Raw genomic sequence first — 108,737 nt, forward strand, 5'->3', positions numbered from 1 at the left:
GCACTCGCAACGCCCGCCGCCATCAGGACGCCCCAGCCATCCGCACCCGCCGTGACGCGGGCCGCGCCCCCCGCACGCCCGGCGTCCGCGCCTGTACAACCGGCGGCACGCCAGGCCCGCCCCGTCTCCGCCTCGCCAAAGGCTGCGCCGGCACCTTCCGCCGACGACGGCGCCTGGGAAAGTTTCTAAACCGCCTGCAGCCGCCAGCGGCGGGGAATACCACCATGCAAATGTTCTACCGATTGCCCGTTTCCCGCCGCCTCGGCGGCTTGGTGGCCCTGGCCATCCTGGCCATGCTGGCGCTGGTTGCCAGCATCATGTGGACCGAACGCTCCCTGATCATGGGTGAGCGCCAGGCCAGCGTGCGCCAGACCGTGGAGGCGGCACATGGAATCGTCGTGCACTTCCACGCGCAGGCCAGCAAGGGCACGATCACCGAGGAAGAGGCCAAGCAGCGCGCAATGGATGCGCTGCGGCCGCTGCGCTACAGCGGATCGGAGTATTTCTGGATCAACGACATGCACCCGCGCATGGTCATGCATCCCATCCGCCCCGAGCTGCAGGGGCAGGACCTCAGCAGCAACAAGGACCCCACGGGCAAGCATCTGTTCGTGGAGTTCGTCAACACCGTGAAAAGGAGCGGCGCAGGCTTCGTGAGCTACATGTGGCCCAAGCCGGGCAGCGACCAGCCCGTGGAGAAAGCCTCGTACGTGATGGGTTTCGAGCCCTGGGGCTGGGTGATCGGCTCCGGCGTGTACGTCGACAACGTGCAGGCCACGTTCGTGAGCCGGCTGACCCGCTCGGGCGCGGTGACTGCCGTGCTCGCGCTGCTGCTGCTGGCCATTGGCTGGCTGGTGGCGCGCAGCATCCTGCGCCAGCTGGGCGCCGAGCCCAGCCAGCTCAACGCCATCACCCATGAGATGGCGCAAGGCAACCTGGCCGTCGAAATACCGCCCGCCCGCGACAGCAACAGCGTCATCCACGGCATCCAGACCATGCGCGACAACGTGGCCGAGATCGTGCAGGGCGTGCGCCGAAGCTCCGAGCACGTGGCCACGGCCAGCGCGGAGATCTCGCAGGGCAACCACGATCTTTCCGGCCGCACCGAGAGCCAGGCCAGCGCCCTGGAAGAAACGGCCGCCTCCATGGAGCAACTGGGCGCCACCGTGCGCCAGAACGCCGACAACGCCCGCCAGGCCAACCAACTCGCCATGAATGCCAGCACCGTCGCCGTGCAGGGCGGCGAGGTGGTCTCCGAGGTGGTGGACACCATGCGCGGCATCAATGAGTCCAGCCGCAAGATCGCCGACATCATCGGGGTGATCGATGGCATTGCCTTCCAGACCAACATCCTGGCGCTGAATGCCGCCGTGGAGGCCGCGCGTGCCGGTGAGCAAGGCCGCGGGTTTGCCGTGGTGGCCGGCGAGGTGCGCGCGCTGGCGCAGCGCTCGGCCGAGGCCGCCAAGGAGATCAAGCAGCTCATCACCGCCAGCGTGGAGCGCGTGGAGCAGGGCTCGCAGCTGGTGGACAAGGCCGGTGCCACCATGACCGAGGTGGTCACCGCCATTCGCCGCGTGACCGACATCATGGGGGAGATCAGCGCCGCCAGCAGCGAACAAAGCTCGGGCGTGGCCCAGGTGGGCGAGGCCATCACCCAGATGGACCAGGCCACGCAGCAGAACGCCGCGCTGGTCGAGGAGATGGCCGCCGCCGCCAGCAGCCTCAGCGGCCAGGCCCGCGAGCTCGTCGAGGCCGTCGCCGTGTTCAAGCTGGCGCAGAAGGCCTCCGCCCTGCCACGCATGGCGCCCGTGCATGCCCCGGCCGTGCCGGCTCCCGTACCCGCCACCTCCGCGACACCCGCCGCCCCTGCCCGGCCCGCCACGCCGCCGGCGTCCACCCGGGCGCCGGCCGCTGCCTTGGCACGTCCGGCAGCAGCGCGCCCTCAACCCGCGCAGGCGGCCCGCACGGCTGCCGATAACGACGAGTGGGAGAGCTTCTGAGGACCCGGGTGCCCCGCGCGGCGCCCATGGCGCGCATGCGGCCGGAGGAATTCAGCTAGCGATCAGCTCGGTGAGCGCATCCACGTAGCCGTCCGCGTCCACGCCGCGCACGGGCTGGCCGTGGTTGTAGCCGTACGTCACCAGCACCACGGGGCAGCCCGCCGCACGCGCGGCCTGGGCATCGTTGCTGGAGTCGCCGATCATCAGCGTGCGCGCCGGCGAGGTTCCCACCGCCTCGCAGGCCTTGAGCAGTGGCAGCGGGTCGGGCTTCTTGCGCGCGAACGCATCGCCGCCGAACACGTGGGTGAAGAAGCCGTCCAGCCCTTTGGCGCGCAGCAGAGGCCGGGCGAAGTCGGTGGGCTTGTTGGTCAGGCACACCAGCGGCCGACCGGTGCGGTGCAGCGCCGCAAGCCCTTCGGCCACGCCGGCGTACAGCGCCGCATACTGGCCGTTGATGGCCAGGTAATGGTGCTGGTAGCGCTCCCACGCCTGGGGATACAAGGCCTCGGCCTTTGCTTCCAATTGCATAGCTGTCAGCGCTTGCTGGTCGGGCGCTAGAACGTGCTTTAGCACTGAACGCAGGAGGTGCTCCGACCCCTTGCCGACCATGCGCTCGATCGCCCCCGGCGCGATGGCGGGCAGCTGCAGGTCGCGCAGCATGCGATTGAGCGCCTCGGCAAAATCGCCCAACGTATCCACCATGGTGCCGTCGAGGTCCACGATCGCGGCGTCGGTGCGCGCGAGCAGCGCGGCGAGGTCTTGTTGCACCCGTTCCATCCCTTGTCCTTGTCAGTCATGCATTGAGCGCGGGCAGTGTATGCGCTGTCCGACCCGTCCGACACACCGCGGCGCCGCATGCGGACAGACGCCTTCCCGGTGGCGCCTTACGCTGGACAGCCATTGTTGGAACCGTCAAAACCATCGCCCTTCAGGAGGTCATCCCATGGCATTGCATCGATTCACCGCCCTGCTTCCCGCCGCATTGCTGCTGTGCGCCGGCGCGGCGCAGGCTGCCAACGAAGTGCGCAGCCAGTACAGCAGCGACCGTGCCGCCTGCGCGTCCGTGCCCGCGGAAAGCCGCGCCGCCTGCGTACGCGAGGCAGGGGCGGCCGCCCAGGCCGCGCGCACGGGCCAGCTGTCCAGCAGCGACACCAGCATCTATGAGCGCAACGCGCTGGCCCGCTGCGAGGCCTTCAAGACTCCACAGGACCGGTCCGATTGCGAGGCGCGCGTGCGCAGCAGCGCCACGGTGTCGGGCTCGGTGGAAGGCGGTGGCGTGCTGCGCGAAGCCACCACGCCGGTGCAATAGGCTTTTTCAGCGGATTGCGATCAAGCCGCGCGGCGGCGCCTCACGCCAGTTCGGCGCGCATGGCGTCGATCACCGCCTTGTAGTCGCTCTTGCCGAAGATGGCGCTGCCTGCAACGAACGTGTCCGCGCCCGCATCCGCCACCCGGCGGATGTTGTCGGCCTTGATGCCACCGTCCACCTCCAGGCGGATGTCCTTGCCCGAGGCCTCGATGCGCCTGCGGGCCGCCTCGATCTTGCGCAGCGTGCTGTCGATGAAGCTCTGTCCGCCAAAGCCGGGGTTCACGCTCATCAACAGGATCAGGTCGATGTCCTCGATCACCCAGTCCAGCACGTCAAGCGGCATGGCGGGGTTGAAGGTCAGGCCTGCCTTGCAGCCCTGCGCGCGGATGTTCTGAATGCTGCGGTGTACGTGCGCCGAGGCATCGGGGTGGAAGCTGATGAGGTCCGCCCCCGCCTTGGCAAACGCCGTGGCCAGTTCGTCCACGGGCTGCACCATCAGGTGCACGTCGATCGGTACGGCGTGCCCTGCGGGCGTCACGGCATGGGGCTTGAGGGCCTGGCACACCATGGGGCCGAAGGTGAGGTTGGGCACATAGTGGTTGTCCATCACGTCAAAGTGGATCCAGTCGGCGCCGGCGGCGATGACGTTGCGCACTTCCTCACCCAGGCGGGCAAAGTCGGCGGACAGGATAGAAGGGGCGATGCGGTAGGTGCGGCTCATGGCCGCGATTGTCGCAGTTGACGCCGCCGCGGCGCGACGTTCGCATGCCGGGCACAGCCGGAGCGGGGCCTTAGCAGGCCTTGTGCGACGCGGGCCGCACCATCGCCGCTACCATTGCACGATGCCGAAATACCAGTTCCAGGTGGAGGTGCAGCCGCAGTACCTTCCCGACCAGTCCGCGCCCGACGAAGGCGTATACAGCTTTGCCTACACCATCACGATCACCAACACGGGCGACGTGACCGCGCAGCTGATTTCACGCCACTGGATCATCTCCGATGCCAATGGCCACACCGAGCAGGTCAAGGGCCTGGGCGTGGTGGGCCAACAACCGCTGCTCAAGCCCGGCGAGGCATTTCAGTACACCAGCGGCTGCCGCCTGCGCACCGCCAGCGGCAGCATGCACGGCAGCTATTTCTGCGTGGCCGAGGACGGTGAGCCGTTCACCTGTCCGATCGAGCTGTTCGTGCTGGAGGCCTTCTCGCCCGGCCAACCGGGCCAGCCCATGGCGGCAAGGGTGCTGCATTGAGCCGCAGCGGCCCTGACCTGGCGCAGCTGCTCGCCGGGATCGACCCTACCGCACCGCTGGCACAGCGGCACCTGCAACTCATCGCCGTGCTGGATTGGGTGCGCGGCGACGGCCAGTCCACGGACGGCGCCGCAGGCCGCGTGGCCCTGCTGGTCGACGCGGCGGAACGCTCGCCCGACATCCAGGTGCGGCTGCAGGCCTGGTGGGCAGCGCTCACGCAGCAGGTGGACATCACCACGCTGCTGGCGGACTTCGGCTTTGCCCAGCGCACCTCCATGGCCAGCGAGCTGGCCGAGCGCGTGCGCTACAAACTGCTGCCCTCCAGCCCCGAAACGCTGGATGCGTCGGAGTTGTTCATGCTGGCGCTGCCTGGCGATTTCGACGCGCGCTGGCTGGCGTCGCTGGACGAAACCCTGCTGGGCCGCCTGCTGGCCGTGCTGGTGCCGGCCTGCGAGCAGGGCGGCGCCAGCCATTGGCAGCGCGCGCTGCTGGACGCCATCACCTACTGCGCCGGGCAGATCCTGTCCACCGGCTTTGCGCCCGAGCTGCGTCTGCGCATGAGCGAGGAGGCGCGCGAGGCCCAGCCCTTTCATGCGCTGATCCGCGACGTGGAGAGCCTGCGCGTGGAGGTGGAGCACCCGCTGCGCACCGGCGATCGCCTGCAGGAAGCCGTGCAGCGCCTGCGCGAGCGCCTGGACGCCTGCCGCGCCGCCACCAACACGGTGTATGCGCACTTCGAGGACAACGGCATCTCCGTGGGCCTGGTGTTTCGCCTGCGCCAGCTGCGCGAGCGGATCCTGCGCGTGCGCGAGCTGCTGGAATGCCTGCTGTCGCCCCGCCCCGCCGTGGCGGCGGCCAAGTTCCTTGCGCGCCTGGTGACCGTAGGGCGCGAGCGGCGCAGCCTGCGTGCGCTGGTGGCGTCCAACTCGTCCATGCTGGCGGCCAAGGTCGCCGAGCGCAGTGCCGAGACAGGCGCGCACTACATCACCCGCACGGCGGGCGAATACCTGGCCATGGTGCGCAAGGCGGCGGGTGGCGGGCTGGTGATGGCCTTCACCACGCTGGCCAAGTTCGGGCTGTACGCGCTGGCGCTGTCCGCGTTCTGGGGCGGCTTCATGGCGGGCGTGAACTACGCCGTCAGCTTCGTGCTGATCCAGCTGCTGCACTTCACCGTGGCCACCAAGCAGCCCGCCATGACGGCACCCGCCATGGCCGCCAAGCTCAAGGACCTGGACGAGGCGCAGGGGCTGGAGTCCTTCGTGGACGAGGTCGCGCATCTCGTGCGCTCGCAGGTGGCCGCCGTGCTGGGCAACGTGCTGCTGGTGTTCCCCGCGGCGCTCGCCCTGGCGCTGCTCATCGCGCAGATGCTCGGGCAGCCGGCCATCGGCACGGCCCAGGCGGAACACGTGCTGCAGTCGCTGCACCTGCTGGGCCCTTCGCTGCTGTTCGCGGCCTTCACCGGCGTGCTGCTGTTCGCGTCCAGCATTTTCGCGGGCTGGGTGGAGAACTGGTTCGTATTGCGCCGGCTGGACTCGGCCATCCAGTACAACCCGCGCATCACGGACATGCTGGGTGCTGCACGCGCCGCCCGCTGGGCGCGCTTCCTGCGGGGCAACATCTCGGGCTTTGCGGCCAACATTTCCCTCGGCTTCATGCTGGGGCTGACGCCGGCCTTTGCCGCGTTCTTCGGGCTGGGCCTGGATGTGCGCCACGTTACGCTGTCCACCGGGCAGATCGGCGTGGCCAGCGCCACATTAGGCATGGACGTGCTGCACCAGCCGGCTTTCTGGTGGGCCGTGGCCATGGTGCCCTTCAACGGTGCGCTCAACGTCCTCGTCAGCTTCTACCTGGCGTTCCGCCTGGCATTGCGTGCGCACAACGTGGGCAGCGTGGACCGCGCGCGCATCTACCGCGCGCTGCTGGCGCGCTGGCGCAGCGCGCCGCTGGGCTTTTTCCTGCCCCCGCGCCGCACCGTCTGATAAGGTGCGCCCACCGCAGGCTGCGCGCCGTCCTACAGAAGCAACGCGACCGCTGCAGATACATTCAGTTAACAGCCTGGGAACGTAGTCACGTTCCACGCAGCCGCAGCGCGCGCCCTTGGGGCAGGCTGCGCCCGGGCATCCAGCGGGCCTGCCCGCACGAGACAGAGGATCTACAACAATGAATGAGCTGATGAGCTTTTGGGCGCAGTGGCTGCGCCCATCGGCGGGGTTGCCCACGGTGCAGTGGTCGCTGCTGCTGGCCGTGGCCTCCATCACGGGCTATCTGGTGCAACGCTACAGCGGCCTGCCCAAGGTCGTGGGTTACACGCTCGTGGGCACCATCGTGGGCCTGCTGGGCTTTGGCGGCGCCGTGTGGCCGCTGCAGGGCATTGGCCTGTTCCTGGTGGAGCTGGGCGTGGCCGTGGTGCTGTTCGAGGCGGGCGGTCGCATTCCGCTGCGCTGGTTCCGCCATAACCCCATGGTGCTGGTGCAGAGCATCGCGGAGTCCGCCTTCACCTATTTCGCGGTGTACTGGACGATGCTGTGGTTCGACGTACCCGAGCGCGCCGCCGGCCCGCTGGCCCTGGTCGCAATGGCGGCATCACCGGCGGTTCTGACGCGCGTGGTGTCCGACACGCGCGCCGCCGGCCCCGTGACCGACCGTGCCGTGGTGCTCGCAACGCTGTCGTCCCTGTATGCGCTGGCGCTGGGCAGCGCGCAGGCCGAGCTCATCAACCGCCCCGGCGTGGGCCTGGTGGGCACGCTGTATCCCGCGCTGGTGGTGCTGGGCGTTTCTGTGGCCGTGGGTGCACTGCTGTCGCTCATCCTGCGCCTGGCGTTGCGCGTGATGAGCCCGACGAGCGAGAACACCTCCATGCTGCTGATGGCCCTGATCGCCGCCAGCACCGCCGTCACCGCGCACATGGGCGGCTCGGCCCCGCTGGCCGCGCTGCTGGGCGGCATGCTGCTCAAGCAGCTGCACCCGCGCCCCTGGGCCTGGCCGCGGCAGATGGGCACCGCCTCTTCGCTGCTGACGATGCTGATGTTCGTGCTCGTCTCCACCGTCGCCGCGCAGGCCGACTGGAGCGGCCCGGTGGTCGGCGCCGTGCTGGCGCTGATCTTCGTGCGCCTGCTGGCCAAGGCGCTGGGCGTGGGCGTGGGCAACGTGGGCAGTGGCGCCAGCTGGCGCCAGGCCCTGTGGCTGAGCTGCGCCATGGCGCCGATGTCGGCCATCGCATTGCTGGTGGCCTCGCAGTTCGTGGTGGCCTCGGCCTCCACGGGCCACCTGATCGCGCGCATCGCCCTGCCGGCCATCCTGGTGATGGAAGTGCTGGGCGCAGTGATCGCCACCGTGGCCATCTACCGCGCGGGCGAAAGCTCCAAACCCTGGGCGCCCCTGAGCAGCCGCGGCAGCAACACCGGAGACACCCAACGTGAGTCTTGAAGCCTTCCACCATTCCGAGCCCCTGACGCTGGGCGTCGAGCTGGAACTGCAGCTCGTGAGCACCAACGACTACGACCTCGCGCCCTACGCCGAGGACATGCTGCGCCTCATGAAGAAGGTACCGCTGCCCGGCAGCGTGGTGCCCGAGATGACCAACAGCATGATCGAGATCTCTACCGGCGTGTGCCACAGCAGCTCCGAGGTGCTGGGCCAACTCACGCAGATCCGCGACGCGCTGGTCAAGAGCGCGGACAAGCTCAACATCGCCGTCGTCGGCGGCGGCACGCACCCCTTCCAGCAATGGCACGAGCGGCGCATCTACGACAAGCCGCGCTTTCAGGAGCTGTCGCAACTGTACGGCTACCTGTCCAAGCAGTTCACCATCTTCGGACAGCACGTGCACATCGGCTGCCCCGACGCCGACTCCGCCCTGCTCATGCTGCACCGCATGAGCCGCTACATCCCGCACTTCATCGCGCTGTCGGCCTCCAGCCCGTACGTGCAGGCGCAGGACACGCAGTTCGACTCCGCGCGCCTCAACTCGGTGTTCGCGTTCCCGCTGTCGGGCCGCGCGCCCTGCGTACTCACCTGGAGCGAGTTCGAGCAGTACTTCAACAAAATGACGCGCACCGGCGTGGTCAAGAGCATGAAGGACTTTTACTGGGACATCCGCCCCAAGCCCGAGTACGGCACCATCGAGATCCGCGTGTTCGACACGCCGCTCACCATCGAGCGCGCCGCGGCCCTGGCCGGCTACGTGCAGTCGCTGGCCGCGTGGTTCCTGGCGGAGCAGCCCTTCACCCCCACCGAGGACGACTACCTCGTCTACACCTACAACCGCTTCCAGGCCTGCCGCTTCGGACTGGACGCGGTGTACGTGGACCCCGCCAGCGGCGACCACATGCCGCTGCGCGACCACATCCTGCAGACGCTGGACCACGTGGCGCGCTACGCCGGCACGCATGGCGCATCGGGCGCGCTGCACATGCTGCGCGGTGAGACCGCGCTGGGCCAGAACGACGCCCGCTGGCTGCGCGAGCGCCAGCGCGAAGAGCAGTTGCTGGCCGAGGTCAGCCGCCAGGCCGCGCTGCGCTTTCGCGGGCACGACATCTGAACGCGGCAGCCGCCCATGGGTGAGTTCGACCTGATTGCGCGCTATTTCACGCGCCCGGTGCGCCGTGCGGCGCTGGGCGTGGGCGACGACTGCGCGCTGCTGTCGGTCACGCCCGGCATGCAGCTGGCCGTGTCCAGCGACATGCTGGTCGAGGGCCGCCATTTCTTTGCCGACGTGGACCCCGCGCACCTGGGCCACAAGGCGCTGGCGGTGAACCTGTCGGACCTGGCCGCCTGCGGCGCCAGGCCGCTGGCCTTCACGCTGGCGCTGGCGTTGCCGCGCGTGGATGCGCCCTGGCTGCAGGCGTTTGCGGACGGCCTGCTGCGGCTGGCCGACGCGCACCAGTGCGAACTGGTCGGTGGCGACACCACGCAGGGGCCGCTGAACCTCTGCGTCACCGTGTTCGGCGAAGTGCCCACGGGCCAGGCCCTGCTGCGCAGCGGTGCGCGGGTGGGCGACGACATCTACGTGAGCGGCACGCCCGGCGAGGCGCGCCTGGCGTTGGATGCGCTGCGCGGCCGCCTGGCGCTGCCGCCCGCCGCCCTGCAGCAGTTGCGCCCACGGCTGGAGCAGCCCACACCGCGCGTGGCGCTGGGTCTGGCGCTGCGCGGCGTGGCCAGCAGCGCCATCGACGTGAGCGATGGCCTGCTGGGCGACCTGGGTCACATCCTGAAGGCCTCGGGCGTGGGCGCCTGCGTGGACGCCACCGTCGCTACCAATTTACTAGCTGCTAGCGCCCAGCAGGCGGGCGCTACAGCCGATCTTGACGCACAAACGCTGATGCAATGCACGCTGGCCGGCGGCGACGACTACGAACTGGCCTTCACCGCCCCTCCCGCACAACAGGCCGCCGTGCAGGCCGCCGCGCAGGCCAGCGGTACGCGCGCCACGCGCATCGGCCGCGTCGAGCCCGCGCCCGGCCTGCGTGTGGTGGACGGCCAGGGGCAGCCCGTGGCGCAACACTTCGCCTCGTTCGACCACTTCGCCTGACCGCTCCCGCTACCGGGCCGGCGCCGCTGGTAGCATCGGCCGGCCCTTGCATCCTTGCCGCCCATGCCCGATACGCCGCCCCCCACCCCGCTGCCGCCCCACGCCCTGCGCCGCTTTCTGTTCGTGCACCCCGCGCACTGCATCGCGCTGGGCTTTGGCAGCGGACTGTCGCGTGTGGCACCGGGCACGGTGGGCACGCTGTGGGGGTGGCTGGCGTTCCTGGTGCTGCAACTGTGGCTCACGCCGCGCGGCATGGGGCTGCTGATCGCGCTGTCGCTGCTGTTGGGCTGGTGGGCCTGCACCGTCACCGCACGCCACATGCGCGTGGCAGACCCCGGCCACATCGTGTGGGATGAGATCGTCGCGATCTGGATCGTGCTGTGGCTGGCCATGCCCATGGGCTTCTGGGGCCAGCTCGCCGCCTTTGCGCTGTTCCGTTATTTCGATGCCGCCAAACCCGGCCCCGTGGCCTGGGCCGACCGGTTGTTCAAGGGCTTCGGCTGGCGCGGCGGCCTGGGGATCATGCTGGACGACCTGGTGGCCGGGTTCTGCACGCTGCTGGTGATCGCGCTGTGGCGCCACTGGTTCGGGTGAATGCCATGGAACTATCAAAAATAGAGCTGCCAGCGCTTGATGGACAAGCGCTGGAGGCCAATTTGATTCATATCTCCACGGCCCTGCTCGCACGCGGCTGGATGCTGGCCACGGCCGAGAGCTGCACCGGCGGCCTGATCGCCGCGGCCTGCACCGACCTGTCGGGGTCGAGCCAATGGTTCGAGCGCGGCTTCGTCAGCTATTCCAACGCCGCCAAGACCGCGCTGCTGGGCGTGCCCGCCGATCTCATCACGGCCCACGGCGCCGTGAGCGAGCCCGTGGCCCGCGCCATGGCCGAGGGCGCCGTGCGCCACAGCGCCGCGCAGGTCAGCGTGGCCGTGACGGGCGTGGCCGGCCCCACGGGCGGCAGCCCGGACAAGCCGGTGGGCACGGTATGGTTCGGCTGGTGCGTGGCGGGCGCCACCCATTCGGAGCTGCGGCGCTTTGGCGGAGACCGCGCCGCCGTGCGCGCCGCCACGGTGCGCCACGCGCTGGGGCGGCTGGCGCAGTTGCTGGCCCAGTTGCCCGCCCCTTCGCGCTCCTGACGGTCCCACTGGGCCTGGCGGCGCCGTAGCACCTGGGCAGGCCCAGAGCGCAATACCGGGCCACCGGCTGCGTGCCGCCCACTCAATGCCGGCGAGTCGAACCGGGCCGCGTCAGGCCGGGCCGCGTCAGGCCGGGCCGCGTCAGGCCGGGCCGCGCCAGGCCGGGCCGCGCCAGGCCAGCTACACCAGGCAAGGCCGCGCCAGGCGAGCCACACCTGGCCACAGCCGCGTCAAGCCGCGCCGCAGCACTTCTTGTACTTCTTGCCGCTGCCGCAGGGGCAGGGGTCGTTGCGGCCGGGCTGCTCGCCCTTGACGATGGTTTCCTGGCGCGGACCCAGGCTGCGCCAGAGCTGGCGCAGGTCGTACACGCCCCAGATGGCCTCGCCAAAGACCTCCAGCCGCTCCTGGCTGGTGCTGGGCGGGCCGTCCTCGGCGTACATGCAGATCTCGGGCTTGCCGGTGTCGTCCTCGGTGAGGGCGACGATGGATTCGAGCGCACCGTCCAGCCACTGGGCGGCTTCCTTGTCGCGCGGGGTGGCCCAGTCCTCGGGCCAGTTCTCCACGGCGAACATGAAGCCCAGCGCCCACACCTGGCCGAAGGAAGGAATCTCCTGCCCCGCCATCTCGGCGCGCTCCTCCTCGGGCAGGCTGGCGATGGCGCCGCGCATGTCGATCACCTCGGGCTGGAAGGCGTTGTCGGCGTCCAGCGATTCGGCCTGCTCGTCCAGTTGCGCCTGCACTTCGGCGCGGCGCAGCTCCCACAAGGCAAGGAAGCGCTCCTGCTGCGCCAGGTCCTTGAACGTGGGCACCAGCGGCAGGGGCTCTCCTTCGGCCACGTCCAGCTCCAGGCCGTCGCCCAGCAGCATGGGCAGCCATTCCGCCGCGGGCACGGGGCGGCGCGTGCAGACCAGCGCCGTCAGGAAGCCGTCGCAGAACTCCCACTGCGGCACATCTTCCTCACGCGTGCGCAGGTCGTCCAGCAGGCTGTCGAGTTCGTCCAGTTCGTCCGGTCCGAGGGCGGGGGCGGCGGATGCGGGGGTGTCGGAGGTGGCGTTCATGCGGAATCGGGCGGGGCTTGGGCCCGCGGGCTAAGGAGGGGGAGAAACAGGGCCCCAGGAGGCCTGAGGCGCGCAGTGTAACGCCGCTGGCTGCGCATAAGCTATTGTATTAATAGCTACTCGCGCTTATCACACAAGCGCTAGAGCTTGATTTGGCCTTAAAAACAGAAACGCCCCATGCCAGGGCAATGGGGCGCAACGGTCGGTAACAAAGGGCCGTCTGGGCGGCCCACCCAGCCTTATTGGCTGGCGATCTCCAGATGGGCCTCGCGGGCTTCTTGGATGAACTCGAGGATCAGACGGACGGCTTCGCGCATGGTGTGGTTTCCTGACTGAGATGCTCATCCGGTGCGGAACGGCGCGCATCTCATACGCCGACCAACACCGGGTTAACCACTAAGTGTTAACCCTTAGGCGTAAGTATAAACCACAATCCACTTTTGTGCTGCAGCGCAGCGAAGGCTGGGGCGATCAGGGCGCGGCTACTCCTCTGCCGTCCACTCCACCCGGGCCCCCAGGCTGCGCAGGTTCTCCACAAAGTGCGGGTGCGCGCGGCGGATGGGCGTGGCGTTGCGGATCTCCGAGCGCCCCGGGATACTGGCCGCGACCATGAACAGCGCGATCGCCACGCGGATGATGTAGGGGCTCTCCACCACCGCAGGCGCCAGCGGCCCGCCACCGAAGGTGACGATGCGGTGCGGGTCGGACTGGTACACATGCGCGCCAAACTTGGACAGCTCGCCCGTCCAGCCTAAAGCGCCGTCGTACACCTTGTTCCAGAACATGGCGTTGCCCTGCGCGCGCACGCCCAGCGCGATGAAGATCGGCAGCAGATCCACCGGGAAATAGGGCCAGGGCGCGGCCTCCACCTTGGTCAGCACGTTGGGGGTGAAGGGCGTCTGCACCGTGAGCGGCCCGTCCACGAAGGCGCGCGACCAGCCGTCCCGGTGCTCCACGCGCACGCCAAACTTGGCAAACGTGCGGTCGATCAGCGGGAAGTTCTCCGGTGCGCTGTTCTTCACCACCACGTCGCCGCCGGTGATGGCCCCCAGCGCCAGGAAGGTGGTGATCTCGTGAAAGTCCTCGGCAAAGCGGAATTCACCGCCCCCCAGCTCGCCGCCGCCATGCACCGTAAGCCGCGAGGTGCCCACGCCCTCGATCTGCGCGCCCAGCATTTGCATGAAGCGGCAGAACTCCTGCACGTGCGGCTCGGACGCCGCGTTGGTCAGCGTGGAGGTGCCCTGCGCGGCGACGGCGCACAGCACGAAGTTCTCGGTGGTGGTCACCGAGGCATAGTCCAGCCAGTGGTGCACCGGCGTGAGCATGCCCACGCGGCGCACCAGCAGCGAGCCCTCGGCCCGCTCCACCTGGCCGCCGAAGCTGCGAAAGACCTCCACATGCGGGTCGATCTCGCGCACGCCCAGGGTGCAGCCCTTCACGTTGTCCTCCAGCCGCGCCACGCCGAAGCGCGCCAGCAGCGGCGGCACCAGCATGATGGACGAGCGCATCTCCTCGGGCAGGCGGTGTGTGGCGGCGTCGAAGTGCGTGGCCTGGTGGTGCAGTTCCAGCGTGGCGCTGGCATGGTCCCAGCGCACCTCGCTGCCCAGGGTGCGGAAGATCTCCAGGATCTTGCGCACGTCGGTGATGTCGGGCACGCCCACCAGGCGCAGCGGCGCGCGCGTGAGCAGCGTGGCGCACAGCACGGGCAGCACCGCGTTCTTGTTGGCCGAGGGGGTGACGCGGCCACGCAGCGGCGTGCCGCCATGCACGATCAGGTTGGACATGGTTCGCAAACCTCTTCAAAAACAATAGCTGCCACCGCATGCGTGTCCTGCGTCAACAGCCGTTTTCGCATGCAAAGCACAGCCTTGTCCTTGGACACAATGATGGCGCGGTGCGCGACCGCCAGGTCGATGAACTTCTGGTCGTCCGCGTCCTTACAGGCCCAGGGCGCGCGCGGCGCCACCTCGACCAGGCGCACGCCCGCGTCGAACGCCGTCAGTACGTCATCCGCGCCCACGCCGTAATACGCCATGCGCGGCTGCAGGTGGGTGTACTGCAGCACGCGCTCCAGCTCGTCCCGCATGTGCTGCGTGGCGATCCAGTCCAGGCGCTGGGCCTGCAGCAGCGCACGCACGGTGGCCACGGCCGCGTCGGCGAAGATGAACAGGTCGAGCACGATGTTGGTGTCCAACACCACGGCACGCGCGCTCTCGCCCGCCTGCGCCACGGCGGACAGGCGCAGCTCAGGACGCATCCGAGGCTCCGCCGGCCGGCGCACCCGGCGCACCGTTGGCCGCGCCGCCCTCCCCGCGTGGCCGGCGCGCGGCCGATCCCGCACGGCGCCCGCCACGAGGTCGAAGCGGAACAGGCGGCATTCGATGGGGCCGTTCCACAGCGGCACGCGGCGCGACTCCTTCAGGCGCATCTTGCCGGGCAGCTTGAGGTCGGGCGTGAGCATCCAGGCCTGCCAGCCGGCGTAGTGCTTCTTCCAGTGCGCGGCCAACTGCGCGAAGAAGTCCACGCCGTCTTCGGTCTGCGCCGTCTCGCGGCCCATGCGCTCGACCGTGGACATGCGCTCACGCGCATTGCGCCCCGCCGTGCCGGCCGCGGCGATGCGCTCGCCATACGGCGGATTCAGCAGCATCACCCCGGGTTGTTCACTGGGCGGCATGCGCTGCAGCGCATCGCCGCCGCGCAGCTGCACCGCGTCGGCCACGCCGGCGCGCACGGCATTGCGCTGGGCAAAGTCCACCATGCGGTGCGACACGTCGCTGCCAAAAATCGGCACCGAGGCCGTGGTAACGGCGCTGGCAGCTTCATCCTTGATCGCAGACCAGACATGGGCCTGGTGCGGCAAAAGCTTCTCGAAGGCAAAGCGCCGCTGCAGGCCCGGCGCGATGCGGCAGGCGATCTGCGCGGCCTCGATGACCACGGTGCCGCTGCCGCAGCAGGGGTCGTACAGCGGCAGCGGCTGCTCGCCATGCGGGTCCCAGCCGGTGGCGGCGATCATGGCTGCGGCCAGCGTTTCCTTGAGCGGCGCGTCGCCCTTGTCCTCGCGCCAGCCGCGTTTGAACAGCGGCTCGCCCGAGGTGTCGATGTAGATCTGGGCGCGGTCGCTGGTCAGGTGCAGGTGCACGCGCACGTCGGGCCACTGCGTCTGCACGTCGGGACGCACGCCGGCCTTGGCGCGGAAGCGGTCGGCCACGGCATCCTTCACGCGCAGCGCAGCGAAGTTCAGGCTCTTGAGCGGGCTGTGCTGGGCCGTCACCTCCACCTTGAAGCTCTGGCGCGGGGTGAACCAGATCTCCCAGGCCACGTCGGCCGCGGCGGCATAGATGTCGTCCTCGTTGCGGTAGGGCCGCTCGGCCAGCTGCACCAGCACGCGTTGCGCCAGGCGGCTGTGCAGGTTCAGGCGCAGCGCGTCGCGCCAGGAGGCGCGCAGCAGCACGCCCGCGCGGCCCACGAGCAGGTCCTGCCCGGCCAGCCCCGTGAGGCTGTGCACCTCGTCGGCCAGATAGCCCTCCACGCCAGCGGCGCAGGGCAAAAAGAGTTGAAGCTGGTTCATTGCGGCTGTGCTGCGCGCTGCAGCAATGGCTGGAGCACGGATTCAGGAATGGGTGCGGGCTTGCGGGCCGCCCGGTCGATGAAGACGATGCCGGTCTTGCCGCGCGCGATCTCGCGCCCCTGGCTCTTCTCGGTCAACCGGAAGACGAGGTCGAAGCCGTAGCGGTTGAAGTCCTGCGGCGTCATCTCCACGCGCAGCGTCTCGCCGTGGAACGCCTCGGACTTGTACTGCGCCACGATGTCGCCCACCACGGTGGACAGGCCCGCCACGTCGGCCTCGGGGTAACCCAGCGACTTGAAGAAACGCACGCGCGCCTCGGACACGAGGCTGAGCAACTGCGCGTTGTCCAGGTGTCCGCCCTGGTTGACATGGCTGATGTAGATCTGCAGCTCGGTACTGAAGCCGAAATGCGGGGGAAGGTCGAAGACGACGCGTGCCATGGTTCAAAGTGCCTTGCGGAGGTTGGCCGGGGCGATCTTGAGCGCCTCACGGTATTTGGCCACGGTGCGGCGCGCACATTCAATGCCCTGCTCCTTGAGCATCTCGGCGATCTGGCTGTCCGACAGCGGCTTGTGCGGGTTCTCGGCCGCGATGAACTGCTTGATGAGCGCGCGCACGGCCGTGCTGGAGGCGTTGCCGCCGGTTTCGGTGCCCAGCCCCGAGCCGAAGAAATACTTGAGTTCGTAGGTGCCTTGCGGCGTAGCCATGTACTTGGCGGTGGTCACGCGGCTGATGGTGGACTCGTGCAGGCCCAGTTCATCGGCAATGTCGCGCAGCACCAGCGGGCGCATGGCCAGTTCGCCATGCACGAAGAAGTTCTTCTGCCGCTCCACGATGGCGCGCGACACGCGCAGGATGGTGTCAAAACGCTGCTGGATGTTCTTGATGAACCAGCGCGCCTCCTGCAGCCGTGCCTGCAGCGCCTGGTGGCCTTCGCCACGGCCGCCGCGCAACGCACCGGCGTAGATGTCGTGCACGCGCAGACGCGGCATCACGTCCGGGTTGAGCTGCACGCTGAAGTTCTGCTGTCCGCCGCGGCCGGTTTTCTTGACGATCACGTCGGGCACGATGATGTTGCGGTCCACGTCGGCAAAGCGCCTGCCCGGGCGTGGCTCCAGCCGCGCGATCAAGACCATCGCGGCACGCGTGCGCTCTTCGCTGGTGCCGCAGGCCTGCGCCAGGCGGCGCACGTCGCGCTTGGCCAGCAGGTCCAGCGGCTGGCCGCAGATGGCCAGCGCGGCCTGGATCACGTCGGGGTCGCCCTCTTCGTCCTGGTCCATCGCACGCAGCTGCAGCGTGAGGCATTCGGCCAGGCCGCGCGCGCCCACGCCCGCGGGCTCCAGGCTTTGCAGCAGGCGCAGCGCCACGGTGAAACGGTGCACCAGTTCATCGAGTTGCTCGGGTTCTTCGGTGCCCGCCAGGCTGGCGGCCAGGTCCTGCAGCGACTCGTCCAGGTAGCCGTCGTCGTTCAGCGATTCGATGAGAAAGCGCAGCGCGGCCATGTCCAGCTCGGACAGGCGCAGCGCCAGCGCCTGGCGGTGCAGGAAGGCCGTGAGCGACTCCTGGCTGCGGGCCAGCTCGGTGGCGTCCACCTCGTCGTCGCTCCCCGCGCCGGCACCGTTGCGCGCCGGGGCGTCGCCGCCCCACTCGCTGTCGTCGGGCGCCAGGTCTACCGAGCCGTCGCCTTCCCAGTCCGCGGGTTCGGCCGTGGATTCGGCGGTGGAGGTTTCTGCATCATTTTGGCTTGTAGCGCTTTCCTGTCCTGCGCTGACAGCTCCTGAATAAATAGCATCCTCGGCTTCGCGGTCTTGCTCGCTCACCGGTGCATCGGCCTGGGCCAGGCCGAACTCCTCGCGCGGGGCCTCTTCCAGCGTGCGCTCCAGGAAGGGGTTCTCGTCGAGCATTTGCTCGACCTCCTGGGCCAGCTCCAGCGTGGACAGCTGCAGCAGGCGGATCGACTGCTGCAGCTGCGGTGTGAGCGCCAGGTGCTGCGAGACGCGCAGCGACAGGCCGGGCTTCATGGCCTGCAACCCACTGTCTGGTCCTGCATCGCGCCGTGGTCGCCCATCACTCTCACATGCGGAAGTGCTCGCCCAGGTACACCCGGCGCACTTCCGCGTTGTCGACGATGTCCGACGGCGTACCCTGAGCCAGCACTTGGCCGTCGCTGATGATGAAGGCGTGGTCGCAGATGCCCAGCGTCTCACGCACGTTGTGGTCGGTGATCAGCACGCCAATGCCGCGCGCCTTGAGAAAGCCAATGATGCGCTGGATCTCGATCACGGCGATCGGGTCGATGCCGGCAAAGGGCTCATCCAGCAGGATGAAGCGCGGCTGCGTGGCCAGCGCGCGCGCGATCTCCACGCGCCGGCGCTCGCCGCCCGACAGCGCCAGTGCAGGCGACTTGCGCAGGTGGTCCACGCGCAGCTCCTGCAGCAGCGCGGTCAGGCGCCGCTCCACCTCGGCGCGCGGCAGGGTGCGGCCGGCCTCGTCGGTCTGCAGCTCCAGCACCGCGCGCACGTTGTCTTCGACATTGAGCTTGCGAAAGATCGAGGCTTCCTGCGGCAGGTACGACAGGCCCAGCCGCGAGCGCCGGTGGATGGGCATGTCCGTCACGTCCTGCCCGTCGATGCTGATGCGGCCGCCGTCGCTGCGCACCAGGCCGACGATCATGTAGAACGATGTGGTCTTGCCGGCGCCGTTGGGGCCCAATAGGCCCACCACCTCTCCCTTTTGCACGACCACGGACACGTCCTTGACCACCTTGCGGCTGCCGTAGGACTTCTCCAGGTGCAGCGCCTCCAGGCGGCTGACGCCTTCGCTCATGCGCGCATCGTCCAAGGCCGCGCTCACTTCGCGCCGTCCAGGCTGGGGCTGGTACGCAGCGCGGGCGGCTCGGTGCGCACGGGCGGCGTGGCGCTGGTGCCCGAGGCAGGCTCCTTGGGCGCGAGCACCGCCCGCACCCGGCCGCCCGGCGTGCCAGCAGTGGCGCCGGCGGGCGCAGTCTTTTGCCCGTCCACGGTGAACACGTCCGTGAGGTTGTTGTAGACGATGAGGGCGCCGGCCAGCTCGTCGGTCAGTGTGGCCTCGCGGTAGCGGCGCAGCTCGGCGCGGCGGATGAGCTTCACCACGTCGGCGCGGCCGTCGTATTCGATGACCTCGCCCTCGCCCTCGACGAACTCGTCGGGCGCGCCCGGCGCGGTGTCGCGCTTTTGCCGGAAAAAAGCGCGCTTGCCCGGCTCGGCCGTCACCACACCGTACTGGAAGCCGTCGGGGTCCTGGCGCACCTCCAGCTGCGCGCCGCGCAGCACGATGGTGCCCTTGGTCATGACGACACGGCCGGTGAAAACGCTGGTCTGCTTGAGCTCATCGTGGCGCAGGGCATCGGCCTCGATGTTCATGGGCTTGTTGCGGTCGGCTTTTTCGGCGTGCACCAGCGGCGATGCGGCCAGCGCCAGGGCCAGCGCTGCGGCGCGGGACAGGAGGAGGAAGGGCAATCGGGTTCTCATAGAGGGCACGAATCTTGCGGTCATTGTACTGACGCAAGCGCGCCGCCGCCGCAGTGGATCGCATCAACCCGTACAGGCCTGCCACCGGCTGTCATGCCGCCGCGCCAACCGGTGCGCAGGCATGAAAAAAGCGCGCCCGTAGGCGCGCTTGTCGCTGGTGGCGGCGGGGCGCTTCAGCCCTTGCGCGCTACGCCAACCAGGTGCTCCACCACCTGCAGCACGCTTTGCATGTTGCCCGCCATGGTGCCGTCGGTGTAGTAGCGGCCGGCCACTCCCATGGAGGGAACGCCTTCGACCTGGTAGCCATCCTGCAGCTGCGACGCCTTGCGCACTTGGTTGGATACGGTGAAGGAGTTGTAGACCTCCTTGAACTTCGCCACGTCCACGCCCTGCTTGCCGATCCAGTCGAAGATCAGCTCGTCCTTGTTCAGCGGCAGGCGTTCCACGTGCACCGCGCGGAACACCTTCGCATGCAGCTCGGGCAGCTTGCCCATGCCTTCCAGCGCGTAGTAGAGCTTTTGCTGCGGCACGAAGCTCGCATTGAACGCCACGGGCACGCGGCGGATATGCAGGTCCTTGGGCGCCGACTTGATCCAGGCCTCCAGCGAAGGCTCGAACGTGTTGCAGTGCGGGCAGCTGTACCAGAAGAACTCGATGACCTCGATCTTCCCGGCAGGTGCCTCGGTTGCGACGGGCTTGCCCAGCTTGACGTAGTCATTGCCTTCCTTGAACTGGCGGCCTTGCGCCAGTGCGGGCGCCGCCAGCGGCAGGCTCAGGGCGGTGGCCGCGGAGGCGACGGTCAGAGAAAACTCACGGCGTTTCATAGGTTGGGATCACTCCTGGACAGTATGGAGGGTTGTGAGCGCCAGCGCGGGCAAAAGTTCAGCGCTGCACCCGGACCAGCGCGGACTCCACCCCCGCGCCATCGAGTTTTTCCTTCAGCGACTCGGCGTCGTCACGCTTGCCGAACGGGCCCACGCGCACGCGGAACACCGTGCGGCCGTTCTGCTCACGCTCGCTGACGCGCGCCTCCCAGCCCAGCATGGCCAGCTTGGCGCGCTGCGCATCGGCATCCTGCTGGGTGCGGAACGCACCCGCCTGCACGAAGTATTCGAAAGGATCGGCACTGGTCGCGGGAGCGGGCGCCGCGTTGGCCTTGGCGCGGGCCAAGTCGCCCAGCGGGTCAGCCGACGTCGGTGCAGCGCCGGGCCGGCTGGCCGCCGCCCGCGGACCCGACGCAGGCTGGGCTGCGGCGGTCGCGGTGTCGGACGCGGGAGCGGCAGCCGGCGCAGCGGGGCGCACAGGGTTCTTGCCGTACAACGGCGCGTTGGGGTCCCAGTTCTTGTTCTTCGTGGCCTCGTCCTGCTCGGACGCACGCGGCGTGCTCTTGTTCAGGAAGGGCACGGGCACCTTGGTCACATACACGGCCACGGCCAGCGCGGCTCCCAGGCCCACGATCACCCCGAGGATGAAGCCCACGATGGTGCCGCCGCGTTGCTGTTTCTTCATATCAGTGGTCACTTACATTCTGGCTGGCGCAGACACGCCCAGCACCGCCAATCCATTGTGCAATACCTGCGCTGTGGCCGCGACGAGCGCCAGCCGCGCCTGCTTGACAGCCTCGTCGTCCACCAGAATGCGTTCGGCGTCGTAATAGCTGTGGTAAGCGGCGGCCAGGTCGCGCAGGTAGAAGGTCACGTCGTGCGGCGCATTGCCGGCCGCGGCCGCGGTGAGCATCTCGGGATACTTGGCGAGCAGCAGCATCAGCGCCTGGGCCTGCGGGCCTTCCAGCGGCGACAGGTCCACATCGCGCAGCGCGGCCACATCGTAGTCCTCGCGCCAGCCGCGCAGCACCGAGCAGATGCGCGCATGGGCGTACTGCACGTAATACACGGGGTTGTCGTTGTTCTGCGCCACGGCCAGGTCGACGTCGAAGGTGTATTCGGTGTCGGGCTTGCGCGACAGCAGGAAGAAACGCACCGCGTCCTTGCTGGTCCACTCGATCAGGTCGCGCAGCGTCACGTAGCTGCCGGCGCGCTTGCTGATCTTGACCTCCTCGCCATTGCGCACCACGCGCACCATGGTGTGCAGCACGTAGTCGGGGTAGCCCTGGGGGATGCCCACGTCCGCCGCCTGCAGGCCGGCACGCACGCGCGCGATGGTGCCGTGGTGGTCCGTGCCCTGAATGTTCACCACCTTGGTGAAGCCGCGCTGGAACTTCTGGATGTGGTAGGCCACGTCAGGCACGAAGTAGGTGTACGTGCCGTCCTGCTTGCGCATGACGCGGTCCTTGTCGTCCCCGTAGTCGGTGGACTTGAGCCACAGAGCGCCGTCCTGCTCGTAGGTCTTGCCGTTGGCGACGAGGCGCTGCACGGTAGCGTCCACATGGCCGTTGGCGTAGAGGCTGGACTCCAGGTAGTACTGGTCGAATTGGAGGTTGAAGGCCTGCAGATCCTTGTCCTGCTCATTGCGCAGGTAGGCCACGGCGAACTGGCGGATGTTCTCGTAATCCTCGACATCGCCATTGGCCGTGAACGCGCGGTCATCGGCCTGGACGGTGGACTTGGCGAGGAAGGCGTCGGCGATGTCCTGGATGTAGTCGCCGTTGTAGAAATTCTTGGCGAGCGGGTTGTCCGCGTCGGTGGGCCAGCAGTCATCCCCCGGTTTGAAGCCCTTGGCGCGCAGTTGCGTGCTCTTGGTGAGGGTGTCGATCTGCACGCCCGCGTCGTTGTAATAGAACTCGCGGTGCACGCTCCAGCCCTGGGTGGCGTACAGATGGCTGATGGCGTCGCCGATGGCGGCCTGGCGGCCGTGACCGACGTGCAGCGGGCCGGTGGGGTTGGCGGAGACGAACTCCACCAGGACTTTCTCGCCGCGCGCCGGCTGGTAACCATATTGCGCGCCTTGCGCCAGCACCTCGTGCACCACCTGCTGCTTGGCGGCGGGCTTGAGGCGGATGTTCAGAAAACCGGGGCCGGCGATCTCGATGGCCTGCACCCATCTTTGGAACGCGGGCGTGGCCTCCAGCGCGGCCTGTAGCTGTTCGCCCAGTGCGCGGGGATTTTGCTTGAGGGGCTTGGCCAGCTGCATGGCGGCCGTGCACGCGAGGTCGCCATGGGCAGCGACCTTGGGAGATTCGAAGGCCGCGCGGCTGCCTGCGCCGGGCGACACCTTTTCCAGCTCGTCGGCCAGCGCCGCGAGCAATTCCTGTTTGACGGAGAGCATGGGGGCGGATTCTACGGGCCGACCCGTCATCCATTCGTGACCGCCCGGCGTTATGCTGGGTGGCCCGTGGGGCACTGCGTTGCCGGCGGGCGCATTCACCTTTTCCTTTTTTGCAGGAGCATTACATGAAGAAACTGCTTCCCCTGTTGGCCGCTGCCGGCTTTGCCCTTTCGTTCGCCGCACACGCTGCGGACGCCCCCGCGGCCGGCGCCTCCGCCCCCGCCAAGGCGCCCACGGCGCAGCAGACGCGCATGAAGACCTGCAATGCCGACGCCGGCGCCAAGAACCTCAAGGGCGACGAACGCAAAGCTTTCATGAAGGAGTGCCTGAGCGGCAACAAGGCGTCCACCCAGCAGGACAAGATGAAGAGCTGTAACGCGGACGCCGGTGCGAAGAACCTCAAGGGCGACGCCCGCAAGGCCTTCATGAAAGAGTGCCTGAGCGGCGCGGCCAGCTAAAAGACAGAAACACCGCGCGGGCCCGCCCATCGGGCCTGCGAGCAAACCCCGCGCGCCGGCCGCCCGCGGGGTTTCTCTTTTTGCCCTTCCCTCGGCGCTCAGCGCGTGCCCACGCCGCGTGCCAGGAAGACGGCCAACAGCGGAATCAGCGCCAGCAGATGGGCCTCGATCATCACCAGACGGCGCGTGCTGCGCACCTGGTCATCCGAGGGCAGCGCGCCGCCGGCGCGCACCGCGCGGCGCCAGCGCAGGAAGCGCATGGTCGGGACGATGGACATCAGCCCGATCACCACGAACAACGTGACCTTGGCATGCAGCAGCGGCTGCGACCAGTACCACGCCCCGCCCTTCATGCCCCACCAGGTGCGCGCCAGCCCGGTGGCCAGCACCAGCAGCGCCGAGATACCGTACAGCATGTCCACCCGCGCCAGCCGCTCGACTGCGGCCGCGTTCATCCACTCCTTGCGGCACAGCGCGGTCTCGCTGGCAAGGAAGGTGGCGGCCATGAGGAAGGCCAAGATGTGGGCATAGGCGAGCAGGGCTTCGGTGGTCACGGGTTTCCTTTCGGCAGAGGTACGCGCGGCGCGCACAGGTCAGGGGCGGCGCGCGGAGAACTCCCGCGCCACCCAATCATCGATCAGCGTCTTTTCGTGGCGCAGCTTGTCGCCAGGATAGCGGTCCCCGCGCATCTGGAATGCCAAGCCCGGCAGCGTGCGACTGCCTTCGGCCAAGGTACGGCCGTCTGGCGAGAGGCGCTTGAACTCCAGCGCGATGCGCGGCGGATGCACGTCGCGCACCACGCGCACCGCCTGGGCGGTGGCCCCCGCCGCGGGCTCGAATGCACCGGCGCGGCGCACGTCGGTGATGTGCACCTCCGCGCGCTCGCCCTCCGGCAAGGCTGCGGCCACGCGCTCGGCCAGGTGCTCGCACAGCGCATCCATCCAGGCACGCCGGGCCGCGGCGGGCTCGTGCGGGGTTTGCTCGCGCGCCTCGGCAAAGCCGGCCGGATCCGCGTAGGTGACACTGACCATGCCGGCCGGCACCCCGTGCGCGCGCGGCGTGGTTTCCGCGTGCCAGGCGGGCAAGGCGCAGCCGGCGACCAGGGCCAGCGCCATGACGGCCAGCATCCAGCGAGCGGCGGGCAACGCGGGGAGAACAGAAAGAATGGGAATGCGCATGAAAGCTCCTGTACGGTGGGCCGTGCATACGGCCCCGGCATGATGGCGGCCCGGCGGGAGGAATGCCGCGGCATTGTGCCCCGCGTTCATGTCAGACAGAGGCGGGCCGTGCCCAGAATTCGGGCTGCGCGTAATGGTGCTTCAGGTACTCGATCCACAGCCGCACGCGCAGCGGCAGGTGCTTGCGCTGGGGAAAGACGACATAGATGCCGTTGGGCGGCGCGGCGAACTCCTCCAGCACCGCCACCAGGCGGCCGGCCGCGATCTCGGACTCCACCTCCCAGGTGCTGCGCCAGGCGATGCCCCAGCCGCCCAGGCACCAGTCGTGCAGTACCTGGCCGTCGGAGCAATCGAGGGGCCCGCCGGGCTTGAAGTGCACGACCTCGGTGGCGCCGCCACCGCCGGCCACCGGCACGCGAAACGCCCAGCCGCGCGTCTGCGAGGCATCGCTGGAGAGGGTCAGGCAGTCGTGCTGGGCCAACTCGCCCGGGTGAGTGGGTGTGCCACGCCGCTGCAGGTACTGGGGCGTGGCCACGCACAGGCGACGGTTGTCCGCCATGCGCACGCTGACCAGGGACGAGTCGGGCAGGTCGCCCACGCGCACGGCGCAGTCGTAGCCCTCGCCCGCCAGGTCCACCACGCGGTCGCTCAGGTTCAGCGAGAGGGTCACCTCGGGGTGCAGGTCATGAAAGCGCGGCACCAGGGGCGCCACATGGCGCCGGCCAAAGCCGGCGGGCGCAGTGACGCGCAGATGCCCCGTGGCCTTCACGCCGCCGGCGGATACGCTGGCCTCGGCGTTGGCCACATCGGACAGCAGGCGCTGGCAGTCCTCCAGAAAGGCGCTGCCCTCGTGCGTGAGCGAGATGCGCCGCGTGGTGCGCACCAGCAGCTTCACGCCCAGGTGCTCCTCCAGCGCGTCCAGACGCCGCCCCATGATGGCCGGGGCCACGCCCTCGGCCTTGGCGGCGGCGGTGAGACTGCCCCGCGTGGCCACCGACACGAATGACTCGAACGCTTTGAGTTTGTCCATGAATACAAGCCAAATCAGGCTTCAAGCCTTATACAGCAAGCGCAAGCAGCTATCAATTTCATGAAAGCATGCACCGCACTCCCCATGCGGAGTGTGCCAACCTTTGCAAAAAAGTCATTGGTTAAGAGATATGTGCGCGATTTATTAATGGAAATATTTCCAATACAGTGGCATGCAAGGCTCCGCCATGGGCCACGGCTTTTCAATTACCGCTAGGGGGTTTCTCATGACCGCACGTACCCACGTCCACGGCCTGCAGGTGGCCAACGAACTGCACGCCTTCATCAACGAGCAGGTGCTGCCGGGCACCGGCGTCGAGCCGGCCGCCTTCTGGAAGGGCTTCGATGCCCTCGTGGCCGACCTGGCGCCCAAGAACGCGGCCCTGCTGGCCGAACGCGACCGCCTGCAAAAGGAACTGGACACCTGGCACAAGGCCAACCCGGGCCCCATCCAGGACATGGCAGGCTACCGCGCCTTCCTGAGCCAGATCGGCTACCTGGTCGAGCCCCCCAAGGGCGCGCAGGCCACCACCACCAACGTGGATGCCGAGCTGGCCATCCAGGCCGGCCCGCAGCTGGTGGTGCCCATCCTGAACGCACGCTACGCCCTGAACGCCGCCAACGCGCGCTGGGGCTCGCTGTATGACGCGCTGTACGGCACCGACGTGATCGGCGAAGAAGGCGGCGCCGAGAAGGGCAAGGGCTACAACCCCGTGCGCGGCGCCAAGGTCATCGCATTCGCACGCGACTTCCTGGACCAGGCGGCCCCGCTGGCCAGCGGCTCGCACAAGGACGCCACGGCCTACAAGGTAGAGGGCGGCACGCTGGCCGTCACGCTCCAGGGCGGTGCCACCACCGGCCTGAAGAACGCGGCCCAGTTCGTGGGCTACCAGGGCAATGCGGCCGAGCCATCGTCCGTGCTGCTGGTGAACAACGGCCTGCACATCGACATCCGCGTGGACCGCAACACCCCCATCGGCAAGGGCGACGCCGCCGGCGTGGCCGACGTGGTGGTGGAAGCTGCGCTGTCCACCATCCTGGACCTGGAAGACTCGGTGGCCGCCGTGGACGCCGAGGACAAGGTGCTGGGCTACAGCAACTGGCTGGGCATCCTCAAGGGCACGCTGACCGACACCTTCGACAAGGGCGGCAAGCAGGTCACGCGCGGCCTGAACCCCGACCGCGAATACACCGGCGCCGACGGCAAGCCCGTGAAGCTGCACGGCCGCTCGCTGATGTTCGTGCGCAACGTGGGGCATCTGATGACCAACCCCGCCATCCTGTGGGGTGGCGAGGGCAAGGAAATTCCCGAGGGCATCCTGGACGCCATGGTCACCACGGCCATCGCCATCCACGACCTCAAGGGCGGCGCGGGCGGCATCCGCAACAGCCGCACGGGCAGCGTCTACATCGTCAAGCCCAAGATGCACGGCCCTGCCGAAGTGGCGTTTGCCAACGAGCTGTTTGGCCGCGTGGAGCAGGTGCTGGGCCTGCCCGCCAACACCGTGAAGCTGGGCATCATGGACGAAGAGCGCCGCACCAGCGTGAACCTGAAGGCCTGCATTGCCGCCGCTCCGGCGCGCGTGGCCTTCATCAACACCGGCTTCCTGGACCGCACGGGCGACGAGATGCACACCGCCATGCAGGCCGGCCCCATGATCCGCAAGGGCGACATGAAGAGCAGCGCCTGGATCCAGGCCTACGAGCGCAACAACGTGCTGGTGGGCCTGTCCATGGGCCTGTCCGGCCGCGCGCAGATCGGCAAGGGCATGTGGGCCGCACCCGACCTGATGAAGGCCATGCTGGAGCAGAAGATCGCCCATCCCAAGGCCGGCGCCAATACGGCCTGGGTGCCCAACCCCACGGGCGCCACGCTGCACGCGCTGCACTACCACCAGGTCAACGTGGCCGCCGTGCAGGCCGAGCTGCTGAAGGTGGACGCCGACGCCGAGCGCGACAACCTGCTGACCGGCCTGCTCACCGTGCCCGTGAGCAGCAACCCGCACTGGAGCGAGACCGAAAAGCAGCAGGAGCTGGACAACAACATCCAGGGCATCCTGGGCTACGTGGTGCGCTGGATCGACCAGGGCGTGGGCTGCTCCAAGGTGCCGGACATCAACGACATCGGCTTGATGGAAGACCGCGCCACGCTGCGCATCTCCAGCCAGCACGTGGCCAACTGGCTGCTGCACGGCGTGGTGACAGAAGGCCAGGTGCGCGCCACGTTCGAGCGCATGGCCGCCAAGGTGGACCAGCAAAACAGCGGCGACCCGCTGTACCAGCGCATGCACGGCCGCTTTGCCGAGTCCATGGCCTACCAGGCCGCCTGCGATCTGGTGTTCAAGGGCGTAGAGCAGCCCAGCGGCTACACCGAGCCGCTGCTGCACGCCTGGCGCCAGAAGGTGAAGGCCGCGCAGAAGAAGGCTTGATTGCTATTCAAACAATAGCTGCTAGCGCTTGATGGACGGGCGCCAGGGGCCATTTTGACCACAACGGCACCCACGGGTGCCGTTGTGCTTTCGTACACTCTCCCCCATGCCCACCGCCGCTCCCTCCACCACGCGCTGCCCGCTGTGCGGCCAATCCAACGGTTGCGCCGTGGCCGCCGGGTTGCCGGCGCAGCAATGCTGGTGCATGCACGAGAGCGTTTCGCGCGAGGCACTGGCGCGCCTGCCCGCCGAGGCGCGCGGCCGCGCGTGCATCTGCCCGCTGTGTGCCCGCGAACAGCCCGCCGCGCCGCAGGCCCCGGCGCCTATCCTTCCCCGTCCCTAAACCCCAACCGGAATCCCACCACCATGCCCACGTACCACATCGAGATGATGGAAGGCCGCACCGTCGAGCAAAAGCGCAAGCTGGTCGAGGAGATCACGCGCGTGTCCGTCGAAATCCTGGGGGGCTCCCCCGAGTCGGTGGACATCCTGATCACGGACGTGAAGCGCGAGAACTGGGCCACGGGCGGCAAGCTCTGGCTGGACCGGCAGTAAGCCGCCCTCCAACGCACCACAGGCCGATCGCCCATGTGCCAGCTCCTTGGCATGAATGCCAACACGCCCACCGACGTGACCTTCAGCTTCACGGGGTTTGCGCAACGCGCCGGCAACACGGCCGACCACACGGACGGCTGGGGCATCGCCTTCTTCGAGGGGCGCGGGCTGCGCCACTTCGTGGACCATGAGCGTGCCACCGATTCACCCGTGGCGGAGCTGATCCGCCGCTACCCCATCAAGAGCCGCAACGTCATCGCCCACATCCGCAAGGCGACCCAGGGCGTGGTGAGCCTGGAAAACTGCCACCCCTTCGTGCGCGAGCTGTGGGGGCGCTACTGGGTGTTTGCGCACAACGGCGACCTCAAGGACTTCCGTCCGCGCCTGCACGCGCACTTCCACCCGGTCGGCACCACCGACAGCGAGCATGTATTCTGCTGGCTGATGCAAGAGCTGAGCAAGTCCCACGCGGGCATGCCGAGCATCGAGGAGCTGACGCTGACGCTGCGCGAGCTGGCGGCGCGCATTGCGCCCCACGGCACCTTCAACTTCCTGCTGTCCAACGGGCAGGCGCTGTGGGCCCACGCGTCCACCCACCTGTACTACATCGAACGCCGCCACCCGTTCTCCCAAGCCCAGCTGTGCGATGAAGACCTGCGCGTGGACTTCTCCGCGCACACCACGCCCAACGACAAGGTGGCCGTGGTCGTCACGGCGCCGCTGACCTCCAACGAGCAATGGACCGCCTTCCAGTCGGGAGAGATGCGGGTGTTCGTGGACGGCCAGTGCCAGGCCGCCTGAGCGCCCCGGCCGGCGGAGCCGCCCCGCAGTGGCGGTAGGAGACGGCTGACCCACCCCTCCTGCACGGGCCGACAGCCCCTTCGCAGGGCCGTTCCGATACTCGCCCTTTTTTCTAGGAGGACAGCTATGCCAAAAATCTGCACCGCCAGGCTGGTGACCGCAGCCTGCGGACTGGTGCTCGCCGCAGCGGCCCATGCCGATGCCAGCACGAAAGACCGCGAATTCCTGACGCAGGCCGCTACCGGCGGGCTCTACGAGGTCCAAGCCGGCAAGCTTGCACAGAACCGCGCTACGGCCAACGAAGTGAAATCGTTTGGCGCGATGCTGGTGAAGGACCACACCGCCGCCAACGACGAACTCCGGGCCTTGGCGGCGCGCAAGGGCGTCGCGCTGCCCACCACCCTCCCTGGCGACAAGCAAAAGCAACTGGACCAGCTCGCCAAAGCCCAGAACTTCGACCAGGAATTCCTCTCGCAGGTGGGCCTTAACGACCACCGCCACGACATCGCGCTGTTCGAGGCGGCCGGCAAAGACGCAGACGATCCGGAGATCCAGACCTTCGCCCTCAAGGCGCTGCCGAAACTCAAGGCACACAAGGACCACGCCGAAGACCTGGCGGTTTCCATCAAGCGATGAAGGCCCGGCCGATGGGTGGCCGCATCGCCACCCATGGGAGGGAGGCGATGACTGACTCCGGCGGCCGGTGGCCTGCCCAACCTGGCCCGGCCTCACCGTATGCGGGCAGCAGCACGCGCGGGTAGCAGCGCGCTAGGGCGTCAACACCACCTTGCGGCACTCCTCTTCCTTCTTCTCGAAGATTTCATAGCCGCGCGCGGCATCGGCAAGCTTCATGCGGTGGGAAATGATGACCTCCGGCCGCATGCGGCCGTTGGCGACGTGTTCCAGCAACTGGGGCATGTACTTTTGCGCATGCGTCTGCCCCATGCGGAAGGTGAGCCCCTTCTCGAAGGCGTCACCGAAGAGGAAGCCGTGGATGAAGCCGGCATAGACCCCCGGTACGCTGAGGACTCCGCCGCGGCGCGTTGCGGCGATGCACTGGCGCAGCGCCTTGCCGCTGGAACCCTCCAGCCGCACGGCGGTGAGCGCCGTCTCCAGCGCGCTGCCCTTGGCCTCGAAACCCACGGCGTCGATCGTGGCATCCACGCCGTGCCCACCCGTGGCCGAGAGAATGGTTTCGGCCGGGTCCTCGTCCTTGTCGAAGTTGATGGGCACCACACCGTACGTGGCCTGAGCAAACTGCAACCGGTACTCGTTGTGGTCCACCATGAAGATCTGCTCCGCGCCCAGGAAGCGCGCCGCCAGGGCGCTCATCAGCCCCACCGGTCCCGCGCCGAAGATCGCCACAGAAGAGCCCGGACCGATCTGTGCATTGACCGCCGCCTGGTAGCCGGTGGGAAGGATGTCGGACAGGAAAAGCACCTGCTCGTCGCTCAGCACCTGGGGCACCTTCAGCGGCCCGACGTTGCCGTGCGGCACCCGCACGTACTCGGCCTGCCCGCCGGGGTAACCGCCGTAGAGGTGGCTGTAGCCAAACAGCCCTGCACCCGCGGTGGCGTTCTTTTTGTTGAGGATGGCGCCGCGTCCCGGATTGGTGTTCTCGCAGGCCGCGAACAGGGTTTTGTCGCAATAGAAGCAGGATCCACAGGCGATGACGAACGGCACCACCACGCGATCACCAGGGCGCAGTCCCGTCACTGCAGGGCCCACCTCTTCCACGATACCCATGAATTCATGGCCGAGGATGTCGCCGTCCTTCATGCCAGGGATCTTTCCGCGGTAGATATGCAGATCCGAGCCGCAGATGGCCGTGGCGGTGACGCGCAGCAGCACATCGTCCTGTGCGAGCAGCACGGGGTCGGGCACGTTTTCCACGCGCACGTCCTTGGCGCCTTGGTAGGTGAGAGCTTTCATGCGATCACTCCGTCAATGGCCGGGGACACCGGGCGCACGGCGCGCAGGGCTGTGCGCCGGGGTTCAGATTTCCATGCCTTCGGGTTCGCCGGCCTCGATCAATGCGCTGTTCAACAGCGTGACGTCCGTTGCCAACGCGTTGCGGCGACCATCGCCGCCGATGCGGAAATGGGCCATGGGACTGTTGACGAACTGGAGCGCGGAGCCAAAGCAGGGGGAAGGCAGGATCAGCGTTCCCACCGCCGCGTTGTCGACCAGTTGGAACGTCGGCAGCATGACGCGGTTGGACTCGGAAAACCCGATCTTCAGAAACGTGCGGAAGGACCCGGCGCGCATCCCCGTCAGCTCGATGAAGCCGGTGGCCATGGGCACGGTGAAGCCTTCCGCACTGAAGGTGTCGATGCCGGAAAGCAAGGCCGCCCGCACATGCTTGACCTTCGTGACGACGTAACTGTCCCAATCCGGTTGAAAGGTCTGGGCTTTTTGCAGATTCGTTCCCCAGGGATGGGGAGTTGATGTGGTCATGGGTAGTCCTATGGGTGCGGACCAGATGCGGTATCCACCAGAGTTCGATCACGTTTGAAACGTCTCATCCTGCGGACATGCCCTCGTACGGGATGTAGGAGCACGCTTATATGGCTGACAGCTTGGGGCTCAAGCGCGCGTGCCGATCCGCGCGGGGCACCGGCTGGATCGAAGGCCCTGCCTACTGCGGGCCTCCGATCCCGTGCCAGACTCAACGGTCGTTCTTGTGGCTCTGGCTGCCGGCGCGCGCCTGCTGCTCGCTGCTGCCGCCCCGGGTATTGCCCGAGCCGGAAGAGGCGTTGTTGCCCCCACCGCCATGGCTCTTGGCTCCCGCGGCGCGGGCTTCCTGCGATGTGAACTCGTGGGCGTTGCCCGAAGCGTGCGCTGCACGCCCCCCCTCTGCGGCGATCTCGCGCTGGCGGTCGGGGTCCATTGAGGCAAATCCGCGCCCCGAGCCCGACTGCCCTTGGTTGTTGTCCCGGCTCCCCTGGCTCTGATTGCGGTTGCCTTGGTTCTGGTTGCCCTGATTGGTGTTTGCCATTTCCATCTCCGGTAAGTTGAACAAGTCACACGGAAACTGCCGTGTGAAGTTCACTGTCGGGGGACTGCAAAGGGCCAACCGTAGGCTAGGGACTACCCGTCCGTAGGCGCGGCTTGACGAATGGACGGAGGGAACAAAAAAGCCCTTGGGAACAAGGGCTGGGGAATGTGGCGCGGCTGGCGGGGATCGAACCCACGACCCTTGGCTTCGGAGGCCAATACTCTATCCACTGAGCTACAGCCGCTGGGAAAGTCCGCCCGAGGGCGAACAAGCGGCGGATTATCGCACGTGGCTGTCGCTACAGACGAAAACCCAACCCCCGCAGATAGGCGTCGATGGCGCCTCGGCTGACGGTCACCAGATCGAAGCGTCCATGGGTCAGCAACCAGGACTGCAGCAGGCCATCGAACAGCGCCTGTACACCCATCGCGGCGGTGTGTGGCTCCATCGGCAATTGCAGGTTCTGGTCTTCTGCCGCCGAACGCAATTCACCCTCGATCAGCGCGCAAAAATCTGCACAGCCTTCGATATGGTTGTCGCGCACCGCCGCGAGGTCGTTGACGTATTCGACCCGGTACAACGCGATCTCGAACACCCGGCGCGTGCGCTCGTCCTGGACGATGGTGCGCTGGACGAAGTCCACCATGGACCGCAGCCGTTCCAACGGGGGCAGAGTGGCCATGCTGGCGCTCTTGCTGCCCACCTGCTCCAGCGGGTGGGTCACCCGGTCCATCATGGCATTGAACAAGTCCACTTTGTCCTTGAAATGCCAGTAGATCGCGCCGCGCGTGGCGCCCGCAGCCTGGGCAATGTCGCTCAGCGAGGCGCGCGACACGCCTTTTTCGTAGAACACACGCTCGGCAGCATCCAAAAGGCTGTTGCGCGTAGCATCTGCATCTTCCTTGGTACGTCGTGCCATGGATGGGAACCTCCAAAACGTGGATACGGCAACGGCCGCGCTTTCCACGTAATTATACATTCATGGATGTATGTATAATCATTCCCCTTTGCGCGTCTGTCATTTACCCGTGTCAGCATCACCCGCCGGTCTCAAACAACATCTAACGCATACCGCCGTCAAAGGATTTCCATGCCTCGTCTGAACAACGCAACAGCCCGTGCTATCCGCCCCTTCCAGCGCACCTCTGTCCCCGCAGCCCTCGCGGTTGCGCTGGCAGCGGCCCTTGCGCTCGGCGCCTGCGGCCAGAAAAGCGACGCCCCCACCGCGGGCGCATCACCCCGCGCACCGGAGGTGGGCGTGGTCACCGTGCAGCCAGGTGACATCGGGCTGGTCACCGAATTGCCCGGCCGGCTGGAAGCGTCGCGCGTTGCCGAAGTGCGCGCTCGGGCCGCGGGCATTCTGCAAAAGCGCCTCTTCAGGGAAGGCAGCGATGTGAAGGCCGGCCAGCAACTGTTCCTGATCGACAGCGCGCCCTACCAGGCCAGTGTGGCCCAGGCCGAAGCCAGCGTCGCCCAGGCCGAGGCGAGCCTGGCGCAAAGCCGTGCGCTGGCCGAGCGCTATCGCCCGCTGGTGGCCGTCAACGCCATCAGCAAGCAGGAATACGACAATGCGGTCGCCGCGCAGAAGACCGCCGAAGCCAATGTTGCCGCCGCCAAGGCCGCGCTGACCACGTCGCGCATCAACCTGGGCTATGCGACGGTCACCGCTCCGATTTCGGGCCGCATTGGCCGCGCCCTCGTCACGGAAGGCGCGCTGGTGGGCCAGGGCACACCCACCGAACTGGCGGTGATCCAGCAGATCGACCCGCTGTATATCAACTTCACGCAGTCCGCCTCGGAGGCCCTCAAGCTGAAGGCCGCCATGGCCAGCGGCAAGTACAAGCAGTCCGGTGCCAATGCGGCCAACGTGCGCGTAGTGCTGGAAGACGGCAGCGTGTATCCGCAGACCGGCCGCCTGCTGTTCACCGACCTCACCGTGGACGCCACCAGCGGCCAGGTGACCCTGCGTGCCGAAGTCCCCAACCCCGAGCGCGCCCTGCTGCCCGGCCTGTACGTGCGCGTGCGTCTGGAGCAGGCCCAGGTGGACAACGGCATTCTGCTGCCCCAGCAGGCCGTCACCCGCTCCGGCAAGGCCGACACGGTGATGGTGGTGGGCCCCGACAACCACGTCACACCGCGCGTGGTCAAGCTCGGCCCGGCCCAGGGTTCCAACTGGGTGGTGCTCGACGGCCTGAAGTCGGGCGAACAGGTCATGGTGGACGGCTTCCAGAAGCTGCCCCGCGGCAAGCCGGGCGACCCGATCGTCGTCCAACCCGTGCCGTGGCAACCGCAAGGTGCCGCCAAGGCCCCAGCGGCGCCAGCGTCCGCCGCCAGCCAGCCCGCCGCAACGCCGGCCCAACAATAAGAACCAGGAGCGCGGCACATGGCCAAGTTCTTCATCGAGCGCCCCATTTTCGCGTGGGTGATCGCTATCTTCATCATGGTGGTCGGCGCGGTCTCGATCACCCAGCTACCCATTGCGCAGTACCCGGCGGTGGCGCCTCCGACCATCCAGGTATCGGTGGCCTATCCCGGCGCCACCGCCCAGACCCTGGAGGACAGCGTGCTCGCCGTCATCGAACGCGAGATGAACGGCGCCACCGGTCTGGCCTACATGGAAACCACCAGCCAGGCGAACGGCACGGGCTCGATCGTGCTGAGCTTCGAGCCAGGCACGAACGACGACCTGGCCCAGGTGGACGTGCAAAACCGCCTGTCGCGCGCCACCCCGCGCCTGCCAGCCGCGGTGACGCAGCAGGGCGTGCGCGTGGAAAAGTCGCGCTCCAACTTCCTGCTGTTTTCCATCCTCACGTCCGACAACCCCAACGTGAGCATCGAGGCACTCAACGACTATGCCGCGCGCAACGTGGTGCCTGAACTGCAGCGCCTGCCGGGCGTGGGCGGTGTGACGCAGTTCGGCTCCGAGCGTGCCATGCGCATCTGGATCGACCCGGTCAAGCTCAAGGGATTCAATCTCTCGCTCGACCAGGTCAATGCCGCGATCCGCGCCCAGAACGTGCAAGTGTCGGCCGGCAACCTGGGCGACCTGCCCGCCGCGGAAGGCCAGACCACCTCGGCCACCATCGTCGTCAAGGGGCAGCTGTCCACCGTGGAGCAGTTCGGCGACATCGTGCTGCGCGCCAACACCGACGGCTCCACCGTCCGCATGAAGGATGTGGCGCGCATCGAACTGGGCGCGCAAAGCTACAGCACCAGCGCGCGGCTGAACGGGTCGCCCTCGGTGGGCATGGGCGTGCAGCTCACCTCCACCGCCAACGCACTGGCCACGGCCGAAGCCGTGAAGACCAAGCTGGCCGACCTGCAGAAGTACTTTCCCGAAGGCGTGAAGTACGCGATTCCCTACGACACCTCCACCTTCATCTCGGTGTCCATCGAGAAAGTGGTCCACACGCTGCTGGAAGCCGTGGCGCTGGTGTTCCTGGTGATGTTCCTGTTCCTGCAGAACTTCCGCTACACCATCATCCCCACCATCGTGGTGCCGGTGGCGCTGCTGGGCACCTTCGGCGCCCTGCTGGCCATGGGCTTCTCGATCAACGTGTTGACCATGTTCGGCATGGTGCTGGTGATCGGCATCGTGGTGGACGACGCCATCGTGGTGGTGGAGAACGTGGAGCGCATCATGGCCGAGGAGGGGCTGCCGCCGCTGCAGGCCACGCGCAAGGCCATGGGCCAGATTTCCGGCGCCATCGTGGGCGTGACCGTGGTGCTGATCTCGGTGTTCGTGCCGCTGGCGTTCTTCGCGGGCTCCACCGGCAACATCTACCGCCAGTTCGCGGCCACCATGGGCACGTCGATTGCGTTCTCGGCCTTCCTGGCACTGTCGCTGACGCCCGCGCTGTGCGGCACGCTGCTCAAGCCCGTCGCGGAAGACCACCACGAGAAGAAAGGCTTCTTCGGCTGGTTCAACCGTGTCTTCAAGAGCACCACGCACCGCTATGAGTCGGGCCTGTCCCGCCTCGTGCGCCGCGGCGGTCGCATGCTGATCATCTACGCCGCGCTGATCGGTGCCGTGGGCATCGTGTACATGCGCCTGCCCACCTCCTTCCTGCCCAATGAAGACCAGGGCTACCTGATCGCCAACGTGCAACTGCCCGCCGGGGCATCGCTGGAGCGCACGCAGAGCGCACTGAGCGCGGTGGAGGACTTCGCCCTGAAGCAGACCGAGGTGAATGACATCGTCACCGTGGCGGGCTTCTCGTTCTCCGGCCAGGGGCAGAACGCGGGCCTGGCGTTCATCACCCTCAAGGATTGGAGCGAGCGCCCCGGCGCCGCGCACTCCGCCGACGCCGTGGCCGGCCGCGCTATGGGCGCGCTGTCGGGCTTCCGCGATGCCTTCATCTTCGCGCTCAGCCCGCCGCCGATTCCCGAGCTGGGCACGGCCTCGGGCTTCACGTTCCGGCTGCAGGACCGCGGGTCCAAGGGCCACGACGCCCTGGTGGCGGCACGCAACCAGCTGCTGGGCATGGCGTCGCAGAGCAAGGTGCTCGCTGGCGTGCGCCCCGACGGCATGGAAGACGCACCCCAGATGCAGATCAACATCGACCGCGACAAGGCCAATGCCCTGGGCGTGTCGTTCGATAGCATCAGCAGCGCCCTGGGCACCGCGCTCGGCTCGTCTTATGTGAACGACTTCCCTAACCAGGGCCGGTTGCAGCGCGTGGTGGTGCAGGCCGATGCCTCGGCACGCATGCAGCCCGAGTCGGTGCTGGATCTGCCCGTGCTCAACAACAAGGGGCAGGTGGTGCCGCTGTCTACTTTCGCGTCCACGCAATGGATCAGCGGTGCCATGCAGACTGTGCGCTACAACGGCTATCCGGCGATGAAGATCGCCGGCAATGCGGCACCGGGCTTCAGTACCGGCGACGCCATGCAGGAGATGGAGCGCCTGTCCGCGCAGCTGCCCGAGGGCTTCGGCTTCGAATGGACGGGCCAGTCGCGCGAGGAAAAGCTCGCGGGCTCGCAGGCCATGGTGCTCTACGCGTTCTCGCTGCTGGCGGTGTTCCTCTGCCTGGCAGCGCTGTATGAGAGCTGGTCCATCCCGTTCTCGGTCCTGCTGGTGGTGCCGCTCGGCGTGCTGGGCGTGGTGCTGGCAACGCTGCTGCGCGGCATGTCCAACGACGTGTACTTCCAGATCGGCCTGGTGACCATCATCGGCCTGTCGGCGAAGAACGCCATCCTGATCATCGAATTTGCCAAGGACCTGCAGGCCTCGGGCAAGAGCGTGATCGAGGCAGCCCTGGAGGCGGCCCACCTGCGCTTTCGCCCCATCATCATGACGTCGCTGGCCTTCACGCTGGGCGTAGTGCCGCTGTTCCTCGCATCGGGCGCCAGCTCGGCGAGCCAGCGCGCCATCGGCACCGGGGTGATCGGCGGGATGATCACCGGCACGCTGCTGGCCGTGGTCTTCGTGCCCGTGTTCTTCGTGGTGGTGCGCAGCTTCTTCAAGGGCAGCCGCCGCCAGCAGGAGCATGACGCCCAGCAGGCACTCCAACACCGCGGCGAGGCCTGAGCCCCGCCGGCAGGAGAACAACCTATGCAATCGCACACCCTGAACCGCGCGCGCCCTGCGCGCGCCCTCTCCCCCCTGCTAGCCGCGGCGCTGGTGGCGGGCTGCAGCTTCATCCCGACCTACGAACGTCCTGCGGCCCCCGTGCCGCAGGCCTATCCGCTGGCGGGGGCCGAATCCACCACCTCCGCGCGTGCCGCGGCGGACATCGACTGGAAGGAATACTTCACCGACCCCCGCCTGCAGCGGCTGATCGGCATGGCCCTGGGCAACAACCGCGACCTGCGCGTGGCCATGCTCAATGTCGAGCAGGCGCGCGCGCAATTCCAGATCCAGCGCGCCAACCAGTTCCCCACGGTCAACGCCATCGCCAGCGGCACGCGCCAGCCCAGCGCGACCACGGGCAGCTACGCCAATCAGTTCCAGGTGGGTTTGGGCATCTCGGCCTGGGAGATCGACTTCTTCGGGCGCGTGGCGGCCCTCAAGGAGCAGGCCCTGGCCCAGTACCTGGCCACGGACGAGGCGCGCAAGTCGGCGCAGATCAGCCTGGTGGCAGCCGTGGCCTCGGGCTGGCTCACTCTGATGGCCGACGAGGAGCTTCTCGACATCTCGCGTCGCACGCTGGAAACGCGCGATGAGTCGGTCAAGCTCACACGCCTGCGCCTGGAGAACGGCGTGAGCTCCGAGCTCGACAACCGCCAGGCCGAGAGCCTGGCCCAGGCCGCGCGCGCCACCTATGCGCAGCAGCAGCGCCAGCGCATGCTCGATGAAAACGCGCTGGTGCTGCTGCTGGGCCAGCCGCTGCCCGACGACATCCGTGCCAGCCTGCCCTCCTCGCGCCTGGCCGACGCCACGCCCATGCAGGCGCTGCCCGCGGGCCTGCCTTCCGACCTGCTGGTGCGCCGCCCGGACGTGCGCATGGCCGAGCAGCAGTTGATCGGCGCCAACGCCAACATCGGCGCGGCGCGCGCGGCGTTTTTCCCGCGCATCTCGCTCACCGCCCAGTTCGGCACCGTGAGCGATGAGCTGTCGGGGCTGTTCAAGAGCGGCTCGTGGGCGTTCTCTCTGGCGCCGCAACTGGCCCTGCCGATCTTCGATGCCGGCCGCAACCAGGCGGGGTTGGAGTCCGCGCGCGCGGGCCGCGAAATCGCCGTGGCCCAGTACGAGAAGTCCATCCAGACCGCGTTCCGCGAGGTGTCCGACGCCCTGGCCGGCCAGGCCACGCTGCAGGAGCAGGTCGACGCCCAGCGTGCCCAGGCGCAGGCGGATGCCAAACGCTTCGAGCTGTCGGACCTGCGCTATCGCAACGGCGTGGCCAGCTACCTGGACCTGCTGGATGCGCAGCGCTCGCTGTTCGCCACCCAGCAGTCGCTGGTGGTGACACGCCTGCAGCAACTGCAGAACCAGGTGACGCTCTACAAGGTGCTGGGCGGCGGCTGGACCGCTCCCGCCGAAGAGACCCCACGCTCCTGACATAGGTCACGACGCGCGCCTGCCCGTTTTTTCCCCAACGGGCGGGCGTGGAGCGCGCTCCTATAATCGAAAAGTCTTTTCCCTTCAGCCCCCAGTACAACAGAATCACCAGAGGATCCCATGAGCGACACCCACGACGAAGCGCATACCGGACCGATCAAGAACCCCAAGCAACTCCTGGTCACCGTCATTTTTGCGTTTGTGCTCCCGGTGTTCGCCATCATCGGCCTGGTGCTGTTCGTCACTGCCGACAAGAAGCCGGCGGCCGGCTCCGCCAACCCCGAACTGGCCGTGGCCCAGCGCATCCAGAAGATTGGCAACGTCGAGGTGCGCGACGCCAACCGCCCGCTGCGCACAGGCGAAGCCGTCTTCCAGGGGCAGTGTGCCGCCTGCCACGCCACCGGTGCCGCGGGCGCACCCAAGCTGGGCGACGCCGCCGCCTGGGCGCCGCGCATTGCCACGGGCTTCGAAGCCCTGGTGCAATCGGCCCTCAAGGGCAAGGGCGCCATGGCACCGCAAGGTGGCGGCGACTTCGACGACACCGAGATCGCGCGCGGCGTGGCCTACATGGCCAATGCCGCCGGCGCCAAGTTCGAGGAGCCCAACCGTCCCGGCGCCGAAGGCGGCGCGGCCGGTGCGAGCGCACCTGCCTCCAACTAAGGCACTTTTCGCCTCGTCACAAGCCGGCCGCGTGCCGGCTTGTTGGTTTTTGGACGGGGGTTTTCTGCAGTGCGGCGCGTTACGCAGGCAGTGGGCCCGCAGCCGCCTGCGGGCTCGGCACAAAGCCGTAGGCACCGGGCAGGTCGGCCGCCAGCACCTCGCGTGGCGTCCAGCGGCCCTGATCGATCTGGCGCGCCAACGCCTCCACATCCAGGCTGTGCACCAGGCCCAGGCCGGCGGTGCAGGCCAGGTACACGCGGCCGGCCTCGTCCACCAGGCACTCATTCACCCGACCGGCCGGCCGGCCGGTGTGCGCCACGGGCTCGCCGTCGGCGCCCAGACGCCAGATCAGCGGTGTGGCCTCCAGTTCCACATAGACGCGCTGCGGTCCGTTCTGGAAGAACCAGCGGCCTTCACCATCCGCCTCATAGTTGCGGTGGATGAATTCGATCAGCTTGGCATGCTCCAGCCGCGTTCCGCGCGCCACGGCGAAGCCGCCCTGTAACTGCACGGCGTCATCGCGCAGGTACCAGTGGCCGCGCGCATCCAGCCCCAGCCAGCCGTAGCAGGCCGGCACGTTGGGCCATTTGGCGATGGCCTGCTTGACGATGTCATCCATGACAGCGATTGTGCGCCCTCGTCCGCGCCCCCGCAGGCATTCACCCCAGCGCCGCGTGGTCGGCCAGCCAGGCGGCCACGGCTTCGGGCAGGGCACGCACATGGCCGGGCCAGCCGCCCTGCGCAAAGCCGACGTGGCCGCCATGCGCCGGCTGCCAGAGCGTGACCGCGGGCGCCACCTCACCGTCGCACGGCAGGCTGGCGCCGGGCACGAAGGGATCGTTGCGCGCATTGACCAGCAGCGCCGGCACGCGCACCGCAGGCAGCAGCGGCTTGGCCGACGCGCGGCGCCAGTAGTCGTCTGCATCGCGAAAGCCGTGCAGCGGCGCGGTGAAGAGGTCGTCAAAAGCATGCAGGTCGCGCGCGGCCAGCAGGGCCGCGCGGTCGAACAGGCCGGGGTACTGCGCCAGCTTGGCCAGCGCCTTGGGCACCATGGTGCGCAGGAACATGCGCGTGTACACCTGCCGGTTGAAGCCCCGCCCGATGGCGTGGCCGCCGGCCGCCAGGTCCAGCGGAGCGCACACGCTGGCGATGGCGTCCGCGCTGGCGAGCGCGCGGCCGCCCTGCTCGCCGGCCCAGCGCATCAGCGCATTGCCGCCCAGCGACACCCCCACGGCCAGCAGCGGCGCCCGCGCCCCACCGCCGGTCCGCTGCAACCCGGCCAGGCGCCGGAGGATCCAGTCGATCTCTTCATGGTCGCCCGAATGGTAGGCGCGCGGCGCGCGGTTGATCTCGCCGCTGCAGCCGCGAAAGTGCGGCACGGCAAAACCCCAGCCGCGCTCGCGGGCCACGCCGGCGAAGGCCTGCGCATAGTGGCTGCGCGACGAGCCTTCCAGTCCATGGAACAGCACCAGCAGCGGCGCGGGGGCCGCGCCCGCCGCGGCACACGGCCACAGGAAGTCCACATCCACGAAGTCGCCGTCGGGCGCCAGCCAGCGCTCGCGCACATAGGCCGGCGGCGGCCCCAGCGTGCGCCGCGCCCACAGCGCGGGCCAGATGGTCTGTGCATGGCCGCCGGGCAACCACCAAGGCGCTTCATATTTCATAGCTGGAAGCGCTTGCTGGTATTGTGCTGAAGGCCAATTTGACCCATAAACCAGCCCATCAAAGGCTTGGCATCAATGCAGCAGGTGCCCGGCGGGCGCAGCGCCCTCGGCCTCGTGCATGCCGGCGGCGCTGGCATGGTGCGCCACCAGGCGCCAGCCTTGCGGGGTCTTGTGGTAGACGTTGGTGGCCTGTACCACGGCCTCGCGCGGACCGTCGGGCAGCATCACACGCACATGTTCCAGCACGCTGTGCACGGCACTCGCCAGGGCCTGCACGCGCATCACCTGCGCGGGATGCACGTTGAGGCCGCCCTGCTGCAGCAAGGTGGCGAACGCCGCGCGGATGGCGGCGGGCCCCACGTGGCGCGCGGCGCCGGGGTGCACACAGACGATGTCGTCCTCGTCGGCCCAGCAGGCCATCACGCGCTCCACGTCGCCGGCTTGCAGGGCGTCGTAGAACGCGGCTTCCAGATCGTCGGGGGAACCGGCCAGGGCGGCCGCGCGCAGCGGGGTTCGGGGCATGGCGAAGTGTCGGTGGTTGCAACCCAGCCGCGTATTGTGCCGTTCGATGGCCCTGTCATTCGCCTGGCCGATGCATGCACAATGATCGGCACGCGCGGCGCCGTGCCGCCCGTCTTTCTTCTGCATTGCAAAGGCCTGTTCACCATGAAACGACTCATCGCCATGCTTGCCGCCGTGCTGGCCCTCTCGGGCTGCGGTTACAACGACTTCCAGCGCCTGGACGAGCAGTCCAAGGCCGCGTGGAGCGAAGTGCTCAACCAGTACCAGCGCCGCGCCGACCTGGTGCCCAACATCGTGGCCACCGTCAAGGGCGAGGCGGCATTCGAGCAGGAGACGCTGACCAAGGTAATCGAGGCGCGCGCCAAGGCCACCTCGATCCAGGTGACGCCCGAGACCCTCAACAACCCCGAGGCGTTCAACAAGTTCCAGCAGGCGCAGGGCGAGCTGTCCAGCGCGCTGTCGCGCCTGATGGTGGTGGCCGAGCGTTACCCGCAGCTGCAGGCCAACCAGGCCTTCCGCGACCTGCGCGTGACGCTGGAGGGCACCGAAAACCGCATCACCGTGGCACGCAACCGCTACATCCAGACCGTGCAGGAGTACAACGTGCTCGCACGCAGCTTCCCCACCAACCTCACGGCCATGGTGTTCAGCTATGAACCCAAGCCCAGCTTCACGGTGGCGAACGAGGCCGAGATCTCTGCGCCGCCCAAGGTGGATTTCTCCAGCCCCGCACCCGCCTCCCAGCCCTGACATCGGGGTTGTAAGCCAAATATGCCGCTAGCGCTTGCCCTTCAAGCGCTGATAGCTATATTTCTTGTAGCTATCGGAGCCCTCCCCGCCACCGCGCAGCCGCTGCGCGCGGTGCCTGCGCTGCAGGCACGCGTGATCGACCAGACCGGCACGCTGAACGACGCGCAGCGCCAGGGGCTGGAGGCGCGCCTGGCCGCCATCGAGCAGCAGCACGGCTCGCAGGTGGTGGTGCTGATGGTGCCCACCACCGCGCCCGAGGACATCGCCGCCTTCGCCAACCGCGTGGGCAACGCCTGGAAGATCGGCCGCAAGGACGTGGGCGATGGCGTGCTGGTGGTCGTGGCCAAGGACGACCGGCGCATGCGCATCGAGGTGGCCAAGGCGCTGGAAGGCGCCATACCCGACATCGCCGCCGCGCGCATCATCGACGGCGCGATGAAGCCGCGCTTTCGCGAGGGCGACTTTGCCGGCGGGCTGGACGCCGCGGTGCAGCAAATCGGCGCGCGCATCGCGGGCGAAAACCTGCCCGCGCCGCAAAGCAGCCAGCAGGGCGATTGGCAGGGCCGCGGCGCGTCTGCGGGCTTTGACTGGACAGACCTGGCCGTCTTCCTCTTCTTCGGCGTGATGGTGGCGGGCCCCGTGGTGCGCCGCCTGTTCGGCCAGCGCCTGGGCGGCCTGGTGATGGGCGGCGGCGCTGGGTTCCTGGCCTTCATCGTCACCTCCAGCCTGCTGCTGGCGGGTGGCGCGGGGCTGCTGGCGCTGCTCTACACCTGGATCTTTGCGGGCCGCGGCGGCCCCGTGGTGTGGCACGGCGGCGGTGGCGGCTGGGGAGGCGGTCACGGCGGTGGCTGGGGCGGTGGAGGCGGTGGTGGATTCGGCTCGGGCGGCGGCGGAGACTTCGGCGGCGGCGGTGCATCGGGCGACTGGTAGGGCGGCAAGCACAGAGCGAAACACCATGGTCACACCCTCTTCATCCCCACCTTCCGGCGTGCTGGCGCGCCTGGCGCGGCTGCTGCGGCACCGTTGGTCCGACGGCGGCCTGCACCAGGCCCTGCCACCCGAGGTGCTGGAGCGCCTGGGCCAGCGCGTGGCCGCCAGCGAGCGCCGCCACACCGGCCAGATCCGCATCTGCGTGGAAGGCGGCCTGCCGCTGTCGTACCTGTGGCGCGGCGCCACGGCGCGTGAGCGCGCGGTCACGCAGTTCGGCAAGCTGCGTGTGTGGGACACCGAACACAACAACGGCGTGCTCATCTACCTGATGCTGGCCGAGCATGCCATCGAGATCGTGGCCGACCGCGCTCTGGCGCGCCGCGTGCCCCCGGCGACATGGCGCAGCATGGTGTCGCACATGGCCGAGGCCTTCCGCCAAGGCCGGCACGAGGACGGTCTGACCCAGGCGCTGAGCGAGGTCTCTGCGCTGCTCGTGGAGCACTTCCCGGCCACCGAGGGCGTGGACCGGCCGAACGAGCTGCCCGACGCCCCCGTCATCCCGGGCACGGTGGACTGAGTACCAGAGCACGCCTTGCGAGGCGGAACTCCCTTTTCGATCACTCCTTCAGGGCAGCGCCCAGACGCGCCCCGCCCCCACCGCGAAGCGCTGGCGCCCCGGCGCGGCGGGCACGGCATGGCCGCCGGTGAACTCGCCAAAAGCCGGCAGCACCAGCAGGCCCGGCTCCGCCACGAAACAGGGCATGCGCAGCGCATCGCGCCCGCCGCCGTACAGCACGGCCGTGGGGTGCAGGTGCCCGGCCAGCACCCACTGCCCCGCGCGGTGCTGTGGATGGTGGCAGCAGGCAAAGGGCCCTTGCGACCAGGGCTCGTCCACGATGCGTGCGCCCAGCCACGCCGGCGGGTCGCCCGCGTGGCGGTCGTGGTTGCCGCGCACCAGCACCAGTTCCAGTGCCACATGGTCCTCGCGCCAAGCGGCCAACGCGCGCAGCAGCGCGGGCGCGTGGGCCTCGGCCGCATGCAGGAAGTCGCCCAGCACCACCAGGCGCTGCACGCCGGGGTGGCGCGCCAGCAACTGCACCAGCCGATCCAGGTTGCCCTGCGTGGTACCCGCGGGCACGGGCAGGCCGCGCGCGCGGAAGGTGGCGGCCTTGCCCAGGTGCAGGTCGGCCAGGCACAGCATGGCACCCTCCGGCCACCACAGCGCGCGCTCGGGCAGCAGCCACACGGTGGTGCCGGCCAGGTCCACGGCCAGGTCGGCGGGCAGATCAGGCGCGTGCATGGGTCACAGGCGCGGCAACGGGCGCGAAGGCTTGCGCGCGCGGCGCGGGGAACGGCCCCGCGCCGCGGCCGGCGCGGCGCCCGTGCCCTCGGAGGCATCGGCAAAGTCCAGCGTGTCGCGCAGTGCGTCGGTGACTGCGGGCGATGCTTCCTGCCGCGGTGGCGCGGCCGGGGAAGCGGCGCGCCGCCGGCGCGGCGGGTCAGGGGGCACAACGTCCTGCACCGGCGGGGCGGGTACGGGTTTGCGCGCGCTGGCGGCGGCTTCCATGTCGCCCAGCATGCGCGCGATGCGGTCGGCCAGCGCCTCGTTGCTGAGCTGCTCGCGAAAGCGCTCCACCATCAGCGGAAAGGCCAGCGGCCCGGGTCGCACGAGAGGCTGCACCATGAGCTGCTGCGCCTGCATGCGTGTGAGCGCCGCCAGCAGCTGTGCCACGTCCAGCTCCTGGCTCAGCACTTCCTGATCGGCTTGGCGCAGCAGCAGGTTGCCCGCGTCATAACGCCGAAAGACCTCGAAGAACAACTGGGAAGACGCCTGCAGCTGGCGCGCGCTGCGCTGCTCGCCCGGGTGGCTTTGAAAGATGAGCCCCGCCACGCGCGCAATCTCGCGAAAGCGCCGGCGCGCCATCTCGGTGGCGTTGAGGCTGGCCAGCACCTCGTGCAGCAACGCCGCGCGCGCGTCACGCTCTTGCGGCACCCCCTCGGGCGCCGTGGCGTTGGCAGTGTTGCGGATGGCCAGCGCCTCGTCAGGCGCCAGGCCGTGCGCCTGCCGGGCGGCCTGCGGCGCGGCGGCGTCGGTGCGCAGCAGGTCGGGCAGCAAAGCCGGCCAGTCGCGTTCGGTGGCGGACAGCAGCTCCAACCCATAGTCGTTCACCGCGATCGAGAAGGTGCCCGGCACCCCCTGGGCCGCGCGCCAGGCGAACAGGCTGGCCAGCCCGATGTGCGCGTGCCGGCCGGCAAACGGGTAGAGGAACAGGTGCCAGCCCTCGCGCGTGCGCAGCGTCTCGGCCAGCAGCGTGCCCGGCGTGGGCAGGGCGGACCAGCGGCGCTGCACCTCCAGCAGCGGGCGCACGGCGCGCAGCTCGGGGCTGGCGTAGCGGCCCCGCCCCGCCTGCGCGAGCTGTTGCACCACGTAGTCGGCCAGCACGGTGGACAGCGGCATGCGCGAGCCGTTCCAGCGCGGCACCGTGGGCTGCCGCCCCGGCGCGCGCCGCACGAAGGCGGTCATCTCGCGCGTGCGCACCAGTTCCAGCACCTGCCCGGCGAACACGAAGCAGTCGCCGGGCGACAGCCGCGCGATGAAGCCCTCTTCCACCGCACCCAGGCGAGCGCCATGCAGAATCTGCACCTGCATGCTGGCATCGCTCACGATGGTGCCGATGTTGGCGCGGTGGCGGCGCGCCAGGCGCGCATCGGGCAGGCGCCACACACCGTTCTCGTCCGGCACGACACGGCGGTAGTCCGGGTAGGCCGCCAGGGCGCTGCCGCCACGCGCAACGAAGTCCAGGCACCACTGCCACACGCCGCGCGGCAGCGTGCGGTACGCGGCCGTGCGGCGCACCTCGGCATACAGTGCCTCGGGCTCGAAGCCCCCGCCCAGCGCCACCGTGGCCAGGTGCTGTACCAGCACGTCGACGGGCTGGTGCGGCGAGACGCGCTTTTCCACCCGCCCGGCATGCACCGCGGCGCGCGCGGCGGCGGCCTCCACCAACTCCAGGCTGTGCGTGGGCACCAGCGTGATGCGCGAGGGCCGCCCTGGTGCGTGGCCCGAGCGGCCGGCGCGCTGCAGCAGGCGCGCCACGCCCTTGGCCGAGCCGATCTGCAGCACGCGCTGTACCGGCAGGAAGTCCACACCCAGGTCCAGGCTGCTGGTGCAGACCACGGCGCGCAGGCTGCCGCTCTTGAGCCCCGCCTCCACCCATTCGCGCACAGCACGGTCCAGCGAGCCGTGGTGGATGGCGATCTGCCCCGCCCAGTCCGGCCGCGCATCCAGCAGCGCCTGGTACCACTGCTCGGCCTGCGAGCGCACGTTGACGAACACCAGCGTGGTGCCGGGCGACTCCTCCAGCGCGCGCACCACCGCCGGCAGCATGGCGAGGCCCAGGTGGCCGGCCCAGGTGAAGCGCTCGGGCCGCTCGGGCAGCAGGGTGTCCACCACCAGGCGCTTTTCCACGCGGCCGCGCACCAGCGTGCCGCCCTCCCGGCCCAGCAGCGTCTGCATGGCCTCGGGCAGGTTGCCCAGCGTGGCCGACATGCCCCAGACCAGGAGCCGTGGGTTCCAGCCCGCGAGCCGCGCCAGCGCCAACTGCACCTGCACGCCGCGTTTGTTGCCCAGCAGCTCGTGCCATTCATCCGCCACCACCAGGCGCACGCGGGCCAGTTGCTCGCGCGCGTCCGCGCGCGCCAGCAGCAGCGACAGGCTTTCGGGGGTGGTGACGAGCACCGTGGGCAGACGGCGCGCCTGGGCGCTGCGTTCGGCGCTGCCGGTATCGCCCGTGCGTGCGCCCAGGCTCCAGCGCGCCAGGCCGGCATGCTGTGCGGCCAGGGCCTGCAGCGGCGCCGCCAGCGCACGCAGCGTGTCGGCGGCCAGCGCGCGCATGGGCGTGATCCACACCACGGTGAGTGGTGCGGTCCGCGGTGCTGCTTCGTTATTTATAGCGTGTACCGCCGGATGGACGGGCGCTACAGGCCGTTTTGACTCCCAGTCCGCAAAGGCCTGCAGCGCCCCGAGCCACACCGCATAAGTCTTGCCGGCGCCCGTGGTGGCGTGCAGCAGGCCCGAGCGTCCCTGCGCGATGGCGCGCCACACCTGGCGCTGGAAGGCGAATGGCGCCCAGCCGCGCGTGGCCAGCCAGCCCGTCGCGAGGGGGAAGCGCGGGGCGGTCACGGCACCCCCCGTTGCACCGCGCGGCCAAGGCATTGCCGCCGCGCGGGCCACTGCATTTCAAGGGAAAATCGCCTGCAGCGCCCGTCCATCCAGCGCCAACAGCTCTTGTATTCATAGCACCAGATCATGGCGTAGCAGGCAACAGCGCTGCCAGCGTATCCAGCGAATCAGCCTCGTCCACCGGCTTGTCCTCACGCCAGCGCAGCATGCGCGGGAAGCGCACGGCGATGCCGCTCTTGTGCCGCGCGCTGCGCGCTATGCCCTCAAAGCCCAGCTCGAACACCAGCGTGGGCCGCACGCTGCGCACCGGGCCGAAGCTCTCCACCGTGGTCTTGCGGATGATGGCGTCCACCCTCGCCATCTCGGCATCGGTCAGGCCCGAGTACGCCTTGGCAAACGGCACCAGCGTGCGCCCCTCGGTGCCCTGCGGCGCACTCCACACGGCGAACGTGTAGTCGCTGTACAGGCTGGCGCGGCGCCCGTGGCCGCGCTGCGCATAAATGAGCACGGCGTCCACGCTCATCGGGTCGATCTTCCACTTCCACCAGATACCCACGTCCCGGGTGCGGCCCACACCATAGTGCGCCGTGCGCCCTTTGAGCATCATGCCCTCCACGCCCAGGGCACGCGCGCTGTCCCGCAGGCGTGCCAGTTCGGCCCAGCTCTGTCCCTGCAGCACCGGGCTGGGCACCAGCGCCGGGTGGTCGGTGCGCGCCAGCAGCGCGTCCAGTCGCGCGCGCCGCGCCTGCAGCGGCAGGCCGCGCAGGTCCTGGCCGTGTTCCTCCAGCAGGTCGTAGGCCAGCAGCACCACGGGCACCTCGCGCAGCAGCTTGGGGCCCAGCGACTTGCGGCCGATGCGCTTTTGCAGGTCGGCAAACGGGCGCGGCTGCGCCGGCGCATCCGCTCGCGCGGGCTGCCAGACGACGATCTCGCCGTCGAGCACCGTGCCGTCGGGCAGGGCTTCATCGCCCAGCGCCTGCAGTTCGGGGAAGCGATCGGTCACCAACTCCTCCCCGCGCGACCACAGCCAAGTGGCGCCCGCGCGCCGCACGAGCTGGGCGCGGATGCCGTCCCACTTCCATTCCACGATCCAGTCCGCCGGCGGGCCGAGCGCGGCGTCAAACTGCGCCACCGGCAGCTGCAGCGGGTGCGCCAGAAAGAAGGGATAGGGATGGCCCTGGGCCTCCGCAGCCTGCGCGCCCGCATCATCTCCCTCGGGCGCCACGAGGCGCTGGTAGTCAGCCGTCCCGGGCTGCGCGCCCACGTGGGTGTAGCCCATGAGGCGCTGGGCGATGCGCTTGGCGTCCACGCCGCTCACGGCCGCGAGCGCCTGCGTGACCTGCAAGCGCGACACGCCCACGCGGAAGGCCCCCGTGATGAGCTTGAAGTACACCAGCCGCTCCTCGGGCGCCAGCCGCGCCCATTGCGCACCCAGCCGTTCAGCCTGGGTGTCGGGCGCCAGGCCGCGCAGCGGCAAGAGGTGTTCGCGCATCCATGCGGCCAGCCCCAGGGCGTGCGCCTGCGTGGGCGGGGGCAGCAGCAGTGCGATGGTCTCGGCCAGATCGCCCACAGCCTCGTAGCTTTCGTCGAACAGCCATTCCGGCAACCCCGCCGCCTCGCGCGCCACCGCGCGCAACAGCTTGGTGGGCACGAGTTGGCGTGGTTTGCCACCCGCGAGGAAGTAGACGGCCCAGGCGGCATCCTCGGGTGGCGCACCCCGCAGATAGTCGCGCAGCGCGGCCTGCTTGGCGAGGCTGGACGTGCTGGCATCCAGCGCCTGGTAGAGCGCGGCAAAGGCCTGCATCAGGAGGTGCCTCCGGCCGCGTCGCCTGTCTCGGCTTCCGGTGCAGTGGGCGCTGCAGTTGGCGCGTCGGTCGGCGCTGCCTCGTCCTCGTCGCCGTATTCGGTGGCGAAAGCCTGGGCATCCAGCCCTTGCTCGCGCAGCCAGCGCACCATGACGGCCACGCTGCCGTGGGTGACGAACACGCGCTCGGCCCCCGTGGCGGCAATCGCCTGCTGCAGCCCCGGCCAGTCTGCGTGATCGGAGAGCACAAAACCACGATCCACCCCGCGGCGGCGACGCGTGCCGCGCAACTGCATCCAGCCGCTGGCAAAAGCATCGGCGTGGCGCGGGAAGCGGCGCATCCATGGAGTGCCTTGGGCCGAGGGCGGCGCCAGCACCAGCGCGGTCTCGCGCGTCGCAGCATCCAGTGACGCGTCGGTGGCCCCCTGCGTGGGCGGCAGGCGCACGCCGGCGGCGCGGTAAGCGGCATTGAGGGGCTCCACCGCGCCATGCATGAGCAGCGGACCAATGCTGGCATCTACGCCATGCAGGATGCGCTGCGCCTTGCCGAACGCGTAGCAAAACAGCACCGAAGGGCGGCGCATGGCCGCGTTGGAACGCCACCAGTCGTTGATCTGGGCCTGCAGGACGGCCTGTGCGGGCCAACGGTAGATGGGCAGGCCGAAGGTGGATTCGGTGATGAACGTGTCGCAGCGCACGGGCTCGAACGGCGCGCAGGTGCCGTCGGCCTCCAGCTTGTAATCCCCCGAGGCCACCCACACGCGACCGCCGTGCTCCAGCCGCACCTGGGCCGAGCCCAGCACATGGCCCGCAGGGTGCAGTGAGATACGCACGCCGTTGTGGTGCAGGGGTTCGCCGTAGGCCAGCGTCTGCAAGGCGATGTCTGCCCCCAGCCGACCGCGCAGGACACCCGCGCTGTGCTCGTGCGCCAGGTAGTGTCCATGCCCGCGCCGCGCGTGGTCGCCATGGCCATGGGTGATGACGGCCCGGTCCACCGGCCGCCAGGGGTCGATGTAAAAGCCACCGGGCAGGCAATACAGCCCTTCGGGGCGCGCTACCACCAGGGCGTCTGCCGCAGACTCTGCCAAAGGGTTGACCATGGCCCATGCTAGCGTCGCGTTGGGCCTGGCTGGCGTCGGACGGCGCCGATGGACGAGCGCCATAGCGGGCCCACCCATAACGACAAAAGCCGCCCGAAGGCGGCTTTTGCGATGGAAGGCGATCAGTCGATCAGCGCTTCTGGCGGAACTTGCGCAGCGCGGCAATCTGCGCTGCCATCACGGCCAGCTCGGACTGGGCGCGGGCCAGATCGATCTCGCTCTTGGCGTTCTTCAGGGCTTCCTCGGCCGCAGCCTTGGCTTCCTGCGCCTTCTGGTCGTCCAGGTCACGGCCACGGATGGCGGTGTCGGACAGCACGGTCACGCAGTCGGGCTGCACTTCCAGAATGCCACCGGCCACGAAAACGAACTCTTCATTGCCGTCAGGCAATTCGATGCGCACCGAACCCGGCTTGATGCGGGTGATGAGTGGCGTGTGGCGCGGATAGATGCCCAATTCGCCCGCTTCGCCGGGCAGCGCGACGAAGCGCGCCTCGCCGGAGAAGATGGACTCTTCGGCACTGACCACATCAACATGGATGGTGTTCATCTTTGCTCCTAGAAAAAGGGAATGGCAAGCCTGTGGGGCTCACGAGGGCCGGACGCGGGGCCGGCCTTCGGACCATCAGGCCACCTTCTTCGCCTTTTCGAAGGCTTCGTCGATGGTGCCAACCATGTAGAAGGCCTGCTCGGGCAGGTGGTCGCATTCGCCAGCCACGATCATCTTGAAGCCGCGGATGGTCTCGGACAGCGGCACGTACTTGCCAGGCGAGCCCGTGAACACCTCGGCCACGTGGAACGGCTGCGACAGGAAACGCTGGATCTTGCGGGCACGGGCCACGACCAGCTTGTCCTCGGGGGCCAGCTCGTCCATACCCAGAATTGCGATGATGTCGCGCAGTTCCTTGTAGCGCTGCAGGGTACCCTGCACTTGGCGGGCCACTTGGTAGTGCTCTTCACCCACGACCTGCGGGTCCAGCTGGCGGCTGGTGGAGTCCAGCGGGTCCACGGCAGGGTAGATACCCAGAGCGGCGATGTCACGCGACAGCACCACGGTGGAGTCCAGGTGGGCGAAGGTGGTGGCGGGCGACGGGTCGGTCAAGTCGTCGGCAGGCACGTACACGGCCTGAATGGACGTGATGGACCCGACCTTGGTCGAGGTAATACGCTCTTGCAGACGGCCCATTTCCTCGGCCAGCGTCGGCTGGTAGCCCACGGCGGAAGGCATCCGGCCCAGCAGAGCGGAAACTTCGGTACCGGCCAGCGTGTAACGGTAGATGTTGTCCACGAAGAACAGCACGTCGCGGCCTTCGTCGCGGAAGGACTCGGCGATGGTCAGGCCGGTCAGGGCCACGCGCAGACGGTTGCCCGGGGGCTCGTTCATCTGGCCGTAGACCATGGCCACCTTGGACTCGCCCAGGTTTTCCAGATTCACGACGCCGGAGTCGGCCATCTCGTGGTAGAAGTCGTTGCCCTCACGGGTACGCTCACCCACGCCAGCGAACACGGACAGACCCGAGTGCGCCTTGGCGATGTTGTTGATGAGCTCCATCATGTTCACGGTCTTGCCCACGCCGGCACCACCGAACAGGCCCACCTTGCCGCCCTTGGCGAACGGGCACACCAGGTCGATCACCTTGATGCCGGTCTCGAGCAGTTCCTGCGAAGGGCTCAGCTCGTCATAAGCGGGGGCCTTGCGGTGGATGGAAGCCGTCAGGCTCTGGTCCACGGGGCCGCGCTCGTCGATGGGGTTGCCCAGCACGTCCATGATGCGGCCCAGCGTGGCCTTGCCCACGGGCACGGTGATGGGGTTGCCGGTGTTCGTGACCATCAGGCCACGCTTGAGGCCGTCCGAAGAACCGAGCGCAATGGTACGCACCACGCCGTCGCCCAGCTGCTGCTGCACTTCCAGCGTCAGGGGCGAGCCCTCGAGCTTCAGGGCGTCATACACCTTGGGCATCTGGTCGCGCGGGAACTCCACGTCCACCACGGCGCCGATACATTGAACAATCTTGCCTTGCACTTGAGCCATTTGATTTGCTCCAAAAATTTAAACCGAGACCCGAAGGCGGCGTCAGACTGCCGCGGCACCTGCAACGATCTCCGAAAGTTCTTTCGTGATCGCCGCTTGGCGCGTCTTGTTGTAGACCAGCTTGAGCTCGTTGATGACGTTACCGGCGTTGTCGGTGGCGGCCTTCATGGCCACCATGCGCGCGGACTGCTCCGAGGCCATGTTCTCTGCCACTGCCTGGTAGATCAGCGACTCGACATAGCGCACCAGCAGTTCGTCGATCACGCTCTGCGCGTCAGGCTCGTAGATGTAATCCCAACCATGGCCGGTCTTCTGGGCCTGCATCTGCTCGGACGACAGGGGCAGCAACTGCTCCACCACCGATTCCTGCTTCATGGTGTTGATGAACTTGGTGTAGCTTAGGTACACCGCGTTGATCTTGCCTTCCGCGTAAGCATCCAGCAGCACCTTCACCGGTCCGATCAGCTTGTCCAGGTGCGGCGTATCGCCCAGCCCGGTGGCATGCGCCACGACCTTGGCACCCACGCGGTTGAGGAAGCCCAACCCCTTGTTGCCAATAGCCACCGACTGCACATCGACACCCGTAGACTGCAGTTCGCGCAGCTTGGTGGTGACGGCGCGCAGCACGTTGGTGTTCATGCCTCCGCACAGGCCCTTGTCGGTCGTGACGACAATAATGCCAGCTGCCTTCGCATCGTTCGCCTTCATGAAAGGGTGCACGTACTCAGGGTTGGCCTCGCCGAGGTGGGCGGCAATGTTGCGCACCTTCTCGGCATAGGGTCGGGCGGCACGCATGCGGTCTTGCGCCTTGCGCATCTTGGACGCGGCCACCATTTCCATGGCCTTGGTGATCTTCTTGGTGTTTTCCACCGACTTGATCTTGCCGCGTATTTCCTTACCTGCTGCCATGATGGTTCCTCGTCCGATTTAAACGAACGACTTCTTGAACGCCGTGATGGCTTGCGTCAGTTCGGCCTCGTCCTTGCCTTCCTTGTCGAACGCGCGGTTCTGCTGCAGGCGGTCCAGCAGCGCACCGTGGCTCGTCTTCAGGTACTGGTGCAGGCCGGCTTCGAAGGCCAGCACCTTCTTCACGTCCACGTCGTCCAGGAAGCCCTTGTTCACCGTGAAGAGCGTCGCGCCCATCAGGGCCGTGCTCAGCGGGCTGTACTGGGGCTGCTTGAGCAGTTCCGTCACGCGGGCGCCGCGATCCAGCTGCTTGCGCGTGGCTTCGTCCAGGTCGGAGGCGAACTGCGCGAACGCCGCGAGTTCACGGTACTGGGCCAGGTCGGTACGGATACCGCCGGACAGGCCCTTGATCAGCTTGGTCTGGGCGGCACCCCCCACGCGCGACACCGAGATACCGGCGTTGATGGCGGGGCGGATACCAGCGTTGAACAGGCTGGTTTCCAGGAAGATCTGACCGTCGGTGATCGAGATCACGTTGGTTGGAACGAAGGCAGACACGTCGCCGGCCTGGGTTTCGATCACGGGCAGTGCGGTCAGCGAACCCGTCTTGCCCTTGACCTCGCCCTTGGTGAAGGCTTCCACATAGTCGGCATTCACACGGGCTGCACGCTCGAGCAAGCGGCTGTGGAGATAGAACACGTCGCCGGGGAAGGCTTCGCGGCCTGGCGGGCGGCGCAGCAGCAGCGAAACCTGGCGGTAGGCCACAGCTTGCTTGGACAGGTCGTCGTACACAATCAGCGCGTCCTCGCCACGGTCGCGGAAGTATTCGCCCATCGTGCAGCCGGAGTAGGCCGACACGTACTGCATGGCGGCGGACTCGGAAGCCGAAGCCGCCACGACAATGGTGTATTCCATGGCGCCGGCCTGTTCCAGAGCGCGCACCACGTTCTTGATCGACGATGCCTTCTGGCCGATGGCGACGTAGATACACGTCACGCCCTGACCCTTCTGGTTGATGATGGCGTCGATGGCCACTGCCGTCTTGCCGGTCTGGCGGTCGCCGATGATCAGCTCACGCTGGCCACGGCCGATTGGCACCATGGAGTCGATGGACTTCAGGCCGGTTTGCAGCGGCTGGTCCACGGACTGGCGCGCGATCACGCCGGGAGCGACCTTCTCGATCACGTCCGTCATCTTGGCGTTGATCGGACCCTTGCCGTCGATCGGCTGGCCGAGAGCGTTCACCACGCGGCCGATCAGTTCCGGGCCCACCGGCACTTCCAGAATGCGGCCCGTGCACTTCACGGTATCGCCTTCAGAAATGTGTTCGTACTCGCCCAGAATCACAGCGCCAACGGAGTCGCGCTCGAGGTTCAGGGCCAGGCCGAAGGAGGGCTGACCGTCTGCCGCAGCAGGGAATTCGAGCATTTCGCCCTGCATCACGTCCGACAGGCCGTGGACGCGCACGATACCGTCGGTCACGGACACCACGGTGCCCTGGTTGCGGATGTCGCTGCTGGCTGCCAGACCTTCGATGCGGCTCTTGATCAGTTCAGAAATTTCTGCGGGATTGAGTTGCATGACTCTTTCCTTCTTTCTTGGGGGTATAGCCGAGACCTCACGCCCATCAGGCGGTGAGGGCAGCTTTCATTTGTTCCAGACGGGCTTTGACGGAAGTGTCGAGCACCTCGTCGCCCACCACCACGCGCACGCCGCCGATCAGGGTCTCATCCAACTGCACGGAGAGATTGAGCTTGCGACCGAAGCGCTTTTCAAGCGTGGCACCCACATCGGTCAGAGCGCCCGCATCCAGCGGGAAGGCGCTGTACACCACGGCATCCGAAGTGCCGTGGCTGCGATTGACCAGCGTACGGAACTGGACCGCGATTTCAGGCAGCGCCTGCACGCGCCCGTTGTCGATCACGGTACGCAGGAAGTTCTTGGCCAGGTCAGGCAACGCCGAGCGGGCCACGCCCACGATGACGTCGAACACCTGCTCGCCCGTCACCTTGGGGTTGTCCGCCAGTTGGCGCAATTGGGGATTGGCGGCAATCGCCGCCAGCTCGTCCACCCAGGCTGTGGCGCCATTCAGGTCCACACCCGCTTGGTCGGTGCAGGCCTTGTACAGCGCCTCGGCGTAAGGGCGGGCAATGGTGGCGAGTTCAGCCATTGAATGCTCCCTTACAGCTCGGTCTTCAGACGGTTCAGCAGATCGGCATGAACGCCGGCATTGACTTCCTTGCGGAGAATCTGCTCAGCCCCCTTGACGGCCAGGGCCGCCACCTGCTCGCGCAGGGCTTCACGTGCCTGGATCGCTTGCTGCTCGGCCTCGGCACGGGCAGCAGCGACGATCTTGTTGCCTTCGTCGTTGGCGCGCGCCTTGGCCTCTTCGATGATGGCCTGTGCGCGGCGCTCAGCGTCGGCCAAGCGTGTCGCGGTTTCGTTGCTGGCGGCAGCCAGTTCCTGCTTCACACGCTGGTCGGCAGCAGCAAGCTCGGTCTTGGCACGATCGGCAGCTGCGAGACCATCGGCGATTTTCTGGGCTCGCTCATCCAGCGCCTTCGCGATCGGGGGCCACACGAACTTCATCGTGAACAGCACCAGGATCAGGAAAACAATGGCCTGAACGAACAGGGTCGCGTTGATACTCACGGCAACACCTTTCTTTCTAGGGCGTTGACGGAGGCTTAGGCCAGAACGAAGGGGTTGGCGAAAGCGAACAGCAGAGCGATGGCCACGCCGATCAGGAAGGCGGCGTCGATCAGACCTGCCAAGATGAACATCTTGGTTTGCAGTTCGTTGATCAGCTCAGGCTGGCGTGCGGAGGATTCCAGGAACTTGCCACCCATCAGGGCAATACCGATCGAAGCGCCGATAGCGCCGAGGCCCACGATCAGACCACAAGCCAGAGCGACGAGACCGAGAATGTTTTCCATGATGACTCCTAGGATGAAAAGAAAGGAAGGTTGAGAAAGGAAACGAAAGGATCAGTGAGCTTCATGCGCCTGGCCGAGATAAATCAGCGTCAGCATCATGAAAATGAAGGCCTGCAGGGTGATGATCAGGATGTGGAAGATCGCCCAGATAGAGCCCGCAATGATGTGCCCCACGGGGAGCAACACACCAGAGAGCGACATAGCCGCTGCGCCACCCATCAGGGCAATCAGCATGAACACCAACTCACCAGCGTACATGTTGCCGAACAGTCGCATGCCATGCGACACGGTCTTGGCAACGTATTCAATGATCTGCATGAGCAGATTGACCACGCCCAGGATCAGGGCGAAAACGGGGTTCTTGCTGGTACCGAAGGGCGCGGTCACCAGTTCATGCGCCCAGCCGCCCATTCCTTTGATCTTGATGCTGTACACGAAGCACAGGATCAGCACGGCGCTGGACAGACCCAAGGTGGTGGACAGGTCGGCGGTGGGCACGACGCGCAGGTAGGCATGCGAGTCACCTGTGGCGCCCTGCCAGAGCACGGGCAGCAGGTCCACCGGCAGCAGGTCCATAGCGTTCATCAGGAAAATCCAGACGAACACGGTGAGCGCCAGAGGTGCAATGAACTTACGGCTTTGCGCGTTGTGGATGTTGGCCTTGGCCTGGTTGTCCACCATCTCGACCAGCATCTCGACAGCCGCCTGGAAGCGGCCTGGCACACCGGAAGTGGCCGTGCGGGCAGCGAGCCACATGACGAACAGACCCAAAACACCCAAGATCACGCTGACGGCAACGGAATCGAGGTTGACAACCGAGAAGTCGATGATGGACTTCTGCTTGATGTTCTGGAGATGCTGCAGGTGGTGAACGATGTATTCACTTGCAGTCGGGGCGTGCGCATCTGCGGCCATCGGACAACTCTTCTCTCAAATATCAATCGGTTCGTCGGACACCAGGCCGCGCCAGCAGCGCGATCCAGTACGTTTTCATCGTTACCACCATGCCGACCAGCAACGCCAGCCAGCTGAGCCCCGGCACTACCCGGGGCGCCGCCGCCAACATGGCGACGGTCAATGCAATCTTGACCAACTCCCAACCCAGAAGCCCGACCATCGCAGCACCAGCCGTGGAGCGCCTGCGCGCCATGCCACGGGCAAACAGCGCCGCCGGCACCACGACGGACAGAGCCCCATACCCGGCGGACCATGCCACCGGCAGCCTGCCCGTCAGCCACCATGCCAGCAGGGCCACTACCGCCCCCACCGCCGCCTGGCCCCAGACAATGCGCCAGACCGACAGCGCCGGATGGCGTGACCGCCACTCCTGCGCCTCTTGTGCAGTCAGGGGCTTGAAGTCGGAATCCTCAACCTCAGATTCAGTCTCGGAGGCGATTTTTTATCGTTGGAAGACGCCTGCGCCACAGACCAAAACTTTCACAAAGCCCTTGATTATAAGTAAAAACCCCGGCCGATCCACAATCGGTAACGGAGCGCGGGTGGATCACTGCACATAGCCGCACCATTGTGGCAACGCGCCAACGCCCATTGTGGTGCAGCGCGGCCACGGGGCCCGCCTAAAGCCACAGCGAACCGCAGGTATACCATCGCCACCCGCTTGGGGCACCCCTTCCCTTCGGCCCCTCCGGCCTTGAAAGAGCCTAATGACGACGCCCAACCAGCCCTCTTCCGCCGATCCTCGCAAGGACTCGTTGATCGAATATCCGTCCCGCTTTCCCATCAAGGTCATGGGAGCAAACGTGAACGGGTTCGTGCATGCCGTCACCGAGGTTGCGCGCCGCTTCGACCCCGACTTCGACGCTTCCACCATCGAGTTGCGCGACAGCCGCGCGGGCAACTACCTGGGCGTGACCATCACCGTGACTGCCACCAGCCGGGAGCAGCTCGATGATCTGTACCGGGCCCTGACCTCGCACCCGATGGTCAAGGTCGTGCTCTGAACGTCCGCACCATGGAGTTGCGCATGCTGGGCCGGGTGGACTACCCGGCCACGGTGGCTGCCATGCAGCGCTTCACGGAGGAGCGCACTGACGAGACGCCCGACGAGCTGTGGATTTGTGAGCACCCCGCGGTGTACACACAGGGCCTGGCCGGCAAGAGCGACCACGTCCTCTCGCCCGGCGGCATCCCCGTCGTTGCCACCAACCGCGGCGGGCAGGTGACGCACCATGGCCCCGGCCAGGTCGTAGCCTATCCGCTCATCGATCTGCGCCGTGCGGGCTACTACGTCAAGGAATACGTGTACCGCATAGAGGAAGCCGTGATCCGCACGCTGGGCCACTACGGCGTGACGGGCCACCGCGTGGCCGGCGCGCCCGGCATCTACGTGCGCCTGGACGATCCGCACGGCCACAGCATGCTGCCGCAGCGCCCGCAAAAACGTGCCCACGCCGATGGCCCGCCCCAGCCGGACTTCACCGGCTTGGGCAAGATCGCCGCGCTGGGCATCAAGGTCGCGCGCCACTGCACCTACCACGGTGTGGCGCTGAACGTCGCCATGGACCTGGAACCCTTCTCGCGCATCAACCCTTGCGGTTACGCAGGTTTGCAAACGGTGGACCTTTCTACAATCGGCGTCCACATCCCCTGGGACGATGCCGCGGCCATGCTGGGCCAACAGCTCGCACGCCGCCTCGCGCCCTGACCTCTCCCTCAGCAGCCATGAGCACTCCCGACGTCGTGCGCGAAGCGCAGTCCACCGAAGCCTACAACCCGCTGGCCAAGCAGAAGGCCGCGGCCAAGCTGTCGCGCATCCCGATCAAGGTCGAGCAGGGTGAGGTCCTCAAGAAGCCCGAGTGGATTCGCGTGAAGGCAGGCAGTCCCACCACGCGCTTTTACGAGATCAAGAACATCCTGCGCGAGCACAAGCTGCACACGGTGTGCGAGGAAGCCAGCTGCCCCAACATCGGCGAATGCTTTGGCAGGGGCACGGCCACGTTCATGATCATGGGCGACAAGTGCACGCGCCGCTGCCCGTTCTGCGACGTGGGCCACGGCCGCCCCGACCCGCTGGACAAAGACGAGCCGCTGAACCTCGCCAAGACGATTGCCGCGCTGCGCCTGAAGTACGTGGTCATCACCAGCGTGGACCGCGACGATCTGCGCGACGGCGGCTCGGGCCACTTCGTGGAGTGCATCCAGCGTACCCGCGAACTCTCGCCCAGCACGCAGATCGAGATCCTCACGCCCGACTTCCGCGGCCGCGACGACCGTGCGCTCGAAATCCTCAAGGCCGCGCCCCCGGACGTGATGAACCACAACCTGGAAACCGTGCCGCGCCTGTACAAGGAAGCGCGCCCCGGCTCCGACTACCAGTTCAGCCTCAACCTGCTCAAGAAGTTCAAGCAACTGCACCCCGGCGTGCCCACCAAGAGCGGCCTGATGGTGGGCCTGGGCGAGACGGACGAGGAAATTCTGGAAGTCATGCGCGACATGCGCGCACATGGCATCGAGATGCTGACCATCGGCCAGTACCTCGCCCCCAGCAACAGCCACCTGCCCGTGCGCCGCTACGTGCACCCCGACACCTTCAAGATGTTCGAGGAAGAAGCCTATAAGATGGGCTTCAGCCATGCCGCAGTAGGTGCCATGGTGCGCTCCAGCTACCACGCCGACCAGCAGGCGCACGCCGCTGGCGTTTGACTCGGAATACAAGTCAAATCGGCCTCTAGGCCAATACTGACAAGCGCTAGCAGCTATTATTTAAATAGCGATCAGAGCGCTTGCAACGACGCAGCCGGATCGTCCGCATCCAACAGCTGCTGCGCCCACTCGCCCAGCTTGCGCGCGTCGGCGCGCAGCACCTCCTGCTTGACGGCCAGGATCTGCGCCGGCTGCATGGAGAAGCTGCGCAGGCCCAGGCCCAGCAGCAGCCGGGTCATGGCGACATCGCCCGCCATCTCGCCGCACACGCTCACGCTCTTGCCCTGGCGCGCGCCCTCCGCGATCACGTCGGCCACCAGCCGCAGCACGGCCGGGTGCAACGGGTCGTACAGGTGGGCCACGGCCTCGTCCGCGCGGTCGATGGCCAGCGCGTACTGGATCAGGTCGTTGGTGCCGATCGAGAGAAAGTCGAAGTAGCGCAGGAACTGGCGCACCATGAGCGCCGCAGCCGGCACCTCGATCATGGCGCCCAACTGCACCGCACCGTAGGCAGCGCCGCGTGCGTCCAGCTCGGCGCGCGCCAGGTCCACCTGGGCCAGCGTCTGCCGGATCTCGCTCACATGCGCGAGCATGGGGAACAGCAGCCGCACCGGGCCGTGTGCCGCAGCGCGCAACACCGCGCGCAGCTGGGTGCGGAACATGGCCGGATCGGCCAGGCTCCAGCGGATGGCGCGCAGGCCCAGCGCCGGGTTGAGCGAACTGTCCTTGTACCCTTTGTCCAGCGGCTTGTCGGCGCCCACATCGACGGTGCGGATGGTCACGGGCAGGCCCTGCATGCCCTCCACCGCCTCGCGGTAGGCGCGGTACTGCTCCTCCTCGTCCGGCAGGCGGCCGCTGCGGCCCATGAACAAAAATTCGCTGCGAAACAACCCCACGCCCGCCGCGCCCGCGCGCAACGCGGCACCCGCATCACCGGGCTGCTCGATGTTGGCCAGCAGCTCAATGGCCTGTGCATCCAGCGTGACGGCCGGCGTGTGGCGCAGCCGCATGAGGCGCTCGCGCTCCAGCGTGATCTGGCGCTGGCGAAAGCCGTATTCCGCCAGGATGATCGGCGTGGGGTCGACGATGACCACGCCGGCATCGCCGTCGATGATGACCCAGTCGTCCTGTCGCACCAACTGGCTGGCGCTGCGCGCGCCCACCACAGCGGGGATGTCCATGCTGCGCGCCACGATGGCCGTGTGGCTGGTCTTGCCCCCCACGTCGGTCACGAAGCCGGCGAACACACTCTGCTTGAACTGCAGCATGTCGGCCGGCGACAGGTCGTGCGCCACCAGCACCAGCGGCGCATCGGCCGCGCCGCCCAGCAGGAACTCCGCCTCCGCACCCGCCTCGGCCTGGCGGCGCGGGGCGGAGGGCGGCGGCGCGACGGGGCTGGCCACGCCGCGCATGTGGCGCAGGATGCGCTCCACCACCTGTTCCAGGTCGGCCTTGCGCTCGCGCAGGTAGTCGTCCTCCATTTCGTCGAACTGGCGGCTGATGATCTCCAACTGCGTGGTCAGCGCCCACTCGGCGTTGTAGAGGCGGTCGGTGATCCAGTGCTTGACGCCGTTGACCAGCATCTCGTCCTGCAGCAGCATCAGGTGCACGTCCAGCAGCGCGGCCAGCTCGGGCGGCGCGTCGTGCGGCATGTCGGCCTGCAGGCGCTGCAGCTCCTCGGCCACCGCGTCCCGTCCGCGGCGCGCACGCAGGATCTCGGCCTCGACCTGGCCGGGCTCGATGAAGTAGTGCACCACCTCCATGCGGCTGGATACCGCGAGCACCGCCCGCCCGATGGCGATGCCGCGCGCGACAGCCAGACCGTGGATGGAGAAGGTCATGCGTGCCTCGCCTGCGGTTTATTCGCCCTCGCCAAACTTGCCATCGATGAGCGCGACAAGCGCATCCATGGCTTCCTGCTCCTGCGCGCCATCGGTCTCGATCTCGACCTCGGACCCCATGCCCGCCGCCAGCATCATCACCCCCATGATGCTCTTGGCATTGATGCGGCGTTCTCCCTTGCGCATCCAGACGTCGCAGGGAAAACTGCCCGCCATCTTGGTGAGTTTGGCGGAGGCGCGGGCATGCAGGCCCAGCTTATTGCTGATGGTGATGTTCTTCTTGATCATGAGACGGACGTCGGTTTTGATTCTGCGGCGCGGCCGCGCCCACCTGCATCACACCCTGCGTGCCACCCACGAGGGCGCGTGCCACCAGCGCATCCAGCGGCTCGCTACGGTAGCTCACGGCGCGCAGCAGCATGGGCAGGTTCACGCCCGCCACCAGGCGGGACTGCAGGCCGTCCACCAGCCGCTGGGCCACGTTGCAGGGCGTGGCGCCGAACAGGTCGCTCAGCACCAGCACCGAGGCCTCGCCCTGCTGCTCCATCAGCGCGCGGGCGGCCGACAGCGTGGCCTCGGGGGCCTCATGGGGCGGCACGTCCAGCGCCAGCACCTCCTGCCAGCAGTCGGGGAACACGTGCAGCGCGCATTCACGCAGCGCATGGGCCAAAGGGGCGTGGGCGATGATGAGAAGGCGCGTATTCATGGGGTGCTGCAGTGCAGTGCATTATCACCGTGCACGCGCCGCGCCATGAACCATGCATAGGCTCCCGCCGTGCAGGCCAGGTGTAGCGCCATGGCGGCCCGGTAGGCGCGCGCCATGTCCAGCCCGGCGGCCACGAACGCGTCCACCGCCAGGCCAATACCCCATTGCACGGCAAACACCCCCGCAAAGATCACCAGGTTGTACGCCGACAGCGCGCGCCCCGCCAGCGCCTGCGGGAACGCCAATGCCACCGCGGGCTGCGACAGCGCCACGCTGGTGCATGACACGCAATACAGCGCCCAGGCCGCGGCGCCCGCACGTCCGCCCGCCAACACAATGCCCGCCAGCACCAGCAGTGACAGCGGCAAACTCGCGGCCATCACCGGGTCGGCCCCGCCCACGCGGCGCAGCAACCACGGGCTGGCCATGCCCCAGGTCCAGAAGGTGAGCAGCATGCTCACATTGATCCAGAACAGCCCGGTGGCGGCCTGCAACGGCGTATAGCCGGCCACGTGCTGCATCCAGGGCGCGGCCCACAGCGTCTGCACCGCGACCATGCCGCCATAGCAGAAGAAGCCCAGCGGCGCCGTGCGCAGGAAGTACGGATGGCGCCACACCTGTGCATAGCCCGTTTCTACGCCTGCTCCCGACTCTGCCGGCGCCTGCGGCCAGCGCGGCACGCCCAGCGCCAGCAGCGCCATGGCCAGCACGATGAGCGCCGCCAGCCCCCAGAACAACGGGCGCCACCCTGCCAGTGGCAGCAGCCACTGCACCGGCAGCGTGGACGCCACCATGCCCAGCGAACCGGTCATCAGCATCCAGGAGTTGGCGCGCAGCTGCGCACCAGGCTCCAGCCAGCGCCGGAACCCCGTGAGCGGAGCCATCAGGCAGGCGCTGACGCCCGCGCCGCACAGCATGCGCCCCGCAAGCAGCCCCGAGAAGCCCGTGGCCCAGGAGAACACCAGGCACCCCGCCACCGCCACACCCAGAAAACCCAGCAGCACCACGCGCGGGCCGTGACGATCCAGCCACCGGCCCAGCGGCAGTTGCGTGAGCGCGAAACCCAGGAAGTAGCCACCCGCCAGCAGCCCCAGGTCGCGCGCGTGCAACTGGAACTCGGCCTCCAGTGTGGGCGCCAGAGTGGCGGTGATCGCGCGCAGCAGCGCCGAGATGAAGTAGGTGAACGCAAAGGCCAGGAAGACGACCACGGCCGTGCGCCGCGTGAGCACGCTCATGGCTGCAGCGCCAGGCTGGCGAAGAAGGTGTCAGCCGCCGTGGCCGTCGTGCGGCGCGGCGCATAGACCGCCGCGTGGTACAGACGTGCCTGGCCGCCCTCCAGGCGCGCGAACCACACGGCATCGACGGTGACGGCCGAGCCGCCGGGCGCCTGGCCCTGCGCCTGCAGCCGCACCGACTGCGGCACAGCCAGCGCGCGCGTGGGCACGAAGGCGACGGGTGCAGCCGGCTGCGAAGCGCGCATGCCGGCCTGTACGGCCGCCTGCCAGCGCGCCAGCATCGCCCCGGCCTGCGCCGCTTCGGCCAGCGGCATGTGGGATACGGCGAAGGTGGCGCCATCGGCCTCACAGCCGACCATGGCGAGCGGCACGGCGCCCGTGCCCAGGTCCACGGGCCGGCTCGCATACTCGGGCTTGCAGGGCAGCGTCAGCGCCAGGCCGGCGTCGGACAAGGTGACGCTGCGCCAATTCAGCGCAGGGCTGCAGGCGGCCAGCGCCAGCATGCTGGCCGCGAAGGCCAGGGTCAGGAGACGGCGCGCGCCGGCAGGAGCAAGGGTCATGTGCCTGATTATTCCCAGCGCCACCCTGGCTGGCTGCTGGCGGTTGCCCCTCTAGACGGCGCACGGTATGGACCCCAGGGCTTTGCGCTGGCGCAAACCGCGCGCTCGCGGCCGGCCGTCCGGTGAACTTACCGCCTTGCTGGCAATCCCATGGTGGCGAGTGCTGGAACGCCCCGCGCGGCACAATCCCGTACCTATCGCGTCAAACACACGAACGGCCACCCGAACGGCGGCCCACACGGAGTACCTGGTTATGCAGATCAAGAAATGGCTGGCGGCGGGCGCCCTGGTGGCGGGCGCTGCCGTGGGCGCCGTGGTGGGGCTTGGCTCGGGCACGTCCCAGGCACCGCAGTCCACGTTCGTTCTGCTCGACGGTTCGCAGCAGACCACCGCCGACCTCAAGGGCAAGGTGGCGCTGGTGAACTTCTGGGCCACCAGCTGCACCACCTGCGTGGCGGAGATGCCCGAGATCGTCGCAACCTACGACAAGTACAAAGGCCAGGGCTTCGAGACGCTGGCCGTGGCCATGAGCTACGACCCGCCGAGCTACGTGGTCAACTTCACCGAGACGCGCAAGCTGCCGTTCAAGGTGGCCATCGACAACACCGGCGCCGTGGCCAAGGCCTGGGGCGACGTGAAGCTCACCCCCACCACGTACATCGTCAACAAGCGCGGAGAGATCGTGAAGAGCTACATCGGCGCGCCCGATTTCGAGGAGCTGCACAAGCTCATCGAACGCCTGCTGGCCGAAGCTTGAGGCACCTTTCTTCAGAAAAAAGGCCAATTTCCTGAGCGAAATCGGCCTTTTGCGCTTATGCAACAAGCGCTGACAGCTACTAATTTAATAGTACATCAACGTGCGCGGTAGGCGTCGTGGCACGCCTTGCAGGAATTGGCCGCCGGGCCGAACGCGGCCTTCAGGTTGTCCAGGCTGCCCGTCTTGGCGGCGGCGGCCAGCTTGGCGGCCTCGGCCTGGAACTTGTCGGCATACTCCTGGAACTTGGCCTGTTCGGTCCACACGCCGGGCTTGGCCTTGGTGGGAGCGCCCTTGTCCGTGCCGGGGCCGAAGCCGGCCCACGGCAAAGCGGCCAGGGCGGCAACGGTATCGGCATTCTCTTGCGCAGCCTTCGCGTCGAACGGCACGCGGCCATTGGCCATAGCGCCGATGCGGCCGAAATGCTGTCCCATCACGAACAGCGCACCCTGGCGGTACTTGATGGCATCTTCTGGCTTGGCGAACTGGGCAGCGGCGGGCAGCGACACCAGCGTGGCGGCTGCTGCGGTGGCGGCAAGAGCGAGGGCTTTGATTGGCATGGAATGCACCTTGTCGTGGGGAAGGGAATGGCTGCGGCGACGGCTGGACGCCCTGCGCCGGCGCGCAGTATGGCGCGGCCGCGTGACGCCATGGCCGCAAGCGCCCGAAGGGCAGTCGGATATAGCCCGCCGGGGGCACGCTGGGCACAATAGCCGCGTCCTCCGCTCCCCCGCTTCACCATGCCGCACACCGTACGCATCTGGGATTTGCCGACCCGGCTGTTCCACTGGTCGCTCGCCGTGACCACCGTCGCCCTGGTCGTCACCGCCAAGCTGGGCGGCAACGCCATGCAGTGGCATCTGCGGCTGGGCTACGTGATGCTGGCGCTGCTGGCCTTTCGCCTGGCCTGGGGCCTGGTGGGCGGACGCTGGTCGCGTTTTGCGAGCTTCCTGCCCACACCCGCGCGCCTGCGCAGCCACTTCGCCAACCAGGAAGGCAAGGTGACCAGCCCGGGCCATTCGCCGCTGGGCGCACTGTCGGTCTTTGCCCTGCTGGCGGTGCTGCTGGCCCAGGTAGGCACCGGCCTGCTGAGCGACGACGAGATCGCCTTCGCTGGTCCGCTCACGCGCTTCGTTTCTGGCGAGTGGGTATCGCAGGCCACTTGGTATCACAAGGACGTGGGCCAATTCCTGCTGTTGGGGCTCGTCGCGCTGCACCTGGCGGCGATTGTTTTCTATGCCCTGGTGCGCCGTCAGGCCCTGGTGGGCCCCATGGTGCACGGCAATCGTCAACTGCCCGGGGCCACACCCGCATCGCGCGACGATGCGCTCAGCCGCGCAGGGGCGGCCCTTGTGGCGGCTCTGAGCGCGCTGCTGGCCTGGTGGGTCGCCAGCCTGGGGGCTTTTTGAGTGCCCACAGCGGTGCGGCTACACTGGCCCCTGCCTTTTTCATGCCGGATTCTTTCTGCACAGTGGACCATTCCCCTGACGTTACGCTGCTGAGCCCCGCCCTGCCCCACGAGATGCACGTGGTGCGCGACATCTTCCAGGAATATGCCGACACCCTGGACGTGGACCTGTCGTTCCAGAACTTTGCGCAGGAACTCGCCACCCTGCCGGGCGAATACGCGCCGCCGCGTGGCCATATCCTGCTGGCCGAAGTGGAGGGCAGCATTGCCGGGTGCTGCGCCCTGCGGCCGCTGGACACCGCCGACTACCCCAACGCCTGCGAGATGAAGCGTCTGTACGTGCGCAAGGCGTTCCGCGGCTTCGGCCTGGGGCGGCAGTTGGCCGAGGCCATGCTGGACCAGGCGCGGCAGGCCGGCTATGCCTGCGTGTTGCTGGACACGCTGGACGGCATGGAATCGGCGCGTGCGCTGTATTCCGAACTGGGCTTTGAGGAAATACCGCCGTACTACCACAACCCCCTGCCGGGTTCGCACTACCTGAAAGCGGAAATTTACTAGCCTTTTAGGCCTCTAGCGCTTATCTGGAAAGCGTTAACAGCTATCCAAATAATAGTAAAGCCGCCCACATCTCGCGACGGGGCGGCGTTTCGCCTGCGGCGTGGTGCCAGCACCGGAGCCCTCCGATACCAGCGCCAGCGGCGTCAGCCCTTGGCCTGGCCGAGCAGCGTAGCGGCGTCGCTCACCTCGAACTTGCCCGGCGCCTCGACGTTCAGTGCAACCACCTTGCCGTCCTTGACCAGCATGGAATAGCGGTTGCTGCGCAGGCCCAGGCCCTTGCCGTTCAAGTCCAGCGTCAAACCGGTGGCCTTGGCGAACGCGGCGTCGCCGTCCGCCAGCATGCGCACCTTGCCATCGGTCTTCTGGTCGCGCGCCCACGCGCCCATCACGAAGGCATCGTTCACCGACAGGCACCAGATCTCATCCACGCCGGCAGCCTTCAGGTCACCCGCCTGCTCCACGTAGCCGGGTACGTGCTTGGCCGAGCAGGTGGGTGTGAAGGCGCCCGGCACCGCGAACAGCGCAATCGTCTTGCCCGCGGCGGCCTTTTGCACATCCACCGGGTTCGGGCCGAGGCTGCAGCCATTGCCCTCGACTTCCGAGTACTCCATCAGTGTGATGGCGGGCAGCGTGTCGCCGACTTGGATCATGAGAATCTCCTTGCTGGGTTGGAGGGCCCTGGCAGGATCTGCGGGCCCCAAAAAGAAAAACGACCCACATTGTGGGTCGTTTCTCGGAGGCGCGCAGACGGCGTCTGCGAAGGCTTAGAGCAGCCCGGCCTTTTGCACCAGGCGTGTGGCCACCCAGTTCTTGGTCTTGGAGAGCGGACGGCTCTCCGTGATCTCGATGGTGTCGCCCATCTTGTACTCGCCATTCTCATCATGGGCGTGGTACTTGCTCGACTTGATCATGATCTTGTCGTAGATGGGGTGCTTCACACGGCGCTCGACCAGCACGGTCACGGTCTTGGCGCGCTTGTCGCTGACCACCTTGCCAACCAAGGTGCGCTTGAGGGATTTTTTAGCTTCCGTCATGTCGGCTCCTTACTTGGCGGCTTGCTTTTCAGCAAGAATGGTCTTGGCGCGGGCGATGTCGCGGCGCGTGGCCTTCAGCGTGGCAGTGTTGCCCAGCTGTTGCGTGGCCTTTTGCATGCGCAGGCCGAAATGGGCCTTTTGCAGCGATTTGATTTCGGCTTCCAGGCCGGCCACGTCTTTTTGGCGGAGTTCAGCAGATTTCGTCATGTTGATTTCTCCTTAGGCGCCAATCTGACGGGCAACGAACGTGGTGCGCAGCGGCAGCTTGGCGGCAGCCAGGCGGAACGCTTCGCGGGCCAGTTCTTCGGGCACGCCAACGATCTCGAACACCACCTTGCCGGGCTGGATCTCAGCCACGTAGTACTCGGGGTTGCCCTTACCGTTACCCATACGCACTTCAGCGGGCTTGGTAGAGATCGGCTTGTCGGGGAACACGCGGATCCAGATACGGCCACCACGCTTGACATGGCGGGAGATCGCACGGCGTGCGGCCTCGATCTGGCGGGCCGTCAGACGGCCACGGTCCGTACACTTCAGACCGAAGTCACCGAAAGCCACCGAATTGCCACGCGTGGCAACGCCGGTGTTGCGGCCTTTTTGCTCCTTACGGAACTTGCGGCGAGCAGGTTGCAGCATGTTTATTCTCCTTTACCGTCCGCCGCTGCGGCAGCGGGCGCGCTCTTGACGCGCTTAACGGAATCGCCACCAGCGCCGGCAGGCTTGTCGCTACCGTCGGCAGGGGCTGCATTGGTGCCCATCGGGCGGCGGCCGCCACGGCCAGCACCGGCGCGGTCGCCTGGGCGGCCATCGCGGCGCGGGCCACGGGGACGGCGCTCTTCTTCAGGACGCGGCGTCTCGGCGGCGGGCAGATCGTTGCGGCCCAGCGTGTCGCCCTTGTAGACCCACACCTTCACGCCGATCACACCATAGGTGGTCTTGGCTTCGGAGGTGCCGTAGTCGATGTCGGCGCGCAGGGTGTGCAGCGGCACACGGCCTTCGCGGTACCACTCGGTACGGGCGATTTCGATGCCGTTCAGACGGCCCGAGGACATGATCTTGATGCCCTGGGCGCCCAGGCGCATCGCGTTCTGCATGGCGCGCTTCATGGCGCGGCGGAACATGATGCGCTTTTCCAGCTGCTGGGTGATCGAGTCGGCGATCAGCTTGGCATCGATTTCGGGCTTGCGCACTTCTTCGATGTTCACGGCGACAGGCACGCCCAGGCGGGTCGCGAGTTCCTTCTTCAGGTTCTCGATGTCCTCGCCCTTCTTGCCGATCACCACGCCGGGACGTGCCGAGAAGATCGTGATACGGGCGTTCTTGGCAGGACGCTCGATCAGGATGCGCGACACAGCGGCGTTCTTCAGCTTGGCCTTCAGGTACTCGCGCACCTTGATGTCTTCGGCCAGCATGCCGGCGAAGTCACGGTTGCTGGCATACCAGCGGCTGGCCCAGTTGCGGCTTACAGCAAGGCGGAAGCCGGTAGGATGGATTTTCTGTCCCATATTCTTCCTTTAGGCCTCAGTTACCCACGGTCACGTAGATGTGGCACGTGGGCTTGCTGATGCGGTTGCCGCGACCCTTGGCGCGCGCGGTGAAGCGCTTGAGCGTGGTGCCTTGCTCGACGAAGATGGTCTTGACCTTCAGGTCGTCGATGTCGGCGCCGTCGTTGTGCTCGGCGTTGGCGATGGCGGACTCCAGCACCTTCTTGACGATCACGGCAGCTTTTTTCTGCGTGAAGGCCAGGATATTCAGGGCTTGGTCCACTTTCTTGCCGCGGATCAGGTCAGCGACCAGGCGACCCTTGTCCACCGACAGACGGACGCCCCGGAGGACTGCACGTGTTTCAGACATGGTCGTTCCTTACTTCTTCTGGACTTTTTTGTCCGCGGGGTGACCCTTGAAGGTGCGCGTCAGGGCGAATTCGCCCAGCTTGTGGCCCACCATCTGGTCGGTGACATAAACCGGCACGTGCTGCTTGCCGTTGTGCACGGCAATGGTCAGACCGATGAACTCGGGCAGAACCATGGAGCGACGCGACCAGGTCTTGACTGGCTTCTTGTCCTTGGTAGCAATGGCCTTTTCGACCTTGGCGACCAGGTGATGGTCAACAAACGGACCCTTTTTGAGAGAACGAGTCATTTGCTACCCCTTACTTCTTGCGACGCGACACAATCATCACTTGTGTGCGCTTGTTGTTGCGGGTGCGGTAGCCCTTCGTCAGGTTGCCCCATGGGTCAACAGCATGACGGCCCTCGCCGGTACGGCCCTCACCACCACCGTGCGGGTGGTCGATCGGGTTCATGGCAACGCCACGCACCGTGGGACGGATACCCATCCAACGCTTCACACCGGCCTTGCCCAGTTGGCGCAGGCTGTGCTCTTCGTTGGCGACTTCGCCGATCGTGGCGCGGCACTCGATGTGGATCTTGCGCACTTCGCCGGAACGCATACGCACCTGGGCGTACACGCCTTCGCGGGCCAGCAGCGTGGCCGACGTACCAGCGGAGCGGGCGATCTGCGCACCGGCACCGGGCTTGAGCTCGATGCAGTGGATGGTCGAGCCCACGGGAATGTTGCGGATCGGCAGCGTGTTACCGACGCGGATCGGCGCCTCGGAGCCGCTGACGATCGTGGCGCCCACTTCCAGGTTGCGCGGAGCAATGATGTAGCGGCGCTCGCCGTCGGCGTAGCACACCAGGGCGATGTGGGCCGTGCGGTTCGGGTCGTACTCGATGCGCTCCACCTTGGCAGGGATGGCATCCTTGTTGCGACGGAAGTCCACCACGCGGTAGTGGTGCTTGTGGCCACCGCCCTTGTGACGGGTGGTGATGTGACCGTTGTTGTTGCGGCCGGCCTTCTGGAACTGGGGTTCCAGCAGACCTGCAAACGCTTCACCCTTGTACAGGTGGTCACGCGAGATCTTCACCGCGCCGCGCTGGCCCGGGGAAGTCGGTTTGATCTTGATAACGGCCATGGTTTACGCAGCCTCCCCGGACAGGTTCAGCTCTTGACCTTCCTTCAGCAGCACATAGGCCTTGCGCACGTTATCGCGGCGGCCCATGGTCTTGCCAAAGCGCTTGGTCTTGCCTTTGGTGTTCACCACAGAAACGCCCTTCACTTCCACCTTGAACATGAGTTCCACGGCGGCCTTGATCTCGGGCTTGGTTGCGTTCTGCAGCACCTTGAACGTCACAGCATTGGACTTCTCGGCAACCATGGTGGCCTTTTCGGACACGATGGGAGCGACCAACACTTGCATCAGACGACCTTCGTCAAACTTGAGCGTGCTCATGCGAACATCTCCTTGAGTTTGTCGATCGCGCCCTTGGTGACGAGCACTTTCTTGTAGTGCACCAGCGACACGGGATCTGCATAACGCGGCTCGGTCACGAACACGTTCTTCAGATTGCGGGATGCCAGGTACAGGTTTTCGTCCACTTCATCGGCGATCACCATCACCGATTGCAGGTTCATGGCCTTGAACTTGTCGGCCAGGACCTTGGTCTTGGGCGTATCAAGCTTCAGGGAGTCCACCACAGCCAGACGGCCTTCACGGGCCAACTGTGACAGGATGGAAGCCATGCCAGCGCGGTACATCTTCTTGTTGATCTTCTGCGAGAAGTTTTCTTCAGGCAGGTTCGGGAAGATGCGACCGCCCCCACGCCACAGAGGCGAGGAGGTCATACCGGCACGTGCATTGCCAGTACCCTTTTGCTTGAAAGGCTTCTTGGTCGAGTGCTTGACCTGCTCGCGGTCCTTCTGGGCGCGCGTGCCTTGACGGGCGTTGGCCTGGTAAGCGACGACGATCTGATGGATCAGGTCTTCGTTGTACTGACGGTCGAACACGGTCTCGGGCACATCCACCTTGGACGCTGCCTGGCCCTGTTCATTCAGGAGTTCGAGCTGCATTAGTTCGCTCCTTTGGAAGCTTGCGCCTTGACAGCCGGACGCACCGTGACGAACCCACCCTTGGAGCCCGGAACAGCGCCCTTGATCAAGAGCAGTTGGCGTGCTTCGTCGATGCGAACCACGTCGAGGTTTTGCGTCGTGACAGTGACATCACCGAGGTGACCCGTCATCTTCTTGCCAGGGAACACGCGACCCGGATCCTGCGCCATACCGATGGAGCCAGGAACGTTGTGCGAACGGCTGTTACCGTGCGAGGCACGCTGCGAACCGAAGTTGTGGCGTTTGATCGTGCCGGCGAAGCCCTTACCGATCGAGGTGCCCTGCACGTCGACCTTCTGGCCCACGGCGAACACATCAGCCACGGGCACAGCAGCGCCAGCGGCGTACTTGCCTGCGACTTCGGGGGTCACGCGGAATTCACGGATGATTTCACCGGCTTCGACACCCGCCTTGGCGAGGTGGCCAGCTTCAGGCTTGGTCACGCGAGATGCCTTGCGCGAACCGAACGTGACCTGCAGGGACACGTAGCCATCGTTCTCTTGGGTTTTCACCTGGGTCACGCGGTTGTTGGACACATCCACCACCGTGACGGGCACTGCGTCCCCGTCATCGGTGAACAGACGCATCATGCCCACCTTGCGGCCCAGCAACCCGAGGGAGTTGCTCAGACTCATTGGTTGTTCTCCAAAACTTCCGCCGCCCCGACTTCAATTGGCCAGAACGTTTGCACGACGGGCGCTGGCCTCGACGGCTTGCACCTATGTGCGCGAAAGAAGGTTGATAAAACTCCGCATCACGCATCCAAAATTGGACGCAAAAACGCGAAGCCGCAAAGTATAACGCGGACTGCCTTTACAAGCAAGTCCGCGTTGGGGGTGCCCGGCCCTCGGCGAGGACCGGGACGAAGCAAGCAACAGAAGGGATTACTGGAGCTTGATTTCGACGTCCACGCCAGCCGGCAAGTCCAGCTTCATCAGGGCGTCCACCGTCTTGTCCGTGGGATCGACGATGTCCATCAGGCGCTGGTGCGTGCGGATTTCGAACTGGTCGCGGCTGGTCTTGTTGACGTGCGGCGAACGCAGGATGTCGAAGCGCTTCATGCGCGTCGGCAGGGGCACGGGGCCCTTGACGATGGCGCCGGTACGCTTGGCGGTGTCAACGATCTCGGCTGCAGACTGATCGATCAGCTTGTAGTCGAATGCCTTCAGGCGGATACGGATCTTTTGCTTGGACATTGTGTATTCCTTCAGTGCTTTGCTGGATTACGCAATGATCTTGGCAACGACGCCGGCGCCCACGGTACGGCCGCCTTCGCGGATAGCGAAGCGCAGGCCTTCTTCCATGGCGATGGGGTTGATCAGCTTCACAGTGATCGACACGTTGTCGCCGGGCATCACCATTTCCTTGTCGGCCGGCAGCTCGATGGAGCCGGTCACGTCGGTGGTGCGGAAGTAGAACTGGGGACGGTAGTTGTTGAAGAAGGGCGTGTGACGGCCGCCTTCGTCCTTGCTCAGCACGTACACCTCAGCCGTGAAGTGGGTGTGGGGCTTGATGGAGCCGGGCTTGCACAGCACTTGGCCGCGCTCGACGTCTTCGCGCTTGGTGCCGCGCAGCAGCAGGCCCACGTTGTCGCCAGCCTGGCCCTGGTCCAGCAGCTTGCGGAACATTTCCACGCCGGTGACGGTGGTCTTTTGCGTGTCGCGGATACCGACGATTTCGATTTCTTCGCCGACCTTGATGATGCCGCGCTCGACGCGGCCGGTCACCACGGTGCCGCGGCCGGAGATGGAGAACACGTCTTCCACGGGCATCAGGAAGGCGCCGTCCACGGCGCGCTCAGGCGTGGGGATGTAGGTGTCCAGGGCTTCGGCCAGGCGCAGGATGGCGGGTTCGCCCTTGTCGGACTGGTCACCTTCCAGGGCCAGCTTGGCGGAGCCGCGGATGATGGGGGTGTCGTCGCCGGGGAAGTCGTACTTGTCCAGCAGCTCGCGCACTTCCATCTCGACCAGCTCGAGCAGTTCCTCGTCGTCGACCATGTCGCACTTGTTCAGGAACACGATGATGTAGGGCACGCCCACCTGACGGGCCAGCAGGATGTGCTCGCGCGTCTGGGGCATCGGGCCGTCAGCGGCCGAGCACACCAGGATGGCGCCGTCCATCTGAGCGGCGCCGGTGATCATGTTCTTGACGTAGTCGGCGTGGCCGGGGCAGTCGACGTGGGCGTAGTGGCGGGTGGCCGTTTCGTATTCCACGTGCGAGGTATTGATCGTGATGCCGCGCGCCTTTTCTTCAGGGGCGTTGTCGATCTGATCGTAGCCCTTGGCTTCGCCGCCGAACTTCTTGGACAGCACCGTGGCGATGGCCGCCGTCAGCGTCGTCTTGCCATGGTCCACGTGACCGATCGTGCCCACGTTCACGTGGGGCTTGGTACGTTCAAACTTACCTTTTGCCATTTTCGAACTCCAAAGAGCAATGCCTGTGTGAGGGTTTAACGTCTGCATCCGGTTGCTGGTTCGGCCCGCACAGTGCAACAGGACGGCACCGGATCGCAGATTGCAAGAAACTTGCTAGAAAACAGGAGCTGCCTGCGCTTGATGGACAAGCGTTAGCAGCTCTTTTTGCTTATATGCCCGGCTTACTTGGCGCGGGCCGCAACGATGGCTTCGGACACGTTGCGCGGTGCTTCGGCGTAGTGCTTGAACTCCATCGTGTACGTCGCGCGACCTTGCGTCATGGAGCGCAGTTGCGTGGCGTAGCCGAACATCTCGGACAGCGGGACTTCGGCCTTGATGGCCTTGCCGCCGCCGACCATGTCGTCCATGCCCTGCACCATGCCACGACGGCTGGACAGGTCACCCATCACGGTACCGGCGTAATCCTCGGGCGTCTCGACTTCCACGGCCATCATGGGCTCGAGGATGACGGGGTTGGCCTTGCGAGCCGCTTCCTTGAAGCCGAAGATGGCGGCCATCTTGAACGCCTGCTCGGACGAGTCCACGTCGTGGTACGAACCGAAGGTCAGGCGCACCTTGACGTCCACCACGGGGTAACCCGCCAGCACGCCGGAGGTCAGCGCTTCGATCACGCCCTTCTCCACCGCAGGGATGTATTCGCGAGGAACCACACCGCCCTTGATTTCGTCGACGAACTCGAAGCCCTTGCCGGCTTCTTGCGGCTCCAGCGTGAACACCACGTGGCCGTACTGACCCTTACCACCGGATTGGCGCACGAACTTGCCGTCCACGTCGGTGACGGTCTTGCGCACGGTTTCGCGGTAGGCCACCTGGGGCTTGCCCACGTTGGCTTCCACGTTGAACTCGCGCTTCATGCGGTCCACGATGATTTCCAGGTGCAGCTCGCCCATGCCGGCGATGATGGTCTGGCCCGATTCTTCGTCGGTGCGCACGCGGAACGACGGGTCTTCGGAGGCCAGGCGCGACAGGGCAATACCCATCTTTTCCTGGTCAGCCTTGGACTTGGGCTCCACGGCCTGTGCGATCACGGGCTCGGGGAACACCATTTTTTCCAGCACGATGGGCGATTCGATATCGCACAGCGTGTCGCCGGTGGTCACGTCCTTCAGGCCCACGCAGGCAGCGATGTCGCCAGCGCGAATTTCCTCGATTTCCTGGCGTTCGTTGGCGTGCATCTGCACGATACGGCCGATACGCTCCTTCTTGCCCTTCACGGCGTTGAACACGGTGTCACCCTTGGTCAGGACGCCCGAGTACACGCGCACGAAAGTCAGCTGGCCCACGAACGGGTCGGTCATCAGCTTGAATGCCAGGGCCGAGAATTTCTCGTTGTCGTCGGCCTTGCGCGACAGCTTCTTCTCTTCGTCGTCGGGATCGGTGCCGGCCACGTCGGGGATGTCCACGGGCGAGGGCAGCAGATCCAGCACGGCGTCGAGCATGCGCTGCACGCCCTTGTTCTTGAACGCGGAGCCGCACAGCATGGGCTGGATTTCCGTGGCGATGGTGCGCTGGCGCAGGCCGCCGATGATCTCGGCCTCGGACAGGTCACCCTCTTCCAGGTACTTGTTCATCAGCTCTTCGCTGGCTTCGGCGGCGGCTTCCACCATGTTCTCGCGCCACTTCTTGCAGGTGTCGACGAGCTCGGCGGGGATCTCGCCGTATTCGAACTTCATGCCTTGCGAGGCCTCGTCCCAGATGATGGCCTTCATCTTCAGCAGGTCGACCACGCCCTGGAAGTTGTCTTCCGCACCGATCGGCACCACGATGGGCACAGGGTTGGCCTTCAGGCGCAGCTTCATCTGGTCATAGACCTTGAAGAAGTTGGCGCCGGTACGGTCCATCTTGTTCACGAAGGCCAGGCGGGGCACCTTGTGCTTATTGGCTTGGCGCCACACAGTCTCGGACTGGGGCTGCACGCCACCCACGGCGCAGTACACCATAACGGCGCCGTCCAGCACGCGCATGGAACGCTCCACCTCGATGGTGAAGTCCACGTGGCCGGGGGTGTCGATGATGTTGATGCGGTGCTCAGGGCGGGACAGGTCCATGCCCTTCCAGAAGCAGGTCACGGCGGACGAGGTGATCGTGATGCCGCGCTCTTGCTCTTGCTCCATCCAGTCGGTGGTGGCTGCGCCGTCGTGCACTTCGCCCAGCTTGTGGGTCACGCCCGTGTAGAACAGGATACGCTCGGACGTCGTGGTTTTGCCAGCGTCGATGTGTGCGGAGATACCGATATTGCGGTAGCGCTCAAGGGGTGTTTTGCGAGCCATGATGAATCCTTGGTTGATCGCTTGGGTTTCGGAGCCGCACGCTGCGCGCGACTATTGTCTTAAGGGCCTCCATCAACACAAGGCCGCAGCGCGCTTGTGCACGCCTGCGGCCTTTATCGTGATCAGAGATGAACCCTTGATGACTTCCGTCTGGTTTAGAAGCGGAAGTGGCTGAAGGCCTTGTTGGCTTCGGCCATGCGGTGCACTTCGTCACGACGCTTCATGGCGCCACCACGGCCTTCGGTGGCTTCCATCAGCTCGTTGGCCAGGCGTTGGGCCATGGACTTCTCGCCGCGCTTGCGGGCGGCTTCCTTGATCCAGCGCATCGACAGGGCCAGACGGCGCACGGGACGCACTTCCACGGGCACCTGGTAGTTGGCACCGCCCACACGGCGGGACTTCACTTCGACCATCGGCTTCACGTTGTTGATGGCCGTGACGAACACTTCCAGAGCATCCTTTTCAGGCTGCTTCTGGGAGATCAGATCCAGGGCGCCATAAATGATGCGCTCTGCAACTGCTTTCTTGCCGCCTTCCATGATCACGTTCATGAATTTGGACAGCTCGACATTGCCGAACTTGGGATCCGGCAGGATTTCACGTTTGGGGACTTCGCGACGACGTGGCATTTTTTACCTCTATCTTTGCTTCAGTTGGCACCGTTCCCGGCACCGCGAGAGCCATTCAGGACTCCCACTTACTCGACCCGCGCAGAACACCTGCGTTTAGGGTCACTACGCTGTGTCACCGCGCCACGCGGGAACAGCACCGAAAAATCTCAGACCGAAAGGTCCAGGGCTTACTTGGCCTTGGGCTTCTTCGCGCCGTACTTGGAGCGGGCCTGCTTGCGATCCTTGACGCCTTGCAGGTCAAGCGAACCGCGCACGATGTGGTAACGCACACCGGGCAAGTCCTTCACACGACCGCCGCGCACCAGCACCACGCTGTGCTCTTGCAGGTTGTGGCCTTCACCGCCGATATAGGAGATCACCTCGAAACCGTTGGTCAGGCGCACCTTGGCGACCTTACGCAGAGCGGAGTTAGGCTTCTTCGGCGTCGTGGTGTACACACGGGTGCACACGCCACGGCGCTGGGGGCAGTTTTCCATAGCAGGGCTTTTGGATTTGACAACTTCGACCGTGCGGCCCTGACGCACGAGTTGGTTAATGGTTGGCATTAATACGTCCCTAAACGTGAATTGCTATAAAAAGCGAAAACGTGAAACCCTTCGGAAATTCCGAAAAGCCTTCTAATGTACCAGTTTGGAAGCGGACAGGCAATCCGGGGACGATGAACCCCCGGCTGAGCCGCCTCCAAAGCGTGGCGATTACTTGATCCAGAGGCGAATGGCGTCCCAGGCACGGCCGAAGATGCCGGCCTGTGCCACATCCTCCAGCGCCACCAGGGGCACCTCGGCCACCTGCTGCTCACCCAACTTCACCTTCAGCGTGCCGATGGCCTGTCCCTTGGTGAAGGGCGCGACCAGCGGGTCCTTGCGCACGATCTCGGTCGTGACCTTGCCCGCGCTGCCCGAAGGCACGGTGATCACGATGGCTTCGGGGCGGCCGATCTTGAGGGTGCTCTGCGTGCCCTTCCACACGGCGGGCGTGGCGGCAGCCTGGCCAGCGTCGAACAGCTTCACCGAATCAAACGCCGTGTAGCCCCAGTTCAGCAGCTTCTGGCTCTCGTTGGCGCGGGCGTTTTCACTCGCGGCCCCCAGCACGATGGACAGCAGGCGGCGCTGCCCCACATTGGGAAACTCGCGCTTGGACGTGGCGACCAGGCAATAGCCCGCGGCGGCGGTGTGGCCGGTCTTCAGGCCGTCCACCGATGGATCGCGGAACAGCAGCATGTTGCGGTTGTTGCTGTTGGAGGCGGGCGTGCCCTCGTAGCGGTACTGCTTGGTCGAGTAGTAGTGCATGTACTCGGGGAAGTCCTGCATCAGCCGGGTGGCCAGCGTGGCCAGGTCGCGCGCGGTGGTAGTGTGGCCGGGCTCCGTCAACCCCTCGGGGTTCTTGTAGGCGGTGTTCGTCATGCCCAGCGCCTTGGCCTGCTCGTTCATCAGGCGCACGAAGTTTTCCACCGTACCGCCCACACCTTCGGCCAGGGCCACGGTGGCGTCGTTACCCGACTGCACGATCATGCCCTTGAGCAGGTCGTCCACCGGAACCTGCATCTTGGGATCGATGAACATGCGCGAACCCGGCATCTTCCAAGCACGCTCGCTCACCGGCAGGCGCTGCTCCAGCGTGATCTTCTTGGCGCGCAGTGCGTCAAAGACCAGATAGCCCGTCATGAGCTTGGTCAGCGAAGCCTGCTCCACCGGCGCGTCGATGTCCTTGGTCGCCAGCACCTGGCCGGCCGTCACGTCCACCAGCATGTAATTGCGGGCGGCGATCTCCGGCGGTTGGGGCACCTGCGCCCAGAGGATGGCGGGGGCCATCAGGGCGGCGCAGGCAAAGGTTCGCAGGGAGGACAAAAGAGACTTCATGGTGGGAACAGGCACTCGGGAGACGGGAGAAGAAACGGGCCGACCGCATGGCCGGCACAAGAGAAATGGTGCCGCGCCGTCAGGGCGCGGATTGCAGGTGGCGCATGACCAGGCCCTTGAGCAGCGGCAATTGTCCGTGAAAGAAATGACCGCCCCCAGGCACAACCGTAACCGGCAGTGTCTGCGGGCGCGCCCAATCCATCACAGCGGACAGGGGCACGGTGTCATCGGCTTCGCCGTGCACGACCAGGGTGCGCAGATGGGCCTCGGCGGGTACGTCGGCCACCTTGAAACGGCTGGCCGCCGTGCCCACGAGCACGGCACGCTCCACCGCACGCTCACCCCACAGGCGCGCCAGCGCGTGGCTGGTGACGAAGGCGCCGAAGGAGAAACCCGCGAGGGCAATCGGCACGGCGCCAGGCCCCTCGGTCGCCACCTGGCGGACGACGGCCAGCAGATCCTCCAGCTCACCGCGCCCTTCATCATGCACGCCAGCGGTACCGCCGACGCCGCGGAAGTTGAAGCGCACGGCCGTCCAGCCGCAGGCCACGAAGGCGCGCGCCAGGGTCTGCACCACCTTGTTGTCCATGGTGCCGCCGAAGAGCGGGTGGGGATGGGCGATCACCGCCACGCCGCGCGGCGGTACGCCGTCGGCCGCGGCATCGCGCGCGGCTTCGATGGCACCCGCGGCGCCCGTGAGGGTCAGGCGTTCGGTCTGGGCATTCACGTTGCTATTCAATCAAGAGCTGCCCGCGCTGGATGGGAAAGCGCTGGAGCCCAAAACACTACAAAGAGGATAGTGAGCGCAAATCAGCGGCCAAGTTCCGGCGGCGTGAGCAAACGCTCGACCACCACGCCGTTCTTGAGGTGCGACTCCACGATCTCGTCGATGTCGCTCTCATCCACGTAGGTGTACCAAGTCCCTTCGGGATAGACCACGGCGATGGGGCCGCCGGCGCAGCGGTCCAGGCAGCCCGCCTTGTTCACGCGCACCTTGCCGGGGCCCATCAGGCCCTGCTGCTTGACCAGCATCTTGCAGCGGTCAAACGCCTGCTGGGCGCCATGGTGGGCGCAGCAGTTCTCGCCGTTCGTGCGCTCGTTCAGGCAAAAGAAGATGTGGCGCTGGTAGTACTGGGGGGTGGTGTCGCTCATGGCACGATTCTAGGAGTCGCCATCGCGGCGCGACACCCGCAATACCACATAGACGAGTGCCCCATAGGGCCAGAGCCAGCCCAGCCACTGCCCCAGGCCGTAGAAGCGGATGAAGCGCCCCTGCTCCCAGGCCTGCAGCGTCTGTGCGAAGTAGGCGCTGGTGGGCGCCTGGTTGAGCAGGTTCAGGTGCAGCATCAGCGCCAGCAGCAGCAACGCCGCGCAGCCGCGCCGCGGCACGGCCGCCATCGCCAGGGCCGCCCCCAGGGCAACGAGCACGCCCATGCGGGCCGGCAGCGTGAGCCACTCCCAGGCGTGCGTGGGCCCGTAACTCAACAGCGACGACAGCGCCGTCACGCCCACGCCCACGGCGGCCGTCGCCAGTGCGAAGGCCATGCGGCGCCCCGCATGGCGCATGACGCAGTAGCCCAGCAGGCAGGGGATCAGCAGCCCCAGCGCGACGGCCATGAGCTCGGCGCCCGGCGACAGGGGCTCCAGCGGCGCCTCGCGCACGGGCAGCCACTGCAGAAACGGCGTGTCCTGCAGCGCGTCGATGAGCGCGGCCTCCAGCCGCTCCCACATCTGCCCCAGGCCAAAGGGCAGCGCCGCCGGGAACAGCAGGGCCCAGGGCCACAGCGCCAGTAGCACCAGCGCGCCGCGCGCATGCGGAACGAACCAGCGCTCGCGAAAGCGGCTCCAGCGCGCAATGGCCCCGAAGCGCTCCAGCAGCGCGGCCGCCAACGCTCCCAGCAGCGCACCGGTCGCGTTGAGCGCGAAGTCCATGTTGGACGGCACCCGCCGCGGCAGGAAGATCTGCAGGTATTCCATGCCCAGCGACAGCAGCGCACCCGCCAGTGCCGCCAACGGCACGGCCGCGCGCGGCCAGCCAGAGCGCAGGCCCGCCAGGGCCAGCAGGAACCCCAGCGGGGCATAGCCCGCGATGTTCATGTTGACGTCGAACCAGGTCCAGTACGGCGGCGGGATGCGCGCCGAGAAGAACACCCAGGGCGAGATTCCCTGCTCGCGCCACCCGTCGAACGGGAACAGGCTGGCGAAGACGATCAGCGCCGCGTAGATGAGCGCCAGAGGCCAGGCGGACGTCTTGTGCATGCCCTCTCAATCACCTCGCGCCGTGGCCGCTGCCGCCCGCCACGCGCCGCCCCCATTGCGAGGAAACGAAGCCGGGCAACGCTGCAGCCGGTGCATCTCAGAACGGCTTGACGACCACCAACACCACGGCGACCAGCAGCAGCAGCACCGGCACCTCGTTGAACCAGCGGAACCAGCGGTGGCTGTGCTGGTCCGCGTTTGAAGCCAGCCTGCGCAGCAGTACGGCGCAGGCGTGGTGGTAGCCCACCACCAGCAGCACCACGGCCAGTTTGGCGTGCAGCCAGCCGTTGCCCGGCCCCTTGCCGATGCCGTAGCCCAGCCACAGCCACAAGCCCAGCGCGATGGCGGGGACCGACAGCAGCGTGGTGAAGCGCAGCAGCTTGCGCGCCATGAGCAGCAGGCGCTCACGCTCGGCCACCGACCCGGGCGCCACCATGGCCAGGTTGACGAAGATGCGCGGCAGGTAGAACAAGCCAGCAAACCAGCTGGCGACGAAAACGATGTGAAAGGCTTTGACCCAGAGCATCGGCGCAGTGTACGTGGCGGTGCTGGCGCTGCATTACCCGGCCGGGACGCGGAACCGCCATGAGGCAAAAAAATGCCCGGAAATCCGGGCGGAAAACCCCGCCGCGTCGCAGGCAGCGGGGCCCGCTCAGGGAGGTGAAGCGGGGGGCGGAGGGGCCGCCCGGGGCCAATCTAGCACCCACCGCCAGGGTGCGCAAGATGGAGCGTCCGCTAGGGACGGTTCGGCGCCGTTGCCTGGCGCGCGGGGTCGTCCGCCGCCTCGCCCGCGCCGTCGCCCGCTTCTTCACCCAGCGTCTGTGTCAGTGCCACGCGCAAGGCGCTGGCCATCTGCTGCGCATCCGGCGCACGGGCACTGAGTTCGGCGCACGAAACGGTGCGCGCGCGCAGTGCAGCTTCGTCGCCCTGCTGGTCCAGCGCCTGGCACAGCAGCGCCCAGTCCGGGGGCGTGACCAGGGTGCCCGCCACCAGCAGCACGCCGGCGCGCTGGCGCCGCTGGGCCAAGCCGACCAGCTTGCGGCCGGCGGCATCCACCACCTCCCACGGTGCAAGGCTGCCGTAGCAGGCCCAGGGCACCACCGGCCCGCCGAGGGCGTTGGCAGCGGCGACCTGATCGGGCGGCAACGCCCGCGCCGCCACGCCCCACGGGGCCAGCACCTGCGCATGCAGTTGGCCCAGCCCCTGGTAGCTGTCGGGCAGGCGGCCCTGCACCCAGGGGTGCGATGGCGGCAGCACCACCGAACAACTCACCATCCACGGGCCGCACAGCACCGCACCGCCGCCCGAGGGGCGCTGCAACAACTCCATGCCGGGCGCCAGGCGCGCGCGTGCCCCGTCCAGATAGGCGCGCTGCGAGCAGCCCAGCACCACCGCGGGCGTTTCGTAGGTCCACACGCGCCAATAGGGCCGCGTCACTGCGGTTTGCATGTACCGCTGGTTCCAGCGGTGCTCCTGTGCTGCGGTGGTAATGGCGCACTCCTGGCGAGATGGCATGCGGCACAGGCTACCACCAGCGGCCACGGGCAGGCCCGCGCAAGGATGAGCGCAGGGGTGGAGCCCGGCATGGGAGTGAAGGACAATCGACGCCATGCATCTGTCCAGCCCCACCCCCTTTCCCGCCAATCGCCCGCGCCGCCTGCGCCGCGATGCATTCACCCGCAACCTGGTGCGTGAGACCGTGCTCACGCCGCACGACTTCATCTACCCGGTGTTCGTGCACGAGGGCTCCAACCTGCGCGTACCCGTGGCGTCCATGCCCGGAGTGGAGCGCCTGAGCCTGGACCTGCTGTTGCCCGTGGCTGAAGAGTGCGTGAAGCTTGGCATCCCGGTGCTCGCGCTGTTTCCGTCGATCGATGCGGCGCTCAAGACGCCCGATGGCAAGGAGGCGCTCAACCCCGACGGCCTGATCCCGCGCGTGGTGCGCAAGCTCAAGGCCGAGTTTCCCGACTTGGGCGTGATGACCGACGTGGCGCTGGACCCCTACACCAGCCACGGCCAGGACGGCCTGCTGGACGACACCGGCTACATCCTGAACGATGAGACCGTGGAACTGCTGGTAGGCCAGGCCCTGACCCATGCCCAGGCCGGCGTGGACATGGTCGCGCCCAGCGACATGATGGACGGGCGCATCGGCGCCATCCGCGAGGCGCTGGAGGCCCACGGCCAGATCTACACCCGCATCATGGCCTACAGCGCCAAGTACGCCAGCGCCTTCTACGGCCCGTTCCGCGACGCGGTGGGCTCGGCCGCCAACCTGGGGCGCAGCAACAAGAACGTCTACCAGATGGACCCGGCCAACACCGACGAGGCCCTGCGCGAGGTGGCGCTGGACCTGGCCGAGGGCGCCGACATGGTCATGGTCAAGCCCGGCATGCCCTACCTGGACGTGGTGCGCCGCGTGAAGGACGAGTTCAAAGTGCCCACCTTCGCCTACCAGGTCAGCGGCGAGTACGCCATGCTCAAGGCCGCCGCCGCCAACGGCTGGCTGGACCACGACAAGGTGATGATGGAGTCGCTGCTGGCCTTCAAGCGCGCGGGTGCCGACGGCGTGCTGACCTACTTCGCGCTGGACGCCGCGCGTTTGCTCGCAAAATAATAGCTGCTTGCGCTTGCACCATAAGCGTTGGAGGCCGATTTGACCCTAACCCCGCAGGCGATCCGCATCTTCCACCTCCAGCCCGGCGCCCAAGCGCGGGAACTGCCCGAGCTGCCCACCCAGCCGCCCGCGCGGGGCTTTTACTGGATCGCCTGCACACGTGCGGCGTTCAGCACCGAACTGCCGCGCCTGCAGGGCGTGCTGCAGGCGCTCACGGGCCAGCAGCTGGTGGACCTGCACGTGTCCGACCTGCTCAACACCCAGCTGCCCTCGCATTACGACTACACCTCGCAGTACGACATGCTGGTGGTGCGCCGCCTGAGCGCATCGCTCGCCCCCGCGGCCGCCCCGCTCATGCCGGCGGCGGCGCGCGGCGGCCCGCCCGTACTGCGGCGCATCGACACCAGCCCCGTGGGCTTCGCGGTGTTCGACCAGGTGCTGCTGTCGGTGCACCCGGCCGACTGCTCCGTGCGCGATGCCTACGCGGCGCGCCTGATCACCCCGCCGGCTCCGACGACGACGCCCCCGCCCGAGGCGCCCAACGGCAACGCGCTGCCCGCCACGCCCGCCGAAGCCGTGGTGCGCGAACTGCGCACCGGCCCTGTGGCCGGCACGCGCCTGCCCGCCAGCCCGGCCGACCTGATGCTGCGCATGGTCAACCAGATCGTGGACAACTACCTGGACCTGCGCCGCGAGCTGTCGCGCCAGCTTGACCACTGGCAGGCCGAGCTGCTGCAGCCGCGCACGCGCTTCAACAACTGGCGCGCCCTGATGGACGCGCGCCTGACCCTGCACCAGCTCGACGAGATCTGCGAAGACCAGCGTGCCGCCGTGCAGGCCTGGTGCGCGGTGCTGGAGACCTGGGCCCCCTCGTCGGACACGCCGGCGGCCCTGCGCGAGCTGGACCTGCTCAAGGTGCGCAGCCGCGACGTGCTGGAGCACATCGAGCGCGTGGTGCACCACGTGCGCCGGCTGGAGCAAAGCACCGAGGCCACGGTGCAGATGCACTTCTCGGCGCAGAGCAACCGCACCAACGACATCATGCGCACGCTCACGGCGCTCACCGCCGTGTTCCTGCCGCTGAACCTGATCGCCGGCATCTTCGGCATGAACTTCGAGTTCATCCCCTTGGTGCACAAGCAGGACGGCTTCTGGTGGGCCATGGGCAGCATGACCGCCACGGCCGTCGGCCTCACGCTGTTCTTCTGGCGCAAGCGCTACCTGGCACGCACCGGCCAGGGCTGACCCCTTCGCCGCACGCGCGGCTGCACGGCCACGGCGTCCCGGCTTCCAGCAGGGTTTTGTTTTACTGCTTTGACAATGATTGATCAGTCAACTATTGTCACGGCATGAATTCACCTTCCATTCCGCCCCCCCTGTCGGCGGATGCCGCCTGCCCGCTGTCCGACCCGGAGTTGCCGGTGCCGTTCGAGATCGAGCGCAGCATCGGCTTTCAGATGCGGCGCATCACCACCCTGCTGGGGTATGAGGTGGAGCGCCGTATGGAGCCCCTGGGCCTGACCGATGCGCAGTGGAAACCCCTGCTCCGCCTGCTGCTGGACCCGCCCGGCACCGCCGCGGCCCTGGCGCGCATGTGCCACCTGGACGCGGGCGGCCTCACGCGCCTGCTGGACCGGCTGGAGGCCAAGGGCCTGTGCCAGCGCGAGCGATCGCAGGAAGACCGTCGCGTGGTGCATGTCGCGCTCACGCCAGAGGGCCAGGCCGTCGCCGCCCAGCTGCCCGCCCTCCTGGGCGAGGTGCAGGACCAACTGCTGCAGGGCTTCTCCGCCGAGGAAGAGGCGCAGTTGCGCGACTTCCTGAAACGCATCTACGCCAACGTACGCCCTCCAGAAGGCGGGCCATAGGCGCCAGCGCCTGGGCCTTGCAGCCCGCCCCGTTTGCCCTTTGCCGAGAGACCACAACATGAAAAACCACCTCTCACCCTCCAGCGCCCCGGCGCTTATTCCTCCAACCGCGCCCCGCGGCAGTGCGCTGCTGTATGGCGCCACGCTGGCCATCGCGCTGCTGGCCCTGCCTCTGCTGTCGGGCTGCGCCGACATGGCGGGTATCGACTCCCACGCCCGGATGCGCGACCCTGCCTCCCTGGGCCTGGCCACTGCGCCCTCATCCGGCGCAGATGCTGCTGTGCAGCCGCAGACTGCGGTCTCCGCCGACTGGTGGCGCAGCTTTGGCGATGCGCAGCTGGATGCGCTCATCACCCAGGCCTTGCAAGGCAACCCCGGGCTGCAGCAGGCCGCCGCCCGCATCGCGCGCGCCGAGGCCTTTGCCGACACCGCCCGCGCGGCCCAGAGCCCGCAGGTCAACGGCAGCCTGGACGCCACGCGCCAGCGCTACAGCGCCAACGGACCCTACCCCCCCGGCCAGGCCGGCGCCATTCGTAGCGTGGAAACCGCCCGCCTGTCGGGCAGCTGGGAGCTGGACTTCTTCGGCAAACACCGTGCCGCCCTCGCCGCCGCACTGGGCGAGGCCCAGGCCGCGCGCGCCGACGCCGAGGCCGCGCGCCTGCTGCTCGCGAGCCGCGTGGCGCAGGGCTACTTCCAGCTGGCACGCTTGCAGGCCCAGCGCGCCGTGGCCGAGCGCACGCTGCAGCAGCGCACCGAAATGCTGCAACTGGTGCAGCGGCGCGTGCAGGCCGGACTGGACACCCAGCTGGAGCTGCGCCAAAGCGAAGGCGCCCTGCCCGAAGCGCGCCAGCAGATCGAGGCGCTGCGCGAGCAGGAAGCCCTGGCACGCAACGCGCTGGGCGCGCTGATTGCAGACCCCCAGACGGCCCAGACGCTGACCCCACAAGCGCTGGCAGCTATCCATTTTTCAGAAACCCCCGCCGCCGTGCCCGCCGACCTGCTGGGCCGCCGCCCCGACGTGGCGGCCGCGCGCTGGCGCGTGGAAGCCGCCACCCAGGACATGGGCGTGGCGCGGGCGCAGTTCTATCCCAACGTGAGCCTGACCGCCTTCGTGGGCCTGGCCAGCGTGGGGCTGGACCGTTTCATCGAGGCCGGCAGCCGTGAATGGGGCGTGGGCCCGGCGCTGCGACTGCCGATCTTCGATGCCGGCCGCCTGCGCGCCAACCTGCGCGGGAAGGCGGCCGACCGGGACGCCGCCGTCGAAAGCTACAACGCCGCCCTGCTGGAAGCGGTGCGCGACGCGGCCGACCAGCTGGCCAGCAGCAGCTCGATCGCACGGCAGATCGCGGAGCAGCGCCAGGCCGGCGAATCCGCGCAGGCCGCCTATGGCATTGCGCGGCGCCGCTATGAAGCCGGCCTGGGCACTTACTTACAAGTGCTGTCGGCCGAAAGCCAGGTGCTGGCCCAGCGCCGCCTGGCCGTGGACTTGGCCGCGCGGCGGCTGGACAGCCAGGTGGGCGTGATGCGCGCCCTGGGCGGCGGCTATGCGGCCACGCCGCCGCCCACGGCGCAAGCCCCGCAAGCGGCCCCCACGGTGGCGGCCGCCCGCTGAATTCGCCCCCATTCCCCCTTTTTTGCCCTTGTCCACCATGACCGCAACTCCCTCCACCCCTTCCACCGCGTCGAAGGCTTCCCGCCGCAAGGCGCTGCTCACCCTGGCCGGCGTCGTCGTGCTCGCCGGCTGCGCCTGGGGCCTGTACGACTGGCTGGTCGCCAGCCACTACGAGCACACCGACAACGCCTACGTGCAGGGCAACGTCATCCAGATCACGCCGCAGACCGGCGGCACGGTGATGTCCATCCTGGCCGACGACACCGACTTCGTGCGCGCCGGCGCCGCGCTGGTGCAGTTGGACCCGGCTGACGCGCGCGTGGCGCTGCAGCAGGCCGAGGCCAACCTGGCGCAGGCCGTGCGGCAGACACGCACGCTGTACGCCAACAACAGCGCCCTGGCCGCGCAGGTGCGCCTGCGCGAGGCCGAGGCCGCACGCGCCCAGGCCGAGATCGCGCGCGCCGAGGACGACCTGCGCCGCCGCCAGGCCCTGACCGGCGAGGGCGCCGTCTCGCAGGAGGAACTGCGCCACGCGCAGAGCCAGCTGCAGACCGCGCGCACGCAGTTGGCCGCTGCGCAGGCAGGCGTGGCCGCCGCGCGCGAGCAGCTCGCCAGCAACCAGTCGCTCACCCAGGGCGTCGCCGTGGCGCAGCACCCCAGCGTGCAGGCCGCAGCCGCCAAGGTGCGCGAGGCCTACCTGGCCGATCGCCGCACCGCCCTGCCCGCACCCGTGGACGGCTACGTGGCGCGGCGCACGGTGCAACTGGGCCAGCGCGTGGCCGCGGGCACGCCGCTGATGACCATCGTGCCGCTGCGCGAGGTCTGGGTGGACGCCAATTTCAAGGAGAACCAGCTGCGCAACCTGCGCCTGGGCCAGCGCGCCACGCTCGTCGCCGACCTGTACGGCAAGAAGGTGGAATACACCGGCACCGTGGCCGGGCTGGGCGTGGGCACGGGCGCGGCCTTCGCGCTGCTGCCGGCGCAGAACGCCACCGGCAACTGGATCAAGGTGGTGCAGCGGGTGCCCGTGCGCATCGCGCTGGATGCCGGGCAGCTGGCCGAGCACCCGCTGCGCGTGGGCCTGTCGATGAACGTGAGCGTGGACACGCAGGACCGCAGCGGCCCCGCGCTGGCCGATGCGCCGCGCAAGGACGCGGTGGCCAGCACGGCCGTGTACGACACGCTGGACAAGGGTGCCGATGCCGACGTGGCGCGCATCATCCGCGCCAACCTGGGCACGCTCTGAGCCGACGCGCATGACCGCACCCGCACACACACCGCCGCTGCCGCCGCCACCCCTCACGGGCAGCGCCCGGCTGTGGGGCACGCTGGCCCTGTCGGCGGCCACCTTCATGAACGTGCTGGACACGTCGATCGCCAACGTGTCCCTGCCCGCCATCGCGGGCGACCTGGGCGTGAGCCCCACCCAAGGCACCTGGGTGATTACCAGCTTTGCCGTGGCCAATGCCATCGCGGTGCCGCTCACGGGTTGGCTGTCGCAGCGCTTCGGGCAGGTGCGCCTGTTCGTGGCGAGCGTGGCGCTGTTCGTGATCGCGTCGTTGCTGTGCGGCCTGGCGCCCAACATGACGCTGCTGATCGCGGCGCGCGCGCTGCAGGGCTTCGTGGCGGGGCCGATGATCCCGTTGTCGCAGTCGCTGCTGCTGTCCAGCTACCCGCGCGCGCTGGCGGGGCTGGCCATGGCCATGTGGTCCATGACCACGCTGATCGCGCCGGTCATGGGGCCGCTGCTGGGCGGTTGGATCACCGACAACATGACCTGGCCGTGGATCTTCTACATCAACGTGCCCGTGGGCATTGCCGCCGTGGTGGTCACCTGGGGCATCTTCCACCAGCGCGAGACCGAGCGGCGCGCGCTGCCCATCGACTCCATCGGCCTCGCGCTGCTCGTGATCTGGGTGGGTGCCATGCAGGTCATGCTGGACATCGGCAAGGAGCACGACTGGTTCGAGTCGCCCTGGGTGGTGGCCTGCGGCCTGGTCGCGCTCGTGGGCCTGGTGGCCTTCGTGGTCTGGGAGCGTGGCGAGGACCACCCCGTGGTGGACCTGGCGCTGTTTCGCATCCGCAATTTCTGGGCCGGTGCGCTGGCCACCTCCGTGGGCTACGGCCTGTTCTTCGGCAACGTGGTGCTGCTGCCGCTGTGGCTGCAGCAGTACATGGGCTACACCGCCACGCAGGCCGGCGAGGTGATGGCGCCCGTGGGGCTGCTGGCCATGGTGCTGTCGCCCCTGGTGGGCAAGAACATCGCCAAGGTGGACCCGCGCCGCTTTGCCACGCTGGCCTTCCTGGTGTTTGCGCTGGTGCTGTGGATGCGCTCCAATTTCAACACCCAGGCAGACCTCGCCACCATCATGGTGCCCACCATCATCCAGGGCGTGGCGATGGCGTTCTTCTTCATCCCGCTGGTCACGATCACGCTGTCGGGCATTGCGCCCGACCGCATCCCGGCGGCCTCGGGGCTGTCGAACTTCATGCGCATCACGGCCGGCGCGGTGGGTACGTCCGTCACCACCACGCTGTGGGAGCGGCGCGCCAGCCTGCACCATGCCCAGCTGACTGAAGGCCTGCACCAGGGCCACCTGCCCTTCACGCAGGCGCTGCAGGGCCTGCAGGCCGGGGGTCTCACGCCCGAGCAGGCACTGGCGCAGGTGGAGCGGCTGGTGAACCAGCAGGCCTTCATGCTCGCGGCCAACGACATCTTCTATGCCTCGGCCCTGCTGTTCCTGCTGCTGATCCCGCTGGTGTGGCTGGCCCACCCCACGCGCGCTGCCAGCGGCAGCGCCGACGCCGCGGCCGGTGCGCATTGAGCGGCGATGTCGGTGCGAAAACGCTATCAATAATCTAGCTGCTAGCGCTTACCAGGTGGGCGCTAGCAGTGATTTTCTCTATGAATTTCAGCCGACGTGCCGTGCCAGGAAGGCGAGCGTGCGGTCGCGCGCGGTCATGGCGGCGGCCTCGTCGTAGCTGGCGCGCTGGTCACAGTTGAAGCCGTGGTCCGCTGCGTACACGTGCACCTGCGCCTCGGGGTGCGCGCGGGCAAAGGCCTGCACGCTGTCCAGCGGGATCCACTGGTCGCGCTCGCCAAAGTGCGCCAGCACCGGCACGCGCGGCTGGCGCGCCACCTCGGCGGGCGTGGTCATGCCGCCGCCGTAGTAGGGCACGGCCGCGGACAGCCCCTGCAGCATGCAAGCCGCGCGCCAGGTGAGCAGCCCGCCCCAGCAAAAGCCCACCACGCCAACCTTGCAGTCGCTGTGCCGCGCGGCATAGTCGATGGCGGCCTGGATGTCGGGCATCACGCCCGGCGCGGGCAACCCCTCCACGGCGGCCTTGAGTGCCCGGCCGACCTTCATGTCGGCATCGCTGTAGCCCAGGTCCACGCCCTTTTGCACCCGCGCGAAGGTGGACGGCGCCACCGCCAGGTAGCCGCGCATGGCCAGCCGGTCGGTCACGGCGCGGATGTGGGCGTTGACGCCGAAGATCTCCTGCAGCACCACCACCGCGCCGCGCGGCGCGCCGTCGGTGCGCGCCACCCAGGCGGGGGCCGTGAATCCGTCGCTGGCGGTAAGGTCCACCCACTGTCCCATGTCGTGTCTCCTGAGGCGTTGAGCGAAGGGAATGCAGGCGCGTGGACGATACGCGTCAGCGCCGCAAACCTGTTCCAATGCGCCATTCTTGCAGGAGTCACCCGTACATGGACAAGATTGTTCTGATCACCGGCGGCAGCCGGGGCATCGGCGCTGCTGCCGCCGTACTGGCCGCGCAGCGCGGCTGGGCCGTGGCCATCAACTACCTGCGCCACGCCGAGGCCGCGAACGGCGTGGTGCGCCAGATCGAGGCCGCGGGCGGGCGCGCCATCGCCGTGCAGGCCGATGTGGCGGTGGAGGCCGACGTGGTGACTCTGTTCGAGACCGTGGACCACCGCCTGGGGCGCCTCACGGCACTGGTGAACAACGCGGGCGTGGTGGACCGCCCTGCCCGCGTGGACGAGATGCACGGCGAGCGCCTGCGGCGCATGTTCAGCATCAACGTGCTGGGCGCCTTCTACTGCGTGCGCGAGGCGGTGCTGCGCATGAGCACGCGCCATGGCGGCGCCGGCGGCAGCATCGTCAACGTGTCCAGCATCGCGGCCCGGCTGGGTGCGCCCCATCAGTACGTGGACTATGCGGCGTCCAAGGGCGCGCTGGACACGCTCACCATAGGCCTGGCGCACGAGGTGGGCGGCGAGGGCATCCGCGTGAATGCCGTGCGCCCCGGCCTGATCGACACCGATATCCACGCCAGCGGCGGCCTGCCCCACCGCGTGCGCGACCTGGCAGGCCAGGTGCCCATGGGGCGCGGCGGCACGCCCGAGGAAGTGGCCGAGGCCATCGTGTGGCTGATGTCGGACGCGGCCAGCTACACCTCGGCCACGCTCATGGACATTGCCGGGGGCCGCTGATGGACTTGAAGCCGCTCATCACGCTGCTGGCCATCGTGAATCCATTGGCCATCGTGCCGTTCTTCATCCACTACACCAGCGGTTTCAACGCCGCGCAGCGCCGGCGCACCGTCCAGGTGGCGGCGTTCAGCGCGTTTTGCGTGATCGCGGCCTGCGCGCTCGTCGGCCTGCAGATCCTGGACTTCTTCAACATCTCGCTGCAGAGCTTCCAGGTGGGCGGGGGCATGCTGCTGCTGATCAGCGCCATGAACATGCTCAATGCGCAGCCGGCCGAGGCCAAGCCGCACACCCACGAGCTGGAGCAGGGCGCCGAAAAGGCGGCCGCGGGCAGCAGCATCGCCGTGGTGCCGCTGACCATCCCGCTGCTCACGGGGCCGGCGGCCATGTCCACCGTGGTGATCTACGCCGACCGCGCGCAGAGCATCTGGCAGCACCTGGCGCTGGTGGGCTACGGCGTGGTGGTGGGCGCGGCCACGGCGCTGTGCTTTGCACTGGCCGAGCCCATCGAGCGCGTGCTCGGCAAGACGGGCATCAACGTGATGACGCGGCTCATGGGGCTGATCCTCGCGGCGCTGGCCGTGGAGGTGATGGCCGACGGGCTGAGCAAGCTGTTCCCGGTGCTGGCCGCGCGTTCATAGCGGTCAGGCCGTGGCCTCGATGCGGTTGCGCCCCGCGTGCTTGGCACGGTAAAGGCAGCGGTCCACCGTTTCCAGGAACCGCTTGGAGTCATCCTGCGTGCCGGGCAGGGCCGTGCCCATGCCCACGCTCACCGTGAGCTGCTGGCCCAGGGGCGAAGCCGCATGGACGATACCGGCGTGGGCCACCTCCTGCATGCAGCGCTGCGCCACCGCGCGCGCGGATGGTGCGTCCGCCCCGGGCAGTAGCAGCACGAACTCCTCGCCCCCGTAGCGCGCCAGGCAGTCGCGCGGGCGGTGGGCGGCCTGCTGCAGCGCGCGGGCCACGCGCCGCAGGCACTCGTCGCCCTCCACGTGGCCGTACTGGTCGTTGTAGCTCTTGAAGAAATCCACATCGAACATCAGCAGCGACAGCGGCTCGCCGGTGCGCTGCGCCTCCTGCCATTCGCGCTCGTACACCGCGTCGAACTTGCGGCGGTTGTTCACGCCCGTGAGCCCGTCGCGGAATGACAGTTCCTGCAGCTCCTGCTGCAGTTGCAGCAGCTGGTGCTCGTTCTGCTTGCGCTCGGTGATGTCGAACATGAAGCCCACGAGCGACACCACATTGCCCTGCAAGTCGCGCACCACATGCACCACGTCGCGGATCCACACGTAATCCCCGCCTGTGGTGAGCGCGCGGTAGTCCGCCTCGTGGTCCACGCCCGACTGGGACTGCGAAATGCAGAAGTTGACCACCCGGTCCCGGTCGTCGGGGTGCATGCGGTCGGCCCAATCCTGCACGGTGCGCCAGCTGGTGGGCGCCCAGCCCAGCAGGTCCTCGATCTGCGGCCCGATGTAGGCAAAGGTCGCCGTGGCCCAGTCGATCTTCCACGGAATGGCGCGCGTGGATTCGAGCAGGGTGCGATAGAGCGCGCTTTCGGATGGTTCATGCGGCGTCATGGGGGCTCCGGCTGGCCGTGAAAACGCAGCAAGCTTAGCAGGGCGACGCGACAGCAACCGTGGCGGGTGCGGGGGATGCCACGCCGCGCCACTCCGGCACAACCCGTCGCCAAGCGCCAAGCGCCACGCGCACCCGGCGCGGCGCCGCTCCGCCCCAGTTTTGCAGTTCTGCTGCAGCCGGCCGATCGTTCAGGCCGCAGCGGCGGGCTGGACGGGTGTGTCGTCACCCGAAGAGCAGGCCCCACCGCAGCCGTGGATCAGATCGTCGGGCAGCGCGCCCGGCGTCTGCACGCTGCCCGTGGCGGGGTCGAAGCCCACGCGGCGCAGGTGCTGGGCGAGGGACGCGTCCATGGCGTCCGTATGCTGGGGGAACCACACGGCCAGCTCTGCAGCCATCTCGCGCAGGACATGCAGCTCGCCCTGGCGCGCGCGGTCGGTGCCCTCGCGCATGATCTTGAGCACCACCTGGTGCTGCGTGCTGTGGCAGTTGCCCGCGGCAAAGCGGGTGGCCTGCATCCAGCGGTCCTCCTGGGCGAAGTGGGCGTCGGTGTGCGCCACCAGGTCTTCCCAGGCACCGATGAGCGCCACGTCATCGGCACTCTCCACGGCCTGCAGCAGTGCCACGAATTCCTGGTGCGTGTGGTCCATCTGCGGCAGATCCAGTGCGAGTTCCTCGGACCATTGCAATGCGGCCATGGGCGGTCTTTCCTTCCTGTGCGGCGTTGTGAAGCGGCGCGAGCTTAAGAAAAACCGCCACCGGCGGTATTGACACATGTCATGTCGGCGCCGCTGGTGGGGGACAAAAAAAGCCCCGCCAGAGGCGGGGCTGCACATGTTTGCCGGTTTATTGGCCGTGGGTGCGCTTGGCATCGGCCACGCACTTGTCCTTGGCGTCACCGCTCATGGTGTCGCAGCGCTCCTTGGCGGCCTTGTAGTTGGCTTCGCGCTGGGCCTCTGCGGCGTCCTTCTTGGCCTCTGCGACATCGGCGCGCTTCTCGGCGGTGGAGTCGGCGGGCTTGGCCTGCGCGCGCTGCACCTTGGCATTTTCCTTGGCGGCCACATGGGCGGCCTTGGCGTCCTTCACGCAAATGTCCTTGGCGTCGCCCTTCTGGTCGTCGCATTTTTCCTTGGCCACCTCATAGTCAGCGTCGGCACGGGCCTCGTTCACGTTGTAGGTGGCCTTGTCGCTGGGCTTGTACTGGGCTTCCAACTCGGCCTTGGCCACCTTCTCGCGGCCCTTGGCCTCCTTCATGCAGACGTCCTTGGCGTTGCCCTGCAGGGTGTCGCACTGCGCCTTGGCGGCCTTGTAGTCAGCGCCGATGCGGTCCTTGCCGGCGTTGTATTCCTCCTTGGTCATGGCCATGCCCGAAGTGGCCATCAGGGCAGCGGCCGCCAGGGCCAGCAGATTGCGTGCGTTTTTCATGGAATGTCCTCCAGATGAATGTGATGGAAATTGGATCCCGCAGGGCGCGCGAGTCGTGCCCCTGCGGCGCGTTGCGTCAGTCGTAGCGGAAGTCGGGGTTGCGCTGTTCCCAACCCTTGAGCTGTTCCTCGGCTGCGTCCCGGGCCAGCCCGTGGCGCTCCTGCAGCTTGCCCAGCAGCTGGTCGCGCTTGCCGGCGATGACGTCCAGGTCGTCGTCGGTCAGCTTGCCCCATTGCTCCTTCACTTTGCCCTTGAACTGCTTCCAGTTGCCTTCAATGCGGTCTTCGTTCATACGTCACTCTCCTGTAGCGGTTGTTGAGGGATCGCCTGCCTGGCCCCTGTACGGCGCCGGGCATTGCGAGGCGATGAATGGACTCTAGGCAGGTGCCCGGCGGCAGCGCGTCGGTGCGCGCACGCAAGCCGCGTCAGCCCAGTGCGACAGCGGCATGTAGGCCTCCGCCCCGTCGCCGGTGCGCGGTGGGCAAAAAAAAGAGACATGCGCAGCATGTCTCTGGGGGTGGGAAGGGCGCAGGCGCTCAGCGACCGGACTGCTCCACCCATGCGGCCAGCTCCTCGGCCACCTGGGCCGCCGCATCGGCCAGGGCCTTGGCGCCGCCAGCGGCATCGGGCGTGGCGGCATCGCGCCGCGCCACGAACACCCGCTGCGTGACCAGCGTTTCACCCGCGGTGCTCGCGTCGGCCAGCACGGCGCGCACACGCACCAGGCCGGCGCTCGCCTGGGGTGCGCCGAACACATGGCTGAACTCCTCCAGCTCCAGGCGCAGCACGCTGGGCATGCGGCCGCGCTCCAGCAACACGGCCATGCCGTCGTCGCCAGAGAGCACCGCGCGGCGCTGGCCCAGGCGCTCGCGCACCGCCTGGTGCAGCAGCACGGCGGGCGGCAGGCTCCAGCGCGCCTGGGTGTAGGGGCGCAGTTGCTGGGCGTTGGTATAGGCCAGCCGGTACAGCAGCGCGGTGCTGCCCTCGGGCAGGCCCGTGGCGGTCACCTCGGCCAGCGCGATCGGGGGCAGCGGCGCGCTGGCCGCGGGGCCCGGCGCCTGCAAGGGGCCGGGGCCGAAGTCGTACACATCGGCGCGCACCGGCGGCTCGGGGAGGATGGAGCAGCCCGCCATCAGCGCCATAAATGTGAAGCCAAAAATGGCTTTAGCGCTTATCTGGCGAGCGCCAACAGCTATCTTTTTAATAGTCATCATAGGGTCCTTGCAATGCGTCAGGGCTGCGCTGCGGGAGCGGTGAAACCGGGCTCGCCGGGCCCCGCGGCCGAGCGGCCTGGTCCATAGATGAGCGACTGCGGGTTGTCGTTGATGCCCGAGGCCGTGCGGCCCAGGCGGCGTGCGGCGCGCGCGGTTTCGTCGGCCGCATGGTTGATGCGCGGCAGCGTGACGCGGCCGAAGCGGTCGGCCGCGCCGGCCAGCGACTTGGCGCCCGCGGCGATCTCGTCGAGCGCGCCGCCCTCGGCCTGCAGCGTGCGGATGGCCTGGCTGACGTCGTTGGCGGCCGTGGCCGCGCTGCTGCCCGCCTGGCGCAGCGCCTGCAGGGTCTGCTGCGTGTCCTGCACCAGCGGCGGCACGCCCGCCAGCGCAGGGTCCAGCCGGGTGGTCACGGTGTTGTCCAGGCGGCGCGCGAGCTGGTCGATGCTGCCCGCCGCGTCGCCCAACTGCTTCAGTGCCGTGGAAAAGCGCTGCTGGTTCTCGTCGCCCAGCAGGGTGTTGATGCGCTGCGTGGCCTCCTGCACCTGGCCCAGGATGGCCGGGCCCTGCTCGGCCAGTTGGCTGAACGAGGAGCTGTGCAGCGGCAGGCGCGGCAGGCCGCTGGCGCCCGGCGGCGGCGCGGGCAGCGGCGCCTCCGCGTCGTCCAGCTGCACATGGGCCAGGCCCGTCACGCCCTGGTAGCCCAGCGTGGCGAAGGTGGTGGGGCTGATGGGCGCGTCCGCATTCACGGCGATACGGATCAGCACGTTGCCCGAGACCTGCGGGTCAAAACCGATGTGCGTGACCTTGCCTACGGCCACGCCCTTGTAGCGCACGGCTGCCTGGGGCTGCAGGCCGCTCACGCTGTCCTTGCTGGACAGCTCGTAGAGCTGGTAATCGGTCTGGTCGCGCGTGAGCCACATGCCGAGGCCGGCCAGCAGCGCCGCCACGGCGATCACGAAAATGCCTGCGGCCAGGGCATGGGACTTGTTTTCCATCAGGCTTCCTTGGACGAAGAGGCGGCGGGCGGCTGGGCCATGGCACGGCGGCCGCGTTCTCCGAGAAAAAAGTGGTGAATGAAGGGATGGTCGAAGCGCGCGACCTCCTGCGGCGTGCCGGTGACGATGACGCGCCGGTCGGCCAGCACGGCCACGCGCGTGGACAGGGCGTACAGGGTATCCAGGTCGTGCGTGACCATGATCACCGTGAGGCCCAGCGCCGCATGCAGCTCGCGCAGCAGCGCGCAGAACTCGTCGGAACTGCTCGGGTCCAGCCCCGCCGTGGGTTCGTCCAGCAGCAGCAGCGGGGGGTCCATGATGAGCGCGCGCGCCAGGGCCACGCGCTTGATCATGCCGCCCGAGAGGTCCGCCGGCATGCGCGTGGCGTGCTCGGGCTTGAGCCCCGCCAGGCGCAGCTTGACCATGGCCGCGTCGTTGACCAGCGCGGGCGGCAGCGTGCCCAGCTCGCGCAGCGCGAAAGCAATGTTGTCCAGCACGTTGAAGGCCGAGAACAGCGCCCCGTGCTGGAACAGCATGCCCACGCGGCTGCTGGCGCGCTCGCCGCCGACCAGCTCAGCCGCCGAGCGGCCCAGCACCTCCACACTGCCGCGCGTGGGCCGCGTGAGCCCCAGGATGTGGCGCAGCAACACCGTCTTGCCGGTGCCCGAGCCCCCCACGAGCGAGAGGATCTCGCCGCGCTGCACGGTGAGCTGCAGGTCGTCGTGCACCGTGAACGCTTCGTCACCCCGGCCAAACACCGTGGCCAGGCCGCGGATGTCCACCACCGGCGGATCAACCACGGCCCTGGTGTCGGCGTCTGCGGCGGGGCGGGTGGCATCCATGGCTAGAAACCCACGTTCTTGAAAGCGACGGCGAACAGCGCGTCCACGATGATCACCATGGTGATGGCGCTCACCACCGAGGCCGTGGTGCCTTCGCCCAGGCTCTGGGTGTTGGGCTTGACGCGCAGCCCCCAGTGGCAGCCGATGAGCGCGATGAACACGCCGAACACCACCGACTTGGACATCGCCAGCCACAGGTTGGACACATTCACGGCGGCAGGCAGGGCCTGCGCGAAGTAGGCCGACGAGATGCCCATGGTCAGGTCCGCAGCCAGCATGCCGCCCGCCAGCGCCGCCAGCGTGGTCCACAGGGCCACCAGGGGCATGGCCAGCGCCAGCGCCAGCGCACGCGGCATCACCAGGCGAAAACCGTGCGGTATGCCCATGACGCGCATGGCGTCCAGCTCCTCGGTGACGCGCATCACGCCGATCTGCGCGGTGATGGCCGAGCCCGATCGCCCCGCCACGAGGATGGCGCCCAGCATGGGCCCCAACTCGCGGATCAGCGAGATGCCCAGGATGTTCACGATAAACGCTTCGGCGCCGAACTGCCGCAACTGCAGCGACATGAGATAGGCCAGCACCACGCCGATCAGGAAGCCCACCAGTGCCGTAATGGGCAGCGCCGTGGCGCCCATGCGGTACAGGTGGCCCGAGATGTCGCGCCACGGCCCGCGCCGCGGGTTGCGCAGCAGGCGCAGCACGTCCAGCACCAGCTGGCCCACCAGTATCACCAGATGGCGCACATGGTCCAGCGCGTGCAGCACCAGCACACCCAGGCGGTCCACCTGGTCGCCCAGGCGCCAGGGCGCGGGGGGCTCGCAGGGGGTGGTGTACTGCGCCACGCGCTCCAGCATCTCACGCTGGTTATCGGTCAGTTCCAGCTGCTCGGGCCAGGCGCGGCCCCAGTGGTTCCACAGGATCTGCGCGCCCACGTGGTCCAGGCGCTGCACGCCTTGCAGGCTCCAGGCAACGCCGGGACCGCAGTCCTTGAGCTGCGCCGCCACCCGCCGCCAGGCCCGGCGGTCGGCAAAGGCCGCGGCCACCCACTCGCCTTGCGGCTGGGCAAGGGGCCTGGCAGCGTGGTCCTGCACGACCGATGGAGGGTGGGTGACGGGCATGGTGGTCGGGAAAGAGGCCGGGCAACCGGCTGGCGCCGGCGCCACTGGCGGCGCCCGCAGTTTTGCATATTCCGGCGGCCGCGCCGCGCACGGGGCTGACGCGGCGCATCATTCCACAGATTGGCGCGTGGCAAAAGCGAGGCCCGCCGGCGCTTGAAAAAACATCAAAAACCGGCCGTGACGCACCCGCAGCGCGCGCTGCCACTATCAAAAAGCGTAGCGCAGCGGGGTTTCCCTCTCGACACCCGAGCGCCGAATCGCACAATCGATTGCTGCACTGCGGCAGCCCCGGCGCTGGCGCGTTGCGCTCCTTCCCTGACGTGCGATCGGCATCCATGAGCGACACCACTTTCGACTACATCATCATCGGCGGCGGCACCGCCGGCGCCCTGCTGGCCAACCGGCTCAGCGCAGACCCCAAGAACCGTGTGCTGCTCGTGGAGGCCGGCCGCAGGGACGACTACCACTGGATCCACATTCCCGTGGGCTACCTGTATTGCATCGGCAACCCGCGCACCGACTGGCTCTATCACACCGAGGCCGACACCGGCCTGAACGGCCGCAGCCTGCGCTACCCGCGCGGCAAGGTGCTGGGCGGCTGCAGCAGCATCAACGGCATGATCTACATGCGCGGCCAGGCGCGCGACTACGACCAGTGGGCCCAGATCACGGGCGACGACGCCTGGCGCTGGGACAACGTGCTGCCGGCCTTTCGCCGCCACGAGGACCACTGGCGCCTGGACCAGCCCGAGGGCGTGAACGAGAACTTCAAGCGCCTGCACGGCAGCAAGTCCACGGGCAGCTCGGGCGAGTGGCGCGTGGAAAAGCAACGCCTGCGCTGGGACATCCTCGACGCCTTCGCCCAGGCCGCGCAGCAGGCCGGCATTCCCGCCACCGACGACTTCAACCGCGGCACCAACGAAGGCGTGGGCTATTTCGAGGTCAACCAGAAGAACGGCTGGCGCTGGAACACGGCCAAGGCCTTCCTGCGCCCCACCTGCTACGGGCGGCCCAATTTCGAGATGTGGACCTCGGCCCAGGTGACGCGCCTGGTACTGGACCGTCAGCCGGACGGCAGCCTGCGCTGCACCGGCGTGCAGGTGTGGACCGGCGAGGAGATGGTCACGGCCCACGCGCAGCAGGAGGTGATCCTGAGCGCCGGCGCGGTGAACTCGCCACAGATTCTGCAGCTCTCGGGCATCGGCCCCGGCGCGCTGCTGCAGCGGCACGGTATCGACATACAGGCCGACCTGCCCGGCGTGGGCGCCAACCTGCAGGACCACCTGCAGATCCGCGCCGTGTACAAGGTGCAGGGCGTGCCCACGTTGAACATGCTGGCGGGCAATCTGCTGGGCAAGGCCAGGATCGGACTGGAATACGCCTTCAAGCGCAGCGGCCCGATGAGCATGGCACCGTCGCAACTGGGCGCCTTCACACGCAGCCAGCCGGACCTGCCGCACCCCAACCTTGAGTACCACGTGCAACCCCTGTCGCTGGAGGCCTTCGGCGAGCCGCTGCACCGCTTCCCGGCCTTCACGGCCAGCGTGTGCAACCTGAACCCCACCAGCCGCGGAACCATCCAGATCAAGAGCCCAGACTTCCGCACCGCGCCGGCCATCGCTCCCAACTACCTGTCCACGCCCGAGGACCGCCAGGTGGCCGCCGACAGCCTGCGCGTCACGCGCCGCATCGTGGCCCAGCCCGCACTGGCTCCCTACCAGCCCGAGGAATACAAGCCCGGCCCGCAGTACCAGAGCGACGAAGACCTCGCACGGCTGGCGGGCGATATCGCCACCACCATCTTCCACCCCGTGGGCACTACGCGCATGGGCCGGCTGGACGATCCGCAGGCCGTGCTGGATGCGCGCCTGCGCGTGCGCGACGGCCGCGGCGGCGTGGTGGCCGGCCTGCGCGTGGTGGACGCGGGCGCCATGCCCACCATCACCAGCGGCAATACCAATGCACCCACGCTGATGATGGCCGAGATGGCCGCCCAATGGATTCGCAGCGAGGCGCGTGCCCCAGTTTGAACCAGTGGCAGCAGGTGCGGGAAACCACCAATGCACCACAGGGGTGCGTTTTATTACAGTCTATGCACTCGAAGCGCGCCTCGGCACGCCAACCGAGGGGACCGAGGAGACAACAGCCCTAACACAAGAACATCAACCATCAAATCAGGCATCCGCAACGAGATGCCCCTTCACAAGGCACCCGCAACCCGGGTGCCTTTTTATTTGTCGAGACTTTCAGCAAAAGTGGCCCCAGCGCCCGCAGGGTGGGCGCAAGCAGCTACTGATTCCGTAGCGGTAGCGGTGCGACAATCGCGCCCATGGAATGGATCATCGTCTCGCTGGCCTCGCTGCTGGCCGGCTTCGTGGACGCAATCGTCGGCGGGGGCGGCCTGATCCTGCTGCCCGCCCTGTTCGCCACGTTTCCCACCGCGCCGCCGGCCACGCTGATGGGCACCAACAAGAGTGCCGCCATCTGGGGCACGGGCATCGCCACCTGGCAGTACAGCCGCCGCGTGCAGATGCGCTGGCGTGCCATGCTGCCGGCGGCGCTGGCGGGATTCGTCGGCGCGTTCGCCGGCGCCTGGGTGGTGACGCTGATCTCCGCCGATTTCCTGCGCAAGCTGCTGCCGCTGGTGCTGGTGGCGCTGCTGATCTACACCCTGGCGCGCAAGGACTTGGGGCGCCACCACGCGCCGCGCCTGGCTGCGGGGCGTGAAACCCTGGCGGCCTGCGCCATCGGCGTGACCATCGGTTTCTACGACGGCTTCTTCGGCCCCGGCACGGGCAGTTTCTTCGTGTTTCTCTTCGTGCGCGTGCTGGGCTACGATTTCCTGAACGCGTCGGTGTCCGCCAAGCTGCTGAACCTGGCCACCAACGTGGCCGCGCTGATACTGTTCACGGCCAAGGGCCATGTCTGGTGGCACTTCGCGTTGCCGCTGGCCGTGGCCAACGTGGTGGGCAGCCTGCTCGGCGCCCACCTGGCGCTGAAGCACGGCGCGGGCTTCGTGCGCGGCATCTTCATCCTGGTGGTGGGCATGCTGATCCTGAAGACCGGCTACGACGCGTTCCTGCGCTGACCCGATTCACCCGCATTCACTGGCAAGGAGAGACCCGATGACGACCCTGACCCTGATCGGCGCCCCCACCGACGTGGGCGCCAGCGTGCTGGGCGCCAGCATGGGCCCCGACGCGCTGCGCATCGCGGGCATCGCGCGGGCCATGCAGGCACGCGGCTTCGACGTGCGCGACCAGGGCAACCTGGCCGGCCCCGGCAATCCGCAGGCCGAGCCCGCCAGCGGCTTTCGCCATCTGGCCGAGGTCGCGGCCTGGAACCGGGCGGTGTACGAGGCCACGCACGCCGCGCTGCAGGCGGGCCAGTTGCCGCTGCTCATGGGCGGCGACCACTGCCTGGCCATCGGCTCCATCAGCGCCGTGGCGCAGCACTGCCGCGCGCGCGGGCGGCGGCTGAAGGTGCTGTGGTTCGACGCGCACGCGGACGCCAACACCCCCGAGTCCTCCCCCAGCGGCAACCTGCACGGCATGCCTGTGGCGTGCCTGTTGGGCCACGGCCCGGCGCAGCTCACGCGCCTGGCCGGCCCCGATGCGCCACCGGCGCTGCAGTCCGGCCAGATCACGCTGATCGGCGTGCGCAGCGTGGACGCCACCGAGAAGCGCTTCGTCAACGAGCACGGCATCGAGGTGTACGACATGCGCACCATCGACGAGCTGGGCATGCGCGCGGTGATGCAGGCCGCGCTGGCCGACGTGGACCAGGACACGCACGTGCACGTGAGCTTCGACATGGATTGCCTGGACCCGTCGGTGGCCCCGGGCGTGGGCACCGGAGTGCGCGGCGGCCCGACCTACCGCGAGACCCAGCTGTGCATGGAGATGCTGGCCGACTGCGGTGCGCTCGGCTCGGCGGACCTGGTGGAGCTGAACCCCGCGCTGGACGTGCGCAACCAGACGGCCGAGCTGGCCGTGGACCTGCTGGAGAGCCTGTTCGGCAAGTCCACGCTGATGCGCCCGCAATGACCCTGGCCCCCGGGTTTGCGTCAATGCGGCGCACCAGGGGCCGCTCTCTATAATGTGACCGCCTCGTGACGCCGCCCTTACCCGGGCTTCTTGCGCAGGCGTTGGTTTCCGGCTTGTGATCCGCAATGCCGGATTTTTTGTACCTGAAGCAAGCAGGAACTCCCTATGAAGATGTTCAAGACCCTGGCCACTGCTGTGGCGCTGTGCGCCGCCGTTGTCGTGCAGGCGCGTCCCCTGGAAGAAATCCAGAAGAGCGGCACCATCATCCTCGGCTCCGAGGGGCAGTACGCGCCGTTCAACTTCTTCAAGGGCAAGCAGCTCACGGGCTACGAGATCGAAGTGGCCGAGGCCGTGGTCAAGAAGATGGGCCTGAAGTACGAGTGGAAGACCGTCGGCTTCGACGCGCTGCTGACCGGCCTGGCCCAGGACCGCTGGGACCTGGTGATCGCCTCGCACGCCATCACCGACGAGCGCTCCAAGGCCGTGACCTTCACGCTGCCGCACTACTGCTCGGGCGGCATCATCGTGTCGATGAAGCCCGAGGTGGCCAAGGCCGCTGACCTGAACGGCAAGGTGGTGGCCGTGCAGACCGGCACGACCTACCTGGACGCCGTGAAGAAGGTGCCCGGCGTGAAGGACGTGAAGAACTTCCCCACCGACGAAGCCGCGCGCAACGCCCTGGCTTCCAAGCGCGTGGACGCCTGGGTGACCGACCGCTTCGTGGCCAAGGAAATGCTGGCCAAGGCGCCCAAGGCGGGCTTCCGCACGGGCGACATGCTGTTCGTGGAGCAGGTGGCCTCCGCCGTCTCCAAGGGCAACCAGGGCCTGGCCGACGCCTGGAACAAGGCGCTGAAGGAAGCGATCGCCGACGGCACTGTGGGCAAGATCTCCCAGAAGTACTTCCAAGAAGACGTCACCTGCAAGTAACCGACTGCGCCGGGCCTGCGGGTCCGGCCCGCTTTGCCCATGCTTCTCGCTCTCTGGCCCGCACACTGGAGCCGCACCCAGCGCAGCAATGCAACGCTGGTGGCGGCTTTGGTGTTGATGGCGCTGGTCCTCGCCCTGCTCGGCCAGTTCCTCTCCTTCTTTCCTGAGCCCATCGGCTCCAACGCGGAGCTCTTCTCCGAAGGCGCGCTCACCACGCTGTACCTGACGCTGGTCAGCGGCACCGTGGGCCTGCTGCTGGGCACCGCCGCGGCGCTGGCGCGCACCTCGCGCCTGGCCTGGCTGCGCTGGGTGGCCAGCTTCTACATCTGGGCGATCCGCGGCACGCCGCTGCTGGTGCAGATCCTGTTCGTGTACTTCGCGCTGCCCGTGCTGGTGCCGGGCCTGAACCTGCCCGACTTCGCCGCCGCCGTGGTGGCGCTGGGCCTGAACGTGGGCGCCTACAACGCCGAGGCCATCCGCGCCGGCCTGCTGGCCGTGCCGCGCGGGCAGACCGAGGCCGCGCGCGCACTCGGCCTGTCGCGCACGCACGTGTTCTTCGACGTTGTGTTCCCCCAGGCCTTCAAGATCGCGCTGCCGCCGCTGGTGAGCAACTTCGTGGCGCTGCTCAAGGACTCGTCGCTCGCCTACGCCATCGGCGTGGTGGAGCTGACCAACGTGGGCAACCGCATCCAGTCCGCCACCTTCCAGCCCGTGGCCACGCTGACCACGGTGGCCATCACCTACCTGATCCTGACCACGCTGGTGACGCAGGTCACGCATGCCATCGAGTACCGCTTTGACGTCGAAGGGCGTGTGAAATGAGCCACGCCGCTTCCGCCAATCCCTACATCGTGTGCAAGGACGTGCGCAAGGCCTTCGGCAGCCACGAGGTGCTCAAGGGCGTGTCCACCGTGTTCCGCACGGGCGAGGTCACCGTGATCATCGGCGCCTCGGGCTCGGGCAAGTCCACGCTGCTGCGCGCCATCAACCGCCTGGAGCCGCACGACAGCGGCAGCATCACCATCGACGGCGTGGAGGTCACCGACGACCCGCGCACGCTGCAGCTGCAGCGCAGCGAGGTGGGCATGGTGTTCCAGCAGTTCAACCTGTTCGGCCACATGACGGTGCTGGACAACGTGACGCTGGCGCCGCGCCGCATCCGCCACACGTCGCGCCGCGAGGCCAACGATAAGGCCATGGCCCTGCTCAAGCGCGTGGGCATGCAGGACCATGCGCACAAGTACCCCTGGCAGTTGTCGGGCGGCCAGCAGCAGCGCGTGGCGATTGCGCGCGCGCTGGCCATGGCACCGAAGGTGATGCTGTTCGACGAGCCCACCAGTGCCCTCGATCCCGAGATGGTGCAGGAGGTGCTGGACGTGATGCGCGAGCTGGCGCGCGGCGGCATGACGATGATCGTGGTCACGCACGAGATGGGCTTTGCGCGCGAGGTGGCCGACCGCGTGATGTTCTTCGACCAGGGCTGCATTGCCCACGATGCGCCGCCGGCCGAGTTCTTCTCCAACCCGGCCAACGACCGCATCCGCTCCTTCATCGGGCGCATGAGCCACTGACCCGCTGGGCGGCAGGGTGCGGCCGCTTATAAAACCATAGCTGCCTGCGCTTGATGTACTTGGGTTTCGATATGAAAACATATCGAAATCCTTTTGAGAAAAGCGCTACCAGCTCTCATTCTTGAAGAAGCCATGCGTTCCGAACGCCAGGGCCTGCTGGCCCTCCTGCTGGTGGTCGCCGTCTGGGGCACCACCTTCCCCGCGATGAAGATGATGTCCGCGCACCTGGATGCGCTGCAGATCATCTGGGCCCGCTTCGCGATTGCGCTGCTGGTGCTGGCGCCGCTGTGGCGCGGTCTGCGGCGCACGGAACTGCGCTGGGGTCTGCTGCTGGGCGCCCTGCTGTTCCTCGCGTTCTGGCTGCAAATCGAGGGGCTGGCGCGCACCAGCAGCAACCGCAATGCGTTCGTCACCGGGCTGAACGTGCTGGTGGTGCCGCTGTTGGCCATGGCCGTGCTGGGCCGGCGCTATGGCGCCGCGCTGTGGGCGGCCTGCGCCATGGCGTTGGCCGGCATGGTGCTGATGTTCCACGAGAACGAGCCCTGGAACCTGGGCGACACGCTGACGCTCGCCAGCACGCTGTTCTATGCCATCTACATCCTCACGCTGGAGGAATGCGCGCGCCGCACCGCGGCCCAGCCGCTGCGCGCCACACGCATGGCGGCGGTGCAGGCGTTGGTGATGTTCGCCGCGGCCAGCGTGCTGCTGCTCGCGCGCCATGGCGAGGTCGCCACGTCGCTGCAGGCCCTGGCGGACCTGCCGGCGCACGCGCTGACGGCGCTGGCCTACCTGGGCGTGGTGGCCAGCGTGCTGGTGGTGACGCTGCAGGCCTGGGGCCAGCAGCGCGTGGATGCCATGCGCAGCGCCATCGTCTTCGGGCTGGAGCCGGTGTTTGCCGCCGCCACGGCCTGGGTGCTGATCGGCGAGCGCCTGGGCGCGGCCGGCCTGGCGGGCGCGGCGCTGATCGTGGCCGCCCTGGTGGTGAGCCAGTTGCCGCCGCCGCGCGCACTGGCGCGTCCTTCCGCACCCTGATCGGGCGCAAGAGCCCTCAAGGCATCGCGAGCGGCACGTCCGCCACGTTGCGCGGCGTGCCCATGGGAGCACCGGCCTGCCCCTTGGAGACGGCCGCCAGGTCTTGCTCGCTCGGGTACTGGCCCAGCAGCCAGTAGTCGAACACGCGGCGCACGATGGGCGCCGCCGCCGCCGCGCCAAAGCCCGCGTTCTCCACGATCACGGCCACGGCGATGCGGGGCTCCTCCACGGGCGCGAACGCGGCAAACAGGGAATGGTCGCGCTGGTGCTCCTCCAGCAGCTTGGCGTTGTACCGCACGTTCTGCCCCAGGCTCACCGCCTGCGCCGTACCGGTTTTGCCCGCCGAGGTGTAGGGCGCGCCCGCGAACACGCGCCGCCCCGTGCCCGCCTGGTTCACGGCCATCAGCGCGTTGTTCACGATCGCCACATGCTTGGGGTTGTAGCCCAGACGCTCGCCGGGGGGCTGCTGCACCTCGGTGACCTGCCCGCCCACCTGGTCTTTCACGGCCTTGATCAGGTGCGGACGGTGGCGGGTGCCGCCGTTGGCCAGCGTGGCCTCGGCCACGGCCAGCTGCAGCATGGTGAAGTTGTTGTAGCCCTGGCCGATGCCCAGCGACACCGTCTCGCCCGAGTACCAGCGCTTGGCCTCCGGGCGCTTGTAGGTGTTGCGCTTCCACTCGGTGCTGGGCAGCACGCCGCGCACTTCGCCCCCGAGGTCGATGCCGGTGATCTGCCCGAAGCCCAACGGCTTCATGAAGTCGTGGATGGCGTCCACCCCCATCTCCACGGCCAGCGAATAGAAGTAGGTGTTGCTCGAATACTGGATGGCGCGGTGCATGTCCACGCCGCCCAGGCCGCCTTCATGGCTGCGGAAGGTGCGCCCGCCATAGTTGTAATAGCCCGGGTCGTTGAACACCTGCCCCGCCGTGCGCTTGCCCAGCTCCAGCGCGGCCAGCGCCATGAAGGGCTTGTAGGTGGAGCCGGGAGGGTAGGTGCCGCGCAGCGCGCGGTTGAGCAGCGGCTTGTTGATGGACTCGTTGAGCGCCTGCCAGTTTTCCTGGTCGATGCCCTCGACGAACAGGTTGGGGTCGAACGTGGGTTTGGACACCAGCGCCAGCACCTCGCCGTTGCGCGGGTCCAGCGCTACCAGAGCGCCGCGGCGCTCGCCGAACATATCTTCGATCAGCTTTTGCAGCTTGATGTCCAGCGACAGCATCACCGTGTTGCCCGGCGTCGCCGGGTGGCTGTTCAGGCGCCGCACGGCATGCCCGCCGGCCGAGGTCTCCATGCGCTCGAACCCCGTCTGGCCGTGGAGCGTGGATTCGAAGCTCTGCTCCACCCCCAGCTTGCCGATGTAGTCCGTGCCGCGGTAGTTGGCCGCATCGTCCGAGTCCTCGATGCGCTCCTTTTCGCGCTGGTTGATGCGGCCGATGTAGCCGATGGCGTGGCTCGCCACCTCGCCCAGCGGGTAGTTGCGAAACAGCCGCGCCTTGATGTCCACGCCGGGGAAGCGGTAGCGCTGCGCCGCAAAGCGCGCCACCTCTTCGTCCGACAGCCGTGTGCGAATGGGCAGGGAGTCGAAGCTGCGCGACTCCTCGCGCAGACGCTTGAAGCGGCGCCGGTCGCGCGGCTGGATGTCCACGACCTCGGCCAGCGCGTCGATCGTCGCCTCCAGGTCCATGGTCCGCGAGGGCGTGATCTCCAGCGTGTATGCCGAGTAGTTGGTGGCCAGCACCACGCCGTTGCGGTCCAGGATG

Annotated in this window: 117 protein-coding genes, 1 tRNA gene and 1 pseudogene (2 of these 119 running past the window's edge); 44 read left to right on the forward strand and 75 right to left on the reverse strand. The window is 67.6% G+C overall.

Annotated features, from left to right (window positions below; genetic code table 11):
- Both BA022_RS13460 and BA022_RS13465 read left to right on the forward strand, forming a co-directional pair.
- On the forward strand, positions 1–189 hold the final stretch of the coding sequence (locus tag BA022_RS13460; RefSeq protein WP_088887797.1) for a methyl-accepting chemotaxis protein. It extends 1,548 nt beyond the left edge of the window; 189 of the gene's 1,737 nt are visible here — the last part of the coding sequence; the start codon falls outside the window, past its left edge; its stop codon occupies positions 187–189.
- A 35-nt stretch (positions 190–224) separates the two neighbouring features.
- Entirely contained in the window at positions 225–2,000 is a 1,776-nt protein-coding gene (locus BA022_RS13465) for a methyl-accepting chemotaxis protein (RefSeq protein WP_088887798.1), read from the forward strand.
- A gap of 51 nt (positions 2,001–2,051) precedes the next feature.
- Here BA022_RS13465 and gph read toward each other — a convergent pair whose 3' ends face one another.
- On the reverse strand, positions 2,052–2,777 hold the full coding sequence (gene gph, locus BA022_RS13470) for a phosphoglycolate phosphatase (protein WP_088887799.1): 726 nt from the start codon (positions 2,775–2,777) through the stop codon (positions 2,052–2,054).
- 166 nt (positions 2,778–2,943) lie between these two features.
- Between gph and BA022_RS13475 the strand changes: the two genes are divergently transcribed.
- Entirely contained in the window at positions 2,944–3,309 is a 366-nt protein-coding gene (locus BA022_RS13475; RefSeq protein ID WP_011803825.1) for a hypothetical protein, read from the forward strand.
- 40 nt (positions 3,310–3,349) lie between these two features.
- Here BA022_RS13475 and rpe read toward each other — a convergent pair whose 3' ends face one another.
- A complete protein-coding gene (gene rpe / locus BA022_RS13480; protein ID WP_011803824.1) occupies positions 3,350–4,030 on the reverse strand; it encodes a ribulose-phosphate 3-epimerase in 681 nt (226 codons plus the stop codon).
- Between the two features lie 121 nt (positions 4,031–4,151).
- On the opposite strand from rpe, the gene apaG reads away from it, so the two are divergent.
- From apaG to BA022_RS13515, 7 genes are all read left to right on the forward strand, one after another.
- Positions 4,152–4,559 carry a Co2+/Mg2+ efflux protein ApaG gene (gene apaG / locus BA022_RS13485; RefSeq protein WP_047349333.1) on the forward strand — a complete coding sequence of 136 codons (408 nt, stop codon included), beginning with the start codon at positions 4,152–4,154 and terminating at the stop codon, positions 4,557–4,559.
- The gene (locus tag BA022_RS13490) at positions 4,556–6,538 is read left to right on the forward strand and encodes a site-specific recombinase (RefSeq protein ID WP_088887800.1); all 1,983 of its coding nucleotides are present in this window, start codon (positions 4,556–4,558) and stop codon (positions 6,536–6,538) included. Before apaG ends, BA022_RS13490 begins: the two co-directional genes overlap by 4 nt.
- A 181-nt stretch (positions 6,539–6,719) precedes the next feature.
- Positions 6,720–7,985, forward strand: coding sequence for a cation:proton antiporter (locus BA022_RS13495; protein ID WP_011803821.1), 1,266 nt, complete (start codon positions 6,720–6,722; stop codon positions 7,983–7,985).
- Positions 7,975–9,099, forward strand: coding sequence for a YbdK family carboxylate-amine ligase (locus tag BA022_RS13500; RefSeq protein ID WP_012655413.1), 1,125 nt, complete (start codon positions 7,975–7,977; stop codon positions 9,097–9,099). The genes BA022_RS13495 and BA022_RS13500 overlap by 11 nt, the downstream gene beginning before the upstream one ends.
- 15 nt (positions 9,100–9,114) lie before the next feature.
- Complete coding sequence (gene thiL, locus BA022_RS13505) at positions 9,115–10,089, forward strand: thiamine-phosphate kinase (protein WP_088887801.1); 975 nt, start codon at positions 9,115–9,117, stop codon at positions 10,087–10,089.
- A 63-nt stretch (positions 10,090–10,152) separates the two neighbouring features.
- A complete protein-coding gene (locus tag BA022_RS13510) occupies positions 10,153–10,683 on the forward strand; it encodes a phosphatidylglycerophosphatase A family protein (RefSeq protein WP_047349336.1) in 531 nt (176 codons plus the stop codon).
- 5 nt (positions 10,684–10,688) lie between these two features.
- The gene (locus BA022_RS13515) at positions 10,689–11,228 is read left to right on the forward strand and encodes a CinA family protein (RefSeq protein ID WP_088887802.1); all 540 of its coding nucleotides are present in this window, start codon (positions 10,689–10,691) and stop codon (positions 11,226–11,228) included.
- Between the two features lie 230 nt (positions 11,229–11,458).
- On the opposite strand, the gene BA022_RS13520 is transcribed toward BA022_RS13515, so the two are convergent.
- The 11 genes and pseudogenes from BA022_RS13520 to argS all read right to left on the reverse strand — a co-directional run bounded on the left by BA022_RS13520 (position 11,459) and on the right by argS (position 22,588).
- Positions 11,459–12,286 carry a YecA/YgfB family protein gene (locus BA022_RS13520; protein ID WP_088887803.1) on the reverse strand — a complete coding sequence of 276 codons (828 nt, stop codon included), beginning with the start codon at positions 12,284–12,286 and terminating at the stop codon, positions 11,459–11,461.
- A gap of 482 nt (positions 12,287–12,768) precedes the next feature.
- Positions 12,769–14,070 (reverse strand): UDP-N-acetylglucosamine 1-carboxyvinyltransferase, encoded by a 1,302-nt coding sequence (locus BA022_RS13525; RefSeq protein ID WP_088887804.1) that lies wholly within the window; start codon positions 14,068–14,070, stop codon positions 12,769–12,771.
- Complete coding sequence (locus BA022_RS13530; RefSeq protein ID WP_088887805.1) at positions 14,058–14,543, reverse strand: putative toxin-antitoxin system toxin component, PIN family; 486 nt, start codon at positions 14,541–14,543, stop codon at positions 14,058–14,060. The genes BA022_RS13525 and BA022_RS13530 overlap by 13 nt, the downstream gene beginning before the upstream one ends.
- Positions 14,533–15,854, reverse strand: a pseudogene (locus BA022_RS13535) (THUMP domain-containing class I SAM-dependent RNA methyltransferase). The gene BA022_RS13530 and the pseudogene BA022_RS13535 overlap by 11 nt, the downstream one beginning before the upstream one ends.
- Positions 15,851–16,294, reverse strand: a complete 444-nt coding sequence (locus BA022_RS13540; protein ID WP_012655408.1) for an acyl-CoA thioesterase — start codon at positions 16,292–16,294, stop codon at positions 15,851–15,853. The pseudogene BA022_RS13535 and the gene BA022_RS13540 overlap by 4 nt, the downstream one beginning before the upstream one ends.
- A gap of 3 nt (positions 16,295–16,297) precedes the next feature.
- On the reverse strand, positions 16,298–17,875 hold the full coding sequence (locus BA022_RS13545) for an RNA polymerase factor sigma-54 (RefSeq protein WP_088887806.1): 1,578 nt from the start codon (positions 17,873–17,875) through the stop codon (positions 16,298–16,300).
- Between the two features lie 52 nt (positions 17,876–17,927).
- Entirely contained in the window at positions 17,928–18,680 is a 753-nt protein-coding gene (gene lptB / locus BA022_RS13550) for an LPS export ABC transporter ATP-binding protein (RefSeq protein ID WP_088888621.1), read from the reverse strand.
- Between the two features lie 23 nt (positions 18,681–18,703).
- Complete coding sequence (lptA, locus tag BA022_RS13555) at positions 18,704–19,363, reverse strand: lipopolysaccharide transport periplasmic protein LptA (protein ID WP_088887807.1); 660 nt, start codon at positions 19,361–19,363, stop codon at positions 18,704–18,706.
- A gap of 173 nt (positions 19,364–19,536) precedes the next feature.
- Positions 19,537–20,187 (reverse strand): thiol:disulfide interchange protein DsbA/DsbL, encoded by a 651-nt coding sequence (locus BA022_RS13560; RefSeq protein WP_088887808.1) that lies wholly within the window; start codon positions 20,185–20,187, stop codon positions 19,537–19,539.
- 58 nt (positions 20,188–20,245) lie between these two features.
- Positions 20,246–20,872 carry an SPOR domain-containing protein gene (locus tag BA022_RS13565; protein WP_047349343.1) on the reverse strand — a complete coding sequence of 209 codons (627 nt, stop codon included), beginning with the start codon at positions 20,870–20,872 and terminating at the stop codon, positions 20,246–20,248.
- A 12-nt stretch (positions 20,873–20,884) separates the two neighbouring features.
- Entirely contained in the window at positions 20,885–22,588 is a 1,704-nt protein-coding gene (argS, locus tag BA022_RS13570) for an arginine--tRNA ligase (RefSeq protein ID WP_088887809.1), read from the reverse strand.
- Between the two features lie 125 nt (positions 22,589–22,713).
- Between argS and BA022_RS13575 the strand changes: the two genes are divergently transcribed.
- Positions 22,714–23,046: a PsiF family protein gene (locus BA022_RS13575; protein WP_012655402.1), complete on the forward strand. Its 333-nt coding sequence runs from the start codon at positions 22,714–22,716 to the stop codon at positions 23,044–23,046.
- A gap of 98 nt (positions 23,047–23,144) precedes the next feature.
- Here the strand turns inward: BA022_RS13575 and BA022_RS13580 are convergent, their stop codons facing one another.
- From BA022_RS13580 to BA022_RS13590, 3 genes are all read right to left on the reverse strand, one after another.
- Positions 23,145–23,600, reverse strand: a complete 456-nt coding sequence (locus BA022_RS13580; RefSeq protein ID WP_011803804.1) for a DUF2214 family protein — start codon at positions 23,598–23,600, stop codon at positions 23,145–23,147.
- Between the two features lie 39 nt (positions 23,601–23,639).
- Entirely contained in the window at positions 23,640–24,224 is a 585-nt protein-coding gene (locus BA022_RS13585; RefSeq protein WP_088887810.1) for a DUF3016 domain-containing protein, read from the reverse strand.
- A gap of 91 nt (positions 24,225–24,315) precedes the next feature.
- On the reverse strand, positions 24,316–25,254 hold the full coding sequence (locus BA022_RS13590; protein WP_011803802.1) for a LysR family transcriptional regulator: 939 nt from the start codon (positions 25,252–25,254) through the stop codon (positions 24,316–24,318).
- A gap of 226 nt (positions 25,255–25,480) precedes the next feature.
- Between BA022_RS13590 and BA022_RS13595 the strand changes: the two genes are divergently transcribed.
- The 5 genes from BA022_RS13595 (at position 25,481) to BA022_RS13615 (ending at position 29,674) form a co-directional block, all read left to right on the forward strand.
- Entirely contained in the window at positions 25,481–27,682 is a 2,202-nt protein-coding gene (locus BA022_RS13595) for a malate synthase G (RefSeq protein WP_088887811.1), read from the forward strand.
- A gap of 106 nt (positions 27,683–27,788) precedes the next feature.
- Positions 27,789–28,025: a cysteine-rich CWC family protein gene (locus BA022_RS13600; protein WP_088887812.1), complete on the forward strand. Its 237-nt coding sequence runs from the start codon at positions 27,789–27,791 to the stop codon at positions 28,023–28,025.
- Between the two features lie 23 nt (positions 28,026–28,048).
- Positions 28,049–28,237: a 4-oxalocrotonate tautomerase gene (locus tag BA022_RS13605; protein WP_011803799.1), complete on the forward strand. Its 189-nt coding sequence runs from the start codon at positions 28,049–28,051 to the stop codon at positions 28,235–28,237.
- Positions 28,238–28,270: 33 nt separating this feature from the next.
- Positions 28,271–29,038, forward strand: coding sequence for a class II glutamine amidotransferase (locus BA022_RS13610; protein WP_011803798.1), 768 nt, complete (start codon positions 28,271–28,273; stop codon positions 29,036–29,038).
- A gap of 126 nt (positions 29,039–29,164) precedes the next feature.
- Positions 29,165–29,674: a DUF4142 domain-containing protein gene (locus tag BA022_RS13615; protein ID WP_088887813.1), complete on the forward strand. Its 510-nt coding sequence runs from the start codon at positions 29,165–29,167 to the stop codon at positions 29,672–29,674.
- 132 nt (positions 29,675–29,806) lie between these two features.
- Here BA022_RS13615 and BA022_RS13620 read toward each other — a convergent pair whose 3' ends face one another.
- The 5 genes from BA022_RS13620 to BA022_RS13640 form a co-directional block, all read right to left on the reverse strand.
- Positions 29,807–30,970 (reverse strand): zinc-dependent alcohol dehydrogenase, encoded by a 1,164-nt coding sequence (locus tag BA022_RS13620; protein WP_088887814.1) that lies wholly within the window; start codon positions 30,968–30,970, stop codon positions 29,807–29,809.
- 63 nt (positions 30,971–31,033) lie between these two features.
- Positions 31,034–31,495, reverse strand: coding sequence for a hypothetical protein (locus tag BA022_RS13625; RefSeq protein ID WP_012655393.1), 462 nt, complete (start codon positions 31,493–31,495; stop codon positions 31,034–31,036).
- Between the two features lie 211 nt (positions 31,496–31,706).
- Positions 31,707–32,036 carry a KGG domain-containing protein gene (locus BA022_RS13630; protein ID WP_088888622.1) on the reverse strand — a complete coding sequence of 110 codons (330 nt, stop codon included), beginning with the start codon at positions 32,034–32,036 and terminating at the stop codon, positions 31,707–31,709.
- Positions 32,037–32,204: 168 nt separating this feature from the next.
- Positions 32,205–32,280: transfer RNA gene (locus tag BA022_RS13635), tRNA-Arg, on the reverse strand.
- A gap of 54 nt (positions 32,281–32,334) precedes the next feature.
- Positions 32,335–32,955 (reverse strand): TetR family transcriptional regulator, encoded by a 621-nt coding sequence (locus BA022_RS13640; protein ID WP_088887815.1) that lies wholly within the window; start codon positions 32,953–32,955, stop codon positions 32,335–32,337.
- A gap of 171 nt (positions 32,956–33,126) precedes the next feature.
- Between BA022_RS13640 and BA022_RS13645 the strand changes: the two genes are divergently transcribed.
- From BA022_RS13645 to BA022_RS13660, 4 genes are all read left to right on the forward strand, one after another.
- Entirely contained in the window at positions 33,127–34,401 is a 1,275-nt protein-coding gene (locus BA022_RS13645) for an efflux RND transporter periplasmic adaptor subunit (protein ID WP_088887816.1), read from the forward strand.
- Between the two features lie 18 nt (positions 34,402–34,419).
- Positions 34,420–37,566, forward strand: coding sequence for an efflux RND transporter permease subunit (locus BA022_RS13650; RefSeq protein ID WP_088887817.1), 3,147 nt, complete (start codon positions 34,420–34,422; stop codon positions 37,564–37,566).
- 24 nt (positions 37,567–37,590) lie between these two features.
- Positions 37,591–39,036, forward strand: a complete 1,446-nt coding sequence (locus tag BA022_RS13655) for an efflux transporter outer membrane subunit (RefSeq protein ID WP_012655388.1) — start codon at positions 37,591–37,593, stop codon at positions 39,034–39,036.
- Between the two features lie 120 nt (positions 39,037–39,156).
- Positions 39,157–39,696, forward strand: a complete 540-nt coding sequence (locus BA022_RS13660) for a c-type cytochrome (RefSeq protein ID WP_088887818.1) — start codon at positions 39,157–39,159, stop codon at positions 39,694–39,696.
- A 79-nt stretch (positions 39,697–39,775) separates the two neighbouring features.
- Here the strand turns inward: BA022_RS13660 and BA022_RS13665 are convergent, their stop codons facing one another.
- From BA022_RS13665 to BA022_RS13675, 3 genes are all read right to left on the reverse strand, one after another.
- Entirely contained in the window at positions 39,776–40,315 is a 540-nt protein-coding gene (locus BA022_RS13665) for a DUF2946 family protein (RefSeq protein ID WP_011803783.1), read from the reverse strand.
- Between the two features lie 40 nt (positions 40,316–40,355).
- On the reverse strand, positions 40,356–41,360 hold the full coding sequence (locus BA022_RS13670) for a YheT family hydrolase (RefSeq protein ID WP_088887819.1): 1,005 nt from the start codon (positions 41,358–41,360) through the stop codon (positions 40,356–40,358).
- Between the two features lie 72 nt (positions 41,361–41,432).
- Positions 41,433–41,882, reverse strand: coding sequence for a YybH family protein (locus tag BA022_RS13675; protein ID WP_011803781.1), 450 nt, complete (start codon positions 41,880–41,882; stop codon positions 41,433–41,435).
- A gap of 144 nt (positions 41,883–42,026) precedes the next feature.
- Here BA022_RS13675 and BA022_RS13680 point away from each other — a divergent pair, with 144 nt between their 5' ends.
- From BA022_RS13680 to BA022_RS13690, 3 genes are read left to right on the forward strand one after another with little or no spacing between them, the layout of a single operon-like run.
- On the forward strand, positions 42,027–42,632 hold the full coding sequence (locus BA022_RS13680) for a LemA family protein (protein WP_088888623.1): 606 nt from the start codon (positions 42,027–42,029) through the stop codon (positions 42,630–42,632).
- Between the two features lie 21 nt (positions 42,633–42,653).
- Positions 42,654–43,562, forward strand: a complete 909-nt coding sequence (locus tag BA022_RS13685) for a TPM domain-containing protein (RefSeq protein ID WP_088887820.1) — start codon at positions 42,654–42,656, stop codon at positions 43,560–43,562.
- Positions 43,563–43,587: 25 nt separating this feature from the next.
- Positions 43,588–44,139: a TPM domain-containing protein gene (locus BA022_RS13690; RefSeq protein WP_012655382.1), complete on the forward strand. Its 552-nt coding sequence runs from the start codon at positions 43,588–43,590 to the stop codon at positions 44,137–44,139.
- Between the two features lie 48 nt (positions 44,140–44,187).
- On the opposite strand, the gene pdeM is transcribed toward BA022_RS13690, so the two are convergent.
- From pdeM to BA022_RS13755, 13 genes are all read right to left on the reverse strand, one after another.
- Positions 44,188–44,862: a ligase-associated DNA damage response endonuclease PdeM gene (gene pdeM / locus BA022_RS13695; protein ID WP_088887821.1), complete on the reverse strand. Its 675-nt coding sequence runs from the start codon at positions 44,860–44,862 to the stop codon at positions 44,188–44,190.
- Positions 44,863–44,865: 3 nt separating this feature from the next.
- On the reverse strand, positions 44,866–47,778 hold the full coding sequence (locus BA022_RS13700) for a ligase-associated DNA damage response DEXH box helicase (RefSeq protein WP_088887822.1): 2,913 nt from the start codon (positions 47,776–47,778) through the stop codon (positions 44,866–44,868).
- A 91-nt stretch (positions 47,779–47,869) separates the two neighbouring features.
- Complete coding sequence (locus BA022_RS13705; protein ID WP_088887823.1) at positions 47,870–49,549, reverse strand: ATP-dependent DNA ligase; 1,680 nt, start codon at positions 49,547–49,549, stop codon at positions 47,870–47,872.
- On the reverse strand, positions 49,549–50,649 hold the full coding sequence (locus BA022_RS13710) for a ligase-associated DNA damage response exonuclease (RefSeq protein WP_088887824.1): 1,101 nt from the start codon (positions 50,647–50,649) through the stop codon (positions 49,549–49,551). The genes BA022_RS13705 and BA022_RS13710 overlap by 1 nt, the downstream gene beginning before the upstream one ends.
- 130 nt (positions 50,650–50,779) lie before the next feature.
- The gene (locus tag BA022_RS13715; protein WP_011803773.1) at positions 50,780–51,196 is read right to left on the reverse strand and encodes a F0F1 ATP synthase subunit epsilon; all 417 of its coding nucleotides are present in this window, start codon (positions 51,194–51,196) and stop codon (positions 50,780–50,782) included.
- Positions 51,197–51,271: 75 nt separating this feature from the next.
- On the reverse strand, positions 51,272–52,678 hold the full coding sequence (gene atpD, locus BA022_RS13720; protein WP_012655377.1) for a F0F1 ATP synthase subunit beta: 1,407 nt from the start codon (positions 52,676–52,678) through the stop codon (positions 51,272–51,274).
- Positions 52,679–52,720: 42 nt separating this feature from the next.
- Positions 52,721–53,587: a F0F1 ATP synthase subunit gamma gene (atpG, locus tag BA022_RS13725; protein WP_011803771.1), complete on the reverse strand. Its 867-nt coding sequence runs from the start codon at positions 53,585–53,587 to the stop codon at positions 52,721–52,723.
- Positions 53,588–53,605: 18 nt separating this feature from the next.
- Entirely contained in the window at positions 53,606–55,165 is a 1,560-nt protein-coding gene (atpA, locus tag BA022_RS13730; RefSeq protein ID WP_011803770.1) for a F0F1 ATP synthase subunit alpha, read from the reverse strand.
- A gap of 46 nt (positions 55,166–55,211) precedes the next feature.
- The gene (locus BA022_RS13735; RefSeq protein ID WP_088887825.1) at positions 55,212–55,754 is read right to left on the reverse strand and encodes a F0F1 ATP synthase subunit delta; all 543 of its coding nucleotides are present in this window, start codon (positions 55,752–55,754) and stop codon (positions 55,212–55,214) included.
- 11 nt (positions 55,755–55,765) lie between these two features.
- On the reverse strand, positions 55,766–56,236 hold the full coding sequence (locus tag BA022_RS13740; RefSeq protein ID WP_012655376.1) for a F0F1 ATP synthase subunit B: 471 nt from the start codon (positions 56,234–56,236) through the stop codon (positions 55,766–55,768).
- Between the two features lie 35 nt (positions 56,237–56,271).
- Complete coding sequence (atpE, locus tag BA022_RS13745; protein WP_011803767.1) at positions 56,272–56,520, reverse strand: F0F1 ATP synthase subunit C; 249 nt, start codon at positions 56,518–56,520, stop codon at positions 56,272–56,274.
- Between the two features lie 51 nt (positions 56,521–56,571).
- Complete coding sequence (atpB, locus tag BA022_RS13750; protein ID WP_012655375.1) at positions 56,572–57,435, reverse strand: F0F1 ATP synthase subunit A; 864 nt, start codon at positions 57,433–57,435, stop codon at positions 56,572–56,574.
- A gap of 22 nt (positions 57,436–57,457) precedes the next feature.
- Complete coding sequence (locus BA022_RS13755; protein ID WP_088887826.1) at positions 57,458–57,916, reverse strand: ATP synthase subunit I; 459 nt, start codon at positions 57,914–57,916, stop codon at positions 57,458–57,460.
- A gap of 268 nt (positions 57,917–58,184) precedes the next feature.
- On the opposite strand from BA022_RS13755, the gene BA022_RS13760 reads away from it, so the two are divergent.
- Genes BA022_RS13760 through lipA form a run of 3 tightly spaced genes read left to right on the forward strand, consistent with a single transcriptional unit; the run spans position 58,185 to position 60,183 of the window.
- On the forward strand, positions 58,185–58,481 hold the full coding sequence (locus tag BA022_RS13760) for a YbeD family protein (RefSeq protein ID WP_088887827.1): 297 nt from the start codon (positions 58,185–58,187) through the stop codon (positions 58,479–58,481).
- Positions 58,482–58,492: 11 nt separating this feature from the next.
- Positions 58,493–59,185 (forward strand): lipoyl(octanoyl) transferase LipB, encoded by a 693-nt coding sequence (lipB, locus tag BA022_RS13765; RefSeq protein ID WP_041838775.1) that lies wholly within the window; start codon positions 58,493–58,495, stop codon positions 59,183–59,185.
- 17 nt (positions 59,186–59,202) lie between these two features.
- Positions 59,203–60,183, forward strand: coding sequence for a lipoyl synthase (gene lipA / locus BA022_RS13770; protein ID WP_011803762.1), 981 nt, complete (start codon positions 59,203–59,205; stop codon positions 60,181–60,183).
- Between the two features lie 71 nt (positions 60,184–60,254).
- Here the strand turns inward: lipA and ptsP are convergent, their stop codons facing one another.
- The 5 genes from ptsP to BA022_RS13795 are packed head-to-tail and all read right to left on the reverse strand — an operon-like array spanning position 60,255 to position 64,525.
- Positions 60,255–62,024, reverse strand: a complete 1,770-nt coding sequence (ptsP, locus tag BA022_RS13775; protein WP_088887828.1) for a phosphoenolpyruvate--protein phosphotransferase — start codon at positions 62,022–62,024, stop codon at positions 60,255–60,257.
- 18 nt (positions 62,025–62,042) lie between these two features.
- The gene (locus BA022_RS13780) at positions 62,043–62,312 is read right to left on the reverse strand and encodes an HPr family phosphocarrier protein (RefSeq protein ID WP_011803760.1); all 270 of its coding nucleotides are present in this window, start codon (positions 62,310–62,312) and stop codon (positions 62,043–62,045) included.
- On the reverse strand, positions 62,281–62,730 hold the full coding sequence (locus BA022_RS13785) for a PTS sugar transporter subunit IIA (RefSeq protein WP_011803759.1): 450 nt from the start codon (positions 62,728–62,730) through the stop codon (positions 62,281–62,283). Before BA022_RS13785 ends, BA022_RS13780 begins: the two co-directional genes overlap by 32 nt.
- A complete protein-coding gene (locus tag BA022_RS13790) occupies positions 62,727–63,965 on the reverse strand; it encodes an MFS transporter (protein ID WP_088887829.1) in 1,239 nt (412 codons plus the stop codon). The genes BA022_RS13785 and BA022_RS13790 overlap by 4 nt, the downstream gene beginning before the upstream one ends.
- Entirely contained in the window at positions 63,962–64,525 is a 564-nt protein-coding gene (locus BA022_RS13795; RefSeq protein WP_088887830.1) for a hypothetical protein, read from the reverse strand. Before BA022_RS13795 ends, BA022_RS13790 begins: the two co-directional genes overlap by 4 nt.
- 253 nt (positions 64,526–64,778) lie before the next feature.
- Here BA022_RS13795 and BA022_RS13800 point away from each other — a divergent pair, with 253 nt between their 5' ends.
- A complete protein-coding gene (locus BA022_RS13800; RefSeq protein WP_088887831.1) occupies positions 64,779–65,282 on the forward strand; it encodes a TlpA disulfide reductase family protein in 504 nt (167 codons plus the stop codon).
- A gap of 95 nt (positions 65,283–65,377) precedes the next feature.
- On the opposite strand, the gene BA022_RS13805 is transcribed toward BA022_RS13800, so the two are convergent.
- Positions 65,378–65,839, reverse strand: a complete 462-nt coding sequence (locus BA022_RS13805; protein WP_088887832.1) for a c-type cytochrome — start codon at positions 65,837–65,839, stop codon at positions 65,378–65,380.
- A 180-nt stretch (positions 65,840–66,019) separates the two neighbouring features.
- Here BA022_RS13805 and BA022_RS13810 point away from each other — a divergent pair, with 180 nt between their 5' ends.
- Together BA022_RS13810 and BA022_RS13815 are read left to right on the forward strand one after the other, a co-directional pair.
- On the forward strand, positions 66,020–66,688 hold the full coding sequence (locus tag BA022_RS13810; protein WP_088887833.1) for a cytochrome b/b6 domain-containing protein: 669 nt from the start codon (positions 66,020–66,022) through the stop codon (positions 66,686–66,688).
- A gap of 41 nt (positions 66,689–66,729) precedes the next feature.
- On the forward strand, positions 66,730–67,245 hold the full coding sequence (locus BA022_RS13815) for a GNAT family N-acetyltransferase (protein WP_088887834.1): 516 nt from the start codon (positions 66,730–66,732) through the stop codon (positions 67,243–67,245).
- Positions 67,246–67,388: 143 nt separating this feature from the next.
- Here the strand turns inward: BA022_RS13815 and BA022_RS13820 are convergent, their stop codons facing one another.
- The 22 genes from BA022_RS13820 to BA022_RS13925 form a co-directional block, all read right to left on the reverse strand.
- Complete coding sequence (locus tag BA022_RS13820; RefSeq protein WP_012655364.1) at positions 67,389–67,895, reverse strand: peroxiredoxin; 507 nt, start codon at positions 67,893–67,895, stop codon at positions 67,389–67,391.
- A 114-nt stretch (positions 67,896–68,009) separates the two neighbouring features.
- Positions 68,010–68,279, reverse strand: a complete 270-nt coding sequence (gene rpsQ / locus BA022_RS13825) for a 30S ribosomal protein S17 (RefSeq protein ID WP_011803751.1) — start codon at positions 68,277–68,279, stop codon at positions 68,010–68,012.
- Between the two features lie 9 nt (positions 68,280–68,288).
- Positions 68,289–68,486, reverse strand: coding sequence for a 50S ribosomal protein L29 (gene rpmC / locus BA022_RS13830; RefSeq protein ID WP_011803750.1), 198 nt, complete (start codon positions 68,484–68,486; stop codon positions 68,289–68,291).
- 12 nt (positions 68,487–68,498) lie between these two features.
- Positions 68,499–68,915: a 50S ribosomal protein L16 gene (gene rplP / locus BA022_RS13835; protein ID WP_011803749.1), complete on the reverse strand. Its 417-nt coding sequence runs from the start codon at positions 68,913–68,915 to the stop codon at positions 68,499–68,501.
- 2 nt (positions 68,916–68,917) lie between these two features.
- A complete protein-coding gene (gene rpsC, locus BA022_RS13840; protein WP_012655363.1) occupies positions 68,918–69,784 on the reverse strand; it encodes a 30S ribosomal protein S3 in 867 nt (288 codons plus the stop codon).
- A gap of 16 nt (positions 69,785–69,800) precedes the next feature.
- Positions 69,801–70,133 carry a 50S ribosomal protein L22 gene (rplV, locus tag BA022_RS13845; protein ID WP_011803747.1) on the reverse strand — a complete coding sequence of 111 codons (333 nt, stop codon included), beginning with the start codon at positions 70,131–70,133 and terminating at the stop codon, positions 69,801–69,803.
- A 9-nt stretch (positions 70,134–70,142) separates the two neighbouring features.
- Positions 70,143–70,421 carry a 30S ribosomal protein S19 gene (gene rpsS / locus BA022_RS13850; protein WP_011803746.1) on the reverse strand — a complete coding sequence of 93 codons (279 nt, stop codon included), beginning with the start codon at positions 70,419–70,421 and terminating at the stop codon, positions 70,143–70,145.
- A gap of 10 nt (positions 70,422–70,431) precedes the next feature.
- On the reverse strand, positions 70,432–71,256 hold the full coding sequence (gene rplB, locus BA022_RS13855) for a 50S ribosomal protein L2 (RefSeq protein ID WP_011803745.1): 825 nt from the start codon (positions 71,254–71,256) through the stop codon (positions 70,432–70,434).
- Between the two features lie 3 nt (positions 71,257–71,259).
- Positions 71,260–71,574, reverse strand: coding sequence for a 50S ribosomal protein L23 (gene rplW, locus BA022_RS13860; RefSeq protein WP_011803744.1), 315 nt, complete (start codon positions 71,572–71,574; stop codon positions 71,260–71,262).
- Positions 71,571–72,191, reverse strand: a complete 621-nt coding sequence (gene rplD, locus BA022_RS13865) for a 50S ribosomal protein L4 (protein ID WP_011803743.1) — start codon at positions 72,189–72,191, stop codon at positions 71,571–71,573. Before rplD ends, rplW begins: the two co-directional genes overlap by 4 nt.
- Positions 72,191–72,865 carry a 50S ribosomal protein L3 gene (gene rplC / locus BA022_RS13870; protein ID WP_011803742.1) on the reverse strand — a complete coding sequence of 225 codons (675 nt, stop codon included), beginning with the start codon at positions 72,863–72,865 and terminating at the stop codon, positions 72,191–72,193. The genes rplD and rplC overlap by 1 nt, the downstream gene beginning before the upstream one ends.
- Positions 72,866–73,114: 249 nt before the next feature.
- Positions 73,115–73,426, reverse strand: a complete 312-nt coding sequence (gene rpsJ / locus BA022_RS13875; RefSeq protein ID WP_003059431.1) for a 30S ribosomal protein S10 — start codon at positions 73,424–73,426, stop codon at positions 73,115–73,117.
- Positions 73,427–73,453: 27 nt separating this feature from the next.
- Positions 73,454–74,644: an elongation factor Tu gene (gene tuf / locus BA022_RS13880; protein ID WP_011806991.1), complete on the reverse strand. Its 1,191-nt coding sequence runs from the start codon at positions 74,642–74,644 to the stop codon at positions 73,454–73,456.
- Between the two features lie 182 nt (positions 74,645–74,826).
- The gene (gene fusA, locus BA022_RS13885; RefSeq protein ID WP_088887835.1) at positions 74,827–76,935 is read right to left on the reverse strand and encodes an elongation factor G; all 2,109 of its coding nucleotides are present in this window, start codon (positions 76,933–76,935) and stop codon (positions 74,827–74,829) included.
- Between the two features lie 155 nt (positions 76,936–77,090).
- Positions 77,091–77,564: a 30S ribosomal protein S7 gene (gene rpsG, locus BA022_RS13890; protein WP_011803739.1), complete on the reverse strand. Its 474-nt coding sequence runs from the start codon at positions 77,562–77,564 to the stop codon at positions 77,091–77,093.
- Between the two features lie 170 nt (positions 77,565–77,734).
- On the reverse strand, positions 77,735–78,112 hold the full coding sequence (rpsL, locus tag BA022_RS13895; RefSeq protein ID WP_003059441.1) for a 30S ribosomal protein S12: 378 nt from the start codon (positions 78,110–78,112) through the stop codon (positions 77,735–77,737).
- Between the two features lie 150 nt (positions 78,113–78,262).
- Entirely contained in the window at positions 78,263–79,426 is a 1,164-nt protein-coding gene (locus BA022_RS13900) for a D-alanyl-D-alanine carboxypeptidase family protein (protein ID WP_012655359.1), read from the reverse strand.
- A 79-nt stretch (positions 79,427–79,505) separates the two neighbouring features.
- A complete protein-coding gene (locus BA022_RS13905) occupies positions 79,506–80,153 on the reverse strand; it encodes an alpha/beta hydrolase (RefSeq protein WP_088887836.1) in 648 nt (215 codons plus the stop codon).
- Positions 80,154–80,236: 83 nt separating this feature from the next.
- Positions 80,237–80,578, reverse strand: a complete 342-nt coding sequence (locus BA022_RS13910) for a (2Fe-2S) ferredoxin domain-containing protein (protein ID WP_011803736.1) — start codon at positions 80,576–80,578, stop codon at positions 80,237–80,239.
- 9 nt (positions 80,579–80,587) lie between these two features.
- Positions 80,588–81,685 carry a VanZ family protein gene (locus BA022_RS13915; RefSeq protein WP_088887837.1) on the reverse strand — a complete coding sequence of 366 codons (1,098 nt, stop codon included), beginning with the start codon at positions 81,683–81,685 and terminating at the stop codon, positions 80,588–80,590.
- A 97-nt stretch (positions 81,686–81,782) separates the two neighbouring features.
- On the reverse strand, positions 81,783–82,211 hold the full coding sequence (locus tag BA022_RS13920) for a CopD family protein (protein WP_011803734.1): 429 nt from the start codon (positions 82,209–82,211) through the stop codon (positions 81,783–81,785).
- Between the two features lie 209 nt (positions 82,212–82,420).
- On the reverse strand, positions 82,421–83,200 hold the full coding sequence (locus tag BA022_RS13925) for a lipoate--protein ligase family protein (RefSeq protein WP_228403609.1): 780 nt from the start codon (positions 83,198–83,200) through the stop codon (positions 82,421–82,423).
- A 94-nt stretch (positions 83,201–83,294) separates the two neighbouring features.
- Here BA022_RS13925 and hemB point away from each other — a divergent pair, with 94 nt between their 5' ends.
- The 6 genes from hemB (at position 83,295) to BA022_RS13955 (ending at position 90,604) form a co-directional block, all read left to right on the forward strand.
- On the forward strand, positions 83,295–84,302 hold the full coding sequence (gene hemB / locus BA022_RS13930) for a porphobilinogen synthase (RefSeq protein WP_011803732.1): 1,008 nt from the start codon (positions 83,295–83,297) through the stop codon (positions 84,300–84,302).
- A 39-nt stretch (positions 84,303–84,341) separates the two neighbouring features.
- Positions 84,342–85,547, forward strand: coding sequence for a magnesium transporter CorA family protein (locus tag BA022_RS13935; RefSeq protein WP_088888624.1), 1,206 nt, complete (start codon positions 84,342–84,344; stop codon positions 85,545–85,547).
- A 104-nt stretch (positions 85,548–85,651) separates the two neighbouring features.
- Positions 85,652–86,167, forward strand: coding sequence for a MarR family winged helix-turn-helix transcriptional regulator (locus BA022_RS13940; RefSeq protein ID WP_088887839.1), 516 nt, complete (start codon positions 85,652–85,654; stop codon positions 86,165–86,167).
- A gap of 58 nt (positions 86,168–86,225) precedes the next feature.
- The gene (locus tag BA022_RS13945) at positions 86,226–87,779 is read left to right on the forward strand and encodes an efflux transporter outer membrane subunit (RefSeq protein WP_088887840.1); all 1,554 of its coding nucleotides are present in this window, start codon (positions 86,226–86,228) and stop codon (positions 87,777–87,779) included.
- A 37-nt stretch (positions 87,780–87,816) separates the two neighbouring features.
- Positions 87,817–89,025: an HlyD/EmrA/EmrK family protein gene (locus BA022_RS13950; protein WP_088887841.1), complete on the forward strand. Its 1,209-nt coding sequence runs from the start codon at positions 87,817–87,819 to the stop codon at positions 89,023–89,025.
- Positions 89,026–89,035: 10 nt separating this feature from the next.
- Positions 89,036–90,604: a DHA2 family efflux MFS transporter permease subunit gene (locus BA022_RS13955; protein ID WP_088887842.1), complete on the forward strand. Its 1,569-nt coding sequence runs from the start codon at positions 89,036–89,038 to the stop codon at positions 90,602–90,604.
- An 87-nt stretch (positions 90,605–90,691) separates the two neighbouring features.
- On the opposite strand, the gene BA022_RS13960 is transcribed toward BA022_RS13955, so the two are convergent.
- The gene (locus BA022_RS13960) at positions 90,692–91,381 is read right to left on the reverse strand and encodes a dienelactone hydrolase family protein (protein WP_047350403.1); all 690 of its coding nucleotides are present in this window, start codon (positions 91,379–91,381) and stop codon (positions 90,692–90,694) included.
- Between the two features lie 107 nt (positions 91,382–91,488).
- Here BA022_RS13960 and BA022_RS13965 point away from each other — a divergent pair, with 107 nt between their 5' ends.
- On the forward strand, positions 91,489–92,235 hold the full coding sequence (locus BA022_RS13965; RefSeq protein ID WP_088887843.1) for an SDR family oxidoreductase: 747 nt from the start codon (positions 91,489–91,491) through the stop codon (positions 92,233–92,235).
- Positions 92,235–92,873 (forward strand): MarC family protein, encoded by a 639-nt coding sequence (locus BA022_RS13970; protein ID WP_011803724.1) that lies wholly within the window; start codon positions 92,235–92,237, stop codon positions 92,871–92,873. Before BA022_RS13965 ends, BA022_RS13970 begins: the two co-directional genes overlap by 1 nt.
- Before the next feature lie 3 nt (positions 92,874–92,876).
- Here the strand turns inward: BA022_RS13970 and BA022_RS13975 are convergent, their stop codons facing one another.
- The 8 genes from BA022_RS13975 to BA022_RS14010 form a co-directional block, all read right to left on the reverse strand.
- Positions 92,877–93,809 carry a GGDEF domain-containing protein gene (locus BA022_RS13975; RefSeq protein WP_088887844.1) on the reverse strand — a complete coding sequence of 311 codons (933 nt, stop codon included), beginning with the start codon at positions 93,807–93,809 and terminating at the stop codon, positions 92,877–92,879.
- A gap of 189 nt (positions 93,810–93,998) precedes the next feature.
- A complete protein-coding gene (locus BA022_RS13980) occupies positions 93,999–94,505 on the reverse strand; it encodes a hemerythrin domain-containing protein (RefSeq protein WP_088887845.1) in 507 nt (168 codons plus the stop codon).
- 148 nt (positions 94,506–94,653) lie between these two features.
- Entirely contained in the window at positions 94,654–95,232 is a 579-nt protein-coding gene (locus BA022_RS13985; RefSeq protein WP_012655346.1) for a hypothetical protein, read from the reverse strand.
- A gap of 76 nt (positions 95,233–95,308) precedes the next feature.
- The gene (locus BA022_RS13990) at positions 95,309–95,524 is read right to left on the reverse strand and encodes a CsbD family protein (RefSeq protein ID WP_088887846.1); all 216 of its coding nucleotides are present in this window, start codon (positions 95,522–95,524) and stop codon (positions 95,309–95,311) included.
- 244 nt (positions 95,525–95,768) lie between these two features.
- Positions 95,769–96,446, reverse strand: coding sequence for an ABC-type transport auxiliary lipoprotein family protein (locus BA022_RS13995; RefSeq protein WP_088887847.1), 678 nt, complete (start codon positions 96,444–96,446; stop codon positions 95,769–95,771).
- A 17-nt stretch (positions 96,447–96,463) separates the two neighbouring features.
- Complete coding sequence (locus BA022_RS14000) at positions 96,464–97,441, reverse strand: MlaD family protein (RefSeq protein WP_088887848.1); 978 nt, start codon at positions 97,439–97,441, stop codon at positions 96,464–96,466.
- On the reverse strand, positions 97,441–98,283 hold the full coding sequence (locus tag BA022_RS14005) for an ABC transporter ATP-binding protein (protein WP_088887849.1): 843 nt from the start codon (positions 98,281–98,283) through the stop codon (positions 97,441–97,443). Before BA022_RS14005 ends, BA022_RS14000 begins: the two co-directional genes overlap by 1 nt.
- A gap of 2 nt (positions 98,284–98,285) precedes the next feature.
- Positions 98,286–99,404 (reverse strand): MlaE family ABC transporter permease, encoded by a 1,119-nt coding sequence (locus tag BA022_RS14010; RefSeq protein WP_088887850.1) that lies wholly within the window; start codon positions 99,402–99,404, stop codon positions 98,286–98,288.
- A gap of 335 nt (positions 99,405–99,739) precedes the next feature.
- On the opposite strand from BA022_RS14010, the gene BA022_RS14015 reads away from it, so the two are divergent.
- The 7 genes from BA022_RS14015 to BA022_RS14045 all read left to right on the forward strand — a co-directional run bounded on the left by BA022_RS14015 (position 99,740) and on the right by BA022_RS14045 (position 106,980).
- Positions 99,740–101,434 (forward strand): GMC family oxidoreductase, encoded by a 1,695-nt coding sequence (locus BA022_RS14015; RefSeq protein WP_041835849.1) that lies wholly within the window; start codon positions 99,740–99,742, stop codon positions 101,432–101,434.
- Positions 101,435–101,733: 299 nt separating this feature from the next.
- On the forward strand, positions 101,734–102,492 hold the full coding sequence (locus tag BA022_RS14020; RefSeq protein ID WP_012655339.1) for a sulfite exporter TauE/SafE family protein: 759 nt from the start codon (positions 101,734–101,736) through the stop codon (positions 102,490–102,492).
- A 37-nt stretch (positions 102,493–102,529) separates the two neighbouring features.
- Positions 102,530–103,450 (forward strand): arginase, encoded by a 921-nt coding sequence (gene rocF, locus BA022_RS14025; protein ID WP_088887851.1) that lies wholly within the window; start codon positions 102,530–102,532, stop codon positions 103,448–103,450.
- 165 nt (positions 103,451–103,615) lie between these two features.
- The gene (locus BA022_RS14030; RefSeq protein WP_012655337.1) at positions 103,616–104,377 is read left to right on the forward strand and encodes an ABC transporter substrate-binding protein; all 762 of its coding nucleotides are present in this window, start codon (positions 103,616–103,618) and stop codon (positions 104,375–104,377) included.
- A gap of 39 nt (positions 104,378–104,416) precedes the next feature.
- On the forward strand, positions 104,417–105,199 hold the full coding sequence (locus tag BA022_RS14035; RefSeq protein ID WP_011803711.1) for an amino acid ABC transporter permease: 783 nt from the start codon (positions 104,417–104,419) through the stop codon (positions 105,197–105,199).
- Positions 105,196–105,948, forward strand: coding sequence for an amino acid ABC transporter ATP-binding protein (locus tag BA022_RS14040; RefSeq protein ID WP_011803710.1), 753 nt, complete (start codon positions 105,196–105,198; stop codon positions 105,946–105,948). The genes BA022_RS14035 and BA022_RS14040 overlap by 4 nt, the downstream gene beginning before the upstream one ends.
- A 132-nt stretch (positions 105,949–106,080) precedes the next feature.
- Positions 106,081–106,980: a DMT family transporter gene (locus BA022_RS14045; RefSeq protein ID WP_088887852.1), complete on the forward strand. Its 900-nt coding sequence runs from the start codon at positions 106,081–106,083 to the stop codon at positions 106,978–106,980.
- Between the two features lie 16 nt (positions 106,981–106,996).
- Here the strand turns inward: BA022_RS14045 and mrdA are convergent, their stop codons facing one another.
- On the reverse strand, positions 106,997–108,737 hold the 3' portion of the coding sequence (gene mrdA, locus BA022_RS14050; RefSeq protein WP_012655335.1) for a penicillin-binding protein 2. Its footprint extends 200 nt past the window's final position; the window shows 1,741 of its 1,941 coding nt (coding positions 201–1,941); the start codon falls outside the window, past its right edge; it ends in the stop codon at positions 106,997–106,999.

The organism is Diaphorobacter nitroreducens (assembly GCF_002214645.1).
GTDB classification, from domain to species: Bacteria; Pseudomonadota; Gammaproteobacteria; order Burkholderiales; family Burkholderiaceae_C; genus Diaphorobacter; species Diaphorobacter nitroreducens.

Bases quoted from the DNA above. Each gene is read 5' to 3' on its own strand.
- BA022_RS13465 (WP_088887798.1), top strand. From the start codon at position 225: ATGCAAATGTTCTACCGATTGCCCGTTTCCCGCCGCCTCGGCGGCTTG.
- gph (WP_088887799.1), bottom strand. From the start codon at position 2,777: ATGGAACGGGTGCAACAAGACCTCGCCGCGCTGCTCGCGCGCACCGAC.
- BA022_RS13475 (WP_011803825.1), top strand. From the start codon at position 2,944: ATGGCATTGCATCGATTCACCGCCCTGCTTCCCGCCGCATTGCTGCTG.
- rpe (WP_011803824.1), bottom strand. From the start codon at position 4,030: ATGAGCCGCACCTACCGCATCGCCCCTTCTATCCTGTCCGCCGACTTT.
- apaG (WP_047349333.1), top strand. From the start codon at position 4,152: ATGCCGAAATACCAGTTCCAGGTGGAGGTGCAGCCGCAGTACCTTCCC.
- BA022_RS13495 (WP_011803821.1), top strand. From the start codon at position 6,720: ATGAATGAGCTGATGAGCTTTTGGGCGCAGTGGCTGCGCCCATCGGCG.
- thiL (WP_088887801.1), top strand. From the start codon at position 9,115: ATGGGTGAGTTCGACCTGATTGCGCGCTATTTCACGCGCCCGGTGCGC.
- BA022_RS13510 (WP_047349336.1), top strand. From the start codon at position 10,153: ATGCCCGATACGCCGCCCCCCACCCCGCTGCCGCCCCACGCCCTGCGC.
- BA022_RS13515 (WP_088887802.1), top strand. From the start codon at position 10,689: ATGGAACTATCAAAAATAGAGCTGCCAGCGCTTGATGGACAAGCGCTG.
- BA022_RS13520 (WP_088887803.1), bottom strand. From the start codon at position 12,286: ATGAACGCCACCTCCGACACCCCCGCATCCGCCGCCCCCGCCCTCGGA.
- BA022_RS13525 (WP_088887804.1), bottom strand. From the start codon at position 14,070: ATGTCCAACCTGATCGTGCATGGCGGCACGCCGCTGCGTGGCCGCGTC.
- BA022_RS13530 (WP_088887805.1), bottom strand. From the start codon at position 14,543: ATGCGTCCTGAGCTGCGCCTGTCCGCCGTGGCGCAGGCGGGCGAGAGC.
- BA022_RS13540 (WP_012655408.1), bottom strand. From the start codon at position 16,294: ATGGCACGCGTCGTCTTCGACCTTCCCCCGCATTTCGGCTTCAGTACC.
- BA022_RS13545 (WP_088887806.1), bottom strand. From the start codon at position 17,875: ATGAAGCCCGGCCTGTCGCTGCGCGTCTCGCAGCACCTGGCGCTCACA.
- lptB (WP_088888621.1), bottom strand. From the start codon at position 18,680: ATGAGCGAAGGCGTCAGCCGCCTGGAGGCGCTGCACCTGGAGAAGTCC.
- lptA (WP_088887807.1), bottom strand. From the start codon at position 19,363: ATGAGAACCCGATTGCCCTTCCTCCTCCTGTCCCGCGCCGCAGCGCTG.
- BA022_RS13560 (WP_088887808.1), bottom strand. From the start codon at position 20,187: ATGAAACGCCGTGAGTTTTCTCTGACCGTCGCCTCCGCGGCCACCGCC.
- BA022_RS13565 (WP_047349343.1), bottom strand. From the start codon at position 20,872: ATGAAGAAACAGCAACGCGGCGGCACCATCGTGGGCTTCATCCTCGGG.
- argS (WP_088887809.1), bottom strand. From the start codon at position 22,588: ATGCTCTCCGTCAAACAGGAATTGCTCGCGGCGCTGGCCGACGAGCTG.
- BA022_RS13575 (WP_012655402.1), top strand. From the start codon at position 22,714: ATGAAGAAACTGCTTCCCCTGTTGGCCGCTGCCGGCTTTGCCCTTTCG.
- BA022_RS13585 (WP_088887810.1), bottom strand. From the start codon at position 24,224: ATGCGCATTCCCATTCTTTCTGTTCTCCCCGCGTTGCCCGCCGCTCGC.
- BA022_RS13590 (WP_011803802.1), bottom strand. From the start codon at position 25,254: ATGGACAAACTCAAAGCGTTCGAGTCATTCGTGTCGGTGGCCACGCGG.
- BA022_RS13595 (WP_088887811.1), top strand. From the start codon at position 25,481: ATGACCGCACGTACCCACGTCCACGGCCTGCAGGTGGCCAACGAACTG.
- BA022_RS13600 (WP_088887812.1), top strand. From the start codon at position 27,789: ATGCCCACCGCCGCTCCCTCCACCACGCGCTGCCCGCTGTGCGGCCAA.
- BA022_RS13605 (WP_011803799.1), top strand. From the start codon at position 28,049: ATGCCCACGTACCACATCGAGATGATGGAAGGCCGCACCGTCGAGCAA.
- BA022_RS13610 (WP_011803798.1), top strand. From the start codon at position 28,271: ATGTGCCAGCTCCTTGGCATGAATGCCAACACGCCCACCGACGTGACC.
- BA022_RS13615 (WP_088887813.1), top strand. From the start codon at position 29,165: ATGCCAAAAATCTGCACCGCCAGGCTGGTGACCGCAGCCTGCGGACTG.
- BA022_RS13620 (WP_088887814.1), bottom strand. From the start codon at position 30,970: ATGAAAGCTCTCACCTACCAAGGCGCCAAGGACGTGCGCGTGGAAAAC.
- BA022_RS13625 (WP_012655393.1), bottom strand. From the start codon at position 31,495: ATGACCACATCAACTCCCCATCCCTGGGGAACGAATCTGCAAAAAGCC.
- BA022_RS13630 (WP_088888622.1), bottom strand. From the start codon at position 32,036: ATGGCAAACACCAATCAGGGCAACCAGAACCAAGGCAACCGCAATCAG.
- BA022_RS13640 (WP_088887815.1), bottom strand. From the start codon at position 32,955: ATGGCACGACGTACCAAGGAAGATGCAGATGCTACGCGCAACAGCCTT.
- BA022_RS13645 (WP_088887816.1), top strand. From the start codon at position 33,127: ATGCCTCGTCTGAACAACGCAACAGCCCGTGCTATCCGCCCCTTCCAG.
- BA022_RS13650 (WP_088887817.1), top strand. From the start codon at position 34,420: ATGGCCAAGTTCTTCATCGAGCGCCCCATTTTCGCGTGGGTGATCGCT.
- BA022_RS13655 (WP_012655388.1), top strand. From the start codon at position 37,591: ATGCAATCGCACACCCTGAACCGCGCGCGCCCTGCGCGCGCCCTCTCC.
- BA022_RS13660 (WP_088887818.1), top strand. From the start codon at position 39,157: ATGAGCGACACCCACGACGAAGCGCATACCGGACCGATCAAGAACCCC.
- BA022_RS13665 (WP_011803783.1), bottom strand. From the start codon at position 40,315: ATGGATGACATCGTCAAGCAGGCCATCGCCAAATGGCCCAACGTGCCG.
- BA022_RS13670 (WP_088887819.1), bottom strand. From the start codon at position 41,360: ATGAAATATGAAGCGCCTTGGTGGTTGCCCGGCGGCCATGCACAGACC.
- BA022_RS13675 (WP_011803781.1), bottom strand. From the start codon at position 41,882: ATGCCCCGAACCCCGCTGCGCGCGGCCGCCCTGGCCGGTTCCCCCGAC.
- BA022_RS13680 (WP_088888623.1), top strand. From the start codon at position 42,027: ATGAAACGACTCATCGCCATGCTTGCCGCCGTGCTGGCCCTCTCGGGC.
- BA022_RS13685 (WP_088887820.1), top strand. From the start codon at position 42,654: ATGCCGCTAGCGCTTGCCCTTCAAGCGCTGATAGCTATATTTCTTGTA.
- BA022_RS13690 (WP_012655382.1), top strand. From the start codon at position 43,588: ATGGTCACACCCTCTTCATCCCCACCTTCCGGCGTGCTGGCGCGCCTG.
- pdeM (WP_088887821.1), bottom strand. From the start codon at position 44,862: ATGCACGCGCCTGATCTGCCCGCCGACCTGGCCGTGGACCTGGCCGGC.
- BA022_RS13700 (WP_088887822.1), bottom strand. From the start codon at position 47,778: ATGCCTTGGCCGCGCGGTGCAACGGGGGGTGCCGTGACCGCCCCGCGC.
- BA022_RS13705 (WP_088887823.1), bottom strand. From the start codon at position 49,549: ATGCAGGCCTTTGCCGCGCTCTACCAGGCGCTGGATGCCAGCACGTCC.
- BA022_RS13710 (WP_088887824.1), bottom strand. From the start codon at position 50,649: ATGGTCAACCCTTTGGCAGAGTCTGCGGCAGACGCCCTGGTGGTAGCG.
- BA022_RS13715 (WP_011803773.1), bottom strand. From the start codon at position 51,196: ATGAACACCATCCATGTTGATGTGGTCAGTGCCGAAGAGTCCATCTTC.
- atpD (WP_012655377.1), bottom strand. From the start codon at position 52,678: ATGGCTCAAGTGCAAGGCAAGATTGTTCAATGTATCGGCGCCGTGGTG.
- atpG (WP_011803771.1), bottom strand. From the start codon at position 53,587: ATGGCAGCAGGTAAGGAAATACGCGGCAAGATCAAGTCGGTGGAAAAC.
- atpA (WP_011803770.1), bottom strand. From the start codon at position 55,165: ATGCAACTCAATCCCGCAGAAATTTCTGAACTGATCAAGAGCCGCATC.
- BA022_RS13735 (WP_088887825.1), bottom strand. From the start codon at position 55,754: ATGGCTGAACTCGCCACCATTGCCCGCCCTTACGCCGAGGCGCTGTAC.
- atpE (WP_011803767.1), bottom strand. From the start codon at position 56,520: ATGGAAAACATTCTCGGTCTCGTCGCTCTGGCTTGTGGTCTGATCGTG.
- atpB (WP_012655375.1), bottom strand. From the start codon at position 57,435: ATGGCCGCAGATGCGCACGCCCCGACTGCAAGTGAATACATCGTTCAC.
- BA022_RS13760 (WP_088887827.1), top strand. From the start codon at position 58,185: ATGACGACGCCCAACCAGCCCTCTTCCGCCGATCCTCGCAAGGACTCG.
- lipB (WP_041838775.1), top strand. From the start codon at position 58,493: ATGGAGTTGCGCATGCTGGGCCGGGTGGACTACCCGGCCACGGTGGCT.
- lipA (WP_011803762.1), top strand. From the start codon at position 59,203: ATGAGCACTCCCGACGTCGTGCGCGAAGCGCAGTCCACCGAAGCCTAC.
- ptsP (WP_088887828.1), bottom strand. From the start codon at position 62,024: ATGACCTTCTCCATCCACGGTCTGGCTGTCGCGCGCGGCATCGCCATC.
- BA022_RS13780 (WP_011803760.1), bottom strand. From the start codon at position 62,312: ATGATCAAGAAGAACATCACCATCAGCAATAAGCTGGGCCTGCATGCC.
- BA022_RS13785 (WP_011803759.1), bottom strand. From the start codon at position 62,730: ATGAATACGCGCCTTCTCATCATCGCCCACGCCCCTTTGGCCCATGCG.
- BA022_RS13790 (WP_088887829.1), bottom strand. From the start codon at position 63,965: ATGAGCGTGCTCACGCGGCGCACGGCCGTGGTCGTCTTCCTGGCCTTT.
- BA022_RS13795 (WP_088887830.1), bottom strand. From the start codon at position 64,525: ATGACCCTTGCTCCTGCCGGCGCGCGCCGTCTCCTGACCCTGGCCTTC.
- BA022_RS13800 (WP_088887831.1), top strand. From the start codon at position 64,779: ATGCAGATCAAGAAATGGCTGGCGGCGGGCGCCCTGGTGGCGGGCGCT.
- BA022_RS13805 (WP_088887832.1), bottom strand. From the start codon at position 65,839: ATGCCAATCAAAGCCCTCGCTCTTGCCGCCACCGCAGCAGCCGCCACG.
- BA022_RS13810 (WP_088887833.1), top strand. From the start codon at position 66,020: ATGCCGCACACCGTACGCATCTGGGATTTGCCGACCCGGCTGTTCCAC.
- BA022_RS13815 (WP_088887834.1), top strand. From the start codon at position 66,730: ATGCCGGATTCTTTCTGCACAGTGGACCATTCCCCTGACGTTACGCTG.
- BA022_RS13820 (WP_012655364.1), bottom strand. From the start codon at position 67,895: ATGATCCAAGTCGGCGACACGCTGCCCGCCATCACACTGATGGAGTAC.
- rpsQ (WP_011803751.1), bottom strand. From the start codon at position 68,279: ATGACGGAAGCTAAAAAATCCCTCAAGCGCACCTTGGTTGGCAAGGTG.
- rpmC (WP_011803750.1), bottom strand. From the start codon at position 68,486: ATGACGAAATCTGCTGAACTCCGCCAAAAAGACGTGGCCGGCCTGGAA.
- rplP (WP_011803749.1), bottom strand. From the start codon at position 68,915: ATGCTGCAACCTGCTCGCCGCAAGTTCCGTAAGGAGCAAAAAGGCCGC.
- rpsC (WP_012655363.1), bottom strand. From the start codon at position 69,784: ATGGGACAGAAAATCCATCCTACCGGCTTCCGCCTTGCTGTAAGCCGC.
- rplV (WP_011803747.1), bottom strand. From the start codon at position 70,133: ATGTCTGAAACACGTGCAGTCCTCCGGGGCGTCCGTCTGTCGGTGGAC.
- rpsS (WP_011803746.1), bottom strand. From the start codon at position 70,421: ATGACTCGTTCTCTCAAAAAGGGTCCGTTTGTTGACCATCACCTGGTC.
- rplB (WP_011803745.1), bottom strand. From the start codon at position 71,256: ATGGCCGTTATCAAGATCAAACCGACTTCCCCGGGCCAGCGCGGCGCG.
- rplW (WP_011803744.1), bottom strand. From the start codon at position 71,574: ATGAGCACGCTCAAGTTTGACGAAGGTCGTCTGATGCAAGTGTTGGTC.
- rplD (WP_011803743.1), bottom strand. From the start codon at position 72,191: ATGCAGCTCGAACTCCTGAATGAACAGGGCCAGGCAGCGTCCAAGGTG.
- rplC (WP_011803742.1), bottom strand. From the start codon at position 72,865: ATGAGTCTGAGCAACTCCCTCGGGTTGCTGGGCCGCAAGGTGGGCATG.
- rpsJ (WP_003059431.1), bottom strand. From the start codon at position 73,426: ATGTCCAAGCAAAAGATCCGTATCCGCCTGAAGGCATTCGACTACAAG.
- tuf (WP_011806991.1), bottom strand. From the start codon at position 74,644: ATGGCAAAAGGTAAGTTTGAACGTACCAAGCCCCACGTGAACGTGGGC.
- fusA (WP_088887835.1), bottom strand. From the start codon at position 76,935: ATGGCTCGCAAAACACCCCTTGAGCGCTACCGCAATATCGGTATCTCC.
- rpsG (WP_011803739.1), bottom strand. From the start codon at position 77,564: ATGCCACGTCGTCGCGAAGTCCCCAAACGTGAAATCCTGCCGGATCCC.
- rpsL (WP_003059441.1), bottom strand. From the start codon at position 78,112: ATGCCAACCATTAACCAACTCGTGCGTCAGGGCCGCACGGTCGAAGTT.
- BA022_RS13900 (WP_012655359.1), bottom strand. From the start codon at position 79,426: ATGAAGTCTCTTTTGTCCTCCCTGCGAACCTTTGCCTGCGCCGCCCTG.
- BA022_RS13910 (WP_011803736.1), bottom strand. From the start codon at position 80,578: ATGAGCGACACCACCCCCCAGTACTACCAGCGCCACATCTTCTTTTGC.
- BA022_RS13915 (WP_088887837.1), bottom strand. From the start codon at position 81,685: ATGCACAAGACGTCCGCCTGGCCTCTGGCGCTCATCTACGCGGCGCTG.
- BA022_RS13920 (WP_011803734.1), bottom strand. From the start codon at position 82,211: ATGCTCTGGGTCAAAGCCTTTCACATCGTTTTCGTCGCCAGCTGGTTT.
- BA022_RS13925 (WP_228403609.1), bottom strand. From the start codon at position 83,200: ATGCCATCTCGCCAGGAGTGCGCCATTACCACCGCAGCACAGGAGCAC.
- hemB (WP_011803732.1), top strand. From the start codon at position 83,295: ATGCATCTGTCCAGCCCCACCCCCTTTCCCGCCAATCGCCCGCGCCGC.
- BA022_RS13940 (WP_088887839.1), top strand. From the start codon at position 85,652: ATGAATTCACCTTCCATTCCGCCCCCCCTGTCGGCGGATGCCGCCTGC.
- BA022_RS13945 (WP_088887840.1), top strand. From the start codon at position 86,226: ATGAAAAACCACCTCTCACCCTCCAGCGCCCCGGCGCTTATTCCTCCA.
- BA022_RS13950 (WP_088887841.1), top strand. From the start codon at position 87,817: ATGACCGCAACTCCCTCCACCCCTTCCACCGCGTCGAAGGCTTCCCGC.
- BA022_RS13955 (WP_088887842.1), top strand. From the start codon at position 89,036: ATGACCGCACCCGCACACACACCGCCGCTGCCGCCGCCACCCCTCACG.
- BA022_RS13960 (WP_047350403.1), bottom strand. From the start codon at position 91,381: ATGGGACAGTGGGTGGACCTTACCGCCAGCGACGGATTCACGGCCCCC.
- BA022_RS13965 (WP_088887843.1), top strand. From the start codon at position 91,489: ATGGACAAGATTGTTCTGATCACCGGCGGCAGCCGGGGCATCGGCGCT.
- BA022_RS13970 (WP_011803724.1), top strand. From the start codon at position 92,235: ATGGACTTGAAGCCGCTCATCACGCTGCTGGCCATCGTGAATCCATTG.
- BA022_RS13975 (WP_088887844.1), bottom strand. From the start codon at position 93,809: ATGACGCCGCATGAACCATCCGAAAGCGCGCTCTATCGCACCCTGCTC.
- BA022_RS13980 (WP_088887845.1), bottom strand. From the start codon at position 94,505: ATGGCCGCATTGCAATGGTCCGAGGAACTCGCACTGGATCTGCCGCAG.
- BA022_RS13985 (WP_012655346.1), bottom strand. From the start codon at position 95,232: ATGAAAAACGCACGCAATCTGCTGGCCCTGGCGGCCGCTGCCCTGATG.
- BA022_RS13990 (WP_088887846.1), bottom strand. From the start codon at position 95,524: ATGAACGAAGACCGCATTGAAGGCAACTGGAAGCAGTTCAAGGGCAAA.
- BA022_RS13995 (WP_088887847.1), bottom strand. From the start codon at position 96,446: ATGATGACTATTAAAAAGATAGCTGTTGGCGCTCGCCAGATAAGCGCT.
- BA022_RS14000 (WP_088887848.1), bottom strand. From the start codon at position 97,441: ATGGAAAACAAGTCCCATGCCCTGGCCGCAGGCATTTTCGTGATCGCC.
- BA022_RS14005 (WP_088887849.1), bottom strand. From the start codon at position 98,283: ATGGATGCCACCCGCCCCGCCGCAGACGCCGACACCAGGGCCGTGGTT.
- BA022_RS14010 (WP_088887850.1), bottom strand. From the start codon at position 99,404: ATGCCCGTCACCCACCCTCCATCGGTCGTGCAGGACCACGCTGCCAGG.
- BA022_RS14015 (WP_041835849.1), top strand. From the start codon at position 99,740: ATGAGCGACACCACTTTCGACTACATCATCATCGGCGGCGGCACCGCC.
- BA022_RS14020 (WP_012655339.1), top strand. From the start codon at position 101,734: ATGGAATGGATCATCGTCTCGCTGGCCTCGCTGCTGGCCGGCTTCGTG.
- rocF (WP_088887851.1), top strand. From the start codon at position 102,530: ATGACGACCCTGACCCTGATCGGCGCCCCCACCGACGTGGGCGCCAGC.
- BA022_RS14030 (WP_012655337.1), top strand. From the start codon at position 103,616: ATGAAGATGTTCAAGACCCTGGCCACTGCTGTGGCGCTGTGCGCCGCC.
- BA022_RS14035 (WP_011803711.1), top strand. From the start codon at position 104,417: ATGCTTCTCGCTCTCTGGCCCGCACACTGGAGCCGCACCCAGCGCAGC.
- BA022_RS14040 (WP_011803710.1), top strand. From the start codon at position 105,196: ATGAGCCACGCCGCTTCCGCCAATCCCTACATCGTGTGCAAGGACGTG.
- BA022_RS14045 (WP_088887852.1), top strand. From the start codon at position 106,081: ATGCGTTCCGAACGCCAGGGCCTGCTGGCCCTCCTGCTGGTGGTCGCC.